Annotated in this window: 83 protein-coding genes (1 of these 83 cut by a window edge); 42 read left to right on the top strand and 41 right to left on the bottom strand. The window is 70.7% G+C overall.

Annotated elements, in window-relative coordinates; all coding sequences use genetic code 11:
• The first annotated feature begins 10 nt into the window (after positions 1–10).
• Complete coding sequence (locus tag D7X30_RS25720; RefSeq protein WP_120565607.1) at positions 11–742, top strand: MotA/TolQ/ExbB proton channel family protein; 732 nt, start codon at positions 11–13, stop codon at positions 740–742.
• 15 nt (positions 743–757) lie between these two features.
• The gene (locus D7X30_RS25725) at positions 758–1,213 is read left to right on the top strand and encodes a biopolymer transporter ExbD (protein WP_120565608.1); all 456 of its coding nucleotides are present in this window, start codon (positions 758–760) and stop codon (positions 1,211–1,213) included.
• 104 nt (positions 1,214–1,317) lie between these two features.
• On the opposite strand, the gene D7X30_RS25730 is transcribed toward D7X30_RS25725, so the two are convergent.
• The 4 genes from D7X30_RS25730 to D7X30_RS25745 form a co-directional block, all read right to left on the bottom strand.
• Positions 1,318–3,162, bottom strand: coding sequence for an acyl-CoA dehydrogenase (locus tag D7X30_RS25730; protein WP_120565609.1), 1,845 nt, complete (start codon positions 3,160–3,162; stop codon positions 1,318–1,320).
• A gap of 198 nt (positions 3,163–3,360) precedes the next feature.
• A complete protein-coding gene (locus D7X30_RS25735; protein WP_120565610.1) occupies positions 3,361–4,065 on the bottom strand; it encodes a MaoC family dehydratase in 705 nt (234 codons plus the stop codon).
• Positions 4,065–4,514 (bottom strand): MaoC family dehydratase N-terminal domain-containing protein, encoded by a 450-nt coding sequence (locus tag D7X30_RS25740; protein WP_014397671.1) that lies wholly within the window; start codon positions 4,512–4,514, stop codon positions 4,065–4,067. Before D7X30_RS25740 ends, D7X30_RS25735 begins: the two co-directional genes overlap by 1 nt.
• Positions 4,515–4,534: 20 nt before the next feature.
• On the bottom strand, positions 4,535–5,536 hold the full coding sequence (locus D7X30_RS25745) for a dihydrodipicolinate reductase (RefSeq protein ID WP_120565611.1): 1,002 nt from the start codon (positions 5,534–5,536) through the stop codon (positions 4,535–4,537).
• A 246-nt stretch (positions 5,537–5,782) separates the two neighbouring features.
• On the opposite strand from D7X30_RS25745, the gene D7X30_RS25750 reads away from it, so the two are divergent.
• Positions 5,783–6,904 (top strand): HD domain-containing phosphohydrolase, encoded by a 1,122-nt coding sequence (locus D7X30_RS25750; RefSeq protein WP_120565612.1) that lies wholly within the window; start codon positions 5,783–5,785, stop codon positions 6,902–6,904.
• 17 nt (positions 6,905–6,921) lie between these two features.
• On the opposite strand, the gene D7X30_RS25755 is transcribed toward D7X30_RS25750, so the two are convergent.
• Positions 6,922–9,018 (bottom strand): peptidylprolyl isomerase, encoded by a 2,097-nt coding sequence (locus D7X30_RS25755; protein WP_120565613.1) that lies wholly within the window; start codon positions 9,016–9,018, stop codon positions 6,922–6,924.
• Between the two features lie 402 nt (positions 9,019–9,420).
• On the opposite strand from D7X30_RS25755, the gene D7X30_RS25760 reads away from it, so the two are divergent.
• The 4 genes from D7X30_RS25760 to D7X30_RS25775 all read left to right on the top strand — a co-directional run bounded on the left by D7X30_RS25760 (position 9,421) and on the right by D7X30_RS25775 (position 15,368).
• Positions 9,421–10,089, top strand: a complete 669-nt coding sequence (locus D7X30_RS25760) for a hypothetical protein (protein ID WP_120565708.1) — start codon at positions 9,421–9,423, stop codon at positions 10,087–10,089.
• Positions 10,090–10,147: 58 nt separating this feature from the next.
• Entirely contained in the window at positions 10,148–11,083 is a 936-nt protein-coding gene (locus D7X30_RS25765) for a MoxR family ATPase (protein WP_120565614.1), read from the top strand.
• Positions 11,080–12,405: a DUF58 domain-containing protein gene (locus D7X30_RS25770; RefSeq protein ID WP_120565615.1), complete on the top strand. Its 1,326-nt coding sequence runs from the start codon at positions 11,080–11,082 to the stop codon at positions 12,403–12,405. The genes D7X30_RS25765 and D7X30_RS25770 overlap by 4 nt, the downstream gene beginning before the upstream one ends.
• 242 nt (positions 12,406–12,647) lie before the next feature.
• Positions 12,648–15,368, top strand: a complete 2,721-nt coding sequence (locus D7X30_RS25775; RefSeq protein ID WP_233591789.1) for an SNF2-related protein — start codon at positions 12,648–12,650, stop codon at positions 15,366–15,368.
• Between the two features lie 15 nt (positions 15,369–15,383).
• Here the strand turns inward: D7X30_RS25775 and D7X30_RS25780 are convergent, their stop codons facing one another.
• The 3 genes from D7X30_RS25780 to D7X30_RS25790 are packed head-to-tail and all read right to left on the bottom strand — an operon-like array spanning position 15,384 to position 17,075.
• On the bottom strand, positions 15,384–15,734 hold the full coding sequence (locus D7X30_RS25780) for a Smr/MutS family protein (RefSeq protein ID WP_120565617.1): 351 nt from the start codon (positions 15,732–15,734) through the stop codon (positions 15,384–15,386).
• Positions 15,667–15,978 (bottom strand): hypothetical protein, encoded by a 312-nt coding sequence (locus D7X30_RS25785; RefSeq protein ID WP_147443302.1) that lies wholly within the window; start codon positions 15,976–15,978, stop codon positions 15,667–15,669. Before D7X30_RS25785 ends, D7X30_RS25780 begins: the two co-directional genes overlap by 68 nt.
• Positions 15,979–16,016: 38 nt before the next feature.
• Positions 16,017–17,075 (bottom strand): DUF72 domain-containing protein, encoded by a 1,059-nt coding sequence (locus D7X30_RS25790; protein WP_120565619.1) that lies wholly within the window; start codon positions 17,073–17,075, stop codon positions 16,017–16,019.
• A 286-nt stretch (positions 17,076–17,361) separates the two neighbouring features.
• On the opposite strand from D7X30_RS25790, the gene D7X30_RS25795 reads away from it, so the two are divergent.
• The 8 genes from D7X30_RS25795 (at position 17,362) to D7X30_RS25830 (ending at position 27,104) form a co-directional block, all read left to right on the top strand.
• Positions 17,362–18,285: a PAS and helix-turn-helix domain-containing protein gene (locus D7X30_RS25795; RefSeq protein ID WP_147443303.1), complete on the top strand. Its 924-nt coding sequence runs from the start codon at positions 17,362–17,364 to the stop codon at positions 18,283–18,285.
• A 175-nt stretch (positions 18,286–18,460) separates the two neighbouring features.
• On the top strand, positions 18,461–20,626 hold the full coding sequence (locus tag D7X30_RS43660; protein ID WP_199724548.1) for a chemotaxis protein CheA: 2,166 nt from the start codon (positions 18,461–18,463) through the stop codon (positions 20,624–20,626).
• Positions 20,623–21,111, top strand: a complete 489-nt coding sequence (locus D7X30_RS25805) for a chemotaxis protein CheW (protein ID WP_120565622.1) — start codon at positions 20,623–20,625, stop codon at positions 21,109–21,111. The genes D7X30_RS43660 and D7X30_RS25805 overlap by 4 nt, the downstream gene beginning before the upstream one ends.
• Positions 21,111–23,213, top strand: coding sequence for a methyl-accepting chemotaxis protein (locus D7X30_RS25810; RefSeq protein WP_120565623.1), 2,103 nt, complete (start codon positions 21,111–21,113; stop codon positions 23,211–23,213). The genes D7X30_RS25805 and D7X30_RS25810 overlap by 1 nt, the downstream gene beginning before the upstream one ends.
• 34 nt (positions 23,214–23,247) lie before the next feature.
• Entirely contained in the window at positions 23,248–24,777 is a 1,530-nt protein-coding gene (locus D7X30_RS25815; RefSeq protein WP_120565624.1) for an AarF/ABC1/UbiB kinase family protein, read from the top strand.
• Positions 24,778–24,799: 22 nt separating this feature from the next.
• Positions 24,800–25,135: an antibiotic biosynthesis monooxygenase gene (locus D7X30_RS25820; protein WP_120565625.1), complete on the top strand. Its 336-nt coding sequence runs from the start codon at positions 24,800–24,802 to the stop codon at positions 25,133–25,135.
• An 11-nt stretch (positions 25,136–25,146) separates the two neighbouring features.
• Complete coding sequence (cheB, locus tag D7X30_RS25825; protein WP_120565626.1) at positions 25,147–26,211, top strand: chemotaxis-specific protein-glutamate methyltransferase CheB; 1,065 nt, start codon at positions 25,147–25,149, stop codon at positions 26,209–26,211.
• 2 nt (positions 26,212–26,213) lie between these two features.
• Complete coding sequence (locus D7X30_RS25830; protein ID WP_120565627.1) at positions 26,214–27,104, top strand: protein-glutamate O-methyltransferase CheR; 891 nt, start codon at positions 26,214–26,216, stop codon at positions 27,102–27,104.
• On the opposite strand, the gene D7X30_RS25835 is transcribed toward D7X30_RS25830, so the two are convergent.
• The gene (locus D7X30_RS25835) at positions 27,094–28,014 is read right to left on the bottom strand and encodes a diacylglycerol kinase family protein (RefSeq protein WP_120565628.1); all 921 of its coding nucleotides are present in this window, start codon (positions 28,012–28,014) and stop codon (positions 27,094–27,096) included. The genes D7X30_RS25830 and D7X30_RS25835 overlap by 11 nt on opposite strands.
• A gap of 159 nt (positions 28,015–28,173) precedes the next feature.
• Here D7X30_RS25835 and D7X30_RS25840 point away from each other — a divergent pair, with 159 nt between their 5' ends.
• Genes D7X30_RS25840 through D7X30_RS25850 form a run of 3 tightly spaced genes read left to right on the top strand, consistent with a single transcriptional unit; the run spans position 28,174 to position 30,205 of the window.
• Positions 28,174–28,851, top strand: coding sequence for a Fic family protein (locus D7X30_RS25840; protein WP_158619375.1), 678 nt, complete (start codon positions 28,174–28,176; stop codon positions 28,849–28,851).
• Positions 28,848–29,513, top strand: coding sequence for a hypothetical protein (locus D7X30_RS25845; protein ID WP_120565630.1), 666 nt, complete (start codon positions 28,848–28,850; stop codon positions 29,511–29,513). The genes D7X30_RS25840 and D7X30_RS25845 overlap by 4 nt, the downstream gene beginning before the upstream one ends.
• On the top strand, positions 29,510–30,205 hold the full coding sequence (locus D7X30_RS25850; RefSeq protein ID WP_120565631.1) for a hypothetical protein: 696 nt from the start codon (positions 29,510–29,512) through the stop codon (positions 30,203–30,205). The genes D7X30_RS25845 and D7X30_RS25850 overlap by 4 nt, the downstream gene beginning before the upstream one ends.
• 16 nt (positions 30,206–30,221) lie before the next feature.
• Here D7X30_RS25850 and D7X30_RS25855 read toward each other — a convergent pair whose 3' ends face one another.
• Together D7X30_RS25855 and D7X30_RS25860 are read right to left on the bottom strand one after the other, a co-directional pair.
• Complete coding sequence (locus D7X30_RS25855; protein WP_158619377.1) at positions 30,222–30,719, bottom strand: Hsp20/alpha crystallin family protein; 498 nt, start codon at positions 30,717–30,719, stop codon at positions 30,222–30,224.
• 325 nt (positions 30,720–31,044) lie between these two features.
• Positions 31,045–31,932 carry a PhzF family phenazine biosynthesis protein gene (locus tag D7X30_RS25860; protein ID WP_120565633.1) on the bottom strand — a complete coding sequence of 296 codons (888 nt, stop codon included), beginning with the start codon at positions 31,930–31,932 and terminating at the stop codon, positions 31,045–31,047.
• A gap of 142 nt (positions 31,933–32,074) precedes the next feature.
• Here D7X30_RS25860 and D7X30_RS25865 point away from each other — a divergent pair, with 142 nt between their 5' ends.
• The gene (locus D7X30_RS25865; RefSeq protein ID WP_120565634.1) at positions 32,075–32,851 is read left to right on the top strand and encodes a YdiY family protein; all 777 of its coding nucleotides are present in this window, start codon (positions 32,075–32,077) and stop codon (positions 32,849–32,851) included.
• 755 nt (positions 32,852–33,606) lie between these two features.
• Positions 33,607–34,458, top strand: a complete 852-nt coding sequence (locus tag D7X30_RS25870) for a pyrroline-5-carboxylate reductase (RefSeq protein WP_120565635.1) — start codon at positions 33,607–33,609, stop codon at positions 34,456–34,458.
• On the opposite strand, the gene D7X30_RS25875 is transcribed toward D7X30_RS25870, so the two are convergent.
• Entirely contained in the window at positions 34,440–35,123 is a 684-nt protein-coding gene (locus D7X30_RS25875) for a helix-turn-helix transcriptional regulator (protein WP_120565636.1), read from the bottom strand. The two genes, D7X30_RS25870 and D7X30_RS25875, sit on opposite strands and share 19 nt — an antisense overlap.
• A gap of 63 nt (positions 35,124–35,186) precedes the next feature.
• Between D7X30_RS25875 and D7X30_RS25880 the strand changes: the two genes are divergently transcribed.
• The 3 genes from D7X30_RS25880 (at position 35,187) to D7X30_RS25890 (ending at position 37,131) form a co-directional block, all read left to right on the top strand.
• On the top strand, positions 35,187–36,308 hold the full coding sequence (locus D7X30_RS25880; RefSeq protein ID WP_120565637.1) for a cytochrome P450: 1,122 nt from the start codon (positions 35,187–35,189) through the stop codon (positions 36,306–36,308).
• Entirely contained in the window at positions 36,305–36,649 is a 345-nt protein-coding gene (locus D7X30_RS25885) for an antibiotic biosynthesis monooxygenase (protein WP_120565638.1), read from the top strand. The genes D7X30_RS25880 and D7X30_RS25885 overlap by 4 nt, the downstream gene beginning before the upstream one ends.
• Before the next feature lie 83 nt (positions 36,650–36,732).
• On the top strand, positions 36,733–37,131 hold the full coding sequence (locus D7X30_RS25890) for a hypothetical protein (protein WP_120565639.1): 399 nt from the start codon (positions 36,733–36,735) through the stop codon (positions 37,129–37,131).
• Between the two features lies 1 nt (position 37,132).
• Here the strand turns inward: D7X30_RS25890 and D7X30_RS25895 are convergent, their stop codons facing one another.
• Positions 37,133–39,817, bottom strand: a complete 2,685-nt coding sequence (locus D7X30_RS25895) for a M1 family metallopeptidase (RefSeq protein WP_120565640.1) — start codon at positions 39,815–39,817, stop codon at positions 37,133–37,135.
• Positions 39,818–40,034: 217 nt separating this feature from the next.
• Between D7X30_RS25895 and D7X30_RS25900 the strand changes: the two genes are divergently transcribed.
• The 5 genes from D7X30_RS25900 (at position 40,035) to D7X30_RS25920 (ending at position 46,678) form a co-directional block, all read left to right on the top strand.
• Entirely contained in the window at positions 40,035–40,616 is a 582-nt protein-coding gene (locus D7X30_RS25900; protein WP_147443304.1) for a hypothetical protein, read from the top strand.
• 328 nt (positions 40,617–40,944) lie between these two features.
• Positions 40,945–43,125: a kelch repeat-containing protein gene (locus D7X30_RS25905; protein WP_158619379.1), complete on the top strand. Its 2,181-nt coding sequence runs from the start codon at positions 40,945–40,947 to the stop codon at positions 43,123–43,125.
• Between the two features lie 107 nt (positions 43,126–43,232).
• Positions 43,233–44,054, top strand: coding sequence for an NAD(P)-dependent oxidoreductase (locus D7X30_RS25910; protein WP_120565643.1), 822 nt, complete (start codon positions 43,233–43,235; stop codon positions 44,052–44,054).
• A 14-nt stretch (positions 44,055–44,068) separates the two neighbouring features.
• A complete protein-coding gene (locus D7X30_RS25915; RefSeq protein ID WP_120565644.1) occupies positions 44,069–44,989 on the top strand; it encodes a LysR family transcriptional regulator in 921 nt (306 codons plus the stop codon).
• A gap of 93 nt (positions 44,990–45,082) precedes the next feature.
• Positions 45,083–46,678 carry an aromatic amino acid hydroxylase gene (locus tag D7X30_RS25920; RefSeq protein ID WP_120565709.1) on the top strand — a complete coding sequence of 532 codons (1,596 nt, stop codon included), beginning with the start codon at positions 45,083–45,085 and terminating at the stop codon, positions 46,676–46,678.
• Positions 46,679–46,781: 103 nt separating this feature from the next.
• Here D7X30_RS25920 and D7X30_RS25925 read toward each other — a convergent pair whose 3' ends face one another.
• On the bottom strand, positions 46,782–48,383 hold the full coding sequence (locus D7X30_RS25925; RefSeq protein ID WP_120565645.1) for a LysM peptidoglycan-binding domain-containing protein: 1,602 nt from the start codon (positions 48,381–48,383) through the stop codon (positions 46,782–46,784).
• A 223-nt stretch (positions 48,384–48,606) separates the two neighbouring features.
• Here D7X30_RS25925 and D7X30_RS25930 point away from each other — a divergent pair, with 223 nt between their 5' ends.
• A complete protein-coding gene (locus D7X30_RS25930; RefSeq protein WP_233591786.1) occupies positions 48,607–49,611 on the top strand; it encodes a hypothetical protein in 1,005 nt (334 codons plus the stop codon).
• Here D7X30_RS25930 and D7X30_RS43840 read toward each other — a convergent pair.
• Both D7X30_RS43840 and D7X30_RS25940 read right to left on the bottom strand, forming a co-directional pair.
• Entirely contained in the window at positions 49,608–50,084 is a 477-nt protein-coding gene (locus D7X30_RS43840; RefSeq protein WP_199724549.1) for a hypothetical protein, read from the bottom strand. The genes D7X30_RS25930 and D7X30_RS43840 overlap by 4 nt on opposite strands.
• A 94-nt stretch (positions 50,085–50,178) precedes the next feature.
• Positions 50,179–52,455, bottom strand: coding sequence for a hypothetical protein (locus D7X30_RS25940; protein WP_120565647.1), 2,277 nt, complete (start codon positions 52,453–52,455; stop codon positions 50,179–50,181).
• A gap of 242 nt (positions 52,456–52,697) precedes the next feature.
• Here D7X30_RS25940 and D7X30_RS25945 point away from each other — a divergent pair, with 242 nt between their 5' ends.
• Positions 52,698–52,928 (top strand): hypothetical protein, encoded by a 231-nt coding sequence (locus D7X30_RS25945; protein WP_120565648.1) that lies wholly within the window; start codon positions 52,698–52,700, stop codon positions 52,926–52,928.
• Positions 52,929–53,167: 239 nt separating this feature from the next.
• Here the strand turns inward: D7X30_RS25945 and serC are convergent, their stop codons facing one another.
• On the bottom strand, positions 53,168–54,256 hold the full coding sequence (gene serC, locus D7X30_RS25950) for a 3-phosphoserine/phosphohydroxythreonine transaminase (protein WP_120565649.1): 1,089 nt from the start codon (positions 54,254–54,256) through the stop codon (positions 53,168–53,170).
• Positions 54,257–54,383: 127 nt separating this feature from the next.
• Between serC and D7X30_RS25955 the strand changes: the two genes are divergently transcribed.
• The 3 genes from D7X30_RS25955 (at position 54,384) to D7X30_RS25965 (ending at position 59,092) form a co-directional block, all read left to right on the top strand.
• Complete coding sequence (locus D7X30_RS25955) at positions 54,384–55,289, top strand: sigma-70 family RNA polymerase sigma factor (RefSeq protein ID WP_158619381.1); 906 nt, start codon at positions 54,384–54,386, stop codon at positions 55,287–55,289.
• A 77-nt stretch (positions 55,290–55,366) separates the two neighbouring features.
• A complete protein-coding gene (locus tag D7X30_RS25960) occupies positions 55,367–56,329 on the top strand; it encodes an SMP-30/gluconolactonase/LRE family protein (protein WP_120565651.1) in 963 nt (320 codons plus the stop codon).
• Between the two features lie 30 nt (positions 56,330–56,359).
• Positions 56,360–59,092, top strand: coding sequence for a serine/threonine-protein kinase (locus D7X30_RS25965; RefSeq protein WP_120565652.1), 2,733 nt, complete (start codon positions 56,360–56,362; stop codon positions 59,090–59,092).
• 72 nt (positions 59,093–59,164) lie between these two features.
• Here D7X30_RS25965 and D7X30_RS25970 read toward each other — a convergent pair whose 3' ends face one another.
• Complete coding sequence (locus D7X30_RS25970) at positions 59,165–59,749, bottom strand: superoxide dismutase (protein WP_120565653.1); 585 nt, start codon at positions 59,747–59,749, stop codon at positions 59,165–59,167.
• 45 nt (positions 59,750–59,794) lie between these two features.
• Entirely contained in the window at positions 59,795–60,295 is a 501-nt protein-coding gene (locus D7X30_RS25975) for a flavin reductase family protein (protein WP_120565654.1), read from the bottom strand.
• 145 nt (positions 60,296–60,440) lie between these two features.
• On the opposite strand from D7X30_RS25975, the gene D7X30_RS25980 reads away from it, so the two are divergent.
• From D7X30_RS25980 to D7X30_RS43665, 5 genes are read left to right on the top strand one after another with little or no spacing between them, the layout of a single operon-like run.
• Positions 60,441–62,789 (top strand): AAA family ATPase, encoded by a 2,349-nt coding sequence (locus D7X30_RS25980; RefSeq protein ID WP_120565655.1) that lies wholly within the window; start codon positions 60,441–60,443, stop codon positions 62,787–62,789.
• A 31-nt stretch (positions 62,790–62,820) separates the two neighbouring features.
• On the top strand, positions 62,821–70,962 hold the full coding sequence (locus D7X30_RS25985) for a hypothetical protein (protein ID WP_120565656.1): 8,142 nt from the start codon (positions 62,821–62,823) through the stop codon (positions 70,960–70,962).
• 12 nt (positions 70,963–70,974) lie between these two features.
• On the top strand, positions 70,975–71,502 hold the full coding sequence (locus D7X30_RS25990) for a hypothetical protein (protein ID WP_120565657.1): 528 nt from the start codon (positions 70,975–70,977) through the stop codon (positions 71,500–71,502).
• A 17-nt stretch (positions 71,503–71,519) separates the two neighbouring features.
• Complete coding sequence (locus D7X30_RS42030) at positions 71,520–72,284, top strand: hypothetical protein (protein ID WP_158619383.1); 765 nt, start codon at positions 71,520–71,522, stop codon at positions 72,282–72,284.
• Positions 72,284–73,798 carry an SUMF1/EgtB/PvdO family nonheme iron enzyme gene (locus tag D7X30_RS43665; RefSeq protein WP_199724550.1) on the top strand — a complete coding sequence of 505 codons (1,515 nt, stop codon included), beginning with the start codon at positions 72,284–72,286 and terminating at the stop codon, positions 73,796–73,798. The genes D7X30_RS42030 and D7X30_RS43665 overlap by 1 nt, the downstream gene beginning before the upstream one ends.
• A 430-nt stretch (positions 73,799–74,228) precedes the next feature.
• Here the strand turns inward: D7X30_RS43665 and D7X30_RS26010 are convergent, their stop codons facing one another.
• From D7X30_RS26010 to D7X30_RS26110, 22 genes are all read right to left on the bottom strand, one after another.
• Positions 74,229–74,450, bottom strand: coding sequence for a hypothetical protein (locus D7X30_RS26010; RefSeq protein ID WP_120565658.1), 222 nt, complete (start codon positions 74,448–74,450; stop codon positions 74,229–74,231).
• The gene (locus tag D7X30_RS26015) at positions 74,447–75,178 is read right to left on the bottom strand and encodes a hypothetical protein (RefSeq protein WP_147443305.1); all 732 of its coding nucleotides are present in this window, start codon (positions 75,176–75,178) and stop codon (positions 74,447–74,449) included. The genes D7X30_RS26010 and D7X30_RS26015 overlap by 4 nt, the downstream gene beginning before the upstream one ends.
• A 1,204-nt stretch (positions 75,179–76,382) precedes the next feature.
• The gene (locus tag D7X30_RS26020) at positions 76,383–78,545 is read right to left on the bottom strand and encodes a hypothetical protein (protein WP_120565660.1); all 2,163 of its coding nucleotides are present in this window, start codon (positions 78,543–78,545) and stop codon (positions 76,383–76,385) included.
• Positions 78,542–80,152 (bottom strand): hypothetical protein, encoded by a 1,611-nt coding sequence (locus D7X30_RS26025; protein WP_120565661.1) that lies wholly within the window; start codon positions 80,150–80,152, stop codon positions 78,542–78,544. The genes D7X30_RS26020 and D7X30_RS26025 overlap by 4 nt, the downstream gene beginning before the upstream one ends.
• Positions 80,121–80,315 (bottom strand): hypothetical protein, encoded by a 195-nt coding sequence (locus tag D7X30_RS26030; RefSeq protein ID WP_120565662.1) that lies wholly within the window; start codon positions 80,313–80,315, stop codon positions 80,121–80,123. Before D7X30_RS26030 ends, D7X30_RS26025 begins: the two co-directional genes overlap by 32 nt.
• 4 nt (positions 80,316–80,319) lie before the next feature.
• Positions 80,320–81,507, bottom strand: a complete 1,188-nt coding sequence (locus D7X30_RS26035) for a phage baseplate assembly protein V (RefSeq protein WP_120565663.1) — start codon at positions 81,505–81,507, stop codon at positions 80,320–80,322.
• Entirely contained in the window at positions 81,504–81,713 is a 210-nt protein-coding gene (locus D7X30_RS26040) for a hypothetical protein (protein ID WP_120565664.1), read from the bottom strand. The genes D7X30_RS26035 and D7X30_RS26040 overlap by 4 nt, the downstream gene beginning before the upstream one ends.
• Positions 81,713–82,054, bottom strand: a complete 342-nt coding sequence (locus D7X30_RS26045; RefSeq protein ID WP_120565665.1) for a hypothetical protein — start codon at positions 82,052–82,054, stop codon at positions 81,713–81,715. Before D7X30_RS26045 ends, D7X30_RS26040 begins: the two co-directional genes overlap by 1 nt.
• A 31-nt stretch (positions 82,055–82,085) precedes the next feature.
• Positions 82,086–89,699: a hypothetical protein gene (locus tag D7X30_RS42035; protein ID WP_158619385.1), complete on the bottom strand. Its 7,614-nt coding sequence runs from the start codon at positions 89,697–89,699 to the stop codon at positions 82,086–82,088.
• Complete coding sequence (locus D7X30_RS26055; RefSeq protein ID WP_120565666.1) at positions 89,696–93,487, bottom strand: phage tail protein; 3,792 nt, start codon at positions 93,485–93,487, stop codon at positions 89,696–89,698. The genes D7X30_RS42035 and D7X30_RS26055 overlap by 4 nt, the downstream gene beginning before the upstream one ends.
• 487 nt (positions 93,488–93,974) lie before the next feature.
• Complete coding sequence (locus D7X30_RS26060; RefSeq protein WP_120565667.1) at positions 93,975–96,476, bottom strand: hypothetical protein; 2,502 nt, start codon at positions 96,474–96,476, stop codon at positions 93,975–93,977.
• A complete protein-coding gene (locus D7X30_RS26065; protein ID WP_120565668.1) occupies positions 96,473–100,240 on the bottom strand; it encodes a baseplate J/gp47 family protein in 3,768 nt (1,255 codons plus the stop codon). Before D7X30_RS26065 ends, D7X30_RS26060 begins: the two co-directional genes overlap by 4 nt.
• Positions 100,237–100,611 (bottom strand): GPW/gp25 family protein, encoded by a 375-nt coding sequence (locus tag D7X30_RS26070; protein ID WP_121715548.1) that lies wholly within the window; start codon positions 100,609–100,611, stop codon positions 100,237–100,239. The genes D7X30_RS26065 and D7X30_RS26070 overlap by 4 nt, the downstream gene beginning before the upstream one ends.
• Positions 100,611–101,798 (bottom strand): phage late control D family protein, encoded by a 1,188-nt coding sequence (locus D7X30_RS26075; RefSeq protein WP_120565670.1) that lies wholly within the window; start codon positions 101,796–101,798, stop codon positions 100,611–100,613. Before D7X30_RS26075 ends, D7X30_RS26070 begins: the two co-directional genes overlap by 1 nt.
• Positions 101,798–102,076, bottom strand: coding sequence for a tail protein X (locus D7X30_RS26080; protein ID WP_120565671.1), 279 nt, complete (start codon positions 102,074–102,076; stop codon positions 101,798–101,800). Before D7X30_RS26080 ends, D7X30_RS26075 begins: the two co-directional genes overlap by 1 nt.
• A gap of 10 nt (positions 102,077–102,086) precedes the next feature.
• Positions 102,087–102,815, bottom strand: coding sequence for a hypothetical protein (locus D7X30_RS26085; protein ID WP_120565672.1), 729 nt, complete (start codon positions 102,813–102,815; stop codon positions 102,087–102,089).
• Positions 102,812–103,024, bottom strand: coding sequence for a hypothetical protein (locus D7X30_RS41720; protein WP_147443306.1), 213 nt, complete (start codon positions 103,022–103,024; stop codon positions 102,812–102,814). The genes D7X30_RS26085 and D7X30_RS41720 overlap by 4 nt, the downstream gene beginning before the upstream one ends.
• 18 nt (positions 103,025–103,042) lie before the next feature.
• The gene (locus D7X30_RS26090) at positions 103,043–103,918 is read right to left on the bottom strand and encodes a hypothetical protein (protein WP_120565673.1); all 876 of its coding nucleotides are present in this window, start codon (positions 103,916–103,918) and stop codon (positions 103,043–103,045) included.
• A gap of 1 nt (position 103,919) precedes the next feature.
• Entirely contained in the window at positions 103,920–104,411 is a 492-nt protein-coding gene (locus tag D7X30_RS26095) for a phage tail protein (protein ID WP_120565674.1), read from the bottom strand.
• 24 nt (positions 104,412–104,435) lie between these two features.
• On the bottom strand, positions 104,436–104,999 hold the full coding sequence (locus tag D7X30_RS26100; protein WP_120565675.1) for a phage tail protein: 564 nt from the start codon (positions 104,997–104,999) through the stop codon (positions 104,436–104,438).
• The gene (locus tag D7X30_RS26105; RefSeq protein WP_158619387.1) at positions 104,999–107,320 is read right to left on the bottom strand and encodes a phage tail sheath subtilisin-like domain-containing protein; all 2,322 of its coding nucleotides are present in this window, start codon (positions 107,318–107,320) and stop codon (positions 104,999–105,001) included. Before D7X30_RS26105 ends, D7X30_RS26100 begins: the two co-directional genes overlap by 1 nt.
• A gap of 16 nt (positions 107,321–107,336) precedes the next feature.
• Complete coding sequence (locus D7X30_RS26110) at positions 107,337–109,295, bottom strand: hypothetical protein (protein WP_147443307.1); 1,959 nt, start codon at positions 109,293–109,295, stop codon at positions 107,337–107,339.
• 272 nt (positions 109,296–109,567) lie between these two features.
• Here D7X30_RS26110 and D7X30_RS26115 point away from each other — a divergent pair, with 272 nt between their 5' ends.
• From D7X30_RS26115 to D7X30_RS26130, 4 genes are all read left to right on the top strand, one after another.
• Positions 109,568–109,942, top strand: a complete 375-nt coding sequence (locus D7X30_RS26115) for a DUF1622 domain-containing protein (RefSeq protein WP_120565678.1) — start codon at positions 109,568–109,570, stop codon at positions 109,940–109,942.
• A 219-nt stretch (positions 109,943–110,161) separates the two neighbouring features.
• Entirely contained in the window at positions 110,162–112,483 is a 2,322-nt protein-coding gene (locus D7X30_RS26120) for a PAS domain-containing sensor histidine kinase (protein ID WP_158619389.1), read from the top strand.
• Between the two features lie 162 nt (positions 112,484–112,645).
• Positions 112,646–113,686: a hypothetical protein gene (locus tag D7X30_RS26125; RefSeq protein WP_147443308.1), complete on the top strand. Its 1,041-nt coding sequence runs from the start codon at positions 112,646–112,648 to the stop codon at positions 113,684–113,686.
• Positions 113,683–115,343 carry the 5' portion of an AMP-binding protein gene (locus tag D7X30_RS26130; RefSeq protein ID WP_120565681.1) on the top strand. 22 nt of this gene lie beyond the right edge of the window, so 1,661 of the gene's 1,683 nt are visible here — the first part of the coding sequence; the start codon lies at positions 113,683–113,685; its stop codon lies beyond the right edge, outside the window. The genes D7X30_RS26125 and D7X30_RS26130 overlap by 4 nt, the downstream gene beginning before the upstream one ends.

Raw genomic sequence — 115,343 nt, forward strand, 5'->3', positions numbered from 1 at the left:
GTCATCCATCATGAGCCTGAACGATCTACTTCATTACCTTCGCCTGGGCGGCGTCACCCTCGCCCTCCTCCTGGGCGCCTCCGTGGTGGCCCTGGGCGTGGCCATCGAGCGGCTCATCGCCCTCTGGGGCGTGAGCGAGCGCTCCCGCAACCTGGGGGAGATCGTCCAGAAGCACCTCCTCCGGGGTGACATGGCCGCCGCCCGCACCGCCGCCGAGCGCTCCGACGCCGTGGCGGCCGACATCTTCCTCGCCGGGTTCGACCGCTGGGAGCGCTCCCGCTCCACTGGCGGCAACGGCATCGAGTCCGCCGTTGAGCGCGAGCGCGCCCAGGTGGGGCTCAAGCTGCGGCGCAACCTGTGGCTGCTCGCCACCATCGGTTCGACGACGCCCTTCGTGGGCCTCTTCGGCACCGTGGCCGGCATCATGCGCTCCTTCAAGGACCTGGGCGTGGACGTGGAGGCCGGTGGCACCGGCGGCTCCGCGGCCGTGATGACGGGCATCTCCGAAGCGCTCGTCGCCACCGCCGTGGGCATCCTCGTCGCCGTGCAGGCGATGGTCTTCTACAACTACTTCCAGGCCCGGCTGTCCCGCGTGCTGGTGGAGCTGCGCCTCCTGGGCGACGAGTTCGCGGAGGTGCTCAAGGAGCGCTCGGCCGGCGGCCCGCTGCCGGACGCCACGCCGCCCCCGCGTGAGAGCGCCACGCCCCCGGCTGCCCGCCCGGATCCGCAGCCCGCCTCGTAAGGAGACACGCCCACCATGGCCATGGGAAAGACGCCCGGCTCGGGCGACGACGAGGTGGAGGGCGCGGGCTTCGCGGAGATCAACATCACGCCGCTGACGGACGTGATGCTCGTGCTGCTCATCATCTTCATGGTGACCAGCTCGGTCATCACCCAGCAGGGCCCGGGCGGCGGCGCCAAGGCGGGCCTCAAGGTGAACCTGCCCAAGGGCGGCGCCGCGGACGTCACCGCGCGCACCACCGACCTGTCCGTGGCGGTGCTGGCGGACGGCCGCTTCGTGCTCGCGGGCAACGTCGTCGCGGAGGCGGAGCTGAAGCAGGCCTTCGACAACGCGAAGAACCAGAACCCCGACACCGTGGTGATTGTTCAGGCGGACGAAGGCGTCCCCCACGGCACCGTGGTGCAGGTGATGGAGCTGGCGAAGAAGGCCGGCCTCGCGCAGCTCGCCATCGGCGTGCGCGAAGGCGACTAGTCGGCGTGCGCTAAAGCAACCAGGCTCAGGCCCGAAAAGGAAAAGGCCCCCCGGCGCGTCACGTGCCGGAGGGCCTTCTTCATTTCAGGACTTCAGACGCCGCTTCAGACGCCGCCGAACGCCGCGTCGGTGATGTCCATCGGGGACGTGTCCTCGGTGGCGATGAGGCGCGCGGCGTACTCCACGTTGGGCAGCACGTTGCGCGCGTACCACAGGGCGCTGAACTTCTTGCCCTCGTAGAACGCCTTGTCCGGGTGGTCGGCGGCCACGTTGGCGGCGGCCTTCTCCGCGATGACGGCCGCGTCCAGCAGCAGCCAGCCCACGGCGACTTCCGACATCATGTTGAGGAAGCGGTTGGCGGACAGGGGGATGAGCGGGAAGCGGCCCGCGTCCTGCGACCAGCCGAACAGCGCCATCGCGCTGGACATCAGGCCTTCCTGCGCGCCGGCCAGCGTCTTCACGGCCTCGCCCAGCACCGGGTGCTCGCGGTGCGCTTCCACGAAGCTGCCCACGTCGCCCATGAACTGCTGGAAGTGCGCGCCGCCCGCCTGGCCCATCTTGCGGCCAACGAGGTCCATGGCCTGGATGTGGTTGGTGCCCTCGTAGATGGAGAAGATCTTCGAGTCGCGCGTGTACTGCTCCACCGGGTAGTCCTGGATGTAGCCGGCGCCGCCGTACACCTGGATGGCCTGCGCGCAGAGGCGGAAGGCCTGGTCGGAGCCGTAGGACTTCACCAGCGGCGTCAGCACCTCCACCTGGCCCTTGTGGTAGGTGGCCGCGTCGTCGTCCTTGCCCGCCAGCTGCTTCGCCTTGTCCAGGTGCATGGCCAGCTTGATGACCAGCGCGCGGATGCCCTCCACGTGCGCCTTGATGTCCAGCAGCATGCGGCGGACGTCCGGGTGCTCGATGATGGAGGCGCGCGGCGCGGACGGGTCCTTCCACTTGGTGAAGTGGGAGCCCTGCTTGCGGTCCTTCGCGTAGTCGAGCGCGTTGTAGTACGCGGCCGACGCCAGGCTCACGCCCTGGATGCCCACGGCGATGCGCGCGCCGTTCATCATCTTGAACATCTGGCTCATGCCCACGTGCTCGACCGTGCCCACGAGCTCGCCCAGACAGCCGTCGTTCTCACCGAAGTTGAGGACACACGTGGCGGAGCCGTTGATGCCCATCTTGTGCTCGATGGACGCCACGGTGACGTCGTTGGACTGGCCGGAGGAACCGTCCGCGTTGATGCGCAGCTTGGGGACGATGAACAGCGACAGGCCCTTGGTGCCCACCGGCGCGCCGTCAATGCGCGCGAGCACCAGGTGGATGATGTTCCCGGCCATGTCATGGTCGCCGCCGGAGATGAAGATCTTCGTGCCCTTGATGCTGTAGGTGCCGTCCGCGTTGCGCTTCGCGGTGGACTTGGCGGCGCCCACGTCGGAGCCGGCGTGCGGCTCGGTGAGGCACATGGTGCCGCCCCACGTGCCGTTGAGCATGCGCTCCACGAACTGCTTCTGCTGCTCGGGCGTCCCGCACTCGGCGACAACTTCGGCCGCGCCGAACGCCAGGCCCGGGTACATGTTGAAGGCCGTGTTGGCGCCGGAGAGGATCTCCTCCACCGTCACCTGGAGCATCATCGGCGCGCCCTGGCCGCCGTGGTCGGGGCTCACCGCCACCGTCTTGAAGCCCTGCTCGTAGAGCTTGCCCCACGCGTCCTTGAAGCCCTTGGGCGTGAAGACCGAGCCGTTCTCCACCCGGCAGCCCTCGCGGTCGCCCACCGAGTTGAGGGGCCCCAGCACCTCGCGCGCGAAGCGGTACGTCTCCGTGAGGACCGCCTTCGCCTCGTCCGGGCCCCAGGCGTCATAGGGGGCCGTGCCCGCCACCTGGCCGAAGCCGAACTGCTCGAACAGCGTGAAGAAGATCTCTCGAAGGTCGGTCTTGTAGGTGTTGATGCCGGCGGACATGGCCACTCCTGCGTAGGGGCTCGCTGCCTGCCTGCTTCCCGCAGGGCGGGAAAAAGTAAGGGTCAGCGGCCCATGTGACGCAGGAAGTGTGGCGTCGACTGATTTTTGAGTCAACCCAAGATGACACCCCGCGTTGACGAGCGGTCGAAGCCGCCCTTCTCGAACGCGGGAATTCGCCTTGGAACGCCCCTGGAAAGCCTACTTCTTGGCCTTCTTCGCGGCCGGGAGGGACGCCGTCTTGGCGGCCGGCTTCTCCCGGGGGGCGGTCTTCTTGGACGAGGCGCCGGTGCGGGGCTCGCCCGCCTCCTCGTCATCGTCCTCGTCGTCTTCGTCCCGGTCGCGTTCCGGGGCAGCGGGCGGCGGGGCGTTGGTGGCGGCCTCCGGGGTGGCGGGCGCCGGGACGACCAGGCTCTCGCGGGGCACCTCCACCACGATGGGGGACTGGCCGGAGCGCTGCCGGTTCTCGTCCTCCAGGGAGTAGAAGAGCTGGATCTGCGAGCCGCCCTTCATGACGAGCTCGCCCTTCTGGTTCTCCGCCCAGAGGTCGATTTCGACGAAGTACCGGCCGCCGGAGCCGTGGCGGTCGCTCACGCGGCCCTTGCAGACCACGGTGTCGCCCGGCCACACCATCTTGATGAAGCGGACGTTGTAGCGCCGCAGCTGGCCGCCGCGGGCCCAGTCGCTGATGAGCTGGCCCAACATGCCCATGACGAGCATGCCGGGGGCGTAGACGGACGGCATGCCCACGCTCTTGGCGTAGAGCTCGTCCACGTGCACGGGGTTGTAGTCGCCGGAGGCGCCCGCGTAGCGCGACAGCTGGACGCGGTCCACCGGGGCCTTGGCCAGCGCCGGCAGCTCGTCACCGACGCGGATGGATTCGAAGTAGAGCTTGCGCGCGGGCATCAGGCGTTCTCCTTGGCGGCACGCACCACGAGGGTCCGGCGGGCGCGGAAGACGAGGTTGCCCTCTTCGTCCCGGCCTTCGTCCTCGATGACCGCGATGTCCATCTTGCCGGACATGCCCGGCCGCTCGAAGACGTCCGACACGCGGGTGGACACGTAGATGCGGTCCCCCGCGAAGATGGGCCGCTCGTAGTCGAAGCCCTGCTCGGCGTGCAGCAGGCTCTTGATGCCCACCCCCAGCAGCTCACGGAGGTCCGCGGCGGAATGGAACGACGCGGGGAACGTGGGCGGTGCGACGATGGTGGGGTAGCCCGAGGCGCGGGCGTACTCCTCGTCGTAGTAGATGGGATTGTAGTCGCCGATTGCCTCGGCGAAGCGCCGGATGGCGCCCTTCTCCACCTCGTTGAGCGTCGGCGGCGAGGCGCGGCCAATCGCGTTCTTGTCCAGCATTTGCCTCTCCTGATGAACCTTCAGCGACCTGACGGAAGCTCGAGCACCGTCAGGAGCCCGGCCTCCGCGGCCGTCAAACGTGGCGCGGCATTCACCAGCGCGTTCGCGGTGGCCCGGTCGCCCGCCACTCCCCCCGGTATCTCAAGCACCAGCCTGGGATCCGCGTCGATCTCAATGCGATCCCGTGGGTTGTCCGCCCCTACCGCGATGGTCAGCTCCAGGCGGACCCGCTCCTGCCCCTCCTCCAAACCCACCACGGACTGGAACATGCCCGCGACGCGGCCTTTCTTCACGACAAATGCGCCGCCGTTGATGTCCTCCTCGGCGAACACGGGCGTGACCTCCTCCTCGAAGTCGTCGCAGTCCAGCCCCAGCCCCACCGCCGCCAGCGCCGCGGACTCCACCAGCCCCACGTGGCCCAGCTCCTCGCGGTCCACCAGGTCGAAGAACTCCTCCTCCGACAGGCCCGCGCCCACCTTGCGCTGCAGGGCCTCACGGCGCGTGCGAGCGTCCACCACGCGGCTGGCCAGCACCTTGCGCACGGGGCCGCACACCTGACCGGCGGTGGCCACCAGGCGGTCCAGCACGAAGCCCGGGTTCACGCCCGTGCCCACGATGGCGACGCCCGCCTTCTCCGCGGCGCGCTCCAGCTTCTCCGCCAGCTCCGGGTACTTGAGGTGCGGGAACGCCAGCTCCTCGCAGGTGCTGGCCACCGGCAGGCCCAGCTTCAGCGCGTCCAGCAGCTGATCCATCACCTGGGCGAGCCGCGAGCTGGTGGCGTGCAGCACCACCACGCCCTTGCGGCGCCCCACGGCGCGCTCCAGCGAGTCCGCCACCTTGAAGCGCGGGCCGGCCAGCCCCAGCACGTCGCCCAGGGGACGACCCACCAGGGAGGGCTGCGAATCCACCGCGCCCATCAACTCCACTTCGGGGGACGACAGGGCGGCCCTGGCAATCTCCTGCCCGATAAACCCCAGCCCCATCACCACCACCGGCACCGGCCCATCAGGGGCTCTAGCCATCGGAGATTGCTCCCGAATTCCAAGGGGTTACAGCCATTTACGTTGGGTAGGAGGCCACCATAGAACACGGCTCGACGGGCAGGCAAGCAGGACGTGGAATCCAGCGACCGCCTGTTTCAGGGAAACCTCAAGAATTCCGGTAGTTTGGCGGTACTGGAAAGCTTGGGGGGGCCTGTTTGGCCGCCTGCGGACCGGCTATAAGAGTCTGAGAAAAACGCAGCCCACTCGCTCGGAGCGTATCAGCCCATGGCCCGAATCCTCGTGGTGGACGACGACGTGCTCATCCTCGCGGCGCTGTCCCGGATCCTCCACGCGGAGGGTTACGAGGTCGTGACACACAGCGACCCCGTGCTGGCGGCGCGGGAGCAGGGGTTCGACGTCGTCCTCACGGACTTCATGATGCCGTACCTCAACGGCATCGAGCTGTTGTCGGCGCTCCGGGAGAAGAACCCTCGCGCGGTGCGGCTGATGCTGACGGCGGCGGCGGACTTCAAGACGGCGTCGGAGGCGGTGAACCGGGGCGAGGTCTTCCGGTTGCTGGGCAAGCCGTGGGCGCTGAGCGAGCTGACCAGCAGCGTGAGGCAGGCCATCGAGCACCACCGGCTGGTGGCGGCCAACGAGCGGCTGACACGCGAGGTCGCGGAGAAGAACGCGGAGCTCCTGTCCATCAACGAGGGGCTGGAGCGACGGGTCATCGAGCGCACCACGGGGCTTCTGGACGGGCTCATCAGCGCGCTGGACTACCGCGACACGGAGACGCAGTGGCACTCGCGGCGCGTGTCGCTGTACGCGCGGCGGCTGGCGCAGGAGATCGGCCTCACCGGACCGGCGCTGGACGTGGTGGAGCAGGGCGCGCTCCTGCACGACATCGGGAAGATTGGCGTGCGGGACTCCATCCTGCTCAAGCCCGGGCCGCTCACGCCGGATGAATGGGTGGAGATGAAGCTGCACCCGGAGTTCGGCTACCGGATGCTGGCGAAGATGCCCTATCTGCATGAGGCGGCGCTCATCGTCCTGCAGCACCAGGAGCGCTGGGACGGCAAGGGCTATCCGCTGGGGCTCCAGGGCGAGGAGATCGTCATCGGGGCGCGCATCTTCTGCCTCGTGGACACGCTGGACGCCATCACCTCCGACCGGCCCTATCGCAAGGGACGCCCCATGAGCGTGGCGCGCGACGAGGTCCGCCGCTGCGCGGGCACGCAGTTCGACCCGATGCTCGCGGAGGCGTTCCTCGGTCTGCCGGAGACGGAGTGGGCCCGCATCCGCCGCGAGGTGGAGATGATGGAGGAGTCGGAGAGCCACCGCTGGACGGGCGCGAAGCTCAACGCCCAGGGCGAGCCGGTGCCCGCGCGCGCCGCCGGGGCCTGACGCGCGAGGGGCCGGCCTCAGGGGGCGCGAGTGCCGACGACGACCTCGTCGATGATCGTGCCCTCCAGGAGCGCGTCCACGACGTCCAGGCCTTGAATCACTTCGCCGAAGGCCGTGTAGCGGCCGTCCAGGTGCGGCTGCGGCGAGTGGGTGAAGAAGAACTGGCTGCCGCCGGTGTCCTTGCCCGACAGCGCCATCCCCACGGTGCCCCGCGCATACGGCCGGCGCGTCATCTCACAGCGGATGGAGTAGCCGGGACCACCCTCCCCGTCTCCGCGCGGGTCTCCGCCCTGCGCGACGAAGTCCGGCACCACGCGGTGGAAGGTGATGCCCCGGAAGTAGCCCTGCTTCGCGAGCGCCACCAGGTTGCCGCCCGTGAGCGGCGCTTCCGGATCCAACAGGACGGTGATGTCGCCCTTGCGCGTGCGCAGCGTGAGCGTCGTGCCAGAAGGCGCTGCCGGCGGACGGTACGTCTCCGGAGGCAACTCCACGCGGGCGGAACGGACCGGAGCACCCAAGAGTGACGTGAGCGACTCGGCCGCGACCCGGCGCACGTTGGCGTGAGGATGGCTCAGCCACTCGCGCAGGCGCGGTTCCGCGGCCTTTCCCTGCAACGCGACGAGCGCGCCGGCCACCGCCTCCGCCAGGTCCGGCTCCTTGGGGACGCGGTCGGCCAGGGCCTGCACCGCGGTCAGGGCCTCGGCGTCCTTCAGCTTGCCGGCGGCGGCCGCGGCCTGCCCCGCCACCACCGCGTCCCCTCCTCCGATGAGCGCGCGAATGGGCGCCATCGCTTCGGGCACGGGACGTTCGGAGAGGGCATCCAGCGCGGCGCCGCGCACGATGGGACTGACGTGGTCCAGGTACGGCACCGCGAACGCAGCGCCGGTGGGCTGCCCCTTGAACTGCGCCACCTCGTGCAGTCCCAGCGCGAGCCATCGGGCTTCGGGGACGCGGCCGTAGCCGCACTGGAGCACCTGATCCAACGCGCCCTGCTGCCTGTCCATGGCCGCCGCGAAACGGCAGTCCAGCCAGGCGAGGTCCGCGCGGGCTTCGTCGGACACAGCGGCGCGGTCTGCTTCCGCCAGCGCACTCCTCAGGCGCGACAACACCGGCCGGCCCTGGAGCGGAAGTCCCTGCTGCGCCACCGCCAGCAACGCGTGGCCCTGCGCCGCCTTTCCCTCCGCGACCTGCTTCGCCCGGTACACCTGGCCTTCCAATGCGAGCAGCGGATTACAAGGCGATCCGGCCTCGCACTTCGCGGCGAGCTTCGCCAGTGCACGCGCCGCCTCCGCCGACACGCGGGGCGTGGCGTCGCCCAGCGTCAGGTTCAGCGCCAGCCAGTCCCGCGGGCTGCCCACGTCGCCCAGGCCCTTCACGCAGAGGGCCATCACATCCGGATGCCCGTTGGCCGGACAGGAGCGAAGTGCATCCACGGCGTCCAGCCGCTTCGACGCCGCCAGGAGGTACGCCCCGGCGAGGTTCACCTCGCTCCGCACGCGGGGGTTCAGCAGCGCGCGGATCGTCTCCAAGGGGACGCTCGCCACGGCCGCGGCTCCGGCCTTGCGCGCGGCCACGCCCAGCGCCGTCGCCGCGGCCTCGGACCAGGGACCACTGGCCGGAGACAGCCGGGCCGTCAGCACCTCCACCGCACCGGGCGTGGCCAGCTTGCCCAGGGCCTCCAGCAGCGTGATGCGCACCCAGCCGTCGGCTTCCGTGGCCTCGGCGTGCACCAGCGCTTGCGTAAGCGCTGTCCGTGCGTCCTCCGGCAGCGGCTCCCACGACTGCGCCAGCTCACCCGCCGCGAAGGCGGCCTCGTCGCGCACGGCCTTGTCCGGCGCCGTCAGCCCGGAGAGGACGGCGTCCAACGTCGCCACGTCCTGGATGCGCGCCAGGGCCCGGAGGGCGCGCACACGCACGGCCACTTCCGGCGCGGCGGTGGCGAGCCGCACCAGGTCACCGCCTCCCAGCGAGCGGCGGTCCTCCCAGTCCTGGATTTGCTCGATGACCCGTGAGGGCTCGACCTGGGGCGGGGGCACGTCGGGTGTCGGCACCGAACGGACACAAGCGCTCACGAGGAGGAATCCGGCGGACACGGCGGCGGGCAGGCGGGCCATGCTCGACTGGGCTAGGTCAATTCCCCGCGAAAATCCAGGGGTTATGCCGCTGAACAGGTTTGACAGCCGCGCGCCGGGGCCGGGAAGATATCGGGCCGTTTCCCCCCTCCCGGAGCACCGGCCCTGAACTGCCCAGGCTGCAATCGCAAGGTCGCGGAAGACACCGCCATCTGCCCACACTGCGACCACATCATCGACGAGTCCTTCCTCGGGGGAGCCGGGGATGAGGGGGACTCGGGCGGCGATGACGAGAGCACCGGAGTCCGCCCGCCGCCGCGGTCGCGGCCCCCTCCGGCCCGCGCCGCTCCGGAGCCTCGCGCACGCCCTGCTCCGGCCCGCGCCAGGACGGGCGCCCGCCCCGCCACGCCGCCGCCGAGCGACGACGCCACCAACGTGCGCAGCATGGACGACATCGCCCGGGAGAAGGCCCAGCGTGCCGCTCCTCCCGCCCGGGGCGGTGGCGCAGCCAAGGCCGCTCCCGCCCGCGCGCCGGCCCGTCGCGCCCCGGCGCCCGCCCGCGTCGAGGAGGACGAGGACGACGTGGGCGACGCGGTGGCGGATCCCTGGTCCCGCGAGGCCCGGGAGCTGGAGTCGCCCCGCTCGCCCATTGACGATCCGGAGGTCCTGCTGGACGACGCGCGCTCGTTCCTGCGCGAGCTGGAGGGCGGCGACCGCATCGCGTTCTGGGGCGCGACGCTGGTGGTGCTCTCCTGCTTCATGCCGTGGAAGGAGACGGCGGCGGACGGCGACTTCCTGGGCCTCATCAGCCTGGGGTTCATCTCCTTCCTCTTCGCCGTGGCGACCATGGTCTTCGTGGGCCTGCGGGCGCGTCAGGTGATGACCTGGGTGAACCCCATGCTGCCGTGGGGCGCGCAGATGTTCTGCAGCGTGGTGACCCTCGTCTGGTCGCTGGTGTTCCTGAAGCTGTCCTCGGACACCACCCTCGTGCCGTCGCCGCTGGGCAACGCGGAGATGATGAACTCGTCGCCGAGCATCGGCTGTTTCCTGGGCATCCTCGGCGGCGTCGTCGCGGTGCTGGGCACCCTGATGGGCCTGAAGCGCCAGGACTAGGCCCCCGAGTTTTTCGCTGCCGCGCCGGACGTGAGGCGGGCTACCGTCGCCCGCCATCATGTCCGACGCCACGCCCCTCTCCCGCCTCCTCGACGCGCTGGGCTCGGCCGTCGTGGGCCAGCCCCGCGTGCTGGCCGACCTGGTGACGGCCTTCCTCGCGCGCGGCCACGTGCTGCTGGAAGGCGTGCCCGGGGTCGCCAAGACGCTCACCGCGCGCAGCATGGCGGGAGCGCTGGGCCTGTCCTTCTCCCGCGTGCAGTTCACCCCGGACCTGATGCCCGCGGACATCCTGGGCACCAACGTCTTCCAGCCGCAGGAGCAGACCTTCCGCCTGATGAAGGGCCCCGTCTTCACGGAGGTCCTGGTCGCGGATGAGATCAACCGCACGCCGCCCAAGACGCAGGCGGCGCTCCTGGAGGCCATGGAGGAGCGGCAGGTCACCATCGACGGCGTCACCCACGCGCTGCCGCCGCAATTCTTCGTCGTCGCCACGCAGAACCCGCTGGAGCTGGAGGGCACCTATCCCCTCCCCGAGGCGCAGCTGGACCGCTTCCTCATGCGCGTGCGCGTGGGCTACCCGGATGGCGAAGCGGAGACCTCGCTCCTGCGCGCCTTCCACCAGCGCGAGGGCCGGCCACCCGCGGTGTCCCGCGTGCTGGACGCTGGCACGCTGACGGAGCTGCAGGACCGCGCGGCGCGCGTCGCGTGCGACGACTCCATCCTCCAGTACGTGGTGCAGCTCGTGCGCGACACCCGCGCCCACCCCCGCGTGCGGCTGGGCGCGAGCCCCCGTGCCGCGCAGGCCCTGCTCGCGGCGGCCAAGGCGCACGCGGCGCTCCGGGGCACCGACTTCGTCACGCCGGATGACGTGAAGGCCGTCACGCCGAGCGTCCTCAACCACCGCCTCCTCCTCAAGGCCGAGGCGGAGGTGGAGGGCCTCACCGCGGACGACGTGCTGAAGCAGATGCTCGAACGGGTGCGAGTGCCCCGGTGAGCCTCGGGCGCCCCGTCCCCAGCGGCCTCGCCGTGGCGCTGTTCGCCGGAGCGATGGTGCCCGCCGCGCTCGCGGTGGCGAGCCCCGCCTTCGGGTGGCTGGCGCTCGCGGTGGACGTGGCCGTCCTGCTCCTGTGCGCGGTGGACTTCCTGCGCGCGCCGCATGCCCGAGACGTCGACGCGCGCCGCGAGGTGGAGCCCATCCTCTCCTCCGGCGTGGACAACACCGTGCGCTGGGAGCTGCGTTCGCGCACGGACCGGCCCGTGCGCGGTGAGCTGCGCGACGAGCCGCCCCTGGACGTGGAGAGCCACGGCCACCGTCAGGCCTTCTCACTGGAGCCGAACGACGCCACGCGGCTGACGTACCGCGTGCACCCTCCCTCCCGGGGCGACGCGCGCTTTGGCGACGTGAACCTGCGCCTGATGGGGCCGCTGGGCCTGTGCTCGCGGCAGGTGCGGCTGCCCGCGGGCCAGGACGTGAAGGTGTATCCGGACCTGCGCGCCCTGTCGCGCGAGGCGCTGACGCTGGCGCGCTCGTCGGAGGCCGTGTCCGCGCGCACGCTCCTGCGCAAGTCCGTGGAGGGCCGCGAGTTCGAATCGCTGCGCGAGTACCGGCCCGGCGACGACTACCGCCACATCGACTGGAAGTCCTCCGCGCGCCATGGCCACACGCTGGTGCGCACGTGGCAGCCGGAGCGCAACCAGCCGGTGCTGCTGCTGCTGGACTGCGGCCGTCACATGGCGGGCCGGGTGCAGGGGCGCCGGAAGCTGGACCACGCGGTGGACGCGGCGCTGCGGCTGGCGCGCGTGAGCCTGGACGCGGGCGACGTGGTGGGCGTGCTCGCGTTCGCCAGCGACGTGCGCACCTTCCTGCCCCCGCGCAAGGGCGCGGAGCACCTGCGCCTCATCACCGAGTCGCTCTACCGCGCGGAGGCCGGCCTGGAGGAGAGCGACTACGGCCGCGCGTTCGACTTCGCCTTCGCCCGCCAGACGCGCCGCGCGCTGGTGGTGCTCTTCACCGACCTGGTGGACCCGGACGCGTCCTCCGCGCTCCTCACGCGCACGCTGGCCCTGCGCCCCCGGCACCTGCCCGTCGTCGCGTCGCTGCTGGACGAGGACCTGGAGGCCGCCGCCACGGACGTGCCCGGCGACGCGACGTCCGCCTACGCGCGGCAGGTCGCCTCCCGCATGGAGTCCGAGTACCGCCGCACCGCCACCACCCTGCGTGACGCGGGGGCGCTGGTGGTGCGCGCACCGGCACGCGGATTCGGCGCTGCTGCACTCAACGTGTACCTGGACGTGAAGGCGCGCGGGCGGCTCTGAGCGCTCACGACGCATTCGTCAAGCCCTTTGAGACATTCCCACGCTCGCGCGCGCATGTGTCGCTCCGCCGAACAGCGCGCTTGCCAATCGCGCGGAGGCCGAGTTTTCGGCCTCCGGGAGGACCCCCTTTACAGATGCGGATCGCTCCCCAGAATGGCGCGCCTCAACTGTTCGCGCGTACGCGCGCACGCTCCAAACCGGACGGGAGGCGGGACTTGGCGGAGGTCGCGAGGGGTTTGAAGCTGGAAGTGGAAGCGGACGCCGCGGCCATCGCGGCCCGTGCCGCGGAGGAGCTGGTGGAGGCGGGGCTGACGCCCTTCCACGAGCGGCTCCTCGCCGAGGAACTGCTCGCGCGCAGCGGTGACACGCAGCAGCGGCTGGCGAACGCGCTGGCCGAAGCGAAGGTGGACCTCAACCCCCACCAGGTCGAAGCAGCGATGTTCGCGCTGGACGCGCTGTCGCGCGGCGGCTGCATGCTCGCGGACGAGGTGGGCCTGGGGAAGACCATCGAGGCGGGCCTCGTCATCGCCCAGCTCATGGCGGAGGGGAAGAACCGCATCCTCATCCTGGCCCCCGCGGTGCTGCGCGCGCAGTGGAACGCTGAGCTGCGCGAGAAGTTCGACCTGGACAGCGTCCTCGTCGACGGCCGCGACGTGAAGAAGCACAACAACTGCTTCGATCAGCCCTTCCCCGTCATCTGCTCGCACCCGTTCGCGGCGAACCGCTCCGCGCTCGTGTCGGAGATTCCGTGGGACCTGATCATCATCGACGAGGCCCACCGGCTCCGGAACGCGCACCGTCCCAACAACAAGACGGGCCAGGCGCTGCGCGCGTCGCTGGCGGGCCGCCCCAAGCTGCTGCTCACCGCCACCCCGCTCCAGAATGACCTGATGGAGCTGTTCGGCCTGATGTCGCTCCTGGACGAGCAGATCCTGGGCCCCGAGCACGCCTTCCGCAGCCGCTACCGCGCGGACGAGGGCGGCGGCATGACGGAGGCCGCCGCGTGTGAGCTCAAGGAGCGGCTGGCCCCGGTGGTGCAACGCACGCTGCGCCGTCAGGTGCGCGAGTACGTCCGCTACACCAACCGCCGCAGCATCGTGGAGGACTTCCTCCCCTCCCCCGAGGAGCACGACCTCTACGAGAAGGTCAGTGAGTACCTGCAGCGCTCGGAGGCCGCGGCCATCGAGCCGGGCAAGAAGACGCTCCTGACGCTGTGCTACCGCAAGCTGTTGGCCTCCTCCACGTTCGCCATCGCGCCCACGCTGCGGCGGCTGTCGGAGAACCTGGAGAAGCGCCTGACGGCCGCGCGACTGGGACAGCAGGCCCTGTCGCTCTTCGAGCCGGAAGAGGCCAAGCAGTTCGTGGAGGAAGGCGAGGAGTGGTCCGACGACCCCGCCAAGGCGCCCCAGGTCCGCACGCTGGAGCAGGAAGTCTGGGAGCTGCGCCAGTACGCGGACCTCGCGGACTCCATCCGCATCAACGCCAAGGGCGAGGCGCTCAAGCGCGCCCTGGACCGCACCTTCGCGGTGATGCGCACGCACTCCTGGCCGGAGAAGGCGCTCATCTTCACGGAGTCCAAGCGCACGCAGCAGTACCTCTTCAGGCTGCTGTCGGAGCACGGCTACAAGGACAAGATCTCCCTCCTGTCCGGCGACGCGGGTGGCACGCCCGAGGAGCGCCGGGCGCTGGTGGAGGAGTTCCGCCACAAGACGCAGATCCTCATCTGCACGGAGGCCGGTGCCGAAGGCCTCAACCTCCAGTTCTGCAACCTGGTGGTGAACTACGACCTGCCGTGGAACCCGCAGCGCGTGGAGCAGCGCATCGGCCGGTGCCACCGCTACGGCCAGCAGCGCGACGTGCTGGTGGTGAACTTCCTCAACCGGCAGAACGCGGCGGACGCGCGCCTGTTCGAGCTGCTGGAGAAGAAGCTCAACCTCTTCGACGGCGTGTTCGGCGCGTCCGACGAAATCCTGGGCGCGCTGGAGAGCGGCGTCGACTTCGAGCGGCGCGTGCTGGACATCTACCAGTCCTGCCGCGACCCGAAGGACATCAACGTCGCCTTCGACAAGCTGCGCGAGGAGCTGGAGGGCACCATCAACCAGCGCATGACGTCGATGCGCTCGGTGGTGCTGGAGCGCTTCGACGGCGACGTGCGCCGCCGGCTGCGCGTGGCGGGAGACGCGGCCAAGGAGGTCGTGGCCAAGCGCCAGCAGGAGGCGAAGGCGCTCACCGGCTCCGTGCTGGGCAGCCGCACCTCCGGACGGCTCCAGGTGGCCAAGGCCGCCTATGCGGTGCGCGACCGCACCCAGGACACCGTCAGCTACCTGCAGCTGGACGCGGCGGGGCTCCCCTCGCGGCTGGCGCGGCTGGCCGGCAGCGAGGGCTGGTGGTTCGTCTACAAGTTCGAAACCACGGGCCTCAAGCCGGAGGAGAAGCTGGTCCACCTGGTGCTGGTGAAGGACCGGGATGGCGGCTTCCGCGCCCTGCCGCTGACGGACGGTGTCCACTTCACGAAGCTCGACGCCAAGGAAGAGAAGCGCCGGCAGCCCGCGCCGGTGTCGGTCCAGCTCATGCAAGAGCAGTCGCTCATGACCGCCAAGGATGAGCTGATTCGGGCCGCGGAACGGCGCAACGCGTTGGAGCTGGACAAGGCCAAGGAGCGCGCGGACCGCTACGTCGAGGACTGCCTGATGGAGTCCCGCGAGGTGGTGGAGTCCGCCCGCCAGGCGTGGTTCGACGCGCGCAAGGAAGTCTCCGGCATCGAGGACGTCGCGGAGCGCGCGAAGGCGCGGGCGCACTCGGACCGGCAGGAGCGCGACTACCGCCGCAAGCTGGCGTCGCTGCGCAACGAGGAGGAGAAGCGCTACGCCTCCAAGGACCGGCAGATGGCGGAGCTGGCGAACAAGGCGCGCGTGACGGAGAAGCGCACCCTCATCGCCTCCGCCTACTTCTGGCTGTCTTGAGGAGCACGAGCCCCTTCACAGGGGCTTGAGCCGCACCCACGTCGCGCCCCAGCCTCCGTCCGCTTCGGAGGCGGTCTGGAAGCCTTCCACTTCCGGCAGCGTGGGCAGCAGGGACTGCACGGTGCGCCTCAGCGCGCCCGTGCCCTTGCCGTGGATGATGCGCACGTCGAGCACGCCCTTCTGGCGGCAGGCCCAGAGGTACTCGGTGACGAGTTCCTTCACCTCGCGAGGCTGGAAGAGATGCAGGTCGAGGTTTCCATCGACCGGAATTTCTACCGCTCCCAGCTCGCCTCCCAGCTCATCTGGCGTGGGCGGAGGCTCCGGACCCTCCGGCGGCAGGGGCGGGAGTGGCTTTCGGCGTGACACCGTAGCGGGCCTCCTCCTGGCGCTGCTTCTCCTCGGCCGCCAGACGCTGACGCTCGCGCGCCAGCCGGAACTGTTCCTTGAGGCTGGTGATCTCCCCCTTGAGCGAGGTGATGTCCTCTTTCACTGCTCGCGGGTGGCTCTCATCAGTCTGGTCCACGTGATTGCCCGCACGCTTGCCCTCCGAGCCGGCTCCACCGGCGGAGGTCATCTGCATCAACAGCGCGGCCAGGGTCATCACCATCATGAGCATTCACGTAAGCAAGCGCCGTGCTCGCGCGCAAGTCATGTTGCGTGAACGGCGCCTCTCTGGCCGCCCTCCTCCTTGTGTGACACGACGCGCTCCGCCAGCCGGACGGCGGACAGGGGGGCGCTCCCTTCCGCCTTGTTGTTGATGGTCACGAAGACGGGGCGGTCGCGCCGCACCGCGGCCATGCACACGCGGGCCAGCACGTCGCGGGTGCCCACGTCCTCGTCCACCAACTGGTTGAAGGGCGCGTAGCGGGCGTAGGCCTCCTCGTAGCCCAGGTTCGGCGGAAGCATCCAGCGCACCACCACGGCGCGGGCCTCGAAGGCGCGCGTGAGCTTCGCCTGCCGCGCGACGGGCGGCATGTGGGCCCACACCGCGAGCACCGGACTCACGCCCGTGTCCGCGAGCGCCTGGGCGAAGCCCTCCGTGAGCAGCTCCTCGTTGCGCACCTCCACCGCGTACAGCGGGCCCCGGGGCAGCGCGGAGAAGAACGCGTGCAGCCGCTCCACGAAGCGGCCCGCGCCGCCCAGCGCCGCGGGGTCCTGTGGCGGGAACTGGAAGACGAGCGGCCCGGCCTTGTCGCCCAGCCCTTCCAGGAACGGCGCCACCACGTGGTCCACGGCGTAGGCCGCCTGGAGGAAGCGCTCGTTCACCTGCCCCCGGTGCGCGCCGTACCGCTCGTGCACGGGGAAGCGCGCCAGCGTGCAGGCCTCGTGGGCCTTCACCAGGAAGCGGAAGCCGTCCGGCACCTGCTGCGCGTACTCGGCGAAGGTGGTGGCCGGCACCGGCGCGTAGAACGTCCGGTCGATGCCCACCGTGCGCAGCACCGGGTGGTGCGCGTAGGCAGCCAGGCCCTCGCGCGCCAGCTGGGTCGTGCTGGCCTCATGGTCATAGACGAGCCCGTTCCAACCCGGGAAGGTCCACGACGACGTGCCCAGGTAGACGCCGCGCGGAAGCTGCTCGCCCAGCATGCGCAGGCTGTCGGACGGCTCGGCGGGCCCCACCGGCTGGGTCCTGCGCCGAGACGACGCCGGGGGCTCCTCCACCGCGCCGGTGAAGAGGTCGAATTGCGCGGGACGTCGCGGTGCGCTCATGCGTGCAGCTCCTCTCCCACGGAGGGGACGGCGGGGAAGCCCTGGGAGTAATCCCCGAGCCCAGGCGATGCAGCAGGTTGCCCGGATTCAAGGGGACGTGCCAGGTTTCCGGCACGCTCTCCAGGCGGACGGGCACGCACGGACAGTCCTCCTCCGAGCACGACGGTATGTGATTGGACCTTTGTCCAAATGCAAATGCAGTCGCCTCGCTGTAAGCTATTTAAACCGAGGAATTCAGCACTACCCATGTAAAGCTTGAACGGGATTGCAACGGCTGGGGGGCATCATGGACTGGTCGTTGACCGCGTCGCTGCTCGCGGAGCGGGACACGCGCCCCATCGTCGTGATGGACCGGCGCGGCCGCATCGAATTGGCGAACGGCGCGTTCACGTCGCTCCTGGGCCGGCCCCGTGAGGAGTTGTTGGGTCGCCGCTGGACGGATGTCTGCACACCACGCGAGCACGGGCGCGAGGTGGGACAGGCGCTGCGGGCCATCTTCACCAGCGCCGAGACCCGGCTGGAGACGGAGGTGCTCACGCGTGACGGCGAGCGGCTGTCGGTGGAGCTGGACGTGGCCGCAGTGGGCCGCCCTCCCCTGCGGCTGGTGGCCATCATCACGCGCGCCTCTCCGCCCCTCTCCGTCCCCGAGCGCACCGTCGCCCCGGAGCCGGCCCCGGCCCAGGGGCCCCACCAGGACCTGAGCTACGAAATCTCCACCGAACTGTCGTCGTTCGGGACGCTCAAGGCGGTGTGGACCTCCGGGGAGGCGCGGCAGGAGGAGATGGTGGGCCGGCAGTGCTTCGGCGCCTTCGCGCAACGCGACGCCCCCTGCCTGGACTGCCCGCTGACGATGGCCGCGCCTGCCTCCTGGCCGCACACCATCGTGCGGCAGGCCTCCGAGCACGCCGAGGGCTATGAGGTCGTCACCGCCACGCCCACGGGCGCCGGCACCGCGCGTGTCAGCGTTCACACCATCGGTGATGAAACACTCAGCGGCCTCTTCGAGGCGAAGGTGCGGCGCATGGCGAACGCCGCGCGGCTGTCCGAGCGGGAAGGCGATGTCTTGCGATATCTCGCGCTCGGCCGCTCGCCGACCGACATCTCGACCGTGTTAGGGATTACCGAGCGCACTGTGAAATTCCACCAGGCCAACCTGCTCCGGAAGCTGGGCGCGGAGACGCGGTACGACCTGCTTCGCCTGTTCTTCTGAGCAGGGCACCTTCCCTCCGGGACAGCTTTCACGCCGTTGACTTTGGAGGATGCTGGGACTTCGACTCCGGAGTCTTGTGGGTCGGGGGGGCCGTTGCCCATGGGCAGCGCCAGTCAAATCCGTCTCATCAAACACATACAGTCTATGTGGACTTCCGTCCAAGGGCGTGCTGTCCGTGAGTGACACTCCGGGCTGGGACGACGTGATGCGGGAGTTCCTCATCGAGTCCCGCGAGCACGTGCAGAGCATCGAGGCGACGGTGCTGGAGCTGGAGGCGCGGCCGGGCTCGCAGCCGTTGCTCGCGCAGCTGTTCCGGGCCCTGCACACCGTGAAGGGCACCTGCGGCTTCCTGGGCTTCAGCCGCCTGGAGGCGCTGATGCACGCCGCCGAGGAGATGCTCGGCCTGGCGCGCGACCGGCGCCTGGTGCTGGACCGCGAACGTGTGTCCACGCTCCTGGCAGCGGCGGACGCGGCGCGCGGGACGCTGGAGCACATCGAGGCGACAGGCTTGGAGCCCGCGGTGGACCACTCCGCGCTGCTCGCTCGCATGGCGGGCGCCGCGGCGGGCTCCGCGCCGCTGGAGGTGTCCGAGCCCCTGACGCCTCCGGGCGCCCTGCCCTGGCGCGGCGCCGCGACCGGGGTGGACTCCAAGCTGCGCGTGGACGTGGCGCTGCTGGACCGGTTGATGAACCTGATGGGCGAGCTGGTGCTGGCTCGCAACCGCATCCTTCAGTGCGCGGCCTCGCCCACGCCGGGCGCGGACCTGCTCACCGCGTCGCAGCGGCTGGACGTCGTCACCACGCAGGTGCAGCAGGTGGTGATGAAGACGCGGCTCCAGCCGGTGGGCCAGGTGTGGAACCGCTTCCCCCGGCTGGTGCGGGAGCTGGCGCACGGGTGCGGCAAGCAGGTGCGGCTGCAACTGCAGGGCGCGGACACGGAGCTGGACAAGACGCTGGTGGAGGCGCTGCATGATCCGCTCACCCACCTCTTGCGCAACGCCGTGGACCACGGCGTGGAGACGCCCGAGCAGCGCCTCGCCGCGGGCAAGCCGCCCGTGGGGTGCCTGACGCTGAGCGCTTCGCATGAGGGCGGGCTCGTGCACCTGGGCATGTCCGACGACGGCGCGGGCATCGACGTGCAGCGCGTGCGGCAGGTCGCGGCGCAGCGGGGCCTGCTCACGGCCGACCAGGCGGCGCGGATGCCGGACGCGGAAGCGCTGACGCTCATCTTCATGCCGGGCTTCAGCACCGCGGAGCGCGTCACGTCGCTGTCCGGCCGGGGCGTGGGCATGGACGTGGTGCGCTCGCAGGTGGAGCGCATTGGCGGCACCGTGGAGGTGCACAGCCGGCCCGGCCAGGGCACGACGTTCACCCTGAAGATTCCCCTCACGCTGGCCATCATCCCGGCGCTGCTCGTCACCTGCCGGGGAGACCGCTACGCGCTGCCGCAGGCCTCCCTGCGGGAGGTGGTGTTCCTGGAGCCCACCCAAGCGCGCAAGGACATCACCCGCATCCAGGGCGCGTGCGTCCTGCGGCTGCGCGGGGAGCTGCTGCCGCTGGTGGTGCTCGCCGCCGAATTGGGCGTGGGGCCGGCGATGCCGGACCTGGACGAGGGCGCCACCGTCGTCGTGCTTCAGGCCGGTGAGCGCACCTTCGGGCTGTGGGTGGACGCCATCCACGACACGGAGGAGATCGTCGTCAAGCCGCTGTGGAAGCACCTGAAGGGGCTGGCCTGCTACGCGGGCGCGACGGTGCTGGGCGACGGGCGCGTGGCGCTCATCCTGGACGCCATGGGCCTGGGCCGCCGCGTGGGCACCGTCACGGAGGCACAGGCCCAGGTCGTCATTCCGGAGGCCGCGGAAGCACCGGCCCCGCAGGAGACACGCGAGCGGGTGCTGCTGTGCCGCAATGGCGCGGAGGGCCGCGTGGCCATTCCGCTGTCGCGCGTGGCCCGGCTGGAGGAGCTGCCCGCATCGGACGTGGAGCGGATGAGCGGAGGCATGGAGATGGCGCGCTACCACGGGCAGCTGCTGCCGCTGGTGCACGTGGCCTCCGTGCTGGAGGCGAGGCCCGGCGCGACGGAGCGGATCACGCAGCACCTCCAGGTCACCCTGGGCGAGTCGCTGTCCGTCGTCGTCACCCAGCACGCGGACACGCGCGTGGGGCTGGTGGTGGACGCCATCCTCGACGTCGCGGAGGTGGAGCTCGCGCTCCAGCGCGAGACGCGCCGCCCGGGCGTGCTGGGCTCCATGGTGGTGCAGGCCCGGGCCACCGAGTTCCTGGACGTGGAGGGCACCGTGCGCGCCGTGCACCCGGAGCTGCTGACAGGCGGTGCGCCATGAGCGGCTTCCGCCAGCTGTGCTCGTTCCAGGTGGGTGACCACCTGTTCGGCCTGGACATCGAACGCGTGCAGGAGATTTTGCTCCCGCCCCCGCTCACGCGTGTCCCCGGCGCGCCTCCGGAAGTGGCGGGGCTGCTCAACCTGCGCGGGCAGATCGTCCCCGCCATCGACCTGCGCCGCCGCCTGGACCTGCCCGAAGGCACCGCCCCCGCGGACGCGCCCCACGTCGTGCTGCGCGGCGACGAAGGCGCGGTGAGCCTTCGCGTGGATGCCATTGGCGACATCCTCCCCTTCGAGCAGTCGGACCTGGCGCCGCTGCCGGACAACCTGCGCGGGCCGCTGCGCTCGCTGCTGTTGGGTGTCCATGCGCTGCCGGACCGGCTGCTGCTCGTGTTGTCCGCGGACGCGGTGGTGGACGGGCTCTCACCCGCGTCCAACGCGTCCGCCTCCCCTTCCCCCCCCGTGCTTCCCCAGGAGTCCCGCTGATGGCCCGCCCGACCGCGCCCGCCGTGAAAACCACCCTCTTCCAGCGCCTGGGCGGCAAGGCCCCCCTGACGGCCGCCGTGCAGAAGCTCTACGCGCGGGTGATGACGGACGCCCTGCTCAAGCCCTACTTCCGCCGCGCGGACATGCTCCAGCTGCAGCGCCAGATGGTCGCGTTCCTCACCCAGCACCTGGGCGGGCCGGCCGTCTACAAGGGCCCGTCGATGCGCGAAGTGCACGCGCGCATGGAGCTCAAGCCCCATCACTTCGGGCGCGTCGCCGAACACCTGGCCACCGTGCTGGATGACCTGGACGTGCCGGGCCCCATCGCCCGCGAGGTGCTGGCCGCCGTGGGCACGAGGCAGGACGACACCGTGAGCAGGCCCGTGGCGAAGGCCGCCTCGCGGACCGCCGCCGTGAAGCGTGCTCCGGCGCGTGCCTCCCGGACGGAGGGACGCCGGGTCGCCGTGGCGTCCGCACCCGCGGCCCGGTCCTCGCGCCGCCGCGCGCCCACGCCGCTCGAAGGAGCCCTGAGCGAGGCGGTGCTGGACGCGGCGAGCGTCAACCTGTTCGTCCTGGACACGGACCTGGCCATCGTCTTCTCGAACGCGTCCTCCTCGGAGGCCATCGAGCGCATCGACCAGGCGTCTGGCCTCCGCGACGGCGCGGGGGACGCGGGCGGCGACTTCCTCGCCCACTTCGAGCATCAGCTACGGCTGGAGGAGGAGCGGCTGCTGGATCCCTCCGCGCTGCCGCATGAGGCCCACTTCGCGGTGGGCCCCACCCTGCTCAAGGCGCGCATCGACGGCATCTCGGGCCGGGGCGGAGCGCTCACCGGCTACGTGGTGACGTGGACGGACGTCACGGATCAGCAGCGCGCGGACACGGAGTTGGCGCGCCTCAGGGCCATGATGGAGAACGCGCCCACCTGCGTGATGGTGGCCGACCTGGACCTGAAGATCATCTACCTGAACCCCGCCTCGCGCCGGCTGTTGCAGCGCGTGGAGAAGCACCTGCCCGTCGCCGCGGACCGGGTGCTGGGCTCCCACATCGACGTCTTCCACCGGGACGTGACGTACCAGCGGAAGATCCTGTCCAACGACAAGAACCTGCCGGTGCGCGCGAACATCCCCATTGGCCCGGAGACCGCGGACCTGCTGGTGACGGCGGTGTACGACGGCCAGGGCCGCTACCTGGGCCCCATGGTGACGTGGGAGCTGATCACGGAGAAGCTCGCCGTGCAGCAGCGCGAGCAGGATCTGGACACCACCCTGCGCGGCATCTTCCAGGAGGTGACGCAGCACTCGCAGACGCTCGCCGCGTCGTCGCAGGAGCTGTCCAGCGTCAGCCAGCAGATGGTGAGCAACGCCCAGGAGACCGCGGCGCAGGCCACCCAGGTGTCCGCTGGCGCCGAACAGGTCAGCCGCAACGTGCAGAGCGTCGCGTCCGGCATGGAGGAGGTCAACGCGAACATCCGCGAGGTGGCGCGCAACGCGAGCTCCGCCGCCAAGGTGGCCGCGTCCGCGGTGAAGCTCGCGGACTCCACGTCCAACGTCGTCGGCAAGCTGGGCACGAGCAGCCAGGAGATCGGCAAGGTCATCAAGGTCATCACCTCCATCGCGCAGCAGACGAACCTGCTGGCGCTCAACGCGACCATCGAGGCGGCCCGCGCCGGCGAGGCGGGCCGGGGCTTCGCGGTGGTGGCCAACGAGGTGAAGGAGCTGGCGCGCGAGACGGCCCGCGCCACGGAGGACATCGGCCAGAAGATCGGCACCATCCAGGGCGACACCGAGGAGGTGGTCAACGCCATCCTGGAGATCGGCGCCACCATCAGCCGCATCAACGAGCTGCAGACGTCCATCGCCTCCTCCGTGGAGGAGCAGACGGCCACCGCGGGAGAGATCCTCCGCAACGTGGGCGAGGCCGCCAAGGGCAGCCAGCAGATCTCCGAGAACATGGCCGCCGTGGCGGAGGCCGCGCGCAGCACCACCGAGGGCGCGGGCAGCACGCAGCGCTCGGCGGTGGAGCTGGCCCACATGGCGCAGTCGCTGCAACGGCTGGTCGTGCAGGTGGACACCTCCGACAAGCCGGCGCGGACGAAGTAGCGCGGGCGGCGTCAGGCCCAGGGAGCCACGTCACGTGCGAACCGGATTGAAGCGGTGGTGGGAGCTGGGCCAGGTGGCCCGTGCCTCCACGCGCCTGCGGCGGGTGTCCCGGCCCCAGGACGAGGAGCGCGCGAGGCACGAGCTGGCCCAGCGGCTGTTGGGCCTGCGCGGGCTGCCCCAGAAGGTGGGCCAGGTGCTCACGCTCGCGGAGCTGGGCGCGGACACGCCGGGGTTCGGTTCGCTCGCGGAGGCGCCCTCCCCGCTCGCGCCGGAGGCCGCGCTGGCGGAGGTGTCCCGCCGGTTGGGCCGTCCGTGGCGGGAGGTGTTCAAGTCGCTGGACGGCGTGGGCATCGCCGCGTCGCTGGGCCAGGTGCACCGGGGCGTGCTGCATGACGGGCGCGCCGTGGCCGTGAAGCTGCGGCACCCGGGCATCGCGGAGGCCGTGCGGGATGATCTGCGCGCGCTGGGGTGGCTGGCCGCGCCGCTGGGAGGCTGGCGCGGGAAGCTGGACCTGTCCGCCTACCGCCACGAGCTGGCCCGCATGCTCCAGGGCGAACTGGACTATCGCCACGAGGCCCAGGCCCTGTCGGACGCGGGATCGCGCATGGCGGACGTGCCGGGCGTCGTCGTCCCCGCGCCGGTGGACGCGCTCACGCGGGAAGACCTGCTGGTGATGACCTGGGTGGAGGGGGCGTCGCTCGCGGATGGCTGGCGCTGGAGCGAAGCGGACCGCCGCGCGCTGTCCACCACGCTGGTGCGGCTGTTCCTCCACGGCTGCTTCACGTGGGGCGCGCTCCACGCGGATCCGCACCCGGGCAACTACCGCGTGTCGCGGGGACCGGACGGCAAGCCCGTGCTGGGAGTGCTCGACTTCGGCTGCGTGAAGCCGCTGCCGCCGGAGCTGGCCGTGGGGTTGGGGCGATTACTCTCGCTCCTCAAGTGTCCGAGCACTCCGCCGCGCCCGGAGCAGCTCCTGTCCGCGTGGGTGACGCTGGGCTTCGCGCCGGAGCTGCTGGAGCCCATGGCGGAGGTGCTGCCCGCCGTCAGCCGCGTGCTGCTGGAGCCCTTCCTCCTGGACCGTGCCTTCCACGCGCGAAGCTGGCGGTTGGGCGAGCGGCTCACCGAGGCGCTGGGGCCGCACCGCTGGAACTTCCGGGCAGCGGGGCCCGCGTCGCTCCTGTTCGTCCTGCGCGCGTTCCACGGGCTGGTGCGCCACCTGGACGTGCTGGATGCGCCCATCGCCTGGGGGCCGCTCCTGGACGAGGCCCGAGCCCCGTCGCTGCCGCCCCCGCCTTCGCCACCGGAGGCGCGCGTGGAGGGCACCGCGCGCTACCTGAAGGTCCAGGTGACGGAAGGAGGGCACACGCGCGTCGCGCTGACCTTCCGCGCGGACGTGACGGCGCACCTGGAGGACCTGCTGCCGGAGGACCTGTCGCGCAAGCTGGCGGCGCGGGGCGTGGATCCGGCGGCCATGGGTATCGCGGCGGTCGCGGCGGGGCTGCGGCCGTCGGAGTTGTTCCACCTGGACGAGGGCCCCCGGCGTGTCCGGGTCTGGCTCGAATGAAACCCGGACAAGGAGGTGACGGATGGTCACCATCGGCATGAACTACGAAGTGCGTGAAGGCAAGGCGGAAGCCTTCGAGCGGAAGTTCGCGCTCGTGCTGGAGGCGATGCGCAAGCTGCCGACGCACGTGCACACGGAGCTGTTCAAGAGCGTGGGGGCGCCGGAGCGCTACCTCATCGTCTCCGAGTGGCACAGCCGCGAGGGCTTCGACGCCTTCGTCGCGTCCGAGGCCTTCCACCGCGTGACGGACTGGGGCGCCAGCGCCATCCTCGCGAGCCGGCCGCGCCACGAGGTGTATGGCGAGAGGGCCGCCAGCGCCCCCGCGGGCCGCTGCCCGGTCGCGCACGCGGTGCGGTGAAGCGGGTGCGAATGAACGCCATCCGGGTCCTGGTGGTGGACGACGCGGCCGTGGTGCGGCGCCAGGTGTCGCTGCTGCTGGGCGCGGCCCCGGGCCTGGAGGTCGTCGCCACCGCGCCCAATGGCCGCATCGCCCTGGCGAAGGTGGAGCAGTTCCAGCCGGACGTCGTGCTGTTGGACCTGGAGATGCCGGAGCTGGACGGGCTGGAGACGCTGAAGCTCCTGCGCCAGCGCGCTCCAGAGTTGCCCGTGGTGATGTTCAGCGCGCTCACCGAACGCGCGGGCGTGTTGACCCTGGAGGCGCTCGCGCTGGGGGCCCGCGACTACGTGACGAAGCCCACGTCCGCGGGCGGGATGAACATCACCGTGGAGGCCGTGCGGGATGAGCTGGTGCGCAAGCTCAAGGCGCTGAACGTGCGCACGCCGTCCGCCGCGCCCTCGCCGTCACCGGTGACGCGCGAGCCCGTGTCCCGGCCTCGAATGCCCGCGCGGGTGGAGGCCATCGTCGTCGGCGCGTCCACCGGAGGCCCGGGCGCGCTGGTGCGCCTGGTGTCCGCGCTGCCCGCGGACCTGCCGGTGCCGGTGTTCATCGTGCAACACATGCCGCCCCTCTTCACCCGGCTGCTCGCGGAGCGGTTGCAGGGGGTGACGCCGCTCACCGTGCGCGAGGCGGTGACGGGCGCCACCGTGCAGGCGGGCGCGGTGTGGGTCGCCCCCGGCGACTTCCACCTGGCCGTGTGCCGGGATGCGACGGGCGTGCGGCTGCTCACGCACCAGGGGCCGGCGGAGAACGCGTGCCGTCCGGCGGTGGACCTGCTCTTCCGCTCCGCGGCGGAGGTGTACGGCGCGGGGGTCCTGGCGGTGGTGCTCACCGGCATGGGCCAGGACGGGCTGCGCGGCTGCCGGCGGGTGAACGAGGCAGGTGGTCAGGTGGTGGTGCAGGACCAGGCCAGCTGCGTCGCCGGCAGCATGCCGGGCGCGGTGGAACAGGCGGGGCTCGCGGATGCCGTGATGCCCCTGGAGGCGCTGGCCCCGGAGCTGGCGCGGCGCGTGGACGCGCGCGGACGGAGGACCTGAACATGTCCCTGCTTCCCGACGACTTCGCGTACCTGCGGCAGCGCGTGCTGCGCCGCTCCGGGCTCGTGCTGGAGTCAGACACGCACGCGCTGGTGGAGACGCGGCTCACGCCCCTCATGCGCGAGGAGCGGCTGCCGGACCTCTCCGCCCTGGTCTCCCGGTTGCGCTCGCAGCCGGAGGGCAGTCCGCTCCACCAGCGCCTGGCGGAAGCGCTGGCCAACCACGAGACGGCCTTCTTCCGCGACGCGAGCGTCTTCGAGGCCCTGCGCACCACGGTGCTCCCCACCCTGCTGGCGAAGCGCGTCCGCACGCGGACCCTGCGCATCTGGTGCGCGGCGTGCGCCTACGGCCAGGAGCCCTACAGCGTCGCGATGACGCTGGCCGAGGCCGGGCTGCTCATCACCGGATGGACGGTGTGCATCCTCGCCACCGACTTCTCCACCCGCGCGATCCTCCGTGCCTGCGAGGCCCGCTACGACGTGAAGGAGATCCACCGCGGCCTGACGCCCGAGCTGCGCCAGCGCTACTTCCACCAGGAGCGCGACGGGTGGCGGCTGAGCGAACAGGTGCGCAAGCCAGTGGAGTTCCGGCAGCTCAACCTGCTGGAAGACTTCCCGCTGGAAGCGCCCGTGGATCTCGTCTTCCTGCGCAACGTGATGATCTACTGGGACGTGCCCACCCGGCGCGCGGTGCTCGCCCGCGTGCGGCGGATGCTCCACGCGGACGGCTACCTGGTGCTGGGCGCCGCGGAGGCCTCGCCCTTGGTGGAGGACGGCTTCACGCGGCACCTGGTTGGACAGACGAGCTGGTACCGCCCCACACCCGCCTCGCCCGGCGTCGGCGCGCCCGTGGAGGACGCGCGGCGCTCGCCCCGCTCCGGCGCTACACCTTGAGGCGGATGGCGCCCGGCAACAGCGTCATGGTGCAGGGCAGCCGGCCCGGCGTCTCGCCGTCCACGTCCAGGAACACGTCGCCCGTCAGCGGCTCCGCGTGGAGCGTGCGGCAGCGCAGCCGCCGCGTGCCCTTCCAGGTGACGTGGTCGCCGTTGTAGACGCCCTTGGACTTGAGGACGAAGTCGGACAGGCCGTAGTTGGACCAGATGGTGACGTCGAAGAGGCCGTCGTGCGTCACCGCGTCAGGCGCCACGAACATGCCGCTGCCGAAGTAGCGGCCATTGGCCACGGCCACCGCGGTGACGCTCACCGTCTCCGGCTCGCCGCCGTCCACCGTGAGGCGCACCTGCTGCTCCTGGTACTTGATGAGGCCCTTCACCGTGCCCCACATGAAGCTCAGGTTGCCGCCCAGCGCCTTGCTGCCCTGATTCACCTCGCGGGCCACCACCGCGCTCACGCCGAACGAGGCGATGTTGGAGAAGAAGCGCGTGGCCGGCTTGCCGTCGTTGTCGGTGAACTCCAGCCGCCCCACGTCGAAGGGCTCGGTGGTTTCCGTGCGCAGCCGCTCCAGCGCGGACGTCAGCTCCAGGTCCCACCCGAAGGTGCGGCGGAAGTCGCCGCCGGTGCCTCGGGGCAACAGGCCCAGCGTGGCCCGGGGGTTGATGACCTGTCCGTCGCGGAAGAAGCCGTTGGTGACCTCGTTGAGGGTGCCGTCGCCGCCCACCGCGACGATGCACTCGTAGCCATCGTCGATGGCCTGCCGCGCCAGACGCGCCGCATCCATGCCGCCGCTGGTGAAGCCGTACCCGAAGTCACCGAGCACCTTGCCCACCTGCGCGGAGATCTCCACCCATCGCTTCCCCGTCTGCCCGTTGGCGCTGCGCGGGTTGACCACGAGGAACGTCTTCATTCAGTGCCTTCTCCCTGCTGCCAGAACGGCCTGTTTACGCAATTGTGAGCCAAGGCTCCACTCCGTGACCCACGGGAGGGCCACTCCGCCCGGGGTGTTTGTCACCCGGCCCCGTCCATGCTGGGCTCTCCGCCCCCTGTTTTCGTCCCGGTCCCCCGAGTGAAAGCCCCATCCCCCACCGAGCAGCTCGCGCCCCACCGGGAGGCCACGCGCGCCCTGGACTGGGCGCTGCCCGCGCTCCGGGCGGACCTGGCGGCGGCGGCGCGGCAGCCCTTCCGGGAGACAGGGGCCCAGGAGGACTTCCTGCACCGCCATGACGCACCGGCCCATGAAGCCCAGGGACCGGCGCGGACGGAGCGCTTCGAGCGGGCCCTGGCCCGGGTGCGGCGGCTCGCGGACGCGGGCCAGCCGCTGACCTTCTCCCGGATGGTGGAGGTCCAGTCGGAGCTCCTGGGCGGGCCCACGGGCTTTCGCACCGGGGACGCCTTCGCGAGGGGTGGCGCGCACCGCTATGCGCACGCGCCCGGCCTGGAGGCGGCCTTCCGCGACAAGGTGGAGACGGACGCGCGGGAAGAGCGTCACCCGGTGGTACATGCCACGCGGTTGTACCTGGACCTGTGTTTCTTCCACCCCTTCCCGGACGGCAACGCGCGCGCGGCGCGGCTGTGGCTGGAATACATGCTGCGCCGGGGCCGGCTGCCCACGCCACCGCTGGCGCCCGTGGTGCTGTGGCCCAAGCGCCCGGGCGACGCGGTGAACTACACGCGGCTGGCGAGGCTGCTGGCCCGGACCATCGCGGGGCCGGACGCCCCGTGCCGCAACGAGGTGCCTGAATGAGCAGTGACGCATCGGCTTTCACGTGGCGCCGCATCCGCGACAGCCTGGATGCCTACTCACCGCAATCGCTGGCGTCCCGGCTGAGGGAGGCCCTGGCCCCCCTGCGGACCGGAAGCATTCACACAAGCCGACTCAAGCAGGCGAAGAACGCCGTGCAGGACCTGCTCCAGGCCGAGCTGGGTCCCTGGTACATCGAGAGCGGCCTGCCCCTGGGCAATGAGGTGCTGGGGGGCTATTGCTGGTGCCACTCGTTCTTCAACCAGAACCCGCCGCATCGGACCTTGGATGTGGATGAGAACATCCAGCTCATGCTGGAGGCGCTGGAGCGGATCCGTTCGTTCCTGTACGCGCTGGACGGCGTGTATCAGGCCTCGCGCCGTCAGCTCGAGTTGGCGGCCGACGACAAGGCTCTCCGGGCGAAGGCGCTCGCGGAAGGGCTGGTGCGGACCGTGGACCTGACGGCGGAGACGACGTCCTGCGAGGAGACCTGGTACCAGGTCGCGCAGGACGCCATGACGTGGTGCATCGAGGCAATGGAGCTGCCCTTGTCGGAGGCCACGCAGGAGCAGTTGGACACGGCCTTCGTCTTCACATCCTGGATTGCGCCTCCCCCGGAGGCTCTCCGTGAGGCGGCGGCGCGGGTGGCGGAGGTGGCCGTATGAGCAGGTCGGCCCTGGGGCACTGGCTGCTCATCCGCGACAGCCTGGATGGCTATGACCCGGAGAAGCTCATCCGGATGCTGCGAGAGTACCTGACGCCGCGCGTGCCCCCAGGGACGCGCAAGCTCACGGACGAGCAGCACGACACGATGGCGAAACACATCCAGCGGATGCTCAACCAGAACCTGGGGCCCTGGTACACGGAGACGGGGCTGTATCTGGGCAATGAGAGCTTCGGGGGCTACTGCTGGTGCCACCGTTTCTTCAGACAGAAGCCCACCCCGAACATGGGCGTGGAATACAACATCCAGCTCATCATCGACGCGCTGGAGCGGTCGCGCGAATGGCTGTTCAAGCTGGATGCCCACTTCCAGGCGCTGAAGCGGAACCTGCCCTCGGGCCCCGACGACAATGACATCCGGACGCTGGCCCTGTCGGATGGAATCGTCACCACGATGAACCTCACCATGGACGCCACGGGCTGCGAGGAGTCCTGGTACACCTTCGCGGACGAGGCGCTGGCCTGGATGTTCGACGCCATCGAGCTGCGTCCGGGGTATCAGGCCGGAAAGCTGATGCGGAAGCTGTTCGCCTTCGAGTCCTGGCACTCGCCGCCCGAGGAGGAGCTGCGCGGCTCAGCGGAGCAGGTGGCGGCGGCCGTCGTGGAGGACGAGGGCCGCCGGCACACGCACTGACGCAGGCTCCCCTCCCTCAGTGGATGGGCTTCCCGCGCGTCATCCGGCGGGCCTGCTCGCGCGAGCCTCCCTTCACCTCGATGCGCTTGCCCTGGGGCAGCTCCTCCGGAAGCTTCAGGGAGATCTCCAGGACGCCGTTCTCGAAGTTCGCCTGGACCGACTCCGTGTCGATGCCTTCCGGAAGCGGAATGGCGCGGCGGAACAGCCCGGTGCTGCGCTCCAGGAGCCAGATGCCTTCGGCCTCCTCTTCCTCTTCCAGCTCGAAGGAGCGCTCGCCCTCGATGATGAGCAGGTCATCCAGCAGCTCGACGTTGATGTCCTCCTGCCTCATTCCCGGCAGGTCGGCCCTCACGATGAGGCTTCCGTTCCGCTCCAGCACGTCCACCTGCGGTGACCAGAGGCCCTCGTCCAGCACGCCGCTCCGGGCGGCGAGGCCCCGGCCTCCAATGCCGGTGAAGAGCTGGTCCATGTCCTCGATCATCCTGCCCAGCAGTCCGAACGGGCTCAGGGGCACGGCTTCCCTGCCGATGCCGGGAGCAAGAGACTCGCGGCGGGAGATGCCAGCGCCCGTCCTGGGGTCTTGTCCCTCCGAGGTAGCGCCCGGCACTCCGGCCTGGGCTTTCTTCATGGCGTGCGAGGAGGAGGGCCCCCCCTGCGCGCCTGGGTTTCTGTTGTCGGTTGCCATGACGTCCTTCCCCGGTGGAGCCGGCTGGCGCCCGGCCGCCGGACCGCACCGGTCACTCAAGCGGGGATGGAATCATCCCGACCCAAACCTGGAGGTGCGCGGCGGGCCCATCAAGGGTCCGGGGCCACGCGGTCCGGCGTTCACGGGAGCCTCGCTACGCAAGCAGCGTGGCGTCCATCACGGTGAGGGCCACTCCGCCGACGCGGGCGCGCTCGATGTGGCCTGGCCGGCCGGTGACCTGGATGTCGATGCGGCCCGGCTTGCCGAGCGTGTCACCCTGTTCGATGCGGCTCGACACCGTGCCGCCGTGCTCCGGGAGGCGAAGGCTCCCGTGCTCGGCGAGGTAGGCCGCGAGCGGTCCCGCGGCGGAGCCCGTCACGGGGTCCTCCAGGATGCCGAACCCCGGGACGAAGTAGCGCGCCTGGGCCACGCTCCCCTCCTCCTTCGCTTCGCGGGTGAAGAGGTAGACGCCGCGCATGCCGTGCGGCATCAGCAGCGCGTTCATCGCCGCGCCTCGCGGCGTCAGGGCCTCCAGGTCCGCGAGCCGCCGGAGGGGCACCACCAGCCGGTGGCCCTGGCGGATCACCGGCAGCGACGGGTCCACCTGTGACGCCGTCCCGCCCAGCGTGGCCATCAGCGCGTCCAGCGCCACGGGGTTGGGCTGCGCGGGCGGCGGGGGCGTGGCGATCCACACCCGCGACCCGTGCGCCCCCTGGGGCTCCAGCTCGATGTCGAACGTGCCGCCGGGGCACTCCAGCGTGTACGTCCCCGGGCTTCGCAGGAGCCCCTTCTCCGCGAGCAGGTGGAAGGTGGCCACCGTGGCGTGGCCGCAGAAGGGAATCTCGTCCACGGGCGTGAAGTAGCGCAGGCGCACGGTGGCGTCGCCGGGCCGGGACAGCAGGAACGCGGTCTCCGACGCGCTGACGGCCGCGGCGGTCCGCTGCATCGTGGGGACCTCCAGCGCCGAGGCGTCGAGCACCACGCCCGCGCGGTTTCCTGCACCGGCGGTGCGGGTGAAGGCATCGATGATGTGAACCTGCATGGACGGACTCCGGACGGGGCAAGGGCCTGGGAAACGGCGCAGGCATGCTCCGCTCCACCGTTGGCGTCAAGCGCTGGGCCGACGCACAGGCCCCCCACAACAGGGTTGAACGGGAGCGCCCGAGCAGGCACAGCAGTGGTGCATGGGTCTCCTGAAACCAGGTGGGTGGGTGGTGCTGGTGGTGTTGCTCCACACGAGCGGCGCGGCGGCACAGATCGTCAACGTACAGGCGCTCTTCGACGAGAAGGCGGAGCCGGGGCCGGCCGCGGCCATCGAGCTGGGAGGCGACTGGCGAACGGGCAGCACGGAGCTGTTCTCCATCCGCGGCTCCCTGGTGGGCCAGCTGCGCTCCGAGCGCGGCGTCTGGCTGGGCGTCATCCGAGGTGAGTATTCGTTCGCCAGTGGCGAGCGCATCGTCAGCCAGGTGCTGGAGCACGTGCGCTACCGGCGCTGGTTCACCGACGTGCTGTCGGGAGAGGTATTCGCCCAGCATGAATACAACGAGTTCCGCAGGCTCCAGCTCCGTGCCCTGCTGGGCGCGGGTCCGCGCTTCGTCCTGCTCAACGAGGACCGCCTGGGGTTCACCTTCGGGGTGGCTTTGATGCTGGAGTACGAGCGGCTGCGCAAGGACGGCGAGCCGGACGCGGGAGACCGCTACATGGACCCGCGAGTCTCCAGCTATCTGCTGGGCCGGGTGAAGCTGATGGAGAACATCAACCTCGTGGAGACGGTCTACTTCCAGCCGCGAGTCACCCGCCCCTCCGACCTGCGCGTGCTCAACGAGACCATCTTCGCGGTGACGCCCAATCCCCGCGTCACGGTGGGCATCGGCTTCAACCTCACCTACGACAGCGCGCCGCCCGCGACGGTGCCAGCGCTGGACACGCAGCTGCGCACCACGGTGGGCGTGAAACTTTGAGTGGGTGGCAAGCAGCGCGTTGACGAATCCAGCGCGGGAGCAAGGCTCGGGAGGACGCATCTTCTCCAGCGTCAACGACTCATCCACGGTGACCGCGCGCGTATTGCGCCTGGGGGGCTGCACCATCAAGCCCCGCGCCGCCAGCCACCGCAGCGCCTCGCGCGCTGTGGCCCGGCATGCTCCATAGAGACGCGCCAGCTTCGCTTCCGAGCCGAACTGCGCGCGGGCCGGCAGTCCCCCCAGCGACAACCCACGCTCGAACTGCTCCCCCACAAACGCCACGAGCCCCACCATCACCATCCCCTCCTCGTCCCAGCGTCGCCATCCAACCACAGGGGTCTGACATGGGCGCGAGGCACACCCTTCGCGTCGCCCGCCGGGCCAGTGCGGCCCCGGGCCGCATGCGTCGAAAACCTGTCCGACTGTCGGACAGGTTTGGAGGGAACCGGGCCCGGGCGGGTGCCCCTGTCCGAGCCCTCACCTGGTGGAGTTCGCGCACGCATGACGATGCGGATCCGAAGGGCCGCCGCGCCCCCAGGCCTCGTGTGGCGGAAACCTGTCCGACTGTCGGACAGGTTTGGAGGGAACCGGGCCCGGGCGGGCGCATCGGTTCGTGGGTCCGCATTTCCGTCCGCTCCCGCATCCCGTCGAGCTCCATTGCTGCGCCCAGCCAAGGCGCGCGCCGTCGCGGAGAACACCGGGTCACGGCCTCTGTTGAGAACTCCGGGCTGCCCACTTGAGGTTAGGCTTCAGCGATGGCGTCCCATTCCATCCCCGCCCCCGTCGTCCTCCTGGGCGGCGGCAAGATCGCTGAAGCCCTCATCCTGGGATTGTTGCGGTCCGGCCACGTGCGTTCGTCGGACCTTCGCGTCACGGTGCGCCGGCCCGAGCGCGGGGAGGAGCTGCGCTCCCGGCATGGCGTGCACGTCCTCATGGACAACGCGCAGGCGGTGCGGGGCGCGGGGGTGATCCTGCTGGCCGTGCGGCAGGCGCAGCTGCGGGAGCTGATGGCGGTCATCTCGCCTGCCCTGGAACCGGGGCAGACCGTGGTGTCGCTCTCCGCGGACTTGCGACTCGCGCAGTTGGAAGCGGCGTTGCCCTCCTGCGTCTCTGTCATCCGCGCCCTGCCCCATACACCCGTGCGCGTGGGAGCAGGCGTGACGCCCCTGACGGCCGGGACCCGGGCGACGGAGACCGCGAGGCAAGCCACCGAGTCCGTCTTCGCCGCGACGGGACGGCCGATGTGGATGACCGAGGAAGCACTCACGGTCTGCACGGGCGTGTGCGGCACGGGCCCCGCGTATGTCTTCCGCTTCGTGGAGACCCTGGCCCAGGCCGCCATGGCGCACGGGATGGACGCGGCGGAAGCGGCGGCGCTCGCGAAGGAAACGCTCATTGGCGCGGCGAAGCTGCTGGCCGAACCCGGCGCCACCACCCCTCGCCTCATCACGGAGATCGCGACCCCGGGAGGCATCACCGAGGCGGGGCTGAAGGCGATGGACGCCCACGGTCTGCCGCGCGTCGTGGGCGAAGCGGTCTCCGTCGCCATCCAGCGCACCCGGGAGCGCGCGGACACAAACGCCGCGGCCTACAGCACGCCGAAGTGACGCTTGAGCCCCCGCTGGCCTCCGGGCGTGACGATGAGGCCGCGCGAGTCAGGCTGACGTTCCACCCACCCCAATGAGAACACCCGGGCCGCGAGCGCCGCGCCCAGCGCCCCCGCGAGGTGGTCTCGCCGCTCGCTCCAGTCCAGGCACCGGTGGGCGAAGTGGCGCCGCTGCTCGCGCACGGGCGCCAGGTCGATGCCGAAGTCCTGGAACCACGCCTCGCCGCTTGGGGTGAGCGCGAACGCGCGTCTGCGAAGGGACAGGTGCCCGGCCCGCAGGAGCGCGTCGGTGATGCCCATGCCCAATCTGCCCGCCAGATGGTCGTAGCAGTAGCGCGCGGCCCGCAGGGGTTCCGGAGTCGCTGACACACGGGGCCCCCGGACCGCCACGGTCATCAGCGCTTCCACCATCCGCGCCACGGTGGGCGTGGCGATCCGGAACACCTTGTTGCGCCCCTGCCGGGTGGCGCGGACCAGCCGGGCCTGCTCCAACCGCTGGAGGTGCGCGGTCGCCGTCGCGGGGCTGACGCCCGTACCGAACGCGAACTCCTTCGCGACGAGCGCCCGCCCCTCCATGAGCAGCTCCAGCATCCGGATCCGCGTGGCGTCCCCCACGGCCGTGGCCAGCGTCGCGAGGTCCGGTCCTGCATTCATCGTTCGCTCCATGACGAACCATTTCCTAGCACACGGACATGGCAACGGCAGCAGAGTGCCCGGCAACGAGGACCGATGACACCGCCCACCGACCCGTATCAAGCCGTCACCCATCCCGACCCGTACCCCTACTACGCGGAGCTTCGAGCCCGGGGCGGCCTGCACCGCGTCCCCGGCTTCGGGCCATGGATCGCGGCGGATGCGGCCACCGTCCGCGCGGTGCTCACGAGCGAGCACTGCCGGGTCCGGCCACGGTCGGAGCCGGTGCCTCCGCATCTGGTGGGCACCGCCGCCGGGGCCCTCTTTGGACGGCTGGTGCGGATGAACGATGGAGGCCCCTACCCCGCCGTGAAGCAGACACTTTCAAGTGCACTGCCGTTGGCGCCTCGGGAGGTCGAAGCAGAGAGCCGCCGCTGGGCGGCACGGCTGTTCGCAGCGCCCTCGCTGTCACGGTTGCCGGACGCCGCCCTCCAGCTTCCCGTGTTCGTGCTGGGGTCACTGCTGGGCTTCCCGGAAGACACGCTGGAGGCGAGCGTGCGGGACGTGGATGCCTATGTCCGCTCGGTCGCCGGGCCCCCTGCTGACAGCGAGGGTGCGGCGAGGCTGCACGAACGCGTGGCGGCCTGTTTCCAGTCCACGGCGAGGACCGCGTTCACGGCCCGGCTCATGGAAGGCCACGGCTCGGAGGACCTGCGCATTCCCAACACCGTGGGCCTGCTCACCCAGGCGTATGAAGCGACGGCCGGCCTTCTGGGCGCGACGCTGCGGGCCTTCTCTCGCATGCCCGAGCTGCGTGAACAGCTCTCACGGGGCGCGTGCACGATGGACGACGTGGTCCAGGAAGCGGCTCGTCACGACTCCCCAGTCCAGAACACGCGACGCTTCACCCATGCCGCCGCGACCGTCGCGGGTCAGACGCTGGATGCCGACGCGACCGTGGTCGTCGTGCTCGCCGCCGCGAATCGGGATCCGCTGGAGAATCCCCAGCCCGACGCCTTCCTGCCAGGGCGCGCGGGGCGCCAGACCTTCACCTTCGGCCTGGGCTCGCATGCCTGTCCTGGGCCCTTGCTCGCGACGACGATGGCCACGGCGGCGGCGGCGTGTGTGCTCGCGAGCGGCCTGGACCTGTCGCCGCTGTCGGGCCCCGTCACCTGGCGTGCTTCCACCAACACCCGCGTCCTGGGAGGACTGGAATGATTGCTGTCATCTTCGAGGTCTGGGCACACGAGTCGCATCGGCAGCGGTACCTGGACCTCGCGGCGGAGCTGCGGCCCCTGCTGGCGGACATCGACGGCTTCATCTCCATCGAGCGCTTCCAGAGTCTCAGCGCACCGGGGAAGCTGCTGTCCCTGTCCTACTGGCGCGACGAGGCAGCGGTGGCGGAATGGCGGCGCCAGGAGGCCCACCGTGAAGCCCAGCGCGAAGGCCGGGGAGGCGTGTTCAGCGACTACCGCCTGCGGGTGGCGCACGTCGTGCGGGATTACGGTCTGAAGGACCGGGCGGCCGTGCCCGCTGACAGTCGCTCCGTGCACGGCTGAAGCGGCCGGCGCACGGCGGCTGTCTTCCCGCCCGTCCCTCCCATGCGGGCCATGACTCCCCCACCTTCTATAGGGGGTGAACGATGAAGCGAGGCCAATGGAGACGTTGCTGGGGGCTGGCTGCCGCGCTGCTCGGGCTTCCGGCGGCGGGGCAACTCGAAGGCCCTCCCGAGGGTGCGCCGCAATACTCCTGCTTCGAAGCGGCGCGCCAGGGCGGCTCGGTGACGGCGAGCATCGCGGCACAGCTCTGCCAGGGTGCCCGTTCCGACTCCCCGGCACGGTGCTTCCACCGGGTCCAGGAGGGAGGCTTCCTCGCCGACCCGCAGGCGCTCCAGCTCTGCCAATACGCCACGCCCTCGGATGATCCCGCGTCCTGCTTCCTCAAGGCGCGGGCCTCCTCGTTCGTGGAAGAGACACAGCTCCTGCAACTCTGCCGCCCCCCCATCGCGGAGATTTTGAACCTGTGTCCCTACGGTCCGTGAGTCACCGGGCGCGGAGGAACGCCTTGATGCTCGGGGACTGGAGCTTCTGGGACTCGATGCACAGCCGGATGGACTCCAGGGCCCGGGTCAGCGCGCGCGGACCACCTTCGATCTTGTCCACGCGGGGCGAGAGGAACGTCTCCACCTGCGCCAGGTGGATGTCATCGCAGAGGCTCCCCGTCTGACCAATCAGCCGGCCCAGCTCATCCGAGCGCAGCCGCTGGGTCAGCGCATCGAAGTGCGTCTGGTAGAAGTTCCACGCCAGCGCCTGCGACTCCGGCGACATCAACGCCATCCGGAGGATGACCTGCGAGTCCCGCACATCGAATTCCGGCGACACCACGAGCCCCAGCGCCCGCCACAGCAGGTCCGGGTTCCGGAAGTAGGCCAGCGACATCAGCAGCCGGGAACGCTCGGTGCGGTCCTGTTCCTTCTTCGCCGCCTCCAGTAGCGCGTCGAACAGCGCCGCATCGCCGTGCGTCGCGGCTCGGGGCAGCGCGGAACTGAACGCCTCCGGGTCCACCGACTTGCGGTCCGCCAGCCATGCGCGCACCAGGGGCAGCGCCTCCTTCACCAGTTGGGGGTCATCCCCCAGGCCTCCGGCCAGCCGGAGGAACAGGGAGCGCGAGCCCTTCACGGAGTCGTCCTCGCCCGGCTTCGGCACCCAGCCCATGGCTCGCGCGCGCGCCGAGTAGAGCGATGCCACCCACGCGCGGAAGCGCTGGCGTTCCTCACGCGTGAGCCGATCCAGGCGCACGAACTCCAGCAGCGAGGCGCCGCTCTGCACCACGAGCCGGTTCGTCGACTTCGCGGAGGCAGGCACCGCCTTCAGCGCCTCACCCAGCGACAGGTCGCCCCGGTTCACCGCCGCATTCACATCCGCCCAGAGCGCCACCTGCTCCGCGGGAGTGAAGGCAGCGACCGGAGTCGCGAGCAGCTTCGTCAACTGCTCGCGGGTGTAACCGCCGCGGTAGTAACCCGTGCCGCCCGCGTTGAGCAGCACCCACGCCGGGCACTGCTTCGTGGGCAACGCGACCTCCGCGGACGGTCCTTGCAACATCGAGCACACCCGCGACGACTGCGTGCCCGTGCCCACGCGAAGACACACGGGCACCTGCCATTCCTGCCGCGCGTCCGCCTTGGACCCCACGGGCAGGTACCGCTCCTGCGACAACTTCACGGACGGAGCGCCGCCCGCCGGGCATGAAAGCTGCGCGGTGATCCGAGGCGCCCCGCTCCGCTCGATGAACCCGCCGAAGGACCGCGCCACCTCCGGCCCCGCTGCCTGGGACAGGTCCGCGAGGAAGTCCTCCAGGGTCGCGACCTTCCAGGCGTGCTTGCGGACATAGCCCCGGAGGATGTCGCGGAAGCGCTCCGGCCCCAGCCAGGCCTCGTACATGGCGATGACGGACGAGCCCTTGTCATACGTCGTCCCGTTGTCGAACGAGCCCACGATGTCGTCATTGCTCTCCACCGGCTTGCGCACGGGCAGCGCCGACGCCAGCTCATCCGACGCCAGCGCGGACTGCGTCGCGGACATCGCGCGCTCCTGCTGGAAGTCCCAGGACGGCTCCAGCCGGTCCACCGTCTGCCGGTCCAACCACGCGGTGAAGGACTCGTTCAGCCAGATGTCGTTCCACCAGGAGCAGGTGACGACGTCTCCGAACCAGTAGTGCCCCAGCTCATGGTTGGCGATGACCGCATACGACTTGCGGCGGACCAGCGTCTCCTCGCCGGGCGGAATGAGCGTGAGCGGCTGCCCGAGCGCGACGATGCCCGGATGCTCCATGGTGCCCCAGTACCGGGGCACGACCGCGACATCGAGCTTCTCGTACGGATACGGCTGGTCGAAGAAGTCCTCCAGGCCCTTCACGATGCGAGGCGTGATGCTCGCGGCGTAGCGCGTCTCCGCGCCCCGGCCCTTGGGGACGACGAAGCGCAGCGGCACGTTCGTGCGGCCCACGGTGCCGGCCTCCACCACGTCGAACGGCCCCACCATGAAGGCCACGAGGTAGCTGGGCATCGGCTTGCTCTCCGCGAAGGTGACGCGCTCCAGTCCGTCCGGCAGAGGCTCGCGCGACACGACGGGATGATTGGCCAGCGCCACGTGTCCGGCCTTCACGGTGAAGCGCAGGCGCCACGGCACCTTGAAGGTCGGCTCGTCGAAGCACGGGAAGGCGCGGCGCGCGTCGATGGGCTCGAAGAACGTGTAGAGGTAGGGCTCACCGCCCTCCTCCACTCCGTAGAGGCCCTGGCTGCGCTCGCGGTCCACCTTGCCGGTGAAGTCCAGCAGGAGCTGCGCCTTGCCCACCGGCAGCTCCTCCGGCAGCAGCAATCCCAGACGTCCTTCAGGCGCGGTGACAGGCTTCGCGTCGAACGTGCGGCTCCCCACGGTGACGCGAGCCCGCGACACCTCCAGGTCCTGAGCATGCAGCCACACCTGGCGCACGGGCTCGCGGACCTCCACGTCGATGGTGACGCTGCCCGGGTACGTGTCCTCCGAGGGCACGAGCTTCAGGTCCAACGCGTAGTGCACGGGCCGCACGGTGTCCGGCAACCGCAGCGCGGGAGGCAGGGCCTCCGGCCACGAAACAGCGGGCGGCGCGGAGGCAGGTGGCGCGGCCTCTGGCGCGTGGGCACAGCGGACGGTCAACACCACCAGGGCGAGGAGTGGGAGCAGTCGCATGGGGGCGCAGCGTAGACCATGCGCGAGTCGCGCACCGTGCCTACGTCTCGACCCGCACCCACAGCAGTCTTGAGATGTCTCCAAGTCCGTGAATCAGTGCTTTCAACCCAGCGAGCCGCTACGGTCCGGATCCCCCCGCTTCAGCTACAATCCGAGGAAAAACATGTTTCGTCGCAGCAGCGGTCTCCCCTCCCTCTTTGTGTCCCTGCTTTTCGTCGTGGGCTTCGCATCGTCGGCCAGCGCTGACACCTACCAGACCTACGTGGTGCCCACGGTCAATGGCTTTCAGATTGGCACCTTCCTTCCCAACCAGCCCACCGGGAACTTCAGCAGCGCCGCGGACACCGCCCGCCGCTTCTGTCAGGACCAGGGCCACACCGGCGCGCAAAGCTTCACCACCGCCATCCGCAGCTCCTCGTACACGTACATCGTTGGCACGAATGGCGTGGGCGCCTGGAACACCACCGGCAACGCCAACGTGACCATGCTGGAGAGCATCACCTGCGTCACCTCCACTTCCACCTCCCCCTCGGACGTCACGTACACGACGCCGAAGGTCAACGGCTACCAGATCGGCACCATCCAGCCCAACTACCCGTCCGGCAACTTCAGCACGCCGGCGGATACCGCCCGCCGCTTCTGCCAGGACCTGGGCCACGTCAACGTGCGCAGCTTCACCACCTCCATCCGCGGCTCCGCCTACACGTACATCGTGGGCACGAACGGCGTGGGCAACTGGAACACCACCGGCAACGCCAACGTGACCATGCTCGAAACCGTCACCTGCATCACCTGGTAGCAACCCCCGCATGGATGAGGGGAGCCCACGCGGCTCCCCTCCGCCGGGTATTCATAGACCCTGATCGGGTTTGGACAGACACCTCAAAATCTCACAACATGTCTGTCTTCATGTTTTCAACCTGATAGATCGCCCTTTCCTCTCGCTGCGCCAGGAAGGTGCGATGCGTCGACAAGGCACACTGTCTCGGGTTTTGTTTTGCGCTTTAATCAGCGCTGTCATCTCTGTCACGGCTTGTGACAACGGCAGCGAACCGGAGCGGGAGACCGGCAACGTCCGGTTCGTCAGCGCGGTTCCCCAGGCGCTCGCGGGCGATGAGGTCACCCGCGTGACCGTCACGCTGACGGCTTCCGGCGTGCCTTCCGCCACCACCGTGCTCACCAAGGGCACGGAGGGCTGGAGCGGCACCATGTACCAGGTGCCCGCTGGCACCCAGCGCACCTTCACCGCGGAGGCCTTCGCCGCGGACGGCGCTCTTCGCTACCGGGGCGTGGCCTCGGATGTCACCATCACCGCGGGCGCCACCTCCATCGTGGCCATCACCCTCCAGGCGCTGGATGTCCCGGGCCCCTTCGACAACTCGGCCCCGTGCATCGATTCGCTCGTGGCTTCGGCGAGCACCGTCCTCCCGGGGGGCACGATCTCCCTCCAGGCCACCGCGCATGATCCGGATGCGTCCGACTCCATCACGTATGCCTGGACGGCGGCGGATGGCACCTTCGGTTCACCCACGCTCACGTCGACGGCCTGGACGGCTCCCGCGACCCCGGGCGTGTACGCGCTGACGCTGACCGTCACGGACTCGCGCGGCGCCACGGCGACCATCCGTATCGACATCACCGTCATCTCCAAGGACGGCGGCACCACGGCCGGCACCGCGGAAGTGTCCGTGACGTTCAACATCTCCCCCGCCGTCACCCGCGTCACCGCGTCCCGCTCCCCCGTTCCCGTGGGCCAGAGCACCACCGTCACCGCGGACGTGACGGATCCGGACGGCGACGCGCTGACCTACCAGTGGGCCGCGTCCTGCGCGGGCACCTGGACGGATGACACCTCCACCATCGCCTCCTTCACCCCGACCGCCGTTCCCGCTGGCGACTCCTGCGGCAACTGCGCGCTCACCGTCACCGTGAAGGACCCGAAGGGCGGACAGACGCAGGGCACCCTGCGCATCTGCGTGGGCGACGGCGCGAGCGCCAACGTTCCCCCGCGCATCGTCCTCGCGCACCAGAGCAGCGCGTCCGTGGTGGGCGACAGCACCGTGACGTTCCGCGTCCTCGCCGAGGACGGCAACGGTGGCGCCCTCACCTTCAACTGGGCCTCGAGCACCGGCTCGCTGGCGACGCCCGTGTCCGGGTTCACCTCCAGCGAGATCTCCTGGAAGGCCCCCACCTGCGCGCCCACGGGCGGGATCGCGACCGTCACCGCCACCGTCACCAACGCGCAGGGCTTCTCCGCGTCCCAGGCCTTCACCGTGGCGGTGCAGAACGCCCCCGCGTGCACGCCGCCCACGACGGTCGCGCGGTGGGACCTCACGGCCAGCCTGACGCAGCGCCGCTTCAACGCGAGCCTCATCCCCCTGCCCTCCGGGAAGATCCTCGTCTTCGGCGGGACGGTGACCTCCAACCCCATCCTGGGCACCGCGGAGCTCTACGATCCCGCGGAGGCCACCTGGTCCTCCGCCGGGACGATGGGCACCTCGCACTACAACCCCGCGGTGACGCTGCTGCCCTCCGGCAAGGTCATGGTCACGGGCGGCTTCGCGGCGTACCCGGCCACCACCCCGCTGCGCTCCGTGGAGTTCTACGACCCCGCGACCAACACCTGGACGGCCGGCCCGCAGATGGCCTACGCGCGCGGAGCCCACACCACGACCCTGCTGCCCTCCGGCAAGGTCCTGGCCGTCGGCGGCGTCAATTCCGGCGACAGCGTCAGCAACCGCGTCGTGGAGCTCTACGACCCCGCCACGAACAGCTGGGTACCGGTCGCGAGCCCGACTCACCCCCGGTCGAGCCACCGCGCGGTGCTGCTGCCCTCGGGCAAGGTGCTCGTCCTGGGCAGTAGCTTGCCGGCGGAGATCTACGATCCGTCCAACAATACCTGGAGCATCGCCACCGGCCTGACGACGCGGACCTTCACGGACGCATTCCTCCAGCCGTCTGGCAAGGTCGTCCTGGTGGACGGGACGCTGGTCGCGACGTACGACCCGGTGCGCAACGAACAGGCCACGCTGGGACACTTCACCTACGAGCGCCCCAACTCCTCCCTGGTCCAGCTGAACTCCGGCAAGCTGCTGCTCGCGGGCGGAAATTCCACGTTGGGCCTGACGACGGAAGTCTTCGACCTGGCGACGGGCACTTCCGCGTTCTCCACCAGCATGGCGTCCAACCGCTACTCCATGGCCGCCACCGTGCTGCCCAACGGCAAGGTGCTCTTCATCGGCGGTTGGGACCGGGACACCCCTGGGAGCGTCAGCGCCGTGCTCGTCTACACGCCCGCGAGCCCCTGATGTCCACCTGAAAGACCGCTGAAGCTCTGTCGACGAGCGGCCGGTCCCACCCGGGTCCGGCCGCTCCGGGCATTGCGGCGCCCCGCGTTTGAGCGAGGATGCGGCCCATGTCCAACCTCCAAGGCAAGACCCTCTTCATCACCGGCGCCAGCCGCGGCATCGGCAAGGCCATCGCGCTGCGCGCGGCCCGTGACGGCGCCAACATCGTCATCGCGGCGAAGACCACGGACCCGCACCCCAAGCTGCCCGGCACCATCTACTCGGCGGCGAAGGAGATTGAAGAGGCCGGCGGCAAGGCGCTCCCCTGCGTGGTGGACATCCGCGACGAGGCGCAGATCCACGCCGCCGTCGCCAAGGCCGTGGAGACCTTCGGCGGCATCGACATCCTGGTGAACAACGCCAGCGCCATCAGCCTCACCGGCACGCTGGACACGCCGCTCAAGCGCTTCGACCTGATGCACGGCATCAACACGCGCGGCACCTTCGCGTGCTCGCAGGCGTGCATCCCGTACCTCAAGAAGTCCTCCAACCCGCACATCCTCAACAACTCGCCGCCGCTCAACATGGAGCCGCGCTGGTTCGGCCCGCACGTGGCCTACACCATCGCGAAGTACGGCATGAGCCTGTGCGCGCTGGGCATGGCCGAGGAGCTCAAGGACGACGGCATCGCCGTCAACACGCTGTGGCCCCGCACCGTCATCGCCACCGCCGCCGTGCAGAACCTGCTGGGCGGTGACGACACCATCAAGGGCAGCCGCAAGCCGGAGATCATGGCGGACGCCGCCTACACCATCCTCACGAAGCCCAGCCGCTCCTTCACCGGCAACTTCTGCATCGACGATGAAGTGCTGCGCGCCGCCGGCATCACCGACCTGGACAAGTATCAGTCCGTCCCCGGCGCGGAGCTCTTGCCCGACTTCTTCCTCTAGCGCGCCGCGGCCCCATGCCCCCGCGCAAGCTCCAGCGACACCTGGTCTGGCTCGAGTCCTTCACCGCCGCCGTGGAGGCCGGCAGCATCGACGCCGCCGCGGAGCACCTGGGCGTCGCCCGCTCCGTCGTGAGCGAGCACATCCGCGCCCTGGAGGAAGCGCTCGCGGATGGCGCCGCCCTGCTGGAGCGGGGGCCGGGCAGGCGCCTGCAACTGTCCGCGCGCGGAGAGCGCCTCTACGCGGGCACCCAGACGCCGCTGCACCAGCTGGACGTGAAGCGGCTGATGGACCTGGCCCGCGTGGAGCCCACCCTGCGCCTGGGCCTCAACCCCACGCTGTCCATGTCGCTGTTGGGCGGCATCGCGCAGGACGCCGCCGCCACCGACCTCAAGTTGGTGGTGGGCTTCGGCGGCTCGCACGAGCTCATGCGGCAGGTGCAGACGCGGCAGCAGGACCTGGTGCTCGACTTCACCCCCCTGCCCCCGCACGAGGGCGTGGACACCGAGTCCCTGCTGCGCATGTCCTTCGTCGTCATCGCGGGTCCCGACTCCGCGCTCGCCCGGGAGCGCCCCTCCCGCCGCTCGATGGACGTGAAGGACCTCCAGGGCCAGCGCTTCGTGGACTGGCTGCGGGACGACCCCTACGGCGGCGCCAACAGCGCGCGCTTCGCCGCGCACGGCGTGTCCGTCACCGAGGTCGGCCGGGTGGAGAGCTTCCTCCACCTCTACGAGCTGCTGCGCGCCTACAAGGCCTGCACCATCGCCCCCGACGTGCGCCCCACCCAGCCGTTCCCCCCCGACCTCCACGTCTGGCCCCTGCGAGAACAGGAGCCCCAGGTCGTGGAGGTGGTGGCCCTGTGGCCCTCGGGCGGCCTCAGCCCCGCCGTCCAAGCCATCCTTGACGGGGTGCGTCGCCGCCTGAACAAACGGCGATAATCCGACGAAGACGTCGAATTCTGCCGGATTTCCGTCTTGCAGTGCGGTGCGTATTCTTCAGGAGTCCTGTTTCTCTTGAAGGAGCCGCTCGCGATGACGCCCACGGAACGGACCATTGCCCGTCTTCCCGCCCACCTGCGCCGCTACGTGGTGGGCCAGGACTACGCGGCGTACACGCCCCGGGATCAGGCGGTGTGGCGGCACATCCTGGGGCAGCTGCGCGAGCACCTGAGCGACAAGGCGCACCCCGTCTACCTGGAGGGCCTGGAGGCCACGGGCATTGGCGCGGAGGCCATCCCCAGCCTGGACGAGATGAACGAGAAGCTGTCCAAGCTGGGCTGGGCCTGCGTGGCGGTGCGCGGCTTCATCCCGCCGGCCGTCTTCACGGAGCTGCAGGCGCTGGGCGTGCTGGCCATCGCGGCGGACATCCGCACGCACGAGCACATCCAGTACACGCCCGCGCCGGACATCGTCCATGAGAGCGCGGGCCACGCGCCCATCATCGCCAACGCGCGCTATGCGCAGTACCTCAAGGCCGTGGGGCTGGTGGGCTTCAAGGCCATTGCCAGCGTGGAGGACCAGGCCGTCTTCGAGGCCATCCGCAACCTGTCCGTGGTGAAGGAGGACCCCACCGCGACGGAAGAAGAAATCGCCCACGCCCAGGCCCGCCTGGAGGCCGCCAACGCCAGCCACCGCTACATCAGCGAGAGCACGCGCGCGAGCCGCCTGTACTGGTGGACCGCGGAGTACGGGCTGATTGGTGACCTGAAGCACCCGCGCATCTACGGCGCGGGCCTGCTGTCCAGCATCGGCGAGGCCCGGCACTGCCTGACGTCCGCCGTGCACAAGCTGCCGCTGGGCGTGGCGTGCGCGGACACGGACTACGACATCACCCGCATGCAGCCGCAGCTCTTCGTGGCGCGCGACTTTGAACACCTCTTCGAAGTCCTGGCCGAGTTCGAGTCCACGCTCGCGTGGAAGCGCGGCGGCGACCTGGGCCTGAACGAGGCGCTGCGCGCGCGCACGGTGAACCACCTGGTGCTCGCGGACGGCCGCGAGGTGACGGGCAAGGTGGTGGAGCTGCTGCCCGCCGCGAAGGACGTGGCCCCGGGCCTGTCCACCGCGCTGGCCCGGCTGGAGGGCCCCATCCTCACGTCCGTGAACGGGCACGCCGTGGACAAGCCGTTCAGCGGCGCGGCGCTGGTCGCCTTTGGCCAGGGCACCCTGCCGGAGCGCGGGAGCTTCACGCTCACGCTCGACAGCGGGCTGGTGCTGGAGGGCTTCGCGGTAGGCGGCGGTGAGGTGATTGCCCTGCGTGGCACGCTGGCCGGCCAGGAGCTGACGCTGCCGTCCATGGCGCGCCTGTACCTGACGGAGCAGCTGCCGTCCGTGGCGGGCGGCCCCGCCGACCCGGGCACGTGGGACGAGTGGTTCGGGGAGCTGGACGCCTTCACCGCGGGCGACGGCGAGGCCCAGGCGCGCGAGCGCAAGGCGCAGGCCCTGCCCCCGTCGCTGGCCGCCCTCTACACGGAGGTGCGCCGCATCCGCGAGACGGGGCAGCTGGCCGCCGAGCGGCTGGAGCAGATCGCCCGGGCGAGCACGGACTTCCCAACCGACTGGCTCCTGCGCGCAGAGGTCGCGGAGCTGCGCGGCGAGGTGCCCGCTCGGCGCGAAGCGGCGCAAGCGTAGGGCCGGCGCTTCGAATGACAGACGGATGACGTGCAACGGCCCGGTCGACCTCCTCACGAGGTCGCCGGGCCGAATCACTTCCAGGGGCTTTCGCCGCCGGGGACTACGCGTTGCGGCGCACCATGGCCACGTCGTAGTGGCGCTCCGTCACGTAGCCGTTCGCGGCCTTGCCGGGGCGGTACATGTTCCCGGTCTTGTCATCCACGTAGAAGCGGTTGTTCGGGTTCGTGTCCTTGCCCGTGCTGGCGTTCTTCGTGCCCGGGTCGTGGAACGTGTAGTAGGTGCGGCCCTTCTCGTCGACGCCGCGGCCCGTGATGGTCACGAAGTGGTCCGTGAGGCCGTCCGCGTTGTAGCTCGCGTCCTTGTGGCTGACGCCCACCACCACCGGCTTGCCGGCCTCCAGCTGCTTGTCGATGTAGTTGCGGCCCTCGGCGGCCTTCTTCGAGTCCACCTTCAGCGCGCCGACGCCGTTCTCGCTCGTGCCCACCTGGATGCGGCGGTCGGGGCCCAGCACGGTCGCGCCCGCGTCGCGCGACATGGCCGTCGCGGCCTTGAAGCACGCCGTGTCGCTCGCGGTGTAGCCGTGGCCGTTCTCGAACTGGCTGTAGTACGGCACCTTCACGTGCACCGCCGGCTTGTCCTTGGACGGGGCCACCTGCTCCGTGTTCGCGGGGGCCGCCTCCGTGGTGGGCTTGGAGGTGTTCGTGCCCTGGCCTTCCGTGCGGCCCGGCTTCGAGTCGTTGTTCACGGACGGGGGAACCACGCCCGTGTTGGTGTTGGCAGGCTTCGTCGTGGCGCCCGACTTCTCCTGCTTCAGCATCGCGAGCGCGTCCTTCGCCTCCGACTTGAAGCGGTTGGCCACGCCCTTCTGCACGTCCTTGGAGCTGCCGGAGAAGTGCACCAGGGTGCCGTTGCCGTTGGTGCGGCCGCGCTCGGCGTAGATGTCCTTGATGAGCTGCTCGTCGCTCACCTTCGAGGGGTCGCGCCCGGCCAGCGCCTTCTTGAAGATGTCATCCGCCTTGCCCGGGCCGTGCTGCACGGAGGTGGACCAGGCCACGTCCCGCAGCGCCGCGGAGCGCTTGTCCAGGTCGATGCCCGTCGCATTCTTGATGTTGGCGGCGCCCTTGTCGTAGTGCGTGGCCTTGATGTAGTCGTGCTGCGCCTTGTCGAAGCCCTTCGGGTCCTTCGCCGCCAGCTGCTTCCACGCGGCGGAGAACTCCGCGGAGCCCGGCTTGCTGCCCGACAGCGCCTTGTGGAAATCCGGGTTCGTCTTCTTCAGCGAGTTGACGAAGGACTGCGCGGACCCGTTCGCGGAGGCGAACTGGTAGGAGCCGTAGGACACGCCGCCCTTGTCGCCCTTGCCCGTGGACACAGTGCCGGGGCCACGAGCCTCGTACTTGCGGCTCAGCCCACCCAGCTCCCCGCTGGTCGCGCTGCTGGAGGACGTGTTCGTCGCGGGCGTCGTCGCCTTCGCGCCGTCCGTGGACTGCGTGAAGCTGTCACCCGACGTCTTCGTCCCGGCGCTCGACTTGGTGGTGCCCTTCGTGTCGAAGCCGTCCTGCACCTTCAGCGACTTGCCGGCCTGGATCTTGTTCGGATCCTTGATGTTGTTCGCCTTGGCCAGCGCGTCGACGGTCGTGTTGTAGCGCTTCGCGAGGCCGGTAAGCGTGTCACCCGACTTGATGCGGATATTGGAGACGGTCACGGAGAAGACCCCTCTATGTCTGGCCGCGAACAGAGGCGTCGCGGACGTGCTTGGATTGCAGCGATTATCGAAAGGCAATGCGATCAGTTTCGCATTCCCAGTCGCAATCCTGTGAAACCAGTGATTCCGGCAACTTCAGTTTCAGCGGATCGATCCGCTGAGACTGAAGAAGCTGCCCAGGAGGACCAATCGGATGTTCAGGATCCAACCGGAATTCAAAAGTGTGGCATTGCTGTTTGCCATTTGCGTCACGAGCGCGGTCCCGGAGGCCTCGGCTCAGGGGTCCGAGGGACTCACAGGGGTCTATTCGAACAAGGGCGGGACGCTGGCCATCGTCGAGGGCAGCAACGAGACGCTCGTGCATTTCTCGGGTTCGTTCCCGCAGGGCAGCAGCGCGGGCACCTGTGATTGCGCCCTGGTCGTCCAGAAGAAGACAGTCACGAATTGGTCACTTCGGCAGGCCGGTGAGGAGGGAGCCTGGACGCTGCGCGTCAATCCCAAGCAGTTCGTGCTGGAGTCGGGTCCGTCACCGTCCTGTTGCGGAGCCGGCTACCCGGGCAAGGACACGTTCGCCCGGAGCACCGCCAAGCCGCTGGGCATCTGCAAGGTGAAGGTGTCCAAGGCGGGCTTCCACGCGTCGGACGCGGCCAACACGCCGCGCAAGGCGTTCGTGGTGTCCGGCGACGCGGTGGAGGCCTACGTCGACCCGGTGGAGCCGGACTTCCTCGCCGCGCGCTTCCAGGGGCCGCAGAAGGCCACGGCGGGGCTGCTCAAGCGCGAGGATCTGGACTGTACGGCGGAGTCGGCGCCCACGGCCGCCAAGGCAACGGTGGCCGCGGACAAGCTCCAGCCCTTCGCGGGGACGTGGGTGGAGCTGACGCGGCAGGGCAAGGGCTTCGTGGTGCTCAAGCCCTGCTCGGCCGCGACGCGCAGCTTCACCGTCAAGCCCGCGACGGGCGAGGTGGAGGTGCAGCTGGGTCAGGAGGCCACGACGCTGAAGGTGACGTCCGTGGAGCCCGGCAAGGGCGCCGGGGCCTGGGTGCTGGGGCTCACGGCCGCGGACGGCAAGCCGGAGGCGCTCCAGTGGAAGACGGCCGACGCCGCGAAGGGCACCGTGTCCGTGAGCAGCCCGGACCTCTTCTCCCAGAGCCACGACTACGTGCGCCAGGAGAAGAAGTCCGCCTTCCCGTCCAAGCAGGAGACGGGGTGCGACGAGTACGAGCGCTAACGCGCCCGTGAGCGACGCCGGGCCCGCAGGCCCCCGCCGAGCAGCAGCGCGACGAGCGCACCGGACAGGGGCCCCCCCGCGGACTGGCAGCCACCGTCATCCGAGGGCGTGCGCGGATCCTCGATGGGATCCACGGGCCTGCCCGCGTCGACGGTCCCCGCGTCCTGGGTGCCCGCATCGGCGGTGCCCGCGTCCGTCTCGCCACCCGTGCCCGCGTCGGTGCCCGTGCCCGCGTCCGTCTCGGGCTCCTCCTGCTCGTCCGGCGTCAGGGTGCGCAGCTCGCACTTCTTGTCCGCGTTGCAGGTCCAGGCCTGGCCCGCGGGGGCCGCGCCCTCATCGCGGCAGTCGAACGCATCCACGCACTCGTCGCCGCTGCATCCCGGCGCCACCACCGCCAGCGCGAGGGCCGCCAGGGCCCCCATGCCGAACCACCGTGCACCGCTCTCCCGGACCACCCCTCCGGGGTTGCTCATCGTCGTCACCTTTCGCCGCGGAGACCCGCCGCCGTTCGATGGAGACGATTTCTATTCGATAACGATTATTATTTTTAATATCGATAGTCCGTTTTCAGGCCGAAGTGTCGCCGGGCGGTTTCGGGGTGTTGTGGGCGGACAGGCGGGGTTGTCCGCCGGGGCCCAGGAGTCCCTGCATGGCGTCGAAGAGGTTGAGGTTGGAGCCGCTGGGGAGGAAGACGACCTTGTCCAGGCCTCCGACGACGGCGGCCTGGGCCTGCGCGGCCACGGCCTTCACGAAGTTCTCCCCTCCCCCCAGGGATTCCACGCGCTGGCGGAACTGGCCGGCTTCCACTTCGGCGAGGCGCGACTGGCGCTCCACCTCCAGCGCGTTGAGGCGCTGCTGACGCTCCAGGGTCACCTGGGTGGTGAGCCGTTCGCGCTCGGCCTCCGCCTCGGAGCGGATGCGCGAGGCACGAGCGTCGGACTCGGCGCGGGCCAGGGCCTCTTCGCTCTCCACGCGGGCGCGTTCCAGTTGGGCCTCGGCCTCCACCTTGGCGCGGCTGAGCGTCTCCAGCTGGTGGTTGCGGTTCTGCAATTCGATGAGGGATTGGCGCTCCGCCTCCGACTTGCGGTGGCTGGCGATGTCCGCGAGCTGCTTCTCCTCCTCGCTGCGGATGCGCTTCAACTCCGCGGCGGCCTGGGCCTCCTGGCGTGAGGCGTCCAGTTGGATCTGGATGTTGGTGTCGATGGCCTCGCGCAGCTTCAGGGCCGTCTTCTCATCGACGGGGGCGATGTCCTTGATGTCGATGTCGATGATGCGCAGCTGGTTCTCGGAGAAGAGGCGGTCCTTGCGCGCGCGGCCCGCGTCGTCCATGCCGAAGATGGCGCGGCGGATGAGCACGCTGGCGTTCTTGTGAAAGGTCTCGAACTCGTTCTCCGCGGCGACCTGGCGGATGCGCGACGCGAGGTTCTCACACACGTACCCGATGAAGTCGTTCACCCGGAAGATGGCCTTGTCCTTCTCCGCGTCACCCTGCACGTCGAACTGCCACTTGTATGAGAGCTTGATGCGCAGCCGCGCGTGGTCGCGCGTGGCCACCTCGAACAGGTCCGTGGCGAAGTCCGGCCCCAGCCGCAGCATCAGCACCTTGAGCTGGCGCGGGCGCTTGGGCGTGCTGCCGGACAAATCCAGGACGGTGACGTCCTCGTACGGGCGCAACATCACCTTCGCGGGGCCGAACTCCACGCGCGCGTGGTTGGTCTCGAAGTCGTTGATGAGGACCGCCGTGTTGTCCTCGATGCGCAGCACGATGGCGCGCGTGCGGTCCCCCTTCTCCGTCGCGCTTGTCGGCCGCGGCGCGCGGGCATCCTTCGCCTCCGCGGGCGGCAGCGGCGGAGTGAGTCCCAGCAGGGCCTCCGCGTCCGGGGACAGGCGCTTCTCGTGCAGCTCCTGGTGTGCCTCCGGCATGAACTGGCAGGGCCCCTGGACGAGCGACACCTTGCCCGAGCGCAGGTCGCGCACGTACAGGCCCTCCCCCTGCCCCAAGGACAGCGCGGCAATCTCCCGGTGGATGAGCACCTTCTCGCTGGGCACGTAGGTGCGCGGACCGCGGACGATCCACGTGTCACCGGCCTTGCGCGCGCGAGGCTCGCCGCCCTCGTTCTCGGAGAGGTCGTCCAGGGCCTGGAGCTTCAGGCCCTGCAGCTCCGACAGGACGTGCTTGCGGCGCACGTCCCCTTCCAGCGCCTCGCCGGGTTCGAGGAAGAAGACATCCGGACCGGAGACGACCTTGCGGCGGCCCTCCTGGACGCGGCCGGTGGCGCGGTCCACGGGATTGAGGATGACGCAGTATTCGGTCTCCTTGAGGACGCGGGCCTTCTCCAGCGACACGACGGTGACGGACTCGCCGGGCACGTAGCGGCCGGGGCCGCGCACCAGCCACTCGTCACCGGCTTCGCGGCCGCGGGGCGCGTCCGGGACATGGGTGTCCGTGAACGCGGTGAGCGCACGCAGCCGCAGCGCTTCGGACACGCCCAGAACGTATTCCGGGACGATGTCGCCCTCCAGCTCCTCGCCGGGATAGAGCGGGAACACCTTCGGGCCCACGCGGACCTCGCGGTCGCCCACCGCGACGCGGGCCTGGCCGAAGTCGTCCAGCGCCACCTGGCCGTCCACGCGCACCACGGGGTTGCGCACCACGCACCAGCTGCCGGCGCCCACCTCCACCATCCGCTCCTTCGCCACGAGCGTCAGGTGCGCTTCCAGCGTGAGCACGCGAGGGCCCACCTCCATCAGCACGACGCCGCGGTTGGCGTCCTCGATGTATGCGTACTCGCGGTTCTTCAGGGAGATGCGCTGGATGGCTTCGGTGCTGGGGGCGGACGGCATGGCTCACCTGCTCGCGGTGGTGGGGTTCGGCCGCGAGTCATTGCGAGCCCCATGCCGTCACCGCTCCGCCCTGGAACAACCCCGCGCCGCGCCGGACTGGCACGGACGCTCGCTCCATTCCGGCGCGCGGTGTTCCAGACTGGAGCGCCGTCGAACTTGGAGCGCTGCTCGGCGTCTGTTCGAATGCATCTTGTGCGCGGGCCAGGATGCTCTGGCCCGATGGCACCCACCCCGGAGGAAGCATGAAGGCATCGCGACTGAAGCAGATGATTCCTGGATTCGCGCTGATCATCGGCATCATGGCGGGCACGGCCCTGGCCATGGTTCCCGGTTCGACGCCGGAGACGACCGAGAACCAGACGTCTGCTGTCCAGATGATCTGTTCTCGCACCTGCAAGCCGTGCTCGACCCAGTTTGAGTGTGGAACGAACGGGGGTTCATGCGGGGTCTGGCGCTGCACCAACCCGCAGTAGACACCTGAAGGAAGCGCCCCACCTGCCTCCGGGTCCCAAGGCCCGGAGGCTTTTCATTGGAGCCACGCCCCAGACTCCAACGAGCTCCGGTGCGGTACAGCTTGGACGTAAAGCGCACGAGCTCGAATCGGGCAGCTGTCGATTCGAGCGAGAACGTTCGCGAGCCACTCAAAGCCTTCCATGAGGCCCACTTTGTTTTGTAACAGCCAATCGCGGTCGGAGAGTGAGGCCAGGGATGGCTAACCGTTCCGCTTCGCGAAGTCGTCCATGAAGGAGACCAGCGTCTTCACGTGGTCCACGGTCACCGCGTTGTACAGGGACACGCGGATGCCGCCTGTGATGCGGTGGCCCTTCATTCCCACCATGCCGGCCTTGGCTCCTTCGGCCACGAAGGCCTCTTCCCGCTTTTCGTCTGGCAGGCGGAACACGACGTTCATGTACGAACGCGACGCCTTCTCCACCGGGGCCCGGTAGAAGCCCGCGTTGCGGTCGATGGCCGCGTACAGCAGCTCTCCCTTCTCTCGGTTCCAGGCCTCCACCTGCTTCAGGCCGCCCACGCCCTTGATCCACGCGAGCACGTTGCGGCAGAGGTAGATGGAGAAGGTCGGCGGCGTGTTGTAGAGCGAGTTGTTCTCCGCGTAGGTCGTGTAGCGGAAGATCTTCGGGATGTCCTTGCGGCCCTTCGCCATGAACTCCTTGTTCACCAGCACCAGGACGATGCCCGAGGGCCCGATGTTCTTCTGGGCTCCCGCGTAGATGAGCGCGAAGCGGCTGACGTCGATGGGCTTCCACAGGATGTCGGAGCTCATGTCCGCCACCAGCGGCACCTGCCCCACTTCCGGGAATGTATGCCATTGCGTCCCGAAGAGCGTGTTGTTGCTCGTCATGTGGACGTAGGCGGCCTTCGGATCCAACTGGAGCTCGGCCTGGGTGGGGACTCGCGTGAAGCGCTTGTCCTTGTCCACCGTGTTCGCGGCGATGCGCGGCGTGCCGTAGTAGCGCGCCTCGTCCACCGCCTTCTCGCTCCAGCCTCCCGTCACCACGTAGTCCGCGGAGCCGCCCTGGGGCAGGAAGTTCATCGGCACCTGCGCGAACTGCTGCGAGGCGCCGCCCTGGAGGAAGAGGACCTCGTGGGTGTCCGGAACGGCCAGCAGCTCCTTCACGAGGGCGATGGTCTCGTTGTGGACAGCCTCGAACGCCTTGCCCCGGTGGCTGTGCTCGATGATCGACATCCCCGTGCCCTGGAAGTCGAGCAGCTCGTCCCGGGCCCGCTCCAGCGCTGCCGTGGGGAGACCGGCCGGGCCGGGATTGAAGTTGATGACGCGCATGGCAGTGTCCTCTGGCAAGTGAACCGCGCCGGCATTCTCGCCGGTGGAACTCCGGGGGTCACCAGCAACGTGGGCTCGGGCGGACGGTGGCCTTCGTCCGCCCGGTGGGGGTGGTAGCGTCCCGGGCGTGTCCCCCGCGCCCACTCCTTTGGCCTCCGCCTTTCTCGCGGCTCCTGGCCGCGCGCCCGCTCCGCTTCCGGAGCCCTCGCGTCTGGAGGAGCTGCTCCGTGCGTCGCTCGACCGCGCCCGGTCGCGCTGGCCCGGGGTGGAGCTGGAGCCGCTCGCCTTCGTGGCGTTCGTCGCGCAGCGGCTGACGTCCCAGACGGCGCTCCTGGAGGCGCTCGAAGGGGCCTCGCCTGCCTTCTCGGAGCTGTACCTGGCCTCCGGGTGCCTGCGGCATGACCGCGCCGCGCTCCAGTTCTTCGAGGACGGCTATCTCCGCGACGTCGGTGCGTTCGTGTCCGGCGTGGACCGCTCGCCCGCGTTCGTGGCGGAGGTGCGGCAGGCGCTCCGGGAGAAGCTGTTCACGGCGGCGGCCGGCTGTGAGCCGAAGCTTTCAGAGTTCACCGGCGGCGGCGCGCTGGGCGGCTGGGTGCGGGTCGCTGCGCTGCGCATCGCGCTCAACCTGAAGCGCTCCGAAGCCCGGGCCGACTCCGCCGCGCAGGACTCCGTCGAGTCCGCGTTCGGCGAGCAACTGGGGCCAGAGCTCGAACACCTGCGCTCGCGGTACCGCGAGGCCTTCACGGAGGCCGTGCGCACGGCGCTGGGTGAGATGTCCGACCGGGACCGCACGCTGATGCGCCTGTACCACGTGGAGTCGCTGTCGCTGGACGCCATCGCGGCGCTCTACCGCGTCCACATGTCCACGGTGTCGCGGTGGCTCAGCCGCGCGCGGGAGCAGGTGGCGGAGGCCACGACGCGGCGGCTCTGCGAACGCCTGGGGGTGGGCGCGTCCTCGGTGGACAGCATCGCGGCGCTGGTCGTGAGCCAGGTGGACCTCAGCCTGACGCGGCTGCTCGGTCCGGGAGGCTGAACTTTCGCTGCAAGGGATTTCCCGGCCGGTGTCAGGGCGTCGAAAGGCCCCTTCCGGGCCTCACCGAGGAAAGCCCCATGCGCGTCTCTTCCTGGCTGTCCGTCGTCACCCTCGCCGCCACCGTCTCCGCCTGCGAGCCGTTCCCCGACGATGCCCCCTCCATCCCCACCGAGGTGCAGTGGCCCGGCGAGGCCTTCTTTCCAGAGGGCATCGCGGCCTCGAAGGACGGCACGCTCTACGCGGGCAGCCTGGGCACCGGCGCCATCGCGCGCGTCAAGCCGGGCTCGCTGGGGGCCGAGGTCTTCGTCCCGGGCCGGGCCTCATTCGGCGTCTACGGGCTCGAGGTGGATGAGGCCCACGACACGCTCTGGGCCTGCACCTACGACGACCTGCTGCTGCCCGCGCAGGCCTCGTACCTGAACGGGTATGCGCTCTCCACGGGTGCCCTGAAGGCCAGCCATGCCATGCCCAGCCAGGTCAGCTTCTGCAACGACGTCGCCGTCGATGCCACGGGCAACGTGTACGTGACGGACTCGTTCGGGAACGCGGTCTTCCGGCTGGCCGTGGGTGGGACGGCGCTCGACACGTGGTCCTCGGATGCCGCGTACGAGCCCTCCGAGCCGGGCCTCATCACGCTCAACGGCATCGCCTACGACGGGGCGAACCGGCTCTACGTCGTGAAGAGCGACACGGGCGCGCTGTTCTCCATCGATATCCAGCCGGATGGCAGCGCGGCGGCGCCCGTGAACATCCCGGTGACGCCGGCGCTGGAGACGCCGGACGGGGTCGAGTGGGTGGATTCGGGCCGGCTGTTCGTCGTGGAGAACACGGTGGGGCGGGCTTCGCTGGTGACGCTGGGTGAAGGCGCTGGCGCGAAGGAGGTGCTCGCCAACGGCTTCGTGGAGCCGACCGCCGCCGCGATCACGAAGGACGGCGCGTGGGTGCTGGAGTCGCAGATGGGGTTCTTCTTCGGCACGCCGGGGACCCCGGCACTGCCCTTCCGCGCGTACCGGGTCGCCGTCCCCCCTCTTCTGCCCTGAGCGCGAACAATCCTAGAGTCGCGTCCCACCATGTCGGGATGTCCCTCCGAGGAAACGATTCTCGCCTTCGTGGAGGACCGCCTGCCGCATGAGCAGCGCGTCCTCGCGGAGGCGCACCTGTCCCGCTGCGATTCCTGCGGGTCGCTGCTCGCGGCCGTCGCGGCGACGTGGCACGCGGAGGGCCGGCTCGCGGAAGCGGCTCCTGCACCCCGCTCGTTCGCTCCTGGGGAGCGGGTGGGGCCGTACGTCATCGTCGACCACGCGGGCAGTGGCGCGATGGGGGACGTGTACCGGGCTCGCGATGGGCGGCTGGGACGGGACGTGGCCTTGAAGGTGCTCCCGCTCCGGTTCGCGCAGGACGCGGAGCGCCTGGCCCGTTTCCGACAGGAGGCCCGCGCGGCGGGGGCGCTGTCCCATCCCCACCTGCTCACGCTGTTCGACGTGGGGACCCACGAGGACGTGCCGTACCTCGTCACCGAGTGGCTGGAGGGGGGCACCCTGCGGGCGCGGCTGATGCGTGGGCCGCTGCCGCCGGAGCAGGCGCTGCGGCTGGGCATCCAGTTGTCACAGGGGCTCGCGGCCGCTCACGCGCGTGGCGTCATCCACCGCGACCTCAAGCCCGCGAACATCTTCCTGTGCTCGAACGGCAGCGCGCGGGTCCTCGACTTCGGGCTGGCCCGGCTCACCGAGCGCATCGAGGACGCCTCGCTCACCCAGAGCGGCGCGGTGGTGGGCACCGCCGGGTACATGGCTCCGGAGCAGATCCGCGGCCAGGGCGTGGATGCTCGCGCGGATGTGTTCTCGCTCGGCGCGGTGCTCTACGAGGCCGTGAGCGGCCGTGCTCCCTTTGGCGGTGACAGCCCGGTGGAGCGGATGAGCGCCGCGCTCCGCGATGCGCCTCCCGTGCTGCCGGGAGAGCTGGGGACGGTGATTGCTCGCTGTCTGGCGAAGGATCCAGGCGAACGGTTCCAGTCCGCGCAGGACCTGGCCTTCGCCCTGGAGTCCATCGCGGCTCGTGGTGCGCCCCTGGCCTTGCGGCGCGGAGTGTTCCCACGCCCAGCCCTGTGGGTGGCCACGGCGGCCGTGCTGCTGTCTGTCGTGGGTGGCTTCCTGGCGTTCGGACACAGGCCGGCGACTCCGGCGGTGCCAACGGCGCAGTCCTCACGCCCGACGTACCGCCCCGTCACGTTCCGCCGGGGCCACGTGCTCAACGCCCGGTTCTCCGCGGACGGACACACGTTGCTCTATGGCGCGGCGTGGGAGGGAGGACCCGCGGAGATCTACAGCGCGCGCACGGAGCGTCCGCTGTCACAACCGCTGGGGCAGCACGCGGATGTGCTCGCCGCGTCCTCGAAGGGGGAGCTGGCGGTGCTGCTCGAGCCCCGGTTCTTCGACGCTGAGCATGGCAGCGGGACGCTCGGCGTGATGCCGCTCGCGGGCGGCGCGCCCCGAGCCCTGCTCGATGGCGTGCTGGAGGCGGACTGGGGACGTGCGGATGGACCGCTCGCGGTGGTGCGCCGCGTGGGCGAGAACTTCCGGCTGGAGCAGCCCCCCGGCACGGTGCGCTTCGAATCCCAGGGATGGATCAGCCACGCACGCGTCTCCCCCGACGGAGCGCGGATCGCCTTCCTGTTCCATGCGCATCCCAAGGACGACCGGGGCGGGGTCTGGGTGCTGGAGAAGGACGGTCCGCCCCGCGAGCTTTCGTCGGACTGGGCGAGCATCCGGGGCCTGGCGTGGTCTCCCGATGGAAGCGAGGTGTGGTTCACCGCCTCGCGTACAGGCGCGGACTCCGAGCTGTTCGCGGTCGACCTGCGCGGCACGACGCGGCCGGTGGATCGGATCGCCGGGCGGATGGTGCTGCATGACATCTCCCAGGACGGCTCCGTCCTGGTGGATCACCCGGTGATCCGCACGGGGCTGGCGTTCGGGCACGCGGGCACGGAGCGGGACCTGACGTGGTCGGACTCGTCGTTCATGACGGACATGTCCCGCGATGGCCGGACCTTCCTCTTCACCGAGGGCGCGGAGGTGGAGGGCCCCACCTACGGCGCCTATCTGCGCACCTCCGATGGCGCCCCACCGATCCGCCTGGGCGACGGCATCCCCATGGCGCTGTCTCCGGACGGCAAGCAGGTGCTGCTGGTGCGCTACGGCGAACAGATGGAGTTCCTGCTGCTGCCCACGGGCGCGGGCGAGCCTCGGTCGCTGTCGCTCGCTCCTGTCACCACGGTGCTCACGGCGCGCTGGTTCCCGGATGGGAAGCGGTTGCTCCTGCGCGCGCACGAAGAGGGACGTCCTGCCCGGCTCTGGGTCTTCGAACCCGGCGCCGGAGCCCCCAGGCCCATCACGGAGGAAGGCACGGGCTTCCACACGGTCATCTCACCCGATGGCCTCCGCCTCGCGACCGTGGACGCGGAGGGAAGCCTCCGCCTGTTCTCCCAGACGGGTGAGGCGCAAGGCACCGTCCCCGGCCGGTTCACGGCTCAATGGGTGGCGGGCTGGGACGCGAGCGGAACGGCGCTCTATCTGCGAAGCGTCTCGCTCCCGGTGCGCGTCTCCAGGGTCGACGTGAGAACCGGCGTAAGCACACCGCACCTGACCCTTCCAGCGGGAGGCATCAAGCCGGGCCTCATCTCCGTGATGACGCTGGCGATCTCCGAGGACGGAAGGTCCTACGCATACAGCTACAACGAAGCGCTTTCGCGGCTGTTCCTGGTGGAGGGACTGGCGCAAGCCCGGTCTGCCCCGGAGCGGCACTGAACACATCCGAGAACCGCGCCGCTCCGGACCGTGCCGAGCCGGGCCGCGCGGTTCCCGTCACTTCACTTCACGTCAGGCGTTCTTCAGGTTCTCGTTCACGAAGTCCCAGTTCACGAGGCTGTTGAGGAAGACCTCGACGAACTTGGCGCGCAGGTTGCGGTAGTCGATGTAGTAGGCGTGCTCCCAGACGTCGACGGTGAGCAGGGCCTTCTTGCCGTGCTTCATCGGCAGGTCCGCGTTGGACGTCTTCATGATGGCCAGCTTGTTGCCGTCCTTCACCAGCCAGGCCCAGCCGGAGCCGAACTGCGTGATGGCGGCCTCGGTGAACTGCCTCTTGAACTCGTCGTAGGAGCCGAAGTCGCGGTCGATGGCGGCCGCGATGTCACCCGTCGGCTTGCCACCGCCGGCCGGCTTCATGCAGTTCCAGAAGAAGGTGTGGTTCCACACCTGGGCCGCGTTGTTGAACACGGGGCCGTCGCTGCTGAGGATGACGTCCTCCAGCGACTTGGTGGCCTCGGTCTTGCCCGCGGTCAGCTCGTTGAGCTTGTTGACGTAGGCCGCGTGGTGCTTGTCGTGGTGGAACTCCAACGTCTCCTGGCTCATGTGAGGGGCCAGCGCGTCCTTCTTGTACGGGAGCTCGGGCAGCGTGAAGGGCATCGGGTGCGTCCTTTCCGGGTTCAGTGAGATTCGGCTACTCGTTCGCTACTTCGGGGCGGGCCCTGGCTCCGGGTGCGCTGTCAGCGCGCGATACGCCCGGTTCCAGTAGAGCAACGGTTCTCCGTCCACTCCCCGCTGGATGCGCTCCACACGGCCCACCAGCAACAGGTGATCGCCGTAACGGTGCACATCCAACAGAGCGCACGCCAGACCCACCAGGCTGTCCTGCACGAAGACGCCTTCGTCGAACATCCGGCCTTCGGCCTCCCCCGTCGCGCAGCGGACCGACACGTCGCGTTGGATGGTGGACAGCACGCTCACACTGAAGCGGCGGGCGGCCTCCACGCGCTTGAGCGTGCGGGAGGACTGCTGCAGCGCCAGGACGATGAGCGGAGGCGTCAGGGAGAGGGAGCTGAAGGAGCTGACCGTCGTCGCCGCGATCCCGTCCGCGTCACGGACGGAGACCACCGCCACCCCGCTCGCCCACCGGGACATCGCCTCCCGGAAGTCCAGGGCCGACACCCCTTCAGTACCGCTCTGAGTCATGTGCCGGTCTCTACCACCCGCCCCGCCACCCGGTCAGCACTTCCTCCAATCCATTGGCGGAATACCAACGCAGTGGCACTGCCCTCCAGGCCCGTCCATGGCCGGATCCACCCGCCCTCCGTATGCTGGCCGGCTGGAGGCGCCCATGGATCCGTTGTGGGGGGAGACGCTGAGGCGTCTGGATGCGCTGCTCGTCCAGGTGTGTGACCTGGAGGAGGCCCGCGCGTCGAAGCTCCGGGGGGAACAGGAAGCGGGCTGGGATGCCGTGCGCACCACCGTGCGCCCCTCCACCGCGGAGCTCGCCTTCAGCTCGGCGCTCGCGGAGACACCGCTCCTGGGGACTTCGCCTCCCCTTCCCTTCGCCCGCCTGCGGGCTTCGCTTCGCGTGGACACCGTGGAGGAGGAGGCGTTGCTGCTCCTGCTCGCGACGTGGCTGGAGCCTCGGTATTCGCGCCTGTTCGCCGTGCTCCAGGACGAGACCGCGCAGGGCTGGAACGTGGAGCGGTTGCTGCTCACCGTCCTGGGACGTACGCCTGCTCGCGCGCAGCGGTTGCTGGCGTCACTGACCGACAGCGGCCTCCTGGTGGGCGGTGGATTGTTGCAGACGGGCGCCGGTGCTTTTCCTCCCATGCTCCGGCCCGTGGACCTGGCTCCGGAGGTCCGCGAGGCCCTGCTGGAGTTGCCCCGTCCGTCCGTGATGGGTGAGCTTTCTTTGGAATGGCATGGACCGGAGGTGCTGCCTTCCTCCTCGCGCGGGACATTCGCCGTCGTGCATGGCGAGGGCGAACGGCTGGGCGTGGCGCTGGGACTCGCTGGCGAAGCCGGTGTGCCGCTGGTCGTCGCTCGTTGGGCGGGGGCTCCAGAGCCGGTTCCCATGGCCCGGGCCCTTTGGCGTCTGGCGTCCGTGCGCGGCGCGCTGTTGGCCGTGGACATGTCCGGTGCTGAGCCGGGGCTGGCTCTCTCCGTCACGGAGACGCTGTCCGGGCTGTGCCAGCGGTTTGGCGGGCAGGCCCTGGTGCTCGCGGACTCCGCGCAGCCTGTCGCCGTGCCGCACCATGAGGCTCCCGCTCTGGGCTTCGTGCAGCGGCGGACCCTGTGGATGGAGGAGGCCCGGGCTCGGGGACTGTCATTGACGGAGGCGGAGGCGGGACGGCTGGCGTCTGGCTTTCGGGGCGGGCTTCAGGAGATCCGCCGCGTGTTCGACTCGGCTCCGGGCGGGGGTGCGGAGGCGCTTCGTGCCGCTGGCTCGCGGCTCGTCCAGGTGCCCTTGCGACATGGCTACCGGCTGGAGGCGTCGCGGACGTTCGCGGAGCTCGTGGTGCGTGACACCACTCGCGCGGCCTTGGAGCGTTTGCTGTTCTACGTGGCGCAGCGCGACCGCGTCGCCGAGGAGCGGGGCCTGTCTCGCCGCTTCCGGCTGCACACCGGCCCGGTGGCGCTGTTCTCCGGACGCTCCGGCACCGGCAAGACCCTGGCCGCGGAGGTCATCGCCCATGCGGTGGGCCGGCCGCTGTACGTCATCGACCTGTCCCGGCTCGTCAGCAAGTACGTGGGCGAGACGGAGAAGAACATCGACGAGGTGCTGTCCCACGGCGAGCGCTCCGGCGCCGTGCTGTTCTTCGACGAGGCGGACTCGCTGTTCTCCGCGCGCACGGAGGTCAGCAACGCCAATGATCGCTTCGCCAACCTGGAGGTCGGCTTCCTCCTCCAGCGCATCGAACGCCATGACGGGCTGATCATCCTCGCCACCAATCTTCAGACGGCCATCGACGAAGCGTTCCTGCGCCGCTTCCACGCGCGCATCGAGTTCCCCTTCCCCGAGGTCGAGGAGCGCCGCCGCATCTGGGAGCTGATGCTTCCGGAGGGCGTTCCTCGCTTGGGGACGCTCGACCTGGCGGGCCTGGCGCAGCGGCATCGGCTGGCGGGCGGTGACATCCGCAACGCCGCGCTCAAGGCCATCTTCCTCGCGGAACAGGCCGGTGCCCCGCTGGCCCAGGAGCACCTGGAGCGCGCCGTCGCGCTGGAGTTGTATGAGCTGGGCCGGCTCTCGCGGCGTCCGGAGGCGGATGCTCCCTCGGATGCGGGCACACGCTTGCGGCGCGTGGCGGAAGTGTTCCAGGAGGCACTGGATTCGCAGCTCAGACAACACTTCCTCAAGGAGGTCCACATCCTCCACGGCTCTCCCACCCGGGAGGCGCTCGCGGGGAAGCGGCCCGCTGTGTCGCTCGCGCTCTACCGGCTGGCGGTCACCCAGAACGGTGCGCTGCGGCTGGGGCTCATCGTCTCCGCGTGGTCCCACCGCGCGGAGGAGGAACATGAGCTGCTCGGCGTGCTGCATGGGCTGCTCTCACGTGGACTCCCGCACGAGCTGGATGGTCGCAAGCTCACACCTCGCGTCCAGGAGAGTTATGACTTCGACCTGCTCCACCGCTTCTGGAGCAGTCATGGACATCCCATCCGGGCCTCGCTGGTCCTCGATGTGGAGATGACCTAGCGTCCCTAGCACTGATGGTGCGGGGGGGACCGTGCGCATCCGTGACCAGGGCCCGAAGGCCTCCGCCAAGGCCATGCTCCGGAAGAGCTCCGGGCGCACTCCCTCGTCCTCCGCGGCCCTTCCCCGTGCACCGGGTGTCGTTCCCCGGGGCCCCTCCTCGTCCAATCCCGCACGTGAGCTGGCGGCACGGCTCGCGTCACTGAAGGGCGCGGCGCCTGCCCTCCATGGGCCCGTGCTTCGCGATGCCGCGCGCGACCTGGAGCGCCGCTGGAGCGACCCGGCGTGGCGCACGCTGGGCGGTCCGCGCTCGCACCTCTTCGAGCCGTGCCCGGTCCACCCGCCGGAGGTCGCGCTGCTCTCCACGCCCGGCGCCATCGAGGCGGAGCTGGGCATCCACGGACTCTCACCCCAGCCGAACACCGGGCTCGCGCAGGCGGCTGGCGCGTCCCAGCCCGCGACCCTCGCGCAGCAGGAGGAGGACGCTCGACGGCGTGATGCGGCACGCATGGCCGTCCTGCCTCCGGGCTCCGCTGAACAGCTCGGAGACACCGCCGCTCGGCTCGCCGAGGCCCGTGCTTCAGACCTCGCACCCGCTGCGGACACTGAAGAGGCGGAAGCGGCGGGACTTGGGGGCAGCACTTCTCCTGCGCCCGAGGACATCGCGGCGACCACCGTCGATGCGCCCAGCGCGGGCGGCGAACTGGCAACGCCGGATCAAGCTCCCGCGCCCGCATCCATCCCCACGGGGACGGCTCCCGGCGGCATGGACGACGCCGCGCGCATCGACACGCTGGTGACCGCACTGTCCAGCGAGGGCGATGTCCACATCGTCGTCCGTCAGGCATCCCCTGGCACAGGGCCCCGGGAGCCTCCTTCCATCCAGACGGATGCCACGGTCGACACGGGCCTCCCCGAAGCGCGCCCGATGGTGCCCGCACCTCCGGCCGAGATGGACTGGCAGAAGCAACTGGCCGCGGCCCACGCGCAGGGCGTCCAGGGCATCAAGCACGGTCTCGAAACCGCGCCGGATCCAACGGGCGCCGTTGCGGCGGTGGAGCCCCCTGCCCGCCTTCCCGCTCCGCCTCCTGCTCCGGCCGCACCTGTCACGGCAGGGCCCATCCCCACTGCCCCGGTGATGGGCACGGACGCGGATCCGGTCGCCGCATGGAAGGGCCGCATCGCCAGCAGCACTGCGCGGGTCCCGGAGCCCCAGCTTCCTCCGGCGCCCCGCTACACGTTCAAGATCATCCAGGCCGCCGTGGACCCCAACGCGGTCCGCGCCGCGCGCCTCAAGCAACTGGAGGACGAAGGCAAGAAGGCCATCACCCCGGCGAAGCAGCCGAAGGACCTTCCGACCATCCCGGACGACCCCACCGGCAAGGCCTCCTCCCTGGTGGATGCGAAGTGCGAACGGAAGCTGGAGGTCAAGGACGCCAGGCTCCCCGACCTGCTGAAGAGCCCGCTGGGCCATGTGCCGGAGATTGGCGCGCAGCTCATGCGCGACGACGGCGGGCACACGCTCATCAAGGGCCCGCTCGGCGACATCGTCTACAAGCCCGGCGGCCCCAAGCCCACCGACCCGGAGAAGCTCAAGGACTGGACGCGCCTCCAGAAGAAGATCACCGCCGAGGCCGACAAGCAGAAGAAGGCGAAGGTCCAGCCCAAGGAACCCGCGAAGGGCATCACCGTCCTCGAACAGGCCGCTCCCGCGCCCATCAACGTCCCCGACTTCGCTCGCGTGGACATTGGCGACGTGCTGGCGCGGCTGCTCGCCGCTCCGGACAAGTACGCGGACGCCTCCGTCCAGAAGGCCCGCGAGGCCTATGTCCCGGGCGGCCTGGATGCGTCCTGGGGCGTGCCGCTCATCGCCGCTGAACGGCCCATCTTCGCCGCGGAGCTCCAGCGCGTCGCGGACGCCGCGCAGATCAAGAAGGCGGACCTGGACGCGAAGGTGGAGGCCCGCCGCAAGCAACTGGTGGACTCGCACGCCGCCACCACCGGCTCGCTCAGCAAGGCCCACGAGGAGGCGAAGAAGAGTCTGGAGGAGGGCGGCAAGTCCTTCGCCGACGCCCTGTCGCGCATGCGCGCCTCGCTCGACGCGCAGTCCGAGGCCAAGGCCGCCGCCATCAAGGGCGGCGTCGACCTGACCGAGGCCCGACGCAAGCGCGACGCGCTCATCGCGGCCGTGGACACCAAGGTGAGCAACTGGGTCGTCCGGTACGACCAGAACGGCAAGCGCTTCAAGGAAGCCTTCGCGAAGGCCGCGACCGACCAGATGCACGCCTACGAGCTCGCCGCGCTCCAGGACGAGTGGGAGCTCAAGAAGGACGCCGGCGATGATCCGGTGAAGCTCAAGGCGGCCACGGAGGCGTACCGCCCCACCAAGAAGTGGCTGGACGACCGCCGCAAGGAGATTGGCGCTGTCGTCGCGAAGGCGAAGCGCGACATCGACCAGAGCGTGGAGCGCTACCAGCAGGAGCTGCGCGACGCCGGCAAGGAGGCCCGGGAGGTCATCCGCGACTGGCATGCGAAGCAGATCGGCTACGAGCGCGGATTCTGGGACCGGCTGCTCGGGTGGATCATCGACTGGCTGGACGTCGCCCACGACGAGAGCCGCGCGTGGGAGGCCGCTCGCGCGGCGGAGAACAAGACGTCGTTGGATCAGAACATGCTGTTCCTCGCGGAGGTGCGCCTGCGCCAGGGCGAGGAGCTGGACGCGGAGACCATCAAGGGCAACCACGCTCTCAGCGAGGAGCAGCAGGCCATCCTGCTCTCCTACTACGGCAAGGGTGGCAAGGACGCGGTGCAGGCGCTCGCGGAGGGCCTTGCCGTGCGCATCATCGGCCAGCGCCGCAAGCCGCTGATGGAGGCCCTGGAGAAGGAGCTGCTCGCGTCCACCGACCTGGAGCGGTTGAAGGTCGTCGTCGACCAGCAGGAGCCCCTCTTCAGCAACCGCGCCCGCAACATCTCCCTCAAGGTCTGGGAGGGCGTGGACCAGTGGGGCACGGACGAGAAGAAGATCTTCGACGCGCTCGCCAACCTCAACCCGCTGCAGGGCCACTACATCGAGCTCCTCTACCAGCAGGAGCACGACGAGAACCTGCGCGAGCGGCTCAAGAGCGAGCTGGACGACTTCTTCAGCACCACCACGCATGACTGGGACAGGGCGGAAGCCCTGCTCTCCGGCAACGCCGCCAAGGCCGCCGCCGTCGAGCTGAACGACGCCATGGAGGGCACCTTCCTCGGGACCGGCTGGGGCACGGACGAGGACGCCATCTTCAACCTGCTTCGCGGCAAGACGCCGGAGCAGATCGAAGTCATCAAGAAGGCCTACCAGCAGAAATACGGCAAGGACCTCGTCGCCCAGATGGACGACGAGCTGCGCAGCGGCGCGCGCACGACGCACGACGCGGACGAGATGCACGCCCTGGTGGAGGGCCGCACCGAGGACGCGCGCGCCATCGAGATGGACCGCGCCATGCGCGGCGGGTGGTTCTTTGGCCTGGGCACCGACCGCAAGGCCATGGAGGGCGTCTACGACCGCATCCGCAAGGAGACGGAAGCAGACGCGCAGCAGTACGGCTGGGATACCAAGACGTTCCGCGCGGAGCTGCTCAAGCGCAACCAGGCCATCGACGCGTCGTATGAGCAGCAATACGGCACGGATTGGACCCAGCGCACCGCGGGCGAGAGCGCGCTCAGCGCCGCGTTCCACGATGAGATGAAGGGCGAGGACCTCAAGCTCATCGAGGGCCTGCGCGACGACAAGGGACTCCAGGTGGATGCCGCGCGCATCCGCATCGAGCACACCAGCATCCTCTACGCGGACGACAAGATCATCCGCGACGCCATGTCCGCGCAGGGCAAGCGGCAGATCGCCGACGCGCGCCGCGACGGATACCTGGACGTCCAGGAGCGGCTGGACATCGAGCGCAGCCTGGACGAGGCGAAGGTCAAACCCGCCAGCGAGGGCCCGCTCACGGAGGAGGACCGCCGCAAGGGCCGCATCAGCGAGCTGGAGTTCCTGGAGAAGTGGAGCCCGGAGAAGGTCCAGGCCCGCGTCACGAAGGAACGCAAGGAGGTGGACGACAAGGCGAAGGTCCAGGCCCAGGCTGACGCCCAGGCGAACATGAAGGCGCTGGCGGCCGAGTACGACAGCGCCTACGTGGAAGGCACGCACCTGCAGGCGGGCTTCGAGCAGGCCGTCCTGATGGACACCTCCGGCGCGGACCGCGACGCCGTCGCGGCGATGCTGCAGAAGGGCTACCTCACCGACGCCGAAATCGTTCAGTACGCCGTGCAGGGCGTAGGCACGGACGAGGACGCGCTCAAGGAGGTCTTCGCAGGAAAGACAAAGGCGGAGATTCAAGCCATGGCCGAGGAGTGGGCCAAGGACCACCCCGCCGATCCTGGTGACACGCGCACGCCCTTCGAGCGCTTCCGCGATCGCATCGACGAGGAGCTGAGCGGGCGCGAAGAGTTCGACATCATGGACATGGTGGACTACGGCGAGCCCGTCACGCCCCGGGAGAAGGCGGACCGGGCCTGGCGCCGGGTGCACTTCGAGGCGCGCTCCACCAACAGCATGGCGTCGTCGGAGTACCAGCTGGTGCTGGACCAGGCGTCCGCGCTCGACGCAGAGGTGAGCGCGCTGGAGCTGCACGAGCGGATGCGCCCCAAGCCCGGGGACAAGAACTACACCGTCGACGGGCTGCGCAAGTGGCAGGACGACTGGGAGAAGAAGTCCGAGCGCGTGCAGCGCCAGGGGGACTACGCGGACGAGGCGGTGCAGATGCACCGCGAGCAGGTGGACTTCATCACCGACCGGCTGGTGACCATCCTCTCCGTGGTGGTGATGGCGGTGGTGGTCATCATCGGCGTCATCGTCAGCATCTTCTTCCCGCCCGCGGGCGCGGGGTTCTGGGCCGCGTTCGGCGCGTTCATGGCCAGCACGCCGGTGCTGGTGGGCACGGCGGTGGCGACGGCCGCGGTGACGATGCTGACCAAGGCCGCCCTGAAGGGCAGCGCCTACGGCTGGGAGGAGGCCGCCACCGACGCGGGCGTGGGCGCCGTGGATGCGCTCGCCTCCGTGGCCACCGCGGGCATGGGCACGAAGCTGCTCAAGCTGGGGTTCCTGGCGCGCATGGCGGAGGAAGGCGGCGTGCTGGCGCGCATGACGGCGCACGGCCTGGCCCAGGGCGCGGAAGGCCTGGCGCAGGCGGTGCCCTCCGCGTTCCTGGGCAACGTCCTCAACGACGAGAACTACAAGGGCGGCAACGCGCTCTTCAACGTGCTGGCCGGCACCGCGATGCAGGCGGCGCCGGGCGCGGTGATGGCCGGAGGGCTGGGCGCGCTGGGCGGCATCTCCAAGCCCCACGTGCCACCTCGAACCCAGGACCTGCTCCACTTCCGGGGCACGCCCAAGGAGCGGCTGACCCTCTTCAAGAAGTGGAAGGCGGAGAACCCCGCCGGGGACATGAAGGAGTTCCTGCGCGAGTTCGACGACGGCCTGCTCAAGCAGATGTCGGGCGACTTCGACCGGCAGCAGCTCCAGCGCGCGATGCGCAAGGAGTTGCTCGAGCACATCCCGCCCGCGCAGCGCAAAGCGTTCGCGAACACGCCCATCGAGATGCTCTCCGAGGGTGACTTCGAGTCGCTCACCGGCAGCAAGTCCGCGCAGGCCGTCACGATGTTCCGGCGCGGCAAGCCCACCATCATCATCAAGGCGGGCGCGGACCTGTCCGACCTGGGTGAGGAGGGCCTGCACCTGCTCCAGCGCCACGACAAGGCGACGCGCGAGCTGGTCAGGTCGCTGGACGAAACGGCGCTGCGACACTGGGACCAGCTGCCCATCGAGAAGCAGTTCGAGCTCTATCGCAAGAAGCTGCGCCTGGAGATCGCGGCTCAGGAGTCGCTGCTCACGTCGCTGGAGGGCAAGCGCGGCGTGACCCTGGAGCCCGCGGAGGCCACGCGCCGGATCCGGCAGGGAGAGAAGACGCTGGCGAACCTGCGCCAGCGGATGAAGGAGGTGGATGCGTTCACGCCGGTGGAGATGGCGGAGTTCGGCCAGGGCGTGCGCTCGAAGCCTCAGTACCTGAATGAGCCGCCGCGGCTGTTCGGCAAGAAGAAGCCGCCCGAGGCTCCGCTGGCTCCGGAGGGAAAGCCGCCGGAGGTGGAGGGGGCCCGGCAGCTGGAGATGGAGTTCCATGCGGCGAAGCCGGTGAAGCCGCCGGAGCCGGAGGTTCCGACGCCCAGGCAGCTGGAGATGGGGTTCCCCGCGGAGAAGCCACCGGAGGTGGTCGTTCCGGAGACGAAGCCGCCAGCGGTGGAGGCGCCCAAGCCCACCGGCGAACCCGAGGTGCCGAAGGGCGCGCTGGCCGAGGGCGACTGGCCCCAGACGTTCGACGTGCACCCGAACGAAGACGTGGGCCCGTTCTCCCTCCAGCGTCCCGACCTGAATGACCCGAGGATTGGCCTGGTGGAGCGCACGCCGCTGACGGGGAAGCTGCTCAAGCGCACCACCCAGAAGCTCAACCCGGGGGAGACGCTGGCCCAGGTGGGACCAGCCTGGGAGGAGCTGAAGTTCGTCAAGAAGGGCCGCGTGTACGAACGGCGCTACTACCGCCTGGTCGAGAAGACCGACACGAACGGCGAGAAGCACCTCTTCGAGGAGATCCTCTCCGCCCGCTCGGGCAACCGCTGGGAGACGCGCGGCGAATTCGCCCGGAGGGAGGGAAACGAACTGGAGAAGGTCGCCTCCCTGCGGATGACCGAGGCGAACCTGGGCGACCGGCTGGGGCCGGGCAAGGAGTTCCAGCGCGTCACCTTCAAGCCCAAGGGCAAGCAGGACAGCGGCTTCGACGAGCTGCTCTTCCAGTTCGACGATGGCGTCAACCCCACCAAGGCGGACGTCCACATCATGGAGGTCAAGGGGGGCAAGGACGAGCCCCGGTTCCGCAAGTTCACCTCCACCGGAGAGAACCTGCCCGGCAACCTGAAGCAGCTTCGCGCTGCGCTGGACGACCCCAACTGGAGGCGCAGCCAACAGCTGAGCCCGAGGCACGCCGCGGTGGTCAGGGACGCCCTGGACGCGTGGCGGGTGAGAATCGAGGTGCGCATCGGGCCCAAGACGGAGATGCCCCCCCAGCTGCTGTCCAAGCGCATCGAGCGGGCGGCGAGCGCCTGGCGCGAGTTGGACCTGCTCACCCAGCATCTGCCACCGGGCGCGGAGGACCTGGCGCTCGTCAAGCGGCTCAAGGCCGACCTCAGGACGGCGCTCAAGTCGGGGAACGTCGACATCGCGGACCGGGCCTTCGACCGGATCGAGGCCATCGTGAACGGCGCCACGCCCGGCGAGGGGCTCTTCGCGAAGCATGGCATCGAGCTCGACCCCCGGCCTCCCATGATGCGCGGCCTGGATCCCAACGAGGTCGCGGGCACCATCGTCCGGATCGACGAGAAGTTCATGCCCCCTCCCCCCGTCAAGACCGCCTCGGTCGAAGACGTGGTGGATGTCGTCACGGGGCTGGACGAAACCAAACGGGTCCGCAATCGGATCGCGGGCGGCCGGGTGCTGGGGTGGGGAGACTTCGACATCACCGAGTCCCTTCAATGGAAGACGCGGAAGCTCCAGGCCTTCGAGCGCGCGCAGCTGCGCGACATCCGCGACCAGCTCGTGCAGATTCCAGAACTCGACCCCAAGCGCTTCAACGCGCTGCCGCCCCTGGAAAAGGAGCTGGCGCTGCGCGAGGCGGCGGAGGCCACCATGGAGGCGCTGGGCATCCCGAAGTCGCGGCGGCCGGAGGTCCTCTTCAAGCGCCTGCGCGGGGACTATGGCTACATGAGCTGGAACTTCCGGCGCCTCAAGGGCGGACGGCTGAAGCCGTACCGGAAGCGGGGCCAGCTGGTCATCGCGAAGGGGCTGACGGTGGGCGAAGCGGTAGGCACCATCGTCCACGAGACCCGGCACTACTATCAGGCCTATCAGGCCTACCAGCTGTCGCTCCGGCGCCAGGCGCATCCGCTCGCGGCGCTGTGGGCGGGCAACCTTCCCGGCTCCGGCGGCACGTACCACATCGCGGGCCCGCGCTACTATTCACAACCCATCGAGGTGGACGCGGAGACCTTTGGCCGCCGTCTCATCGATCTGCTCCCGGGGCGATGGCCCCCTTGAGGAAGAGAAGCCATGCGTGGTGCTCCGTCGAGGACAGTCACCTGCTACGTGTGCGGCTCGAAGTTCACCGTGCACCAGAAGCTGGTGGTCACGAAGCGCGACACGGTCGTGCAGCCCGACCCGGACGCGTGCCCGTACTGCGACACGCCGCTCAAGACGATTGGCGCGCTGGGTGAGGGCGAGGCCAAGGGCCTGGTGCTGCTCGCCGCGGGCTTTCCGGATGAGGTGAAGGCCTACGGGAAGCCCGAGGACTATCTGGAGGAGTTCACGCTGACGGAGAAGGACGTCGACGCGCTGGTGGAGCTGGCGCAAGGGTTGGACTTCGCCGCGTGGGAAAAGGACAACGCGGAGCGGCTGGCGCGGCGCAAGAACCCGCGCGTGCAGGCCGTGTCCCGCTTCCTGCCGAAGCTCCAGGCACGGATGGAGAACGGTGAGCTTCCTGAGCGGTTGCGGCAGGCCGCGGAGCACGTCAAGGATGTGTACCGCGCGCGGCGGGAGCGCCACCTCGCGATCTTCGAGAAGCGCCAGAAGCAGCGATGACGGGCGACGGAGGACGCATGGCGGATCAACCGGACAATCCCCCCACCACCTGGAGCGCGCTCTTCGCGGGCGGCCGTGAAGGCGCGGACGCGAAGGAGTTCCTGACGCTCGTGACGCCCTCCGCGCTGAAGAACGTGAACCTCCCCGCGCGCGAGGCGGGGTCCCTGTGCAACACGCTTAGCGTGGCGCTGGTGCTGTGCGACCCCACGGAGAGCCGGGCGCTGGCGGAGCCCCTGTCGCGGCTGGCCGGGCCCGCGCTCCAGCAGGTCGCGGAGGACTTCGACGACCTGCGGCCCGAAGAGGTCATCAACGTGCTGTCGTTCGTGAACGCCCAGGAGTGCGCGGGCGTGCTGGAGGGACTGCTGGCGAGCTCGCCCGTGGAGGCGTGGCTGGAGGCGCTGATGAAGGTGCGCCGGACGCTGCACGACGAGCTGGCGTACCGGTGTGGACTGGTGGCGCTGGCGCTGGGGCCACCGGAGCTGGCGGCCCGGTTCGTGGGCGGCGGGAAGCTGACCCAGGACTTCACGCCGGGGCAGACGTTCGGGTTCAACGTCCAGGGCTTCGTGCGCTACCTGGCGACGGCGCGGCTGCGGAAGGCCCCGGCCCGGGACGTGCGCCCGGCGTGGGAGACGTTCGTGGAGGCCTTTCCCCTGAAGGCGGCGGCGAGCACGCTGGAGTGGAAGGACCTCCTCTGGGCGGCGCGCGCGTACTTCGCGGGCCTGGAGGGGCGGCCGGTGGCGCGGGTGGGTGAGTCCCTGCATGCGCGCGTGAAGCCTGCCTGATGCACTCCCCTGCCCTCGTCGCGCGGCCGGAGGTTTCCTTCGAGGCGATGGACCGGGTGCTGTCCGCGTTGGGCTGGTTCCTCCAGTCCGAAAGCCAGACGCCTCCGCTCATCCCCGGCGAGCCGGAGTCCGCGGTGTATGTGAAGCGCGCGACGGACCTGGCGCTCCACTACACGTTCAACCCGGTGCTCCGGCTGCGGGTGCTCGAGTTCTCCGGACCTGACGCGGTGGGGGAATGGGTGGCCGTGCGCAAGGTGGTGCCGGTGCTGGAGGCCCCGGCGCTCGCGGCGCTGCTGACGTCGTCGGAGACGCGGGAGGTGCTGCTGGGGTTGCTGGCCACGGAGGCGCTGCGGGAGCGCTCGTCGATGGAGCGCGTGGCGGCGCTGCGCTTCCATCCGGAGTTCAGCGTGTCGCGGACCGCGGAGCGCGTGCTGGCGTCGCTGGTGCCGGACGGGACGGAGGAGGCGTTCGCGCGGCTGAAGGCGGAGAAGGAGGCGCATCCGGATCGCTCCGTGCTGTTCGCGCACCTGCCGGGGGAGGAGCAGCGGCGGCAGGTGTTGCGCTGGCTCATCCAGGATCAGGCGGCGTCGAATCCGGACATCGACGCGGTGCTGCGCTCCGCGCTGGTGGACACGGACGCGGAGGTGCGGGTGACGGCGGTGATGGCGGCGGCCCGGCTCCAGGCGAGGGAGGTGCTGCCAGCGCTGCGCGCGGCCCGGATGCCCACGTCGACACGGGAGGGCGCGGACCCGAGGGACCGGCAGTTCTATTCGAACCTGCGGGACCTGGTGGCCCAGGTGCTCGCGGGCCGGCCGCTGCCTCCGGAGGGTTCACCGAAGCGTGAGCGGATGGCTCCGCTCTTGCGCGCACTGTCGGGTCCCGCGGACGTGCGGGACGATCCCACGCTGCTGCTGCATGCGCTCACGACGCCGGTGGATCCGGGGCCACGTTCGGTGGGACTGCCCGAAGCGGTGGTGGAGCGGGAAGGCACATACCGGCTGCGCCGCTCCGGGTTGGAGGCGCGCTGGGTGCCTCCGGTGGAGCACTGGCTGGGGACGGGGCCGACGCTGCGGCGCGTGACGTCACCGGGGTTCTTCGTCGCTCGGGTGCCCGTGAGCCGGGCCGCGGCGGCCTGGGCGATGGCGGCTTCGCAGGGGCCGGTGGGTACGGCGGGGCCGGACGCGGAGGAGCCGCTGCCCTGCACTCTCGTGGAGGCGGAGCAGGTGTGCTCGGCGCTGTCGCGCATTGAGGGCGTGGAGCTGCGGCTGCCTTCCAGCGAGGAATGGGAGATGGCTGCCCGCGGGCCGGACGGGCGGCTGTTCCCGTGGGGCAATTCGATGCGGGACGACGGGGCTTCACGGGCTTCGCCCTGGGGCGTGGAGAAGCTCGTGGCTTCGCTTCCGCAGTGGGCGCGGGAAGGCCTGCTGTGCGGGGGACGGGAACAGCCGCTGTGCGCTTCGCGCCGCGAGGTGGCGGCGGCGGTGGGCGCCGTCCGATGGGTGCTGGCCTCCTGAAGCTGACTGGCAGCTCGAGGACGCCAGGGCCGCCGCTCACGAAGCTGGGCCCCCTGGGAAGTCGGGGAGCTTCAGGCTGGCAGCCACCTCCGGGGACGAAGCTCCTCAAACCTGTCCGACTGTCGGACAGGTTTCCCGAGGCCGCAACCGGCAGGGCCCCCTCACCCCAAGTCGAGGAGTTTCAGGCTGGCAGCCACCTCCGGGGACGAAGCTCCTCAAACCTGTCCGACTGTCGGACAGGTTTCCCGAGGCCGCAACCGGCAGGGCCCCCTCACCCCAAGTCGAGGAGTTTCAGGCTGGCAGCCACCTCCGGGGACGAAGCTCCTCAAACCTGTCCGACTGTCGGACAGGTTTCCCGCGGCCGCAGCCGGCAGGGCCCCCTCCCCCTCGGTGCCACCGACCACCGGTCTCGTCCGTCGAGTCGGTCGCGCTACTTCTTCGGCATCCGGATGCTGGGGTTCGCCGCGACCCGGGGCGCGCTCTTCGCCTTGAAGCTGCCACCGGCCGCGGCCTTCATCGTGGGCCCCTTGGCCGCGGCTCCCAGCTGGGCCCTGGCTGTGTCCGTCTTGGGCTGCTGCGACGGCGCGATGGCCTTGTTCATGGCGGGCTTGCGGTCGGGCGTCTTCCGCGTCTGGGGCGTCATTGTCTTCATGGATTGCCTCCTGGAATGCGGCCGGCGGGGATGCCTTCCAGCTTGAGCGATGCGCCGGGCTGGGCTGGGACTTCCAGTTCGACCAGGCCTCCCGTGCCGGTCACGTGGGTGTCCGGGCCGATCTCCAGACGGCAGCCCACCGCCGGGCGCCCCGTGTGGTCCTGGGCCAGGAGCCTGCGCCGGTCGTCGCTCACCACCACCGACGGTCTCCTCAGCGCGACCTGCGCCTGCGCGATGAGCACGCAGCGCTGGCCCCTCACGCTCGCGCGGACCTGGGCCCGAACCCGGGCGATTCCGGGGGCCTTGCCTTCGGGAGGCCTCGCGAGGAGCGTGGCACTGGACGCGGGTGGACCTGGGAGCACCGCGCCTTCCCATACGGCTTCGAACCCTTCGTCCAGTCCCACCGCCGCGAGCGACAACGGCAGGCGGATGGGCTCCGCGCCTACCCAGAGTTCGTCCGGCGCGACGATGGCCACTTCGGGATCCAGTTGGACGTCCGCGATCCATGACCAGCGCTCGGCAAGCAGGTCCGCGAGCCAGCCGGCTTCTTCTGGCGACATGCGTACCAGGGCCTTCTCCACGTGCGCCGGGTCCACCAGCCGTTGGAGCGCCGCGGCGCCGTCCTGGAACCGAGCGTTCTCCAACAGGCCGTCGAGCTGGCCCGGGAGGTGTTTCGAGAGGGAACGCACCAGGTGGCCCAATCGCTGTCTTGGAGGAAGTGCGCTCATCCTCGCCTCCTCCACAGCGAGCGGCCGGTCATCCGGCGTTGCAGTCGCTGTTCTGCTTGCTGGAGCGCTTCGGAGTCCTTCGCCGTGAGGCGGCGGCCGTTCACGAAGAAGGCCCGTGTAATGGTTTCCAGCTCGTATCCCGGTGCTTCTTCCCACACGGGTTCTTCATCCGGGGCTTCGGCTCGTGGCGGTGCTTCGACTCGCGGTGGAGGAAGCAACGTCTTCACTTCGATGTGCACCGGCCTTGGTGCGGTGTGCTTCGTGCCCCGTGCTGGGGGGAGCATGGACTCTCCCCGTTCCTCCGATTGGGAAGGACGCGGAGTCCGTGATTCAGGTCTGTCGTGACGACGTGGCTCGAGTTCTTCCTGGAACGGTGGTGCTTTTCGGGTGCCCGGTGCCGGCGGTCGGGCAAGGGCTCGGGGTGAGCTTCTCCTCCGTGGCGATGCCTGTGCGGACGTCTCCCTTGGCTCCACTGGGGAATCCTGTGATGGCGCTTGTGTGGTGGCGCGCGCGACACGATGGCGACGTGTTGGGGACTCCGGGACCCGTGCGCGGATCCGTGGGGGTTCGGTGTTCTTCTCCACGGCGGGTCCAGGCACCCTGCTCCTTCGCGGACTTGGAGCCTTCACGCGTGCTTCGACAACGGGAGGGACTTCAGTGGCCTTCTGGCTTTGAGGTTCGGGATGGCCGCCTTGTTGTGAAGGGACCTCCCGGGCTTGGGTGCGAGCACGAGGGGGTCGTGGCTCCGCGACCTCCGACGGCAGCTCTGGGGCGCTGGGAACAATGGGGAGCGCGAGTGTGGGAGGCGGTTGCCCGTCCTGGATCCGGGTCACGGGTTCGACCGACGGCCGTGATTCCCCTGGCTGCGCCGACGTACCGCCAGGCCGGGGAACGCGACGGCGGATGGGGGCGATGGGGTCCGTTACGGCCGGGGCTTCGACCCGCACAGGGCGCTTGAGCACGGGTGGCGTCACGTCCTCTGGCTCGGTGAACCCCATGGACCTGGGGCCCGACGGGGGCGACGCGGTCTTCACCGCTCGGCCTGACTCCCCTTCCCGCCTCCGCGCACCCGGCGTTGGCAGGGACGGTGGCAGCGGTGGATCCACCTTGAAGTCTCCGCGCTCTCCCCGCTCCAGGGGATGGAGCACCCGGTCCAGCTCCGTGAGCAGCGCGGCCACCGCGAAGAGGTCGTCTCTTGCTTCGCTCATGTCGGCACTCCCAGCCAGGACCTGAGGACCGTGGTCGCGGCCCTCAGCTCCGGGTCCCTCAGCACCGTCTTCGTCACGCCGCCGTCCTGCACCGTGAGGCTCGCCGTGCCTGAGTCCAGCTCGATGGGGAGCATCACTCCCGTGGCGAGGCTCGGGCCTCCGAAGCCCTTGAAGTCGCGCCGCAGCGTTACGTCGCGCACCAGCGCCTTGGGCAGCTGCAGGTCGCGCAGCGTGATGACCACGACCTCCTCGTCGTCCTCGCAGCACAGTGGCGTGGGCGTCGCCGTTACCTCGTCGTCCGCTCGGGCCGCCGCGCCTGTGCGCACGTCCACCGTGTCCACGGTGGCCACGCCCTGCCACCACGTGCCTTCGTCGTCCGCTCCGCGCACGAGCAGCAGTTCCCCCGGCCTCGCCACCTGCACCGGCTTGCTCGTTCCAGACGTACTCGTCAGCGGGATGCCATCCAGGAACAGTCGTGTCGCTCCCACCTCCACCGGCGGCAGCAACTGGAACGTCTGGCCTGCATACGGCGCGGCCACCGCCGGAGGCACCAATCCCAGCGCGCCTCCGCCTTGCCCCAGGATCAGGTTCAGCTTCGCGCCCAGGGCGATGATCTCCTGCACCACGCCGTCCGCTTGCGGCCCTGTCGCCGCGTGCCCGTCCATCAGCTCCTGTGACGACACCGACACCGCGCTCCCGTCCACGGGCGAGCCATTCCTCACTAGCCCGGCGACACCCGGCAGCTTCGCGTCCGTCGCGATGGACACATTCAGCGGTGCGATTCGCAGACGCTTGTCGGCCCCTTTCACCTCCCAGCCCAGCACCAGCGCCAGCGTGGGCCGGTCCCCTCCCACGTGCGCCACGTGGCCCGGCTGCACCTGTCCCAGGTCCACCGTGGGCGTCACCGACAGCGCCGTCGCTTGCGTGAGCGTGTCCTTCACCAGGGCCACCGCTCCCACCAGCGGGATTCCCGTGGACTGTCCCGCGAGCAGCCGCGTCAGGCTGTCGCAGAACGGCTTGAGCACGAGCTTCAGCAGCGGTGCCAGCGCGGCCCGGTTGCGTGCGTCGAACCATCGCTGCCGGAAAACCCAGTGGAAGCGCAGCGACCACTCCAGCGTCCGGAGCATCCGCAACGAACCGTCCGGATACGCCAGCCGCGACGCCACCGCTTCGTCCATTCCCTTCCCCGCCTCAATGTCCAACGTCGTCAGCTCGTTGGACAGCTGTCCGGGGATGCCGGGTGAATCCGCCCGCCTCAGCGTGGTCTTCAACGACGCCAGCCCCGGCACGGACGCAATCACCGTGCGTGGCGGCTGGAGCGCCGTGGCGACCGCTCCGTAGTCCGTTGCCGACGCCTGTAGAGAATCCGCCGCGCGCTGGAGCGCATCCGTCAGCTCCTGGGCCGCCCCCTGCTCCTCCAACGTGGCCTTCGCCTGGAGCAGCACGTTCCGGTCCGACAGGCACTCCCCCTGGCGCGTCGCGGCGCCTGTCGCCACGGGGCCGAACGCGCTGGACGCCGACGAGACGCTCAACCCATCCAGCACGCTGCTCAGGGACACCGTCTCCGACGTCGTCTTCAGCTCCGCTCGCCTCGTGGTGCGCAGACCCGTCCAGGTCCCCAGCTCCGCGACTCCGCTCTCCGCTGCGTCCTTCCGCTGGTCCGTGGTGAAGAGCCCCGCGTCGATGGCGTCCTCCACGGTGCCGCTCTCCGACAGGGGCCCGAAGTCATACGTGGGCACGCGCACCGCCACTTCGCCGCCGTGCTTCTCGTCGCGGAACGCGAACAGCGTCACCGTGCCCGCGAGCAACGCCGACCCGGTGAGCTTTCCGTCTCCATCCGCTCCGATGGTGCCCACCGCGAACTCCAGCTCCTCCACTCCCGGCAGCCGGCTCTCACTCCCCACGAGCGAACCGGCGGACACCGTCGGCAGTCCGTCACCCCGAGGCGCGGCGGCCAGGGCTGGCGCTAACGCGATGCCCACCGCGCGTCGGCGGGCCCGTTCGATGACGTTGAACACGGGCAGGAGCGCGCACACGGTCTGGACGTGCGGCGCGTCCTGCTCCGCCACCCCGTCCATGCGGTCCAGGAACGCCTCCAGCTGCTTCCAGGCCGCCTGCCATCCGTCCAGCTCCATGCTCAGGCGTGTCACCGCGCTCACGGGCCGCTTCCCTTCTTCGGCGGGGTCGGTGTCGGCGTGGACGTGTCAGCCGCGGGGGGCTGCGGACTCGGCGGGCGCTCGGACGCGCCAGGACCTCCGAAGCCGATCGCCAGCGAACGCCCTCCCCGGCGCTGGGAGTGCTTCGTGGACAGCATGCCCTCCAGGATCTCCTTCTGTTCCTCCACGTGCTCCTTCGACTGATCCAGCACGTCCACCAGCGTGGAGCGGCCTCGCTCGGCGGCGGCCTTCAGCTCATCTGGCGTGCGCCCCACCGCCTTCACGAACCTCTCGGGCGCCTTCTCCACCGCGTTCACGAACTTGTCCGCCTGCTTCTGGGCCGTCGTCTTCAGGTTGCCCCAGGCGTCCTTCACCTCGTCCGTGTTCGCCTCCAGCACCTGCGCCGCCTGGCTCTCCTCCAGGGCCTTCTTCACGTCCTGGAGCGTGAGGTCTCCCGACGCCAGCTCCATCGCGGCGGACAGGCCCAGCAGCTCCCAGAGCATCGCGGCCTTCGCCAGGTTGGGCCCCGCCGCCAGCAGGCAGATGCCTCCCACGTAGCCGCCCGGGGGCCGGTCCGTCGCCGTGAGGAAGGCCTGCTTCAACCCCGCCACGCCGCCCGTCGTGGACACCGGCAGCGCGTACATGCCCGCGGACTTGAGCGCGTTCAGCAGGTCGATGATGGCCTGCACCGCCTGCGCCAGCTTCATCAACACCTGCACCTTGTCCTGCATCGCGGCGGCGAGGCTCCGCAGGAGCGTCGCCAGGTTGTCCACCGACAGGAGCAGCGCCCTGAGCGCCTCCGGGAGGATGAGCAGCTTCTCCAGGTCCGGGAACAGGTCGCGCATGCGCGCGGACTTCCAATCCGGCTTCACCGGCCGGCCACGCGCCCGGCTGCGGCGCGGATCCAACGCGCCCTTGGGGTACTTCTCGAACGCCTTCTTGAACGCGCTGATGTTGAGCAGCTTGCCCAGCAGGTACAGCGCCTGCCGGAGCGCATCCAGCGACGGCGCCGCCATCACGATGAACACCGCCTGCACCGGCGCGCCATCCGTCACCGTCGGGCGCGAGTCGTCCCCCGGATCATCGAAGGACGCGACGAACCGCCCCGCCCAGCGCGCGAAGCCGTCCGGCGTCACCGGCGGGCGCTCCAGCGCGAAGCCCGCCTTGAAGTCCTTGGGGATGTTCGGGATGAAGCCCGTCTCCGCCAGGTTCGTCTCCGTGGGACTGATGCCCGGCGCGTCCGCGTAGAGGTACGCACCCGCGTTGAGCAGGTCGTTGATGATGTCCTTGAGCAGCTCGTAGGCCGCGAGGATGAGCGCCCGGAACGGATCCGGCAGCCCCAGGAGGATGGCCGCCAGCGCCTGGAGCAGCGCCTGCACGAACTGGAGCACCGCGATGATGATCTGCAGCGGCGGCTTGACGATGCCCACCAGCTGCTCCAGCCCCGGCGGCACGCCGATCAGCAGCGGCCGCCACGCAGGCCCGGCCCCGGCGTCAGCGCCGGTGGTGTCCGTGCCTTCCGCATCCTCCAGCGCCTTCGCCAGCTCCTCGCAGCAGACCTCCAGCGCGCCGTGGAGCTCAGCGATAGCGGCGTCGTTGAACTCGGCCACGCGCGTCCTCCCGGGTGCGTTGTTCCAGCTCCATCAGCTTCTCCAGCCGCTCGGCGTCCTGGGCCACGCCCACCGCCGCCGCCTGGAGCAGCAGGGCCTTCACCTCCTCCAGCCGCTCGCGCAGCACCGAAGCTTCCAATGGCTTCCAGCCGGGCTCCTTCATCGCGTCACCCCACCGGCATGCGCTTGACGAAGCCGAAGTAGGACCAGTCCAGCATCGGTGTCATCGCCGCCCAGACATCCAGGAGCGGCCCGTACGCGGCCACCGTCAGCGGGTTCACCGCCTTGAGGATCTGCGCCAGCATCGTGAAGTGGATGGCCAGCCCGTCCCCCAGCACCATGGGCGAGATGGCGGAGAGGCCTCCCACCTGGCACACGCCCAGCATCGTGTTGATGGACACGTTGCCCGCCAGCGCGTCAATGGAGACGGCGTTGAGCGACGGTCCCGGCAGGTCCGGCATCGCCGCGGCCACCTTCACCGCCTTGCCCGCTGCCAGGTTCACGTTGCCCCCGGACGTGACGCCAAAGCCCCCTACCGCCGTCTCCTGCGACGCGCCGGACACGATGCGCGTGTGGCTGCCCTGGATGCGGTCCTCTCGCGGACCGCCGACGATCTCCTTCAGGCCGCTGCCGCCCACCGTGCGCGAGTAGCCCGCCACGTCCACCTTCTCCGTCAGCGACCCCGTCACGTGCAGCGACACGTCCCCGCCCACGTCACGGGTGTGGCTGCCGTCCACCGTCTCGTCCTGGTTGCCCGCCACCTCCAGGTGGTCGTCGCCGTCCACCTCCGCGGAGCGGTTGCCCTCGTTCACCGTGCGCTCGTTGCTGATGAGCCGGTCGAGGCCTTCCGCGGACAGGATGACGCGGTTGCCCTGCCGGTCGTGGATCTCCACGCGTGCTGTCTCCGGCCGGTCGTCCAGGACGATGTAGTGGCCCGTGGCGGACTTGAGCATCCGCACGCCCGGCACCGCGGACTGGGGCGGATAGTCGTGCTTGGGAATCTCACTGACGTCCGGGGCCACGCGCGCGGTGGAGTCCGGCTGGCCCAGGTCCGCGAGCGCGGGCTGCCCCCACCACATGCCGCTCCAGATGGGCTGGGTCAGGTCTCCGCCCTCGAACTCCACCCAGACACCCGCGCCCACGTCCGGCACCACGAAGAGGCCCTGATCCGGCCCCGCGTACGGCGTGCACGGCATGGCCCAGCCCGTGGCCACGTCTCCCATCAGGCGCGGCACCACGCACTGGATGCGCCCCAGGTTGAGGGGATCCGAGACGTTCGTCACGTAGCCCCGGTACTTGCCGAAGTAGCGGCTCTCCGTGCGTTCGATGAGCTGCTGCAGCAGTTGTTCGATCATCGCGCGCTCCCCAGGTCGTCGTCCTCGTCGTACTGGCGCACGCCAGAGACGTCCGACAGGTTGATGTAGACGGGTGTGGCGCCATCCGGCCCGGTGAGGTGGACGACGTCGTCGATGAGCTCCACCACCAGGCCCACGTACACCTGGCCCAGCGTGGTGAAGAGGTAGCAGCGCTGCCCCATGCTGGCTTCGAGCAGCTTGCGCATCACTCCTCCAGCTTCTGCACCAGCCGCGTGGCCAGCTTCACGCGCGTGTCCACCCAGACGCCCACGTCGCGCTGGCGCTCGGAGGCGAGCCTGCGGCGCGCGGCGCGCACCAGGTCCTGGAGCGTCACGGGCACCGCGGGCACCGGCGGCAGGCGGGAGATGCGCACGTCCAGCGCCCGGAGCACCGTGGTGTCCAGGTCCAGCTTCGCGCGCGTGCCGGCCAGGTTCTCCAGCGCCGCGGCCTTCGCGTCGGGCGCGTCCGGCGTGGCGGAGAGCGTGACTTCGGGCAGCGCGGTGCGCTGGAGGGCGACGCGGCCACTGAGGGCGAAGGGGTCGGGCATGGGGGTGTCCTCGCGAAAGGGGCTTCCAGCGCTACGGGTTGAGCTCCACCACTGCGTCGGCTTCCTGGACGTGCACGCCGGAGGTGGTCGCGTTGCCGACGGCGGCCACGCGCGAGCCGCCCAGGATGATGACGGAGTGGGCATACGGATCCGGCGGCGGCTCCGGCGGGAGGGGCCGGATGCCCGCGTCCTGCACCGGCTTGGGGCCGGTGGTGTCGCCCGTGTAGAACGAGTCCGCCAGCACCTCGTGCAGCACGGAGACGTTGAGGATGCTCTCCTTCACCGTGGACGCCGCCGAGTCGATGCCGAGCACGCTCTTGTCCACCAGCTGGAGCGCCTTCTTCGGGTCGCCCTCCGCCGCGGCCAGCACGGAGCGCACCTGGCCCTGCACGTCCTCGGGCCTGTCCGCGTGCATCGCGACGCGGTCCACCAGGTCCCGCAGCGCGCTCGTGGGTGAGTCGTCCTTCGTCACCGCGATGCCGTAGAGCGTCCGGGCCGCCATGGTCACGTCCATGGTCGCGGGCAGCTTCGAGCGGACGTCTTGCATGGTGGGGAGGTCCAGCACGCCCTTGGAAGGGAACTCCGGCCCGACCTGGGGCGGGAGGGGAACGGGTTGGGTGACGAGCTCCGCGAGCAGCGTGGAGAAGGCGTCGCTCGCCACGTCGCGGCGGCGCTGGAGGCCGCCCAGGAGCAGCTCCTGGTCCAGGGGCACGCCCAGGGTGGAGCCTCCGCCCACGGGAATCTGGAGCGTGAGCGTGTCCGAGGGCATCAGCCACTGGGGGCGCAGCACCGGGCGGGGCGGCGTCACCGTCTCCGCGCCCAGCACCACGTTGCCGGTGAAGGTCACCGGCGCGCGCTCCACGCGCAGGACGACGACGTTCACCGCGTCCAGGCACTGGCACCGGTTGCCGCTGAAGACGGTGGAGTCCGCGCGGCGCAGGTACACCGCGCCCACGGCGCCCTCGCTGCGCAGCTCGTTGCCGGACACGGCGGCGGAGATGACCGCGCCGCCGTTGCCCAGCAGGAGCAGCGCCGGGCCTCGCGCGGTGATGTCGTTGCCCTCCACCTGCACGCCCCGCTTCTCCTTCACCACCGGGCTCGGGAGGATGGGGATGGGCTTGACGAGGAAGTCCACCAGCGCGGGCTGCACCAGCGCCGTCGTCGCCGAGAGGTAGCGCGACGCCGCCGCGCTGGCGCTCAGGCTGGGCGCGGAGTCCGCGGCCGTCACCGTGAGCGCGCGGTTGAGCACCGGCCCCGAGGCGAACTTCTGCTTCAGCGAGCCCAGCTGCACCAGGTCCTCCACGCGAGGCACCGAGGCCAGCGTGGCCACGGCGGACGGCGCGGGCTTACCGAGGACCGCGCGGCCGTCCGTGCTCGGCTTGGGCACCGGATCCGTGGCGAGGAAGGGCACGCGCGACAGCTTCGCCACCAGGCCCGGAGGCAGCGTGTCCGTGACGACGAGGACGCCCGCGCCTCCGCCCCCGCCGCCCGCGTGGCGCACGGTGTTGCCGCGCACCACCGTCTCGCCTCGCCAGTCGATGGCCACCTCGTGGAGCACCGCCTGCGGCAGCGTGTTGCCGCTCTCCAGGAAGACGTTGCCCTTCACCACCAGCTCGCCGGAGCCCACGAAGGAGGCCACCGCCTGGCCCAGTCCGGGCTCGCCCGCCGTGGGCAGGCCCGCGCAGGCGAAGAGGTGGTTGTCGGAGACCACCGTCACGGACAGGTCCGGCAAGAGCCGCAGGCCCGCCACCGCGCAGCCCTCCAGCCGGTTGCCGTCCACGTCCAGCAGCGAGCCCGGATCCGTCGGTGCCTCCGTCAGCAGGTGGCCCGCCGCGCCCAGGGCGGTGATGCCGGTGGCGGTGTCGCGCACGGTGTTGTCCGCCAGCCGCACGCGGCCCTGCACGCCGGACACGAAGAGGCCGTCCGCGGGCGACGGGAAGGTGTCGAAGACGGGGTCCACCAGGTCTCCGGGGTCCGGCGCCTCGCCGCGCGCCAGCTGCTCCAGCGACTTGCGCAGCATGTCCAGGATGGCGTCCAGCGCCTGCATGCCGGTGACGACGGCGACGAGCGACGCGGAGACCTTGTCGGCGCGCTGGCGCAGGTACTCCTGGAGCCTCGCGACTCGCGACGCGTCGTCCTCGGCGGGGTCCAGGGCCTGCTCCACGGCGCGCAGCAGGACCGCGGCGGCGTCCAGTTCGGCCGTCACCGCGCTGGATCTGGCGACGGCCTCCGCGGCGGTGGTGGCGGGCTCGTCCACCAGCAGGTGCAGGGCCTGACGCGCGGGCACGTCGCCGTTGCCGCTGGTGAGCGCGGTGATGGCGTCGTTCACGCGCTGGAGCGCCAGCGTGCGGAGCTTCCCCTGGACGCCCGCGATGTCCAGCACGCGGTCGTACTGGGAGAGGTAGAGCTGCAACGAGCCGCTGAGCACCGGCCCCGGCGCCATGCCGCGCACCGCCAGCACCAACGCGCCCAGGGCGGAGACCCAGCGCTCCAGCGGCTCCGCCTGCACCGGCACGGGCGGTAGGGGCGTGGGCACCGGGAGCACGTCCAGCGTCTGCACCCGGATGCGGTCCAGCAGTCCCCGGGCGATGGACACCTGCTCCAACCGATTCTGCGGCTGGGCGATGGCGTTGATCACCGCCTGGTGCGCCTGCAACGAGAGCGCGGACAGCTCCGCGTCGCCGCTCACCAGCTCGCCCAGCTGTCCCACCGCGGTGCCGAAGGCGCGCAGCTGCTTCTCCACCGTGTCGTCGGACTCGGTGACGAGGCCCGCCGCCTGCCGGTCCAGATTCGTGGCGTACAGGCCGATGGTGGCGGTGAGCCCCTGCGCCGCGACGCGCGCGCCGTCCTCCGGCGTGACGTCCGACGAGGGCAGGACGCCGGTGGTGAAGTCCAGCACCTGCTGGAGCGTGGCGCGCATGCGGTCCACCACCGGCTGCAGCTGGCCGCCCGTGCGCTCCACGTCGCGGTAGTCCGCCTCCACCTGCGAGGCCAGCGCGGGGTGGAGCTCCTGGAGTTGATCCGTCAGGGCGTCCTTGGACGTGCGCAGCTGCACGAGCACGTCCGTGTTGGCCGTCGCGCCCCGGGTGCCCGGCTGGAGCGGCAGCTGTTGCAACGCGGCCTGGGCGAAGGTGCCGATGATGGTCTTCTTGGGGCCCACCGCCTGGCCGATGACGGGCTGCCGCGCGCGCTGCGCCTGCGCCTCGCGCAGCAGAGCCACCTGGCTCAACGCCCCCGCCAGCATGACGATCGCGGCCAGGTCACCCGGCCCGCCCTGCACCCGGGCCAGGGCCTTGAGGAGGAAATCCTGCGTGTCGGAGGGCAGCCCCTGCACCAGCGAGTCGAAGGCGCCCTTGATGCGGTCCGCGGTGCTCGCCACGGCGTCCTTGCCGGACACGGTGGCCAGGTCGAACTGCGCCACCATGTCCCACGCCTCCTGGGACACAGGCTCCGGGGCGGTGAAGCTGGAGGCGCGCGCCAGCGACGAGCGCACCGCGTGCGAGGTCTGGGTGTGATCGTTGAAGCCCTGGGCGGTACGCAGATCCGCCACGTCCGTCACCAGCGCATTGAGGACGGAGTCGGGCACGGTCCCCAGGTCCTCCAGCTCCACCACCAGGGTGTCGAGCGGGCCGTACAGGCCCCGGCCGATCTTCTGGCGCCCGTCCACGTTCGCGCCCGTGTACTGCAAGAGGGTGCCGTACATGCCCACCACGGCGCCGTGCACGTCCGCGCGCTCCGGGCGGACGGTGGTGCTCGTGACACTGAGTTGCTGGAGCACCACGGTGATGGGCGGCAGCTTCACGGGCCCTGGCACCGGCGGCGGCTGCGTCGTCGTCACCGGCGCGTGCACGCCGTCCACCTCGTTGCCCTCCACGGTGATGCCGGAGCCGGACACCACCGCGATGCCCGCCGCGCGCACCTCCGCGTCCGGGAGCCCGGGCGCGCCGTAGGCCTCCGTCCGCCCCACCTGGAGCAGCCGGTTGCCGCGCACCTGCGCCTCGTCCACGCCCGAGAGCACCACCGCGCCCCGGAGCGTCAGGCGCTCCAGCCAGCGCAGCGCCGCGTCCAGGGGGGCGCGCACGCGGGTCGTGGCGTTGGCGAGGAGCGCTTCCACGAGTGGGCGGGGACGGGCCTTCGCGTCCGCGCTCAGCACTGCCTCCAGGCCCGGGTCCAGGCGGGACAGCGCCAGCGTGTTGTCCTCCTGCGACGGCACGTCCGCGAGCGCCACCTGTTCGAAGCGGTTGTCCTCCACGCGCAGGCGCCCCACCGCGCCGCCCGTGCCCCAGGTGCGCACGGCCGAGTCCCCCAGCGCGCGCACCACGTTGCCTCGGATGCGCACGTCGAACACCGGCTGCGGACCGCCCAGCAGGATGCCAAAGCCCGGTGTGGACTCGCCGTCTCCCTCGATGCGGTTGTCCACCACCTCCACGTCCGAGGCGGGGCGGCCGTTGGACGCGCCGTCATCCAGGCCGTCGCCCACGACGATGCCGGCCACCACGCCCAGCACGGACGCGGCGGGCACGGCCGGCAGGGAGATCCACGACTCGCGCACGCGCAGCGCCCGGCCCGCCAGCTGGATGCCCACCTGGAACAGGCTGTCCGACACGGCGTTGCGGATCTCGTTGCCCACGATGTCCACGCCGTCGCCCGCGACCTGGATGCCCACGGCCGCGGAGCCGAGGATCTGATTCTCCGCCACCACCACGCGGTCCACCGGCCCCGCGAGCCCCCCTTCCGCCAGGTCCTGCACCAGGATGCCCACGAGGAAGCCCTGGATGCGGTTGCCGCGCACCTCCACGCCCGCGAGGAGCCCGTCCGCCACGTGGATGCCCGTGGTCGCGTCTCCCAGCGGCTCAAGCCGGTTGTTGGTGATGGCCAGCGCGTCCACGAACAGGCCCGCGCGCGGGAAGGACGCGAGGAAGCGCTCCGCGAGATACGGGGCATACGGCGCCACCGCGATGCCTGTCGCCGCGCCGACGCGGTTCTCGTCGATGACGATGCGCTCGCAGGTGCCCGTCACCAGCACGCCTGTCGCCTCCGAGCCGGCCTGGTTCGCCTGGATGTGGCAGCGGCGCAGCGTCACGCCGCTGGAGTCCGCCAGCGTCACCACGCCGTGCGGCAGCGCCGCCAGCGCGTCGAGCAGCGGCTTCGCCTCCGGCACGTCCTCCAGTGGCTGGCCTGGATGCTGGCGTTGAAGCTTGCGCAGTTGCACCAGCGTGGCCACCACGGAACCCGCCGCGCGGCCCTGGCCCGGGACGATGGCCTTGATGCGGTCGACGACCACGTCCACGAAGTCGGCTTCGGCGGACGGGTGCTTCACGTCGTCCTCCTCCAGCACCCGGTCGTCGTCCACCTCCGCCAGCGGCACGAAGCGCTGGCCGTTCGTCAAGGCCACGCTCGCCTTCACGGCCTTCACCACGGGCTGGAGGCCGCCGCCAATCACCACGTCCTCGAAGGGAGCCTCCACCAGCTTGAAGTCCTCGATGCGCACGTCGCCGTCCAGGCCGCAGCGGTCCACGAAGAAGGCTCCGCCGGAGCCCTGGGTGCGCAGCTCGGTGGCCTCGCCGTCGCCCAGGAGGTGCACGGAGGACAGGTTGCGCAGCAGCACCGGGTGCTCCAACTTGTAGCGGCCGGCTCGCACGAAGATGGAGCCGCCCTGCCCGCCCATGCTGTCCACTGCGGCCTGGAGCGCCTCGTCGCCGGTGATGCCTTCGAGCAGGTCCTGGTCCACGTCGCCGAAGCTGCGCACGCCGTCGCCCACCACCACCGTGAAGACACCCGGGCCGATGACACGCTCGGAGAGCTCCACCAATCTGTCTCGCACCTGGGCGAGCGGCAGGTAGCGCGGGCGCAGGTCCTCGAAGCTTCGCGTCGCGCCGCCTGTTACGCGCGCCAGTGGCACGCAGTGGTGCACCGGGCCGTGCACGGGCGCGTCCGTGAGCTGCTCGACTTCCCCCCGGGCCGCGCCGTCCGCCGCGCGCACTCGCACGGTGAAGGACCAGTATTCGGTCGCGCGCCCTTCCGTGTTGGCGAAGGCCAGGGTGATGCCGTCGTCGAAGCGGTAGCGCACGCCGGGCACCAGCAGGTCGCCGCCGTCCCACCGGCGCACCACCGCGCCCTGCTCCGGACTGAAGGCCCGGCCCAGCGTGCCTCCCACGGGGAGCGGCACGGGGTCGGTGGTGAGCACGGCGCTCGCGTCCGCCAGCTCCAGCGTGCCCGTGTCCGCCTGGACGCCTCGCAGCCTCCGCAGCACTGGCAGTGATGGGCCTTCCGGCTGGAGCCGGGTGACGCTGTCCTCGATGACGACGAGGTCACCCGCGCGCAGCTTCGCGGCGCTCGCGGGGGAGACCTGGAGCGTCATCGCGTCCGCCGCCGCGGCTGCGGTGAGCGGGAGCACCGTGGAGCCGTTGTCTCGCGACCACAGCACCACCGGCTGCGCGCCGCCCCGGAAGAACTCCACGCGGAAGTGGAGGTTGTCGGAGCCCGTGTAGCCTTCGCCCGTGGAGGCGTTCTCCGTGGACAGGCAGCGGTCGCGGCAGGGGTCCAGCGGCTCCGGTGGGAAGCGGTCCGGCAGCGCGCCCTTCGGGATGTTGGTTGTGAGGCGTGCGCCGCTGGTGGGCGTGGGCAGGTCTTCCGCGTCGGTTGCGGCCAGCCCCTGGAGCGCGCGCACCTGGGTGACGAGCCGCAGGCGCACGGTGGTGTCCTGGCCGTCCAGCGCGGGCTCCTCCAGGAACGCGTCGTCGTACTGGGTGGTGGTCTGCTCCCAGCAGTCGAGGAAGAAGAAGTGGTGCCGCGAGCCGTCCGTGGGCAGCGCCGCCAGCGGAGGCGCCTCTGGCAGGTCCGGCTGCGCGGAGTAGCGCAGGTCCTGCTCCAGGAAGACGCGCACGCCGTCGAGCAGCATGCGGCCCGCGCCCGGCAGCGTCCCGTCACCGCCTCTTATAATGATATCGGCGCCCAGCGCCGCGTCCTCCACGCGCAGCGCGGCCACCCACGTGCGGGCCACGGGCGGCAGGCCCAGCACTCCCCAGGAGCTCAGCTTCGCCGGGTCCACGCTCGCGAACGCGGCGACGGGGAAGCGCACGTCGTTCCAGCCCGTGGGTCGCTGGCCCAGACCGGCGGAGAGGACCGTCTCGTTCCCTTCCGTGTCCGCGACGACCACTTGCAGGTCGATGAACTCATCGTCGGTGGGCGGCCGTTCGAAGCGCAAGCTGATGACGAGCGCGGAGGCGGTGAAGGCGGTGCCGTCCGAGCGCGGCACGGCCGTGAGATCCAACGGCGCGGGCAGCGTGCGGCGCAGCGCGACGTGGCCCCGGCTGCGCACCACGAAGGGCAGCGTCTCCGTGTCGTAGCGGTCCAGGCGCAGCTCGCGCGGGATGGTGCGCTCGTCGTCCGCGGGCAGGCCCTGCCCCGTCCAGCCGAGCACGTTGCGGATGGGGTCCACGAGGTACGTGTCGACGATGCGGAAGCCATCATCGGGCGAGCCCTCGGCGACGTCGGCGGAGCGGCGGCGCGCGTCCACGGTGCGCAGCCGCACCTCCTCGTTCCAGTCGGCGTCGAGGCTCATGCGCCCCATCTGCTGATAGACGCCAGAGAATCGCCGGGCTTCGTCGAAGCGGGACCTGGAGGTGTACGCTTTCACGGTCATGGTCGGCTCATCCGGACGAGGTCGTCCTGGCTGCGGTCGGCGTGGAAGGGCGTGATGCCAATGGGCATGCTGTCGTCGGTGCGCGCCTGGAGTTCGCGCTCGTGGTTGGAGCGCTCGTCGTGGGCACCGGGGACTCCGCCGCGCTCGGAGGCGTGGAGCGCTTCGGGGCCGTTGTTGTCGCCCAGGACGAGGTAGCCCGGGTCCGTCTGGCGGTTCGACTGGAAGGACACGGTGTGCACCCGCGACTGGTGCGACACCGGAGGCTGTCCACCGCGCGCGAGGAGGCTGTAGCGCAGCCAGCCCAGGTCCGGCCGGTCCGTGCGCACCTCGCCCGCGAAGGCGCAGGAGGACGCCTCCAGCACGCCCGCCTCCGTGGCGCCCAGCACCGTGCAGTGCCGCAGCCGAACGCTCGCGCCCGCCGCGCGGATGGCGACGGCGTCACGGTCCCCCGCGTCGAAGGTGCAGCCCGCGGCGATGAGGTGCACCCAGGGCGGCAGCTCGATGGCGCCCACCATGCAGCCGTAGAGGCGCAGCTCCACATCAGCGGGAGGCAGGGAGCGCCGCGCGCTGATGTCCTGGTGCCCACCGCCGGGCATCCACAGTCCCACCTGTCCGGGCGCGCCCAGGCTGCACCAGCGCAGGTCCGCTTGCCCCCGAGCGAGCACCAGGTCCAGCCGTCCCGCGAGCCACAGGCCCGCGAGCCACACACGCGTGGCCGCGCTGCCTCCGAAGCCCGGGTAGAGCGCCAGCGAGAGGCCGTGCTCGTCCGCGCCGATGCAGGGCACCGCGCCCGTGTCCGCGGCGAAGAGGGACAGCCCGTAGTCCAGCCCCTGTGACAGGCGCTCCGGAGCCAGACGCGGCGAACCGATGAGGCCCAGAATCGGCGGCGATCCGGCTGGGCTCTCTTCTGCGAGGTTCGCGATATCCGGCGGCACCTGACCTTCAGTCGCGACCACCGAGGACGCGCCGGAGTCGAGACCTTGTGCGCCGACCGAGCCGATGGGTCGCGCCTGGCCTCCAGTCGCCAGCACCACGGACGCGCCGGAGTCGAGACCTTGCTCGATGGTCGCGACGATGGGCCGCTCCTGGCCTCCGGCCGCCAGCACTCCGCCCGCGCGCTCCGGGGAGATCCACGCGGTGACAGGGAGGCCGGTGCTGGAGCGGTCGCCAGGACGGTCCGGTGGGTCGATGAATGGGAAGTCCGGCTCCGCCCACGCCGCGGGCGGACGGCGGTCCGGCGGAAGCAGCCCCGCTCCCAATGAGGCGCCCCGCCCTACCCGCGCGGAGAGGGTGACGCGGCCCACGGGCGCGTCGTCCTGGAGCACGACGCGGCCCAGGCGCGGATCCACCGCGACGATGCCGGAGGCGATGCTCGGAGCGAGCGTCGTCCACGGGCCCAGGCTTCGCTGGCGCAACTGGAACGGATGGCGCCGCAGCCGTCCGGGCACCGAGTAGCGCCGCGCGCCACCTGCGACGGAGGCATCCCGCGAGTGGTACGCGCCACCGGGCCGGGAATCGAGCGGGAGCGGCTGGCCCTCGCGAGGCTCGATGAACGCGGCGCCGTCGTTGGCGACGTTGAAGCGCAGGAGCTCATCCGGGAGCAGGGCCAGCTCTGGCAGGAACGCCAGGTAGCCGCGTCCGCCCAGTGAGAAGACGACCTCCGACGCGGGCAGCGGCGCCGGATCCACGAGGAGCACGCGACCATCGACGTACAGCGCTTCGCCCGGAACCGGCGGGTTCGAGCCCGAGGGCTCCAGCAGTCCCGCGACCCAGGCACCCTCGCCTGCCTTCAGCGTCATCCATTGAGGACGCGTCGTGTCCGCCCAGACAAGCGCCTCCACGCCGTCGGCGGTGGTGGTGGCCACGAGCGTGCCGGGCAGGTTCGCGGTGATGGGCAGCGGGGCCAGGGAACGCCAGACAGGGCTCGCGGAGGCCGGGTCGCAGGACATCACCGGCACGGCCAGTTCTCCCGTCACGGCCTCGCCGCCCAGGAGCATCAGTCCTTGCGCCGTGCTCAGCAGCGTCGCGGCCTTGCGCTCCTGGCGGTTGCGCACCGCATGGGGACGCCACGGTCCGCCCGTGACCGGCAGCGACCAGAGGTCTCCGGTGGGCGCGCCACCCAGGTCACCGCCAAAGACGAAGAGCCGGCCGCCGCGCACGCACAGGCTGGGGGCCAGTCGCGCCGCGGGCTGCCGGGGGCTCGTGGTGTCCAGCCGCGTCCCCGTCGGAGTCGCGGTGTCCAGGCCTGTCACCGACCACACACCCAGCTTCCCCGTACCGTCAGGTGCCACCAGCAACAGCGAGTCGCCAGCCGCGGCCAGGGACATACCGGGACCCTCCGGAGGCAACGCGCCGCTGAGCTCCGCCACCTGCCATGGCGCACCGTCGGCGCTCGCGTCGAAGCGGGCAAGGCGCAGGCTGCCGTCCGCGAGGTGTTGCTCGATGCGCGCGACCCATGCCGCACCGGCCAGGTCCACACGGACGGCGTTGCTGCGCGGAGGCCCCTGGCGCAGGCCCACGGCGAGGGTGCGCCACGTACCGTCCACGTCGCGCAGGCGCGGATCACCGCTCACGCGTTCGACGAGCAGCGCCGCCGTGGTGCCGCCCAGGAGCTGGTTCGCCTCCGGCGTGACGGTGACGGTGTTCAGGGCGTCCGACACCAGCTCGGTGGACAGGAGCACCGTGTCCGAGTTCTCACGCGCGGCGAGCAGCGTCAGTCGCCAGGTGTCTCCGGGCGAAGGCCTGCCCCGGTCCGCGAACCGCAGCGTGGGCGCGGGCCCCACGGGCGCGGTGGGCAGCGGTCCGCGCAGGAGCGGCAGGGCTTCCGGCCCCACCAGCGGAATGCCGTCGACGGAGACGGTGATGGCATCCGCGCGTTCGGCGGCGTCGGCGTCCTCGGCCAGCGCGGTGGGGGTGAGCAGCATCGCCGCCGTGCGTCCCGTGGCGAGCGACGGAGGCGCGGGCTCATGGCGCGCGGTGAGGCCTCCGGTGAGGTCCGCGCGCTCCAGGGGCTTGAGCCACACCAGGGGACCATCGCGGTCCAGGGGATCCACGCGGAAACCCCGGTAGCCGTTGGGCAGCGCTTGCACGGTGGCTGGGGTGACGTCCTCCAACTCCACGGGCGTCAGGCGCGCGGTGCGGATGAGGGCGACGTCCGGACGTGCCCAGCCCAGCAGGTCCAGCGTGCGCGGCGTCGCGGCGACACGGCCCGCATCCGCGCTCCCCAACCGGCGCAAGGCCTGATCCAGCGTCTCTCCCGGCGCGATGCCAATGAAGGGGCCACGCTCCGGGACACCGTCGCGGGGACGCTCGATGCCAGGTGAGCGGCGGGTGAGCGGATCCGCGAGGCCGATGGGATCCCACATCACCGCGCTGCGACCGCGCCAGGGCAGCAGGTCATTGAGGTCCTGGGTCTCCAGCAGCGAACGGAAGGACTCGTCGACCTCCGCGTCCCAGAGGCTGGTGACGGAGAGCACCTCCTCCAGCGACGCGAGCGTGCCCTTCCGTCTGCGCCACGCCACCGCGCGAGCCACCACGCCGCGCTGCACGCGAGGGTCGTCGGTGATCAGCCGTGCGCCCATCAACTCCGCGAGCAACGGCAGCGCCTGCGGGCCCGCGCGCTCCACGAAGTGATCATCCCAGAGCTGGTCCACCGCGCTCGCGAACGCGTCCAGTTCCATGCCCAGCACGGCGAGCAGCTTGAGGAGCGGCTGGTCCGCGAGCGTGGAGTCCCGCGCCGTGTAGAGGCCGGGGAGGAGCTGGAGCAGTCGCTGGGAGGGCCGGCTCATGGGGTCCGCACCTCCACGAGGAACAGCCTTGCGTCGCGGCCACGGGAGCCCGCCCTGACGCGGTGGCCGTCGGCCCTCCACGGCGAGGCATGGCTCAGAGGTCCCGAACTTCCTGTCGGACAGCTCAGCGCGTCATCCCCGCCATGGCGTCCCGCGCCAAGCCCCCGGACCTCAAGGCGGTCCCCCTCCCGCCCGGACCGCTCCCAACCTGTCCGACAGTCGGACAGGTTTCCGGGGCCCGGCGGGAGCGGGGGCGTCCCCCAGCCACACCGGCTGGCGCGGCAGGTCCGACAGGCAGCGTCCCGGGGAGCCCGACAGGCCCGGGAGGCCCCCTGCGGTCGTCCAAACCTGTCCGACAGTCCGACAGGTTCGTGCGGTGCGCCTCCATGGAGGGGCCCCAGTCGGGCTCCCACCTGTGCATCCACAGGGACGGAGTCCGTGTCCCGGGGCGTGAGGCAGCGCTTGTTCAGGCGCATCGAGGCGGGGCTCATAGGTCCTGGGCCTCCTCGTAGGTGAGCGCGACGCCATCGCTTTCTCCGGACGGCGGAGCCCATGCGAGCAGCTCGCCGGGCGCGGTGACGATGCGCTCGAAGAGGGCTGGCGGCGTGCCTTCGCGGTGCAGCCGCTGCACGACCACTGAGCGCAGTCCCTCGATGCCCGCGAGCGCGCCGTACACGTCCGACAGTTGCAGGTCCTGTCCCAGCTCCACGCGGTCCGGATCCAGCAGGCCGGGCTCGCGCTCCGGGTCGCGGTCCACGCCCAACCGCAGGCGCGTCTCTTGAAGCACCGCGACCGGATCCGCGCCCTTCACCACGCGCAGCAGCACCCGCAGCCGCACCTCCACGCGCTGCCGGTTGGTCAGGTGCAGCTCCACCTTCGGCGCCACCCGTGCCGCCAGGTGCGCGTGGAGGGCTTCCAGGTCCGACGCGCCAAGGGCCGCTCCTTCTGGCCCGGAGACCACCACCTTCAACGAACGGCGGCGCACGCCGTCCCGGAACACGTTCGCGCGGTGCACTCCGTCGAACACCAACGTCAGCGCACGCACGTCCGAGAGAGACACGGCGCGGTCCATCGCGCCCACCGCCGCGGGCCCTCGCACGCGCGCCAGCGCCGGTGCCTCCGGATCTGTTCCTCCGGCCAGCGGCAACGGGTTGAACGTCTTCTCCACGCACGGATGCGGGCTCGCCATCGCCAGCAGCCGCAGCGCGGCCCGGTTGCCTCCCGTCCCTCTGCCCACGCGGTAGCGGACCCGCACCTCCGCGCCCAGGGGCAACGCCGAACCGTGCTCCCCTTCCCCGAAACGAAGCCTCGCGGCCCCGGCCGGTAGCGGCTCCACCGCGAAGGCCAGCTCATCCGGCGCGGCGTCCAACAACGAATCCACCGGATGCCACGCGCGTCCCCCCACCGTCAGGGACACTTCCGGGCGGCGGCCTCCCGCTCGGCTCGGGTCGCGCAGCCAGGTCACCGGTCCATGCAGCAGCGGCACCGTGCGCAGATCCAGCGCGGGCACGGCGACCTCCTCCACCGTGGAGCCCTCGCTGACGAGCGTGTTGTTGCCCAGCAGCACCACGCGATCCAACGCGTACGCGCGCGACAGCGGCGGCTGGAACGTCACCTGCGTCATCGGCGTGCGCTGACCGGGCGGGACCTCCGTGCGGACGCGCAGCACTCGCAGCGCTTCTCGGTAGAGCCGCTCCGTGCCCTTCGCTCCGCCGGGGCCCAGGCGCTCCACGTCCTCGGCCAGCACGAACCAGTCTCCCGGGCGCACCGGTGGATCCTGCGAGGTGAGCCCGGAGGCATCCGTCAGCGGCGGCAGATAGAGGCTGTCCGTGCCAGATGCCGCCACGCCCAGCGGCCGGGCCACGCCCGCCTCCGCGCCAAAGGCCTGGTCCGCCCGGTTCAGCGCTTCACTGCCCTTGAGGATGACGAGTTGATCCCGCGCCTCCTGGATGAGGCTGTTCACGAAGGCATCCAGGAACGTGACCATCTTGTCCAACCGGACCGCGTGCACGGTCGGATCCTCGTCCGCGCACGGGGCCAGCGCCTCCTCCAGCGCGGCCAGTGCGTCCGCCTGCCGCTTCTGCAAGTTCCGGAGCTGGCGGGCGAGGATCTCCTGCGACTCGGACAACGCGCCGACGGGACGGCCGGGCGGAGGCACGGCCTGCGCCACGACCTTCTGGGCCTCGCACAGTTGTTCGCAGAGCGCGTCCAGCGTGCTCTTGCACGCGGCATCTCCACCCAGGTCCAGCGTCTTCATCAACGACGCCAGCTTGCGAGCATCCTGCTTCGCACGAGCCACCTGCCGTTCCTCCAGTGGACCGTGGCGCTGCACCTCGATGCGCTCCTGGAGCCCCGCGACCACCGAGCCAGGCCCGAAGATTCCGCCCGTGGGCGCCGGAGCCCCGGGCTCACCCGGCTCGCCAGAAGGCGCGCCGGTCCCCCCACCCGTTCCACCCGTGCCCGTTCCCCCGCCCGTCCCGGCTCCAGCTCCGGTCCCTGCTCCAACCGGAGGAGGCAGGAACGCGCGAAGCTCGTTGAGCTCCGGCGACAGGCGCAGCGGCGCGAGCGTCTCGAACACGGCGGCGGTCTCTTCCCCTTCCGCCGCCGAATTCACCGCCGTTCCCGCGGACAGCGTGCCGCGCACGTTCGCCTTGCAGCGAAAGTGCTGGAGCCCCACCGCCGCGGTGCCCGGGCTCGGCCGATAACCGATGTGCCCGAGCAACTTGGAGACGGAGTCCTCCAGCCGCGCGGTGGCGAGGAAGCCCTCCTCCGCCCACGCCTGCTGATACGTCCACAGCACATGCAGCGCGAGCGCCACGCTGTCCAGCAGGCCCCGCCCCAGGTCCACCGAGGATGGCGCCGCGTACGCGAGAGGATTCCACGTGGGCGCCTCGTCCAGCCGGGCGTAGACGATGCGCGCCGACTCGCCCAGCCGGGTGCGGAGCTGATCATGCGTCAGCGCCTGGTGCGTGGAAGGAACGCGACTCATCGCAGGCCTCCGCACACCTGCACGGTGAGGACGCCTTCCGAACCCGGCCAATAACCACCCCGAGCGGTGGCCACCTCGTCCGGTCCAATGGGAATGACGCCCGCCTCCAGCCGCTCCTGCGCGTGGGGCTCCAGCCGGCGGAAGCGCTTCACCCGCACCGCCGTCACACCCGGTACACGCAGCACCGCCTGGTACAGGTCCGCGAGCTGCACGTCGCCGTTCAGGCCAGAGCGGTCCGGATCCAACAGGCCGCCGTCCCCAGCGATGGCGCCCACCACCGCGTCGCGCACCTGGTCGGCCTGCGCATGCGGCTCGGCATCCACCTCCAGGTCCAAGTCGAGCGGCACCCACTTGGGCGGCAGCGCCTCCACGTCCACGCCCAGCAGGCGGATTTCCTCCAGCCGGCTGCGCACTCCAGCCCAGCGGCGAAGCAGCTCGTCGCGGTCGAGTGTGTCCTCGTCGCGCAGCAACACCGTCACGCGGATGACCGTGCGCAGGTCCCGGTCCACGGCGCGCGCCGAAGCCCCCGCCACCTCCGGCATCTGCTGGAGCATCCGCACGTAGTCATCGACCGTGACGGCGGACAGCGGCTGCGACACGCCCGCCGGTGCGCGGTAACGAAGGGAGTCGAGCGACTCCGCGTCGCGTCCCCCCACCGCAGGCAGCGGGTTATCCACGCGCACCAACGCGCGCACGTCGTCCATCGACTGGGCCAGCAGCTCGCCCGCGGACGCGGAGCGCTGCGGATCCAACGGCACCTGGAGCAACCGCGTGAGCACGCCCTCCCCCACGTTGGCCACCGTCCCCAGCCCGACGCGCAGCGACAGTCCCAGCGTCGTCTCCCGAGGCGGCAGCGCGGCGCCGTTGACGCCATCGCCCCAGCGAAGGCTGGCGCCACCCGTGGGCGTCGCGCGCAGCACGAACACCTCATCCCCCGGCCCCTGGACGGACAGGTCGTCCACCAGCGTCCAGGGGTCGTCCTCCACGCTCACCTGGAGCTGGGGTGTCCCGCGCCGCGACGTCTCCTCCGGCAGTGGATACCCGGAGGCCTGGACGCTGACTGGATGGAACGGCAGGGCGAACTCGCGCTCCTCGCTGCCGTCCACCACCGGGGACAGCAACGCGCGCCACTGCGCGAGGCTGCGCGCGAAGGGCTCCGCCGAGTCCGCCTCGAAGCCCTCTGGAAGCGGCGTCACCGGCAGCCCGTGATGCGCGGGCACCACGTTGCCCAGCACCGTCGCGCGAGGCCCGGGCGCGGGGTCTCCCGGTGCCAGGAATACCTCCGGCGCGAACCTGCGCGGGTCCCACCCGACGAAGGTCGTATCGGTGGCGAGCGCCACGGACGTCACTCGCACCACGTGTCCGCCCTCGCCGCGGCCCTGGTAGAGGATCAGCCACCGGCCGGGCTCCAGCTCCGGGTACAGGCCCGCGAGCGTGGCGCCCGTGTCCCCCAACTGCACGGACTCCGCGAGCGTCACGGCCTCCAGCCGGGGGAAGTACGACAGGGGCGACTCGGTGACGAACACCAGCGAGTGCTCGTCCGTGGAGCCATTCGCCACCAGCGTTTCGGCGGGAATCTCCAGCACGCCGCCACCGGTGAGGAACTCCAGCGCGGTGGTGCCGGGCGGCAGCACTGTCAGGTTCAGTTCCTCCAGCCGAGCCTTCACCAGCGCCGCGAGTGCCTCCGGATCCAACCTGAACCGCAGCATCACCGTGGCGGAGAGCCCCGGGTCCGGCACGCAATCCAGCCCGCGTGCGTGGTCCTCCACGGAGCGCCGCAACCGGGCATCCTCCAGGAAGCCCTCCACCACCGCGCGCTCCTGCTGGTACGCCAGCGAGTCCAGCTGCGCGGCCACGGCCTCCAGCAACATGGTCGTGAAGTCCGCGGGCCCCCGGTCCTCCCACGGCGCCATCACCGTGCGGGCCCGCTCCAGCATCACCGCCAGCAGCGACTGCGCGTCGCGGGCCCGGTAGTCCACCAGCGCGCCAGGCGCCGGCCGCTCCGGGGCCGCGAGCCACGGGCGCGGCTGCGGATCCCGCACGTCACAGCCCGGCACCACGTCCGGAGCCCACGCGCCAATGAACGGCGCCGGGTCACGAGGACCATCGCCCGGAACCGGCACGGCCGCGCGCGAGATGGCCGCATCCGGCACCAGCCGCAGGTCCACGGTCTCCGGTGGCGGCAGGCCGCCGGTGAGCAACACGGGAGGGACCTCCGGAGTCCCCGGCGTCCGGTACGGCAGCGGCCCCACCTCCAGGAACGGCGGGGCCGCGCCCTGCGCGAACAGCGCGGGCGATGCGGACAGCTCCGCGTCTGGCTCCAGCACGAAGGGCGCGCCCACGATGGCCGTGAAGAGCGAGTCGTACGCGCGAATCTCCCCGGGTCCCAACCGCAGCCCATGCGCATGCCGGTGCCAGGTGAGCTGCGCGAGCAGCAGCTGCTCCGCCTGGAGCCAGCCCGCGTGCACCGACGTCCAGGCCTCGGTGCGCCGCACCAGCGCCGTGCGCAACCCGCCCTCCAGCTGCAACGCGGTGCCGGTGATGACGAAGAGGGAGCAGTCCTCGACGGCGATCTCCCCCGGCGTGCCCACGTCCAGCACCGGCTCCAGGCCGCCCAGCGGCGCGGCCACGTGCAGGCCCACGACGTCCGCATCCATGGGAAACCCAGGCAGCGTCAGCGGCCCCACGACCGAAGCAGACAGTGCATCCAACGCGACGGAGAGCCAATCCGACCACGCCGCAGCGGGCTGCGCGGACACCGGCACGGGCGCCGCCGACACACGGCTCACCTCCACGTCGCGAACCACCACCGGCTCCAGCGAAGGTCCCCCCAGCACCCGCATGCCCGTGGCGCGCGTTCCGGCGGCGATGTCCTCCACCTGGCCCATGGCCACTTCGATGCTCCGCCCACCCAGCGCGAGCACGCCCATCGGGAACCCGCCCTGCACCCGCTGCACGGTGAAGCCACGCACCTGGAGCGGGCCCACCGAAGCCGCCACGAGCCCGATGCTCCACTGCACCCCGAACGCGTTCACCTCGCTCACGGACACGTCCACCATGGACAGGCCCTCGCCCTCCTCCCGAGCCACCAGCACCCGTGCGCCGGTCGCGTTCGGCCCGGAGACCTCCGACACCGTGAGCCCGGACAGGTCCGCGCGGGTGAAGCCCGCCAGCTCCAGGCCCACGCCCGTCTCCATGCCCATGACGTTGCTCACCGCCACGTCCGCCCACTGCGAGCGCTGGCAGACCGCCCGCACGCCAAAGGCGTCCCCCACCGTGGCCTTCACTCCGTCCACGGACAGGCCAGTGACGCGGGCCTCGGTCGCCAGGAGCCGGAGCCCCGTCGCCACCTCGCCCTTCGCCTGCGTCACCGTGAGCGAGTCGATGACCACCGTGCCATCCGGCGTCTCCACGCTCACCGCCGCGCAATCCCCCGACGCCGTGGCGTTCACCGTGACGTCCGACACCTCGACCCGTGCCCCCAGGAGGACCACCCCGGCGTCCACCGCCACCACCGTCACGCTAGACAGGCCGGTGACGAGCCCCGTGACTTCGAGCGTCCCGCCGTCGAGCCGCAGCGTCACGCCCGGCCCCCCCGTGAGCCGCAGCGCGTGCGCGGGCGTGCCGACGACGAAGTTCGTGGTGAGCACGCCTTCGCCCACGGGCAGCATCCACTCCACCTCGCCCGGCGGCGTGGTCTCCAACGTGGCCTGGGCCTCCGCGAGCGACGCCTCCAGTGGCAATGTCAGGACCCGCGCGCTCACGGCGGCGCCTCCAGGTCCCGGCGGAACAGCTCCGCGTGCTCCTCACCCGTCGCCAGCAGCGTGTAGAGGATGTCCACGTAGAGCGTCGCGTCCTCGGCGCTCACCTTCACCGCGTCCAGGCGCACCTGGTCGCGCATGAACTCCTGCACGTTGAGGCGGATGACGTACTCGGCCGTGGCGGCGGCCTCCGGGCTCGCGGCACCGAACACCATCCGCTGCACGCCGCACCCGAAGCGCGGCCGGTTCACCCGCTCCCCGGGCAGCGTGAAGAGCAGCTGCTCCAACTGCTGGCGGATGACCTGCGAGGGCCCCACCGTGCGCGGCGTGCCCAGGTCTCCCAGTTGGAAGGGGAAGTACAGGCCGCGTCCCATCACGCCACCCCGTTGAGCGCGTCGCGCGCCAGGTCCACGTCCACTTCGTAGCGAGCCAGCGCCTCCGCCCACACCCAACGGTGCCGGGCGCCGCGCACGTACCAGGTGCCATCCATCAGCTTGCCCGCCCCCACGAGCCCCACCGGACGCCGGGCGCGGAGGATGCGCTCGTAGCGCAGGCCCTGCACCGTGCCGTTCGCCTCCGCGAGCCAGTCCGCCTCGCGGTAGTCCGACCACGCCAGGTTCTCCACCTCCGGCACGTCGTGCGGCACGTCCACGTACTGCAGGCCCACCGCCTTCGTCTGGGGCCGCTTCGGCAGCACCGCCGCCATGCGCGCCTTCAGGATGTCCGCGCGGCCGGTGGGCCCCATGCGAGGAAAGCGAGGCGCCGTCACCGTGGCGGAGCGGATCCGCCGGGTGCGCTCGTCGATGTGCTCCCCGTGCAGCTCCGTGGGGCGGTGGCTCTCCCAACGCGCCTTGAGCTCGATGACGGACGGCGTGGAGCGAGGGATGAGCGACAGGTCCGGCTGCTTCGGGCCGTCCGGCCGGGGCAGGTGGAAGTGGCCCACGCTCTCCGGCGCCGCGTTGGCGCCCGCGCCCACCGGCCCCGGCTTGCGCTCCACGAAGGCCTCATAACCGTTGCGCCGCGCGAGCCACCGGAGGAGCGACGCGTCCGTGCCACGCTGGAGCACCACCGCCCGCGCCGGGTCGCGCACGGGCGCCGTCTCCTGCACGTCCAGCGCGAAGCCATATTCCCCATACACCTGCCGCACGATGCCCGCGTCGGACAGGCCGCTGAACGAGCGCGTGCGCTCCTCCAGGTGCATCAGGCACGACGCGTCCAGCCCGTACACCTCCAGCGACGAGTCCGGCACGCGCGAAGGGCCGAAGTACGGCTCCACCGCGGTGATGTAGCCGTCGAACACCACGTCCTGCACGTCCGGCGCCTCGCTGTCCGGAGCGCCCAGCCCGAAGCTGATGGTGACGCGCTTGAGCAGCGCGAAGCGCCCGTCCGCCAGCGCGTCCCAGTCCCCCGAGTCCGTGGGCGCCATGTCCAGGGACAGGTGGAAGGACGACGCGTCGTCGGTGCGCTCATCCACCTCCAGGCGCGACACCCGGCCACGGGCGTCCGTCATGGGCAGCCCGTCGATCCACAGCTGGAGGAACGCCGCGCGCTGCTCCGCCATCAGGGCTTCTCCGGGATGAACAGCACCGTGCCCGGCTCCAGGAGCGCCTCGGGCTCGAAGGTGGGGTTGGCGTCCACGATGCGCCACGCCTGGAACGGGTCGCTGAAGTAGCGCTGCGCGAGCAGGTCCAACCGGTCCCCCGCCACCACCTTGTGCAACAGCGACGTGGGCACGCGCGGCGCCACGCGGGGCACGTACAGCGACACCGTGGAGCCCTCCGGGCCCAGCGGCACCGCGTACGTCGGCAGGTCCTTGTGTCGCGAGGAGGGGTCGCTCATGGCCGTCTCTTCAGCTCGCCCCGTCGAGCTTCACCTGCGGCGCCAGGGCCTGCGCGATGAGGGTGCTCGCGTCCGCGCCCTTCACCGCCGCCAGGTCCTCCATCCGCAGGCGCTGGTCGCGCAGGTTCGCGAACGCCTGGGCCACCTTGTTGTTCGCCGCGTTCTCCCCCACCTCCAGGATGCGCATGCGCAGGTCCACCTCCGCGCGCAGCGGGAATAACGCCGGGTCGAATCGCTGCTCCACGATGGTCATCCCGGTGATGACCACCGGGAAGGTGCGCGGCCCCAGCATCAAGAGCAGCTCCGTGGGGTTGAGCGAGACGAGCTTCGTCGCGGGCTTCTTCTCCTCGTCCCCTGTCTGGTCCTTGCCCAGCGCCATGCCCTCCAGCACGGCCAGCTCCGGCAGCACGCCCTGGACGCCCTCCCCCACGGTGTCCCGCAGCAGCGCCTCCGTCACGTCGAAGACGAGCTTGAGGGCAATCGTCTCGCTCTTGGCGTGCAGGCCGCCGCCGCGCTGGCCGTCGGTGAGGATCTTGGTCTGCTCGGGCGTCTTGCCGGGCTTCGTCTCCCACTGGCCCGCGCGCGTGCGCGTCACCGTCTCCGGGTTGTACTGGAAGCGCAGCGCGATCACTCCCGGCTCGGCCTTCGGGTCGGCGGACGACGGCGGCAGCGTCACCAGCATGCCCTTCTGGAGCTGCTGGTCGAACGCGATGAGCGTCGGGTCCAGGTTGCGCGTCATCCGTTGCCCCGGGCGCCGGCCGGCTCGCGCTGGGCGAGGCTCCGGGCAATGGCTTCGTTGTTCTTGTCCATCAGCGCCACCATCGTCTGGGTGAACAGCTTCACGAACTCCTTGGGGTCATCCGGCACGCTGCGCAGCATCCACGCGAGCTCACGCTCCATCTCGCGACGGGTGAGTCCGACCTGTCCTTGCACCGGGGGTGGGGCCATGGCGTGTGCGTCCTCTCGTCAGCTCCAGCCATCCACCAGCGGACGGCCTTCCAGCTCGTTGCGAAGCAGCTCCAGGTAGCGCCACCGCCGGGCCCTCGGCAGGGACAGGATGTCCGCCTCAGACCAGTGGTAGTGGAAGGCCAGCACGTGCACCTCTGTCTCCAGCCGCGCCGCCCCGCCCCGCAGCTCGCGAGCCAGCAGCGCGAACGGATCCAGCTCCAGCTCCAACCACGCGGAGCACCTCGGACAGCGCGCCAGCAGCCCCAGGTCCGGCGCGGACGTGCCGTCCGCCAACGCCAGCGCCACCGCGTGCCGTGAGCGCGCGGGCAGCGCCAGCCACGCGGAAGGGCTCAGCGCCTGCCCGTCCACCACCACCAGCCGCGACCACATGAGCGCGGACCGCTCCGCCCGCGTGCCATGCGCCTCCGCGAGCAGCGCGTCGTCCTCGCCCGTGGGCTCACGCACCTCCGCCCGTCCCTCCGGCAACGCCACGGTGAGCACCTCCGGCGCCGCGTCCACCCGCTCCGGTGAGAGCGCGGAGAGCCGCACGTCCACGTCCGCCATCGCCTCGCATCCGGGCGCCGGGCAGCGCGCCACCAGCGCGACGCGGTCCCCGTACATCCGGGCCCGCAGGTGCAGCGCCAGGTGGTGCCGGTCTCCGCGCGTGAGGCAGGCCGCCAGCTCCGCGTCCACGCGCGGGTAGTCCCCCAGCCGTCCCAGACACGCCGCCAGCCACCCGCTCACCGCGCGCGGGCCGGGACGCTCGCCGGCCTGGGCCAGCGCCCACTCCTCGCGGCCGGTGAGCGGGCGCAGCTCGCCCAGGCGGTGACAGCGGCCGTCCTCGTCGAAGAGGCCGTGCGGCAGCAGCACCGGGATGGGAGGTTCCAGGAGCACGTCAGACCACCGGCTCCAGCGTGAAGCCCTCGTGCTGGACCTCCAGTTGCTCGATGATGATCTCGTTCGCCTCCGCGGCCAGCTCCGACATGGCGGTGAACTTCGAGACCCACGCGTTGCGCAGCACGAACTTCTTCACCGCGCGGTTGAAGTCCAGGTCGAAGACCAGGATCTCCACGGTGCGCCGGAAGTCCGGCTCCGCCGCGCGGAAGCCGGGCGTGGCCTCATGGCGGATGAGCTGGGTGGCCCAGTCCCGGAACGTCGTGTCCTGGGTGAGGCCCGCCTCCAGCGTGAGGGGCTCGTAGTGCACGCGGCCCGGGGACAGCTCGTCCACGGAGGACGGGCTGTTGCCGGAGCGGAACTTCACCACCTCCACGGTGCCGGTGAGGCCGGAGATCTTCCGGCACGCGGCCACCTCGATGTTGTTGAAGAGCACGCGGAAGTTGAAGTTGCGGTACGGGTCGCGCTTCGTGGATTCGACGAATCGGGGCATGGCTTCACTCCTCGAATGGAGACGTCAGGGCGCCGGGAGGCTCGTCGTGGGCGTGGACAACACGGGCCGGGGCACCGGCTCCCAGCCCTCGTGGGTGAGCTCCAACGTCAGGAGCGCCACCTCGCCCGCCATGGCGTCCAGCTTGGGCAGGGCGTGGAGCTTGCTCACCCACGCGTTGTGCACGTGGAAGCTGCGGATGCGCGCCGCCATGCCTCCGGGCGGGGGCACGTCCGTGGGGTGCGCCCAGGCGTCCCACACGTCGAGGAAGAGGTCGCGCTTCACCGGCTCGCCGGGCGCCTTGCCGGTGCGCGCGAACTCCAGCACCGCGCGCGCCCAGCGCTCCAGCGTGTCGTCCAGCGCCAGCCCCTGCTCCAGCACGAGCGGCTCCCAGTTCACCTTGTGGGGCTGGGCGTAGCGGTGCAGGTTGTTGCCGCCCTCCCAGGTTTCGTACGCGCCCACGCTGACGGACAGGCCGGACACGGTGCGCACTCCCGCCACGTAGTCGCCGGCCGCGGACGTGCTCATCCGGAGCCGGAACTGGAAGGTCCGCAGCGGGTTGCGGGCGTTGGCGGGGACGGGCGTGGGCATCAGGCCGCCAGCAGGCTCTTCTGGCTGATTTCGATGACCACGAACTCCGCGGGCTTCAGCGGCGCGAACGCCACCTGCGCGGTGACGATGCCCGCGTCCACGTTCTCCTGCGGGTTGGTGCTCCGGTCGCAGACGACGCTGAAGGCCTCCTCGGGCGTGCTGCCCTGGAACGCGCCCTGCCGGAAGAGCCCCAGCATGAAGGACTCGATGGCGACGCGGATGCGGCCCCAGAGCTCTTCGTCATTGGGCTCGAACACCGCCCACATCAGGCCGCGCCGCAGGGACTCCTTGAGGAAGAGCGCGGTGCGGCGCACCGGGATGTAGCGCCACTCGGGTTCCGGCCCCAGCGTGCGCGAGCCCCACGACACCAGCCCCACGCCGGGGAACTGGCGCAGGCAGTTGAGGCTCACCGGGTTGAGCAGGTCCTGCTCCGCGTCGATGACGGGGTACTGGAGGCCCAGCGCGTTGGCGAGGGACGCCTCGATGCCGGCGGGCGCCTTCCACACGCCGCGAGTGGTGTCCGTGCGCGCGAAGAGGCCCGCCACGTGGCCGGACGGCGGCACCAGTCGCGTGGGGTTGCGGCCCACGCCCACGGGGTCCGCCACGCGGATCCACGGGTAGAACATGGCCGAGTTCTTCGAGCGTGAAGGCAGTCCCTCCACGAACTGCTTCGCGTCGTCCGGCACCACCGCGAAGTCCTTGTCCACGCCGCCGGGTCCGTCCGCGAGGAAGAAGCAGTCGCCCCGGTTGTCGCAGTACGCGACGCCCACGGCGATGAACGACACCTCGTTCTTGCCGGGCAGCGCCACGATGTTGACGTCCTCCGTGTCCAGCGCGTGCAGGCCCGTGCGCAGCTTCGCGTCGCCCGCGAAGTCGGACGTGTCCAGGAGGCCCGCGCCGTCGTCACCGCCCAGAAGCCGCAGGTTCGTCACCGCCGCCGGACGCACGACGGGGTTCGCGGGCGAGTCGTCCGAGTAGCCCCGGGCGCGCGGCGCGAAGCCCAGCTGCCGGAGCATGGTGGGCACCGTGGGCTGGAGCGTTTCGCTGATGGAGAGCTGGAGCCCGTCGAAGGACTCCGCGCCCATGCCCGCCGTTCCAGCGGCGGCGGTGCCAGTGAAGCCGGTGGCGGAGAGCGACAGCGTGGAGGTGCCCGCCGCCGTGGCCAGGCCCGTGATGACGGTGTTGCCCTGCGCGTCCGTCACCACCGACGCGACCCTGCCGGCCAGCGCCACGCTCAGCGAGTGGTTCAGCTCCGCGGGAGTCACCGCACCAGCGTTGGCCGCCAGGATGGGGATGGGCACCACCGTGGTGGCGCCCGGCGGTCCCACGGTGACCTTGGCGTCCTCCGGGTCCAGGTCATACGTCGCACCCGCGGGCTTGGGGATGGTGAGCGTGGGCCCGGTGGCCACCTTCAGCGAAATCTCCGGCGAGTCCGTGCCGCTGATGACGAAGGTGTTGGTGAGGCCCGCCGCGGTGACGGCCTGGGAGAGGAAGGCCTTGAGCTCCGTGGCGGTCAGCTGCACGCGGCCGTTGACGAACGCGGCGCCCGGCACGGCGGCCACCACCAGGGCCTGGGTGATGGGGACGTCCAGCACCGTGCGGGGCAGGTCCGGCTGGGCCTCGTCCCAGGTGGAGACCTGGAGCTTGCCGCCGTCATAGAGGCTGTACTTCGTGCTGGCCAGCACGGCGGCCTTGAGCCGGGGAGGCACGCCCGGGACGAGCACCGCGCCGGGCGCCCGAGCGGCCAGCGCCACCTGGAACTCGTCGCGCACGCGAATGTAGCGGGAGATGTCGTTGATGCGGTCGCCGACGTAGTCCTCGCTGGACGGGTCCATGCGCACGTCCTCGAACGCCTCCAGGCGTCGCGTGGCCCCGGCCTCCGTCCACGTCACCTCCACGCGGAACGCCTCGCTGGGGAAGTTGATGGAGTCGCTCACGTTGACGCGGAGGTAGTCGGACCACTCGCCCGCGCCTCGCGCCAGGAACGTGAGGGCGCTGAGGCTGCCGCCCGCGCGTGAGGCCAGGGGCGCGGACACGCCGCCCACCGCGTCGGAGGGCAGCACGCGCACGACGTAGGCGCGCCGTCCTCCCGAATCGAAGAAGGCCTCCACCGCCTGCGCGACGAGGCCCGCCTCTCCGGGCTCGTGGCCACCAAAGGCCCGCTCGTAATCGGCGAAGCCGGTGACGAACTGAGCCAGGGCCGGGATGCCTCGCGCCGTGCGGCCGACGAACGCCGCCGTGGACGTGCCCACCCCTTCGATGGGGCGCGCACCGGCACTGATCTCCTCGACATAGACGCCTGGATGCAGTCGCTCAGCCACGTTCATCCTCCTGGTTTCAGATGGTCCCGCGCCTGGCGGTATCGACTTCGGTGACGGATGTTCCCGGGTGGCCGCTGGCGCCTCGCGCTGCGCCCCGCGCGATGAGGTCCAGCTGGGGCGTCTCGACGAGGCGGGCGGTGGTGCGCGCGTTCGGCTCGTCCATCAGCGCGGAGACCCGGTAGTCCACGCAGCAGCGGTACAGGTGGTTCAAGAGGTCGTCGCGGCGGCGCAGCTGCGTCTGGAAGAAGAAGCACTCCTCCTGGAACACGAGCGTGCGGCCCCGGGCCCAGGCGCCCTCCACGGGGCGGCTGAGCGTCACGGTGTCGCCGTCCAGCCCCAGCACCAGCGCCTGGAAGCGCTGCTTGCCCACGCGGTAGCCGTCCTCGCTCGACCCCAGCACCACCACGTCGCCGGGCTTGAGGCGCGAGGCCGCGGTGACAGAGCGGCGCAGCGCGGGGTCCAGCGGCCCCACGGGCTCCGCCACCAGGTGCACGTGGTCCACCGTGAAGTCCAACGGCGTGCCCGCCTGCGCCCCCAGCGTGAGCACCATGTCGCTCGCGGCGACGGTGACGCCCGGCGCGGCGACGGGCGGCGCGGGAGTGGCGTCCACGTCCTGGAGCGGCTGCGGCGCCCCATCCGCCGACAGCCACACCACGCCCTCCCCCGCCTCCAGCCGCGCGTGCAGCACCACGCCGGCCTCCAGCCGCTCCGCCGGAAGCCGCCAGCGCGTCTCCGCGACCTGCGTCCCGGGGGCCTGCGCCAGCGTCGCGGTGGCCACCACCTCGCCCATGAGCCGGGTGTCCACCTGCACGTAGCGGACGATGAGCCGCAGCACGGGCTGCCCCTGCGCCATCAGCACGGCCACCGGCAGCGTCTGCGCATCCACTGCGCCAGCGGCGACGCTCAGCCCCAGCGACAACGCCAGCCCGTCCGGGGCCGGATTGTCGGCGTGGAAGGGGTCGGGCACGGCCGGCATGGGGTAGACGAGGACGGAGGCGGTGCCGGTGCCGGACAGGCGCAGGCCGTCGGTGCCGGGCAGGAAGGACGCGCCGGGCGTCAGGTCCACACGTCCGCCGCGCGCGCGCTCCAGGTTCTGGTCGCTGGCCTCCAGGTGCACCAGGGACAGGACCGTGGTGGGCTCACCGCGCGTCAGCAGGCGCACCGTCGTGGCGCCTTCGGGCACGTCCTCGGCCAGCAGCGACGGGCGCAGCACCATCTGCCCACGCGTGGGGATGGAGAGCGCCAGTGTGTCCATGATGGACGCCAGGTCCACCTGCGAGCCCGCCCACAGGTCCACCTGCACGTCGATGGCCATGGCCTTGGGCGCGCGGATCTTGCTGAGGAACACCCGGCCCTCTTGAGAACGCTCCGGAGGCTCCAGGCCCAGTGCTCCTTCGATGCCGCCGGTGACGGGCAGCACCTCCACGCTGGAGCGGAACTCCATGGAAGGGATGCCCGCGTCGGAGCTGAGCGCGAGCCGGCTCCCCTCCACGTCCCAGCGCGCGATGACGGCGGCGAGCGCCTCCAGCAGCAGGGGGTCCGTGAGCGGCGCGCCCGTGGGCTCCTGGAAGAGTCCACCGGTGAGCGCGTCCGCCAGCCGCGCGTTGATGGCGGCGGCGAGCGCGGGGCCGGTCGCGGCGGAGGCAAACGAGCCACCCGGCAGGCCCGTGAGGGTGACGGTGGCGCGGCCATCCAGGCGCAACTGGAGCGAGCCATTGGGGGGCACGCTGTCCCCGGAAGCGCGAGGCCTGCCGACGAGGTAGCCCGGCACGCGGAAGGTGGCGACGCCCGTGCGGCCGTTCTCGCGCTCGGGTTCGGGGAACAGGCCCAGCGGACCGACGACGGAGAGGAACGGCACGCGCGAAGGCCGGTAGCCCTCATCCACGTAGCCATGCGCGGCGAAGACCCGCACGTCGCCGCTGCGCAAGGCCATACGGCCCTGCCATAACAAGCCGCTGAGGATCTCGCGAATCACGCGAAACGACCCTCCAGGGCAACGCCATGTCTGGTTTCAAGCTGCTGCGTCACGGCACCCCCCGGCACCCCGCAGAAACGCCCATTTCCCGCTGTGACACGCGAAGGGCGGCGACAATGAATCAGGAGCCCGGCCGGCGTCAACACTGCACGCATGTATTGATTTGATATTTTGTGTGTCTATTCTGACGAGTTTCCCATACCGACGGGAGGGTGGATCGTGGTGGTTGTCCGCTGCGTCGCAAACCACCTTTGCCGGAGGAGGAACGGTGGATGCGATTCGAGGAGCTGGTGGCCCTGGCCGCCCAATTGTTCGATGCCTCGGGCGTGGGCGTGATGGTGGTGGGAACGGTGGTGTCCGTGGCGCTCGTCCTCCGGGACGCACGGGGGTCACGGCGGGCGGAGGCGTACCGCCAGCTTCGCCACTACCTGGGCCGCGCCATCCTGCTGGGACTGGAGCTGCTCGTGGCGGCGGACATCATCCGCACGGTCGCGGGGGCGCCCACGCTGCGGCAGGTGATCATCCTGGGCCTCATCGTCCTCATCCGGACCTTCCTCAGCTTCACACTGGAGGTGGAGATCGACAGGCGCTGGCCCTGGCAATCCAAGCCAGCTGACGGGGATGGGCCTGGCCCTCCGCGTGCTTGACCCAACGGGAGGGCATGCGCGGGACGGTAGGGCCCGGCCCTCTGGCTGTCTGTCATTGGTGCCGGCCAGGCGGCAGCCGCGCCTCCGGGCCGGTGTGGATTGCCCGTGGGCGTTGGGGATGCACACCCTCCAGATCAGGCCACTCCCATGGTGGGAAGCGGCGTCACGGGGCCCTGCCTCCAAGCTCGCCGGGAAGGGTCGGGGTCAAAGGAGGCGCGCGTGGAGAGCCCCAGCGCAAGCTTCGACCCGGAGACCATCGAAACCCTCTCCGACGCGCATTCCCGGCTGCTCCTCGAGACGCTGGTGGCGAGCACGCCGGTGGGCCTCGCGGTGGTGGACATGGAGCAGCGCTTCGTCCAGGTCAACGAAGCGCTCGCCGCCATCAATGGCCTCCCGCGCGCCGCGCACCTGGGGCGCAAGGTGCAGGACATCGTCCCGGAGATGTGGCCCACCCTCCGTCCCCAGTATCAGCGCATCCTGGAGGGAGGGAGCGCGCAGACGGTGGAGGTGGTGGGCGCCACATCCAAGGAGGTGGGCGTGGAGCGCCACTTCCTCGTCAGCTACTACCCGGTGCGCACCAACTCCGGGGTGTTGCTGGGCATCGGTGTCATCGTGTCGGAGGTCACCGAACAGCGCAGGGCCCACGACGCGCTTCAGGCCAGCGAGCAGCGCTACCGCTCGCTGGTGGAGGCCATGGCGCAGCCGGTGTGGTCCACCAACGCCCGGGGCGAGGTGGTGGATTCCGCACCGCGCTGGCTGGCCTTCACGGGCCAGACACAGGCGGAGCACCTGGGGCTGGGCTGGCTCTCCGCCATCCACCCGGACGACCGCAAGCGCGTGGTGCGCAGCTGGGTGGAGTCCCTGCGCACGAAGACGTCCTACCACGGCGAGTTCCGCCTGCGCTTCCACGCGGGGGGCTATCGGGACGTCGTGGGCCGGGCGGTGCCCGTGTTCGGGGAGAAGGGCGTCATCCGGGAGTGGGTGTCCACGGCGGAGGACATCACCGAGCGCAAGCAGGCGGAGGCCCAGGCGGAGAACGAGCGCGCGAGGCTGCGCTCCGTACTGACGAGCGCCCCGGCGTCCATCGCCATCCTCTCCGGCGAGCGGCAGATCTTCACGCTGGTGAACCCCCTCTACAAGGTGCTGTCAGGCGGCGTGGACCTGATGGGCGCCTCCATCAGGGATGTCGTGAGCGAACGGGGGATCGAGTACTCGCGGCTCCTGGAGAAGGCCTATCGCCAGGGAGAGTCCTTCATCGAAAAAGAGGTCCCGGTCATCGCCGACTTCCAGGGCGACGGGGTCCAGTCGACGCGGCGGTTCGACGTGGCGTACCAGCCGCTGCGCGACGTGCAGGGCCGCGTGGACTCCGTGCTGTCGTTCGCCGTCGACGTGACGGATCGGGTGGAGGCCCGGAAGAAGCTGGAGGAGTCCGCCGCGTTCCTGAGGAACCAGCAGCAGTGGCTGGAGGCGATGCTGGACCGGACGCCCGTGGCCATCATCCTGGTGGAGCCCGTGACCGGCCGCATCATCTTCGCGAACCAGGCGGCACGGCAGCTGGCCGGCGGCGAGTTCCCCGGAGGTCTGCGGGAGGAGAGCTACATGGGCGGCGCTCACTACTTCACGGACGAAGCGGGCCGGGAGCTGACCATGGAGGAGATTCCCGGCATCCGCGCGGTGATGGGCAGTCCCGTGCACGGAGAGCCGGTCGTCTGGCACACGCCCACGGGGCATTACTCCCTGCTGGTGGAGGCGGGCACGCTCCCCGCCCAGCACGGCCATCCGGAGGCGGTCCTCCTGGCGCTCCAGGATGTCACCGAGCTGAGAAAGACACAGGCGCAGCTCCAGCACGCCGTGTCGCTCCGGGACGAATTCCTGACGGTGGCGTCGCATGAATTGAAGACCCCGCTCACGCCGTTGCAGCTCAAGCTCCAATCCCTGGTCAGGGACGCTCAGACGGAACAGACGCTGGAGTCGCTGCGGGAGCGCGTGGTGAAGACGGCGGAGACCATCTCCGGGCAGATACGAAAGATGACCACGCTCATCAACGACCTGCTGGAGGTGACACAGCTCACGGGCCCCTCCGCGCCGCTGCGGCTGGAGGACGTGGACCTGACGGACGTGGTGCGCGACGCGGTGGAGCGCTTCCAGCCCCAGGCGGCGAAGGCGGGCTGCGAGCTCATCATCCACGCGCCACCCGGTGTCGTGGGCCGCTGGGACCGCCACCGGCTGGAGCAGGTGGCGAGCAGCCTGCTGTCCAACGCGCTGAAATACGGCACCGGCCACCCGGTGACGATTCGCGTGGAGCAGGCCCGCGGCCACGCGCGGCTGAGCGTGAGGGACGAAGGCATCGGCATCGCGCCGGGGAGCCTGCAGGCCATCTTCGAGAAATTCACCCGCGCCGTGTCGACACGCCATTACGGCGGTCTGGGATTGGGCCTCTTCATCACCAGACAGATTGTCGAAGCCCACCACGGCACCCTGCGCGTGGAGAGCCAGCCCGGTCACGGTGCGACCTTCATCGTGGAGCTGCCGTCCCCCTGACCCGGAACACCAGGACCGAGCAGGTCGCCAACCCCATGCATCAGGGCCGCGCCGACCCCATTTCCTGCTCATTCCGCCGGCACGGCTATGTTTCGCATCGCTGTCTGGGTATGATGCCCGCCGGGGGAGCGCGTCCCGCCGGAAGCGGGCCAGAGCGCCAACATGCCCATGCCCAAATTCCTGTCAGTGCACGGCGCCGCCGCCGCGGTCCTGTTGAGCGCCCTGCCCGCCTGGGCCCAGTCCGCCCTGCCCGGCTTTGAATTGGAGCACCTGGAGATAAACCCTGGCCGCGGCACCGCGGTGATGCGCAACGGCGAGCTGCTGGTGCCCGGAGGCATGAGCCTGGGGCTGGTGGGCCAGTATCAGCAATTGCCGCTCGTGCTCCTCAACGGCGAGCGCCGCCTGGAGGCCGTGCGCAACCGCGCGTCCTCCGTCCTGGCGGGCAGCTACGGGGTGCTGCCGTGGCTGGAGGTGGGCGCGCAGGTGCCCGTGGTGTTGTGGCAGCAGGGGGATGATCCCGCGCCCCTGGGCCTGACGCCGCTGGCCTCGCAGGGCCTGGGCACCCCGGAGATACAAGCGCGCCTGGGGCTGTTGTCGCGCCGTGACGAGCACCCGGTGGACCTCGCCATGGACCTGGGCGTGGGCCTGCCCATCGGCAGCGCGGCGGTGCTGGGCCGGGACTCGGGAATTCGCGTGCGCGCCCTGGCCGCCATGGGCACGCAGGTGGGGTTCCTCAAGCCCGCGCTGGAGGCCGGCGTGCTGCTGCGCTCGCGCAACCCTCTCTCCGCGCCGAGCGCCTCCGGACAGATGCTGGAGGTCCGCCTGGGCGCCGGGGTGACGACGGCCGGACAGGGGCTGCGCGGCGAGCTGGCGGTGAAGGCCGCCTTCGCGGCGGACATGGATCAGCCCGCGGTGGAGGTGCTCGGCGGTGGGCGCATCCCGCTGTCGGAGGGCCTGGAGCTGCACGCGCTCGCCGGGCCCGGCCTGGGACGCACGCCGGGCACGCCCATCGCCCGGGTGCTCCTGGGTGTGTCGTTCCGCCAGGAGCCTCCTCCCCGGATGGAGGTGCTCCCGGAGCCCGTGCCCCAGCTGCGCCTGGAGGAGTTCAAGACGCGGCCGGAGTACGTCCCGGACTCGAGCGTGGAGCCGGTGCCCACCCGCGAGCTGCTCCCCCCTGAACCCGCGCCGCGGTCCTCGCCATGACCTTCGAGCCACGCATCGTGCTCGCCGCGTTCGACGGCACCCAGCCGCCTCCGGACAGCGTGCCCGCGTGGCTCGCGCGAAGCTGGGAGGATCCGGACGGCTTCGCCGCCGCGCTCGCTCCCGTCCACGCCGGCCGGAGCACGCCCTTCAAGAGCCGCACCGGCCAGCACCACGACTTCTTCCACGACCTGGTGGCCCGCCACGCCACCACGGACCGCATCGCGCTGCGCGCGTACTCGCGGACGCAGGGCTGGCGCACGCTGAGCTATCGCCAGCTCCAGGAGCAGGCCACGCGGCGGGCCACCGCCTGGGCGGGGCTGGGCGTGAAGCCGGGCGCGAAGCTGTGCCTGATGCTGCCGCCGGGCCCGGAGCTGATGGTGTCGCTGTGCGCCGCGCTGGGCCTGGGCGCGTGCGTGAGCCTCCTGCCGCCCGGGGCCCGCGCCTTCGTGGCGCGCAGGCTGGACGCGCTCGCGCCCCAGCACATCGCCGCGGAGCCGCACCAGGCGCCGCTCCTGGGCAAACACGCCGCGCGGCTCCTGCCGATGCAGACGCAGGTGCCACCCGCGCTCGCGTCGTACACGTACAAGCCAACGGAGCCGGTGGGCCTGCTCTTCTCCCCGCTGGCCAACCCCAGCGACGTGCCCGTGCCGCTCACCGCCGGGGACGCGTGGCGGAGCGCGCTGGTGGACGGGCTGCTGACCTTCGGCCTGTCCCCCGGGGACCACCTGGCCGCTCCGGGCTTCCACCCGCTCCAGCACCTGCCAGCGCTGTACTTCACCACGCTCCTGCGCGGCGCGACGTACCTGCACGTGGAGCCCGCGGACCTGGAAGTCTCTCCCGCGCTGCTCACCGAACACCCGGTGCGCGCCCTGGGCCTCACGCCCGCCGTGCGCGACCTGGTGACCCGCGCGCGGCTTCCGCTCAAGAACGTGGGCCTGTGGTTCAGGGATCCGCAGGCGCCCTTCGACTTCCACGCGTGGCGCGACGCGCTCAAGGCCTGCGGGCTGGCCAGCGTGCCCGGCGGCAACGTGTGCGTGGACCCGGCATGGGGAGGCGCGGTGCTGTGCTCGCACCGGCGCGTGGCGGCGGACGTGCACACGGACATCGCCCCCGCGCCCGGTCGCGCCTGGGCGCTGCGCGACTTCACCGACAGCGGGCAGGACGCCCCGGGAGACACGGGGCTCTTCACCCCGCTGCCAGACGCCGGACGGCCGCCCGCGCACGTCGTCCTGACGCGGGTGCGTGGCCAGTACCACCACTTCGGCGCATGCGAGCCCCGGCGCGAGGGCCGGGTGTTCCTCTTCACGGAGGCCGCGGACGTACTGCGCGAGCCCCCAGGCCCCCGGCTGGACGCGGTGGGGCTGGCCGTGCCGGTGAGCGGCATGGCGGGCGCGTATCGCAGCGTGCTGCTCGTCTTCACCGGAGATTTGCCCCCCGGCGTGGAGGTCAGCGAGGCGGACGTGCGCCGCCGCATCGAACAGGCCCTGGGCACGGACGCGCTGCCGGACCGCATCGAGCGCTTCGCGCTCCACGCTCGGCGCCTGGACGGCCAGCAGGACGGGCCAGTGGATGAAGAGTGGTGCCGTTCGCAGTACCTCACGGGCGCCCTGAAGCTGAAGTCGGGGGACCCCCTGTTCCAGGCGCTCACGTCGCTGCG

It is taken from the genome of Corallococcus sp. AB011P, from assembly GCF_003611605.1.
Taxonomy (GTDB): Bacteria; Myxococcota; Myxococcia; order Myxococcales; family Myxococcaceae; genus Corallococcus; species Corallococcus coralloides.

What these genes read in the sequence shown, in the direction of transcription:
- D7X30_RS25720 (WP_120565607.1), top strand. Translation starts at nt 11, where the DNA reads ATGAGCCTGAACGATCTACTTCATTACCTTCGCCTGGGCGGCGTCACC.
- D7X30_RS25725 (WP_120565608.1), top strand. Translation starts at nt 758, where the DNA reads ATGGCCATGGGAAAGACGCCCGGCTCGGGCGACGACGAGGTGGAGGGC.
- D7X30_RS25730 (WP_120565609.1), bottom strand. Translation starts at nt 3,162, where the DNA reads ATGTCCGCCGGCATCAACACCTACAAGACCGACCTTCGAGAGATCTTC.
- D7X30_RS25735 (WP_120565610.1), bottom strand. Translation starts at nt 4,065, where the DNA reads ATGCCCGCGCGCAAGCTCTACTTCGAATCCATCCGCGTCGGTGACGAG.
- D7X30_RS25740 (WP_014397671.1), bottom strand. Translation starts at nt 4,514, where the DNA reads ATGCTGGACAAGAACGCGATTGGCCGCGCCTCGCCGCCGACGCTCAAC.
- D7X30_RS25745 (WP_120565611.1), bottom strand. Translation starts at nt 5,536, where the DNA reads ATGGCTAGAGCCCCTGATGGGCCGGTGCCGGTGGTGGTGATGGGGCTG.
- D7X30_RS25750 (WP_120565612.1), top strand. Translation starts at nt 5,783, where the DNA reads ATGGCCCGAATCCTCGTGGTGGACGACGACGTGCTCATCCTCGCGGCG.
- D7X30_RS25755 (WP_120565613.1), bottom strand. Translation starts at nt 9,018, where the DNA reads ATGGCCCGCCTGCCCGCCGCCGTGTCCGCCGGATTCCTCCTCGTGAGC.
- D7X30_RS25760 (WP_120565708.1), top strand. Translation starts at nt 9,421, where the DNA reads ATGGACGACATCGCCCGGGAGAAGGCCCAGCGTGCCGCTCCTCCCGCC.
- D7X30_RS25765 (WP_120565614.1), top strand. Translation starts at nt 10,148, where the DNA reads ATGTCCGACGCCACGCCCCTCTCCCGCCTCCTCGACGCGCTGGGCTCG.
- D7X30_RS25785 (WP_147443302.1), bottom strand. Translation starts at nt 15,978, where the DNA reads ATGATGGTGATGACCCTGGCCGCGCTGTTGATGCAGATGACCTCCGCC.
- D7X30_RS25790 (WP_120565619.1), bottom strand. Translation starts at nt 17,075, where the DNA reads ATGAGCGCACCGCGACGTCCCGCGCAATTCGACCTCTTCACCGGCGCG.
- D7X30_RS25795 (WP_147443303.1), top strand. Translation starts at nt 17,362, where the DNA reads ATGGACTGGTCGTTGACCGCGTCGCTGCTCGCGGAGCGGGACACGCGC.
- D7X30_RS25805 (WP_120565622.1), top strand. Translation starts at nt 20,623, where the DNA reads ATGAGCGGCTTCCGCCAGCTGTGCTCGTTCCAGGTGGGTGACCACCTG.
- D7X30_RS25810 (WP_120565623.1), top strand. Translation starts at nt 21,111, where the DNA reads ATGGCCCGCCCGACCGCGCCCGCCGTGAAAACCACCCTCTTCCAGCGC.
- D7X30_RS25820 (WP_120565625.1), top strand. Translation starts at nt 24,800, where the DNA reads ATGGTCACCATCGGCATGAACTACGAAGTGCGTGAAGGCAAGGCGGAA.
- cheB (WP_120565626.1), top strand. Translation starts at nt 25,147, where the DNA reads ATGAACGCCATCCGGGTCCTGGTGGTGGACGACGCGGCCGTGGTGCGG.
- D7X30_RS25830 (WP_120565627.1), top strand. Translation starts at nt 26,214, where the DNA reads ATGTCCCTGCTTCCCGACGACTTCGCGTACCTGCGGCAGCGCGTGCTG.
- D7X30_RS25835 (WP_120565628.1), bottom strand. Translation starts at nt 28,014, where the DNA reads ATGAAGACGTTCCTCGTGGTCAACCCGCGCAGCGCCAACGGGCAGACG.
- D7X30_RS25845 (WP_120565630.1), top strand. Translation starts at nt 28,848, where the DNA reads ATGAGCAGTGACGCATCGGCTTTCACGTGGCGCCGCATCCGCGACAGC.
- D7X30_RS25850 (WP_120565631.1), top strand. Translation starts at nt 29,510, where the DNA reads ATGAGCAGGTCGGCCCTGGGGCACTGGCTGCTCATCCGCGACAGCCTG.
- D7X30_RS25860 (WP_120565633.1), bottom strand. Translation starts at nt 31,932, where the DNA reads ATGCAGGTTCACATCATCGATGCCTTCACCCGCACCGCCGGTGCAGGA.
- D7X30_RS25865 (WP_120565634.1), top strand. Translation starts at nt 32,075, where the DNA reads ATGGGTCTCCTGAAACCAGGTGGGTGGGTGGTGCTGGTGGTGTTGCTC.
- D7X30_RS25870 (WP_120565635.1), top strand. Translation starts at nt 33,607, where the DNA reads ATGGCGTCCCATTCCATCCCCGCCCCCGTCGTCCTCCTGGGCGGCGGC.
- D7X30_RS25875 (WP_120565636.1), bottom strand. Translation starts at nt 35,123, where the DNA reads ATGGAGCGAACGATGAATGCAGGACCGGACCTCGCGACGCTGGCCACG.
- D7X30_RS25880 (WP_120565637.1), top strand. Translation starts at nt 35,187, where the DNA reads ATGACACCGCCCACCGACCCGTATCAAGCCGTCACCCATCCCGACCCG.
- D7X30_RS25885 (WP_120565638.1), top strand. Translation starts at nt 36,305, where the DNA reads ATGATTGCTGTCATCTTCGAGGTCTGGGCACACGAGTCGCATCGGCAG.
- D7X30_RS25890 (WP_120565639.1), top strand. Translation starts at nt 36,733, where the DNA reads ATGAAGCGAGGCCAATGGAGACGTTGCTGGGGGCTGGCTGCCGCGCTG.
- D7X30_RS25895 (WP_120565640.1), bottom strand. Translation starts at nt 39,817, where the DNA reads ATGCGACTGCTCCCACTCCTCGCCCTGGTGGTGTTGACCGTCCGCTGT.
- D7X30_RS25910 (WP_120565643.1), top strand. Translation starts at nt 43,233, where the DNA reads ATGTCCAACCTCCAAGGCAAGACCCTCTTCATCACCGGCGCCAGCCGC.
- D7X30_RS25915 (WP_120565644.1), top strand. Translation starts at nt 44,069, where the DNA reads ATGCCCCCGCGCAAGCTCCAGCGACACCTGGTCTGGCTCGAGTCCTTC.
- D7X30_RS25920 (WP_120565709.1), top strand. Translation starts at nt 45,083, where the DNA reads ATGACGCCCACGGAACGGACCATTGCCCGTCTTCCCGCCCACCTGCGC.
- D7X30_RS43840 (WP_199724549.1), bottom strand. Translation starts at nt 50,084, where the DNA reads ATGAGCAACCCCGGAGGGGTGGTCCGGGAGAGCGGTGCACGGTGGTTC.
- D7X30_RS25940 (WP_120565647.1), bottom strand. Translation starts at nt 52,455, where the DNA reads ATGCCGTCCGCCCCCAGCACCGAAGCCATCCAGCGCATCTCCCTGAAG.
- D7X30_RS25945 (WP_120565648.1), top strand. Translation starts at nt 52,698, where the DNA reads ATGAAGGCATCGCGACTGAAGCAGATGATTCCTGGATTCGCGCTGATC.
- serC (WP_120565649.1), bottom strand. Translation starts at nt 54,256, where the DNA reads ATGCGCGTCATCAACTTCAATCCCGGCCCGGCCGGTCTCCCCACGGCA.
- D7X30_RS25960 (WP_120565651.1), top strand. Translation starts at nt 55,367, where the DNA reads ATGCGCGTCTCTTCCTGGCTGTCCGTCGTCACCCTCGCCGCCACCGTC.
- D7X30_RS25965 (WP_120565652.1), top strand. Translation starts at nt 56,360, where the DNA reads ATGTCGGGATGTCCCTCCGAGGAAACGATTCTCGCCTTCGTGGAGGAC.
- D7X30_RS25970 (WP_120565653.1), bottom strand. Translation starts at nt 59,749, where the DNA reads ATGCCCTTCACGCTGCCCGAGCTCCCGTACAAGAAGGACGCGCTGGCC.
- D7X30_RS25975 (WP_120565654.1), bottom strand. Translation starts at nt 60,295, where the DNA reads ATGACTCAGAGCGGTACTGAAGGGGTGTCGGCCCTGGACTTCCGGGAG.
- D7X30_RS25980 (WP_120565655.1), top strand. Translation starts at nt 60,441, where the DNA reads ATGGATCCGTTGTGGGGGGAGACGCTGAGGCGTCTGGATGCGCTGCTC.
- D7X30_RS25990 (WP_120565657.1), top strand. Translation starts at nt 70,975, where the DNA reads ATGCGTGGTGCTCCGTCGAGGACAGTCACCTGCTACGTGTGCGGCTCG.
- D7X30_RS42030 (WP_158619383.1), top strand. Translation starts at nt 71,520, where the DNA reads ATGGCGGATCAACCGGACAATCCCCCCACCACCTGGAGCGCGCTCTTC.
- D7X30_RS43665 (WP_199724550.1), top strand. Translation starts at nt 72,284, where the DNA reads ATGCACTCCCCTGCCCTCGTCGCGCGGCCGGAGGTTTCCTTCGAGGCG.
- D7X30_RS26010 (WP_120565658.1), bottom strand. Translation starts at nt 74,450, where the DNA reads ATGAAGACAATGACGCCCCAGACGCGGAAGACGCCCGACCGCAAGCCC.
- D7X30_RS26015 (WP_147443305.1), bottom strand. Translation starts at nt 75,178, where the DNA reads ATGAGCGCACTTCCTCCAAGACAGCGATTGGGCCACCTGGTGCGTTCC.
- D7X30_RS26030 (WP_120565662.1), bottom strand. Translation starts at nt 80,315, where the DNA reads ATGAAGGAGCCCGGCTGGAAGCCATTGGAAGCTTCGGTGCTGCGCGAG.
- D7X30_RS26035 (WP_120565663.1), bottom strand. Translation starts at nt 81,507, where the DNA reads ATGATCGAACAACTGCTGCAGCAGCTCATCGAACGCACGGAGAGCCGC.
- D7X30_RS26040 (WP_120565664.1), bottom strand. Translation starts at nt 81,713, where the DNA reads ATGCGCAAGCTGCTCGAAGCCAGCATGGGGCAGCGCTGCTACCTCTTC.
- D7X30_RS26045 (WP_120565665.1), bottom strand. Translation starts at nt 82,054, where the DNA reads ATGCCCGACCCCTTCGCCCTCAGTGGCCGCGTCGCCCTCCAGCGCACC.
- D7X30_RS42035 (WP_158619385.1), bottom strand. Translation starts at nt 89,699, where the DNA reads ATGACCGTGAAAGCGTACACCTCCAGGTCCCGCTTCGACGAAGCCCGG.
- D7X30_RS26055 (WP_120565666.1), bottom strand. Translation starts at nt 93,487, where the DNA reads ATGAGCCGGCCCTCCCAGCGACTGCTCCAGCTCCTCCCCGGCCTCTAC.
- D7X30_RS26060 (WP_120565667.1), bottom strand. Translation starts at nt 96,476, where the DNA reads ATGAGTCGCGTTCCTTCCACGCACCAGGCGCTGACGCATGATCAGCTC.
- D7X30_RS26070 (WP_121715548.1), bottom strand. Translation starts at nt 100,611, where the DNA reads ATGGGACGCGGCCTGTACTTCCCCTTCCAACTGGGAGACCTGGGCACG.
- D7X30_RS26075 (WP_120565670.1), bottom strand. Translation starts at nt 101,798, where the DNA reads ATGGCGGAGCAGCGCGCGGCGTTCCTCCAGCTGTGGATCGACGGGCTG.
- D7X30_RS26080 (WP_120565671.1), bottom strand. Translation starts at nt 102,076, where the DNA reads ATGAGCGACCCCTCCTCGCGACACAAGGACCTGCCGACGTACGCGGTG.
- D7X30_RS26085 (WP_120565672.1), bottom strand. Translation starts at nt 102,815, where the DNA reads ATGACGCGCAACCTGGACCCGACGCTCATCGCGTTCGACCAGCAGCTC.
- D7X30_RS41720 (WP_147443306.1), bottom strand. Translation starts at nt 103,024, where the DNA reads ATGGCCCCACCCCCGGTGCAAGGACAGGTCGGACTCACCCGTCGCGAG.
- D7X30_RS26095 (WP_120565674.1), bottom strand. Translation starts at nt 104,411, where the DNA reads ATGCCCCGATTCGTCGAATCCACGAAGCGCGACCCGTACCGCAACTTC.
- D7X30_RS26100 (WP_120565675.1), bottom strand. Translation starts at nt 104,999, where the DNA reads ATGCCCACGCCCGTCCCCGCCAACGCCCGCAACCCGCTGCGGACCTTC.
- D7X30_RS26115 (WP_120565678.1), top strand. Translation starts at nt 109,568, where the DNA reads ATGCGATTCGAGGAGCTGGTGGCCCTGGCCGCCCAATTGTTCGATGCC.
- D7X30_RS26125 (WP_147443308.1), top strand. Translation starts at nt 112,646, where the DNA reads ATGCCCATGCCCAAATTCCTGTCAGTGCACGGCGCCGCCGCCGCGGTC.